The following is a 115343-nucleotide window of genomic DNA, read 5'->3' as shown; positions in this document are numbered from 1 at the left end:
GGGCGACGGCCCGGGGCCTCGCCCCGGCAGCGGGGACGGCGGCGACAGCCGAGGCGCGGCCCACGCAGACCAGCACCACGGACGCGCAGGGACGCGCGGAACCGGTCAGACCACGGAGGGACAGCTCGACGGGTCGAAGACCCGTCCGGTCACCCCGGGTGCGCACACGCTGCGCGACGCAGGGGTCGACCTGGTCATGTAGGAGGACCGATGACGGTTCCCGTACCCGAGGCGCTCGGCCCGACCGAGGTCGCCGGCCTGTTCGGACCCGGCGCCTCGTCGGCGTCGCAGCAGGCGGCGCAGGACAAGGAGATGTTCCTCAACCTGATGGTGGCGCAGCTGCGCTACCAGGACCCGATGAACCCCGCCGACATGGGCCAGTTCATGGCCCAGAACGCCCAGATGCAGGCGCTGGAGAAGATGCAGGAGGTCGCTGACGCGACCACCGCGCTGATGACCCAGCAGATGGCCTTCGGCGCGGCGGGACTCGTCGGTCGGGAAGTCACCTGGCCGGGAGCCGACGGTCAGCTGCTGCGCGGCACCGTCGGCGCCGTCAGCTTCTCCGCCGACGGCCCTGTCCTCGACGTCGAGGGCCACTCGATCTCGATCAACCAGGTGCAGGCGGTCGGCACACCTGATCCGATCCGCGGGAGCAGCGGCCCCGTGGCGTCCGGTCCGGACCCGACGGCGGCCCCTGCGGCCGGCCAACCGGCCGACCCGACTGCCAACCCGACGGCCAACCAGGGAGGCACGTCCGCGCGCGACACCACCGTCCGCACCGATCCGGGCGCCGCCGTCGTCACCGACGCCCCCGACACCCCGGCCGACGCCGTCACCGGCGTCATCCTCTGACCCCGCTCCCGTACGACCACCCCAGACCCCTCAGACCCCTCAGACCTCCCAGACCTCTCAGACAAGGAATCCACCATGCTCCGTTCACTCTTCTCCGGCATCAGCGGTCTGCGCACCAACCAGACGATGCTCGACGTCACCGGCAACAACATCGCCAACGCGAACACCACGGGCTTCAAGGGCACCACCACGGTGTTCCAGGAGAACCTGAGCCAGCTCGTCACCGGCGCCGGCCAACCCGCCGCCGCACGTGGTGGCACCAACCCGATGCAGATCGGTCTGGGCACGGGGGTGTCCGCGACGTCGGGCAACTTCACCCAGGGCTCCGCGCAGCAGACCGGTCGCAACACCGACGTCATGCTGCAGGGCGACGGCTTCTTCGTCGTGGAGAACGACGGCCAGCCGGTCTACACCCGCGCCGGCGCTTTCTCCTTCGACGCCAACTCCAACCTCGTCACCCCCTCGGGCGGTCTCGTGCTCGACGCGGCGGGCAACCGCATCACGCTGCCCCAGGGCCTCTCCTCCTTCAACTTCGGTGCCGACGGCGTCCTGCGCGGGGTGCAGGCGGACGGCACCCGCATCGACATCGCCACGCTCGGCATCGCGACGTTCGCGAACCCCGGCGGCCTCGAGCGCATCGGCGAGACGTCCTTCCGCGCAACCGCGAACTCCGGCGCCGCGCAGGTCGCGCAGGCCGGCACCGACGGTCGTGGGACCCTGCTCGGCGGGGCGCTCGAGATGAGCAACGTGGACCTCGCCGCCGAGTTCACCACGCTGATCCTGGCCCAGCGCGGTTTCCAGGCCAGCTCACGGGTCATCACCACCTCCGACCAGGTGCTCGAGGAGCTCGTGAACCTCAAGCGCTGAGCTCGTCCGCGCCCAGGTCGACGCGACCGTGCCCCGTCCGGGGACGGTCGCGTCGTCGCGTACGGGCCACGCGGTGCGGACCTTTGCCAGCGACCGACCGCCCCGGCTCAGGTTCCGCCGACGGCGGCCGATGAGAGGGGGGACCGACCACGGAGGGTCGGTCACCGTCCGCTCGCCGCGCGTCGCCGAGCGCACGGGACCACGCACAAGGACGGTGCCCATGATTGCCCTGACACGACTCTCGGGATCGGTGTTCGTGCTGAACGCCGACCTGATCGAGCGCGTCGACGCCACGCCCGACACGGTCGTCACCCTCGTCGACGGCAAGAAGTACGTCGTGCGCGAGGACCTCGCCATGCTGGTCGAGTCGGTGCTGGCCTACCGCGGGCAGATCGTCGCGCGCGGCAGCGGTGTCGATCCGACCGTCGCGACCTCCGCGGCCCCGGGTGCGCCGCACCTCGCGGTCGTCCCCGGCTCGGCCGGCCACCGCGGCCTGGAGGTCTGAGACATGGATCCGGCAACTCTGATCGGCATCGGCGTCGGCCTGCTCATCGTCGTCATCGCCAACATCCTCGAGGGCGGCAGCCCGTCACACATGCTGCTCCTCCCGCCCATGCTGCTGGTCTTCGGCACCACGCTCATGATCACCCTGGCCGGCGGCACGATGGCCGACGCGAAGCTGTCCCTGGTGCGGGCCAAGGAGGCCCTGACCTCCAAGGGCACGCAGGCCGCCGAGGTGGTCCCCCAGATCGTCACCCTGGCCGAGAAGGCACGCCGCGAGGGGCTGCTCGCCCTCGAGGACGAGCTGCGCGGCATCGACGACCCGTTCCTCGTCCGCGGGGTGACCATGGCCATCGACGGCACGGATCCCGAGGAGCTGCGGGAGATCCTCGAGGCCGAGGTGTACGCCCACCGCATGGAGAGCAAGCAGGCGGCGAAGTTCTGGGGCGACGCCGGTGCGTACGCCCCGACCGTCGGCATCATCGGCACCGTCATGGGGCTGGTGCACGTGCTGGAGAACCTGGCTCAGCCCGAGGAGCTCGGACACCTCATCGCCGCGGCGTTCCTCGCGACCCTGTGGGGCGTCGCCTCCGCCAACCTGTTCTGGCTCCCCCTCTCCAGCCGCATCAAGCGGCTCGCCGAGCTCGACGCCGGGCGCATGGAGGTCACCATCGAGGGCGTCGCCGCGATCCAGTCGGGGTCCAACCCGCGCATCGTGGCCCAGAAGCTGCGCTCGCTGCTGCCCGCGGCGCAGCGCGAGGTCGAGGCGGCCTGAGGTGTCCGGGGGTGGCGGGCGCGGCGGGGGCCGCAAGATGCCGGAGGAGGAGCACGAGAACCACGAGCGGTGGCTGGTGACCTACGCCGACATGGTGACCCTGCTGATGGTGCTCTTCATCGTCATGTTCGCGATGAGCCAGGTCGACGAGCGCAAGTTCAACGAGCTGCGGGAGGGGCTGGCCGCCGGCTTCGGCGCCTCGGACAGCCTGCTGTCCGGCAGCGCCTCGATCCTCGACTACCCCGGTACCCAGCCGGTGGAGATGTTCAGCCCCAACCAGGTCCTCGCCCGTCTGTCGCCCGAGGAGGCCCAGACGGTCACCGCCGCGATGGAGGCCGAGCGGGTGCTGGAGTCCCAGAGCGAGTACGCCGAGGCCTCCGCCGAGTACGACCGTCTGCTGTCGGTCCGGCAGGAGCTCCTCGCCGCCCTGCGCAAGAAGGGCCTCGACCAGGACGTCCGCACGGAGATCACCGACGACGGCCTCGTCGTCAGCCTCGTGTCCCGCACCGTCGTCTTCGACGCCCACCTCGCCAGCCTCACCGAGCGTGGCCGCGAGGTCGTGGCCACGCTCGCGCCGGTGCTGCGACGGCTCGGGGACCCGCTGCAGATCGACGGTCACACCAACCAGGTGAAGGTGCAGCCGAAGTTCTACGACTCCGACTGGGACCTCGCAGCAGCCCGCGCCATCACCGTGCTCCGCCTGCTGGACGAGGAGTTCGGCATCCCCCCGTCGCTGCTGACCGCGTCGTCGTTCGGCGCCGAGAAGCCGTTGGTCGACCCTGACGAGCCCGGCAGCCAGCAGATCAACAAGCGTGTGGACATCATCGTCGTCTCGACCGCCCCGAGCACCGTCTCTCGGCTGCTGGGCACCGTCGCCGAGGACCGCCGACGGGGCGCCCCGCCCGCGGCGTACCCGCTCGACGCCCTCCCCCCCGACGACGGCGTACGCGCAGGCCCGACGGCGAGCGAGACCACCGAGCCCACCGAGACCACCGACACCGCCGAGACACCCGAGACCCCTGAGAGGAACCAGCCATGAGCGTCACCGACATGCCGGAGGCCGAGGAGGCCAGGCGCGGTCCGAGCAAAATCGTCCTCGTCGGTCTCGCGGTCGTCGTGCTCGTGCTCGCCGCCGCCGCCTACTTCGTCGTCTTCGCCGGCGACGCCGAGGCCGAGGCCGCGCCGGAGCCCGGCGAGGTGCTCACGCTCGACCCGATCCAGATCAACCTGTCAGGGAGCCACTACCTGCGCCTGGGGATGGCGCTGCAGCTCACCGCCGACGCCACGCACGCCGACGGGTCGAAGGCGCTCGACGCGGCCATCGACCAGTTCAGCGGCATGCCGATGGAGGAGCTCACCCAGGCACAGGGACGCCGTGCCGAGAAGAGGGAGCTGCTCGAGCACCTGGAGAAGGTCTACCACCACGAGGTGATGGACGTGTTCTTCACGGAGTTCGTCATGCAGTAGCCGCCGGCGGCCGGTCGACCCCCGATCGGCTCCCCGGGCACGGAGGCCCAGGGAGGGACACACCCGGCGACACACCGCACGACGCGGTCGGGTCCAGGAATGTCGCAATTCATCACGAGGATCACCTCAGGTGCCCTGACGTCGTGCCGATGGGCCTGCCGTGACGGCCTCGACGACTGCAGCGGACCCGCGTGGTCACGTGCTCGGCAGCCGTGCGCGGCGCCGCCGTGAGCTGCCGCCGGTGGACTACGACTTCCGTCAGCCCATCCAGCTCTCGCGTGAGCACTCGCGCCTGCTGCAGATCGGCTTCGACACCTTCGCGCGTCAGGCCACGACCGTCTTCACCTCCTCGCTGCGCACGGTGTGCACGTGCTCGCTGCTGAACATCGAGCAGACCTCCTACGCCGACTACATCGACGACCTGATGGCGCCGACGTACATGACGGTGATGACGCTCGAGCCGCTCGCCGGTCTCGGCATCTTCGAGATCCCCCTCGCGGCAGTGATGGCGTCGGTGGACCACATGCTGGGCGGCCCCGGCAGCGGCGACCAGCCCGTACGCCCGTTGACGGACATCGAGTCCTCGGTCGCCTCGGGCCTGGTCCAGCGCCTCCTCGGGGAGCTGCGCTACAGCCTCGCCGGCACGCTCGGGATCGAACCCGCGGTGCACGAGGTGGAGTACAGCCCTCAGTTCGCCCAGGCCGCCGCGGCCGGTGACGCCATGGTGCGGGCGCGGCTGGACGTGCACGTCGGCGACGTCGGTGCGGTCATGACGGTCTGCCTCCCCTTCAGCTCGGTGCTGCCGGCGCTGGCGAAGGCCGCGGCTCCCGCCCCGGCCTCCGAGCGCGAGCGCGCCCAACGAGCCAACGCCGCCGAGCTGGTGGGCGCCACCTTCGAGGAGGTCCCCGTGACCGCGACCGTGCAGCTGTCCGGCACCCCGACCGATCCCGCAGTGCTCAGCGGTCTCGAGCCCGGGACGGTGCTCCGCCTGGCCCACCACGCCGACCGTCCCCTCGACCTGGTCGTCGAGGACGTCGTGCTCGCCAGCGTGCGTCCAGGCGCCCACGGCCGCCGCCTCGCCGCCCTCGTCGTCCCCGACCCGGAGGAGACCCCGTGACCGATCCCGAGAAGGCCCTCGCGCTGTGCGTGGAGGCCGCCGAGCAGCTCGCCTCGGTCCTGCCCTCCTCCGAGGAGCTCACCGTCGCCGGCGCCCAGCCCGGCACCGAGCACGTCGTCGCGCCCTTCTCCGCCGCGGTGCTCGCCGAGACGGACCTGGGCCGGATCGCGGTGCTCGTCGCCGAGGAGCTCATCGAGGCCGTCAGCCAGTCCGACCTCACCGGCATGGACCTGCCGGCCGCGGTCCGTCCCGCGCTCGACGCCGCGACCGCGCACCTGCGGGTCGACGTCGCGGAGGTCCGTGACACCGAGCTCGCCCTCGTCGTCAGCGACCTGGGCGGCGACTTCACCGTGGTGCCCCTGATCGGCGACGGATTCGTCGCGGCCCTGGCCGTGCCGAGGCCCGTGCTCGACGGGGCCGTCGAGCGACGCCGGCTGCCGCGGCCGGCGCCGGTCGACGCGCTCTCCCCCGGCGAGGCGACCCAGCATGAGGGGGCGGCCGCAGCCGTGCCCCTCGCCGACGCCGGATCCGCCACCGACCCCCAGCCTCGCGATGCGTACGAAGCGCGAGACGAACCCCCGCTGACCCGACCCGTCTACCACCAGGGAGGGCCCGTGCCCCCGCAGCAACGACGCGGCATCGAGCTCCTGCACGGCGTGGACATGGAGGTGACCGTCGAGCTCGGACGTACCCGTCTCGCCGTGCGCGACCTGCTCGGTCTCGCGCCGGGTGCGGTCGTCGAGCTCGACCGCGCTGCCGGTGCACCCGCGGACCTGCTGGTCAACGGTCGCCTGATCGCCCGGGGCGAGGTCGTCGTGGTCGACGAGGACTTCGGCCTGCGCATCACCGAGATCGTCGAGACCCGCACGGCGGTCTGAGTCGTGATCGAGCTGCTCCTCCGCCTGGTCGCGAGCCTCGCCGTCGTCGTCGGTCTCCTGCTGGTGCTGACCCGGCTGGGCGCACGCCGTTTCTCCGGCTCGTCCGACGGCCTCGTGACGGTGCTCCACCGGCAGCCGCTGAGCCGCACGTCCTCCCTCACGGTCGTCGACGTGGCCGGCCGGGTGCTCGTGCTCGGTGCCACCGAGCAGCAGATCAGCCTCGTCACCGAGCTCGACGCGGTCGACCTCGAGACCGTGACCGCCCGCCGGGTCACCGTGCCCGAGCCGCGGGCGGCCTCATCCGAGCTGCCCGCGGCCGACGCTGCCGCAGCGACCACCGCAGCGACCACCGCTCGTCGGGCCGAGCGTGCACCGGCCGGTGCCCTGTCCGGCTCCGTCCTCTCCCCTGCCACCTGGCAGGCGGCCAAGCAGGCGCTCGGCGTCCGTGGCCCCGCCGCCCGGCCCACGAACGGGGCGGGCAAGCGTCGTGCCGAGGGGGGACGACGCGCCTCGTGACCAGCCCTCCCACCGTGACGACCGCCGCGCCGTCCCGGCACCTCCGACGCACCGCCGCCGCCCTCGGGGTCGCGGCGGTGCTCGTGGTGTCCGGGGCGCCGTTCGCGGGCACGGCGTACGCCGACGAGCTGGACCCCGCCCGGCCGGGAGGCCCCGGCGGCCCCGCCGGACCGACCGGGGGCGCCACCACCGGTGGCGGCGACGGGGTCGTCATCAACTTCGACGGCCTCACGGACTCCCCCAGCAACTCCGTCACCGTGCTGTTGACACTCACGTTGCTGTCGTTGCTGCCGGCGATCGTGCTGACCTGCACCAGCTTCACCAAGATCTTCGTGGTGCTGGGCCTGACCCGCAACGCGCTCGGGCTGCAGCAGACACCGCCCAACCAGGTGCTCGCGGGCCTCGCGCTGTTCCTCTCGCTGTTCATCATGGCGCCGGTGCTCTCGGCGGTGAACGACGTCGGTCTGCAGCCCTACCTCGCCGGTGACATGACCGCCCAGCAGGCCTTCGAGGCAGGCGTCCAGCCGTTGCGTACGTTCATGCTCGCCCAGACCGGTGACGAAGAGCTCCTGCTCCTGACCAACGTGGCGGACCGGGAGCTGCCCGACGACCGCGCCGACGTGGGCCTGACGACGCTGGTGCCGGCCTTCGTCCTGTCCGAGCTCAAGGCCGCCTTCACGATCGGCTTCATCGTGTTCATCCCGTTCCTGGTCATCGACATCGTCGTGGCCGGGGCCCTGATGGCCCTGGGCATGATGATGATGCCTCCGGTGATGGTGTCGCTGCCGTTCAAGCTGCTGCTCTTCGTGCTCGTCGACGGCTGGGGCCTGGTGGTCGGCTCGATCGTGGCGAGCTACGGGTAGGCGGGGCGATGACTGACACCGAGGTCCTCGCGATCGCCCTGCAGACGATGATGGTCGTGATGAAGCTGTCGGCTCCCATCCTGGTCACCTCGCTGGTGATCGGCTTCGCCGTCTCCCTGTTCCAGGCGATGACCCAGATCCAGGAGTTCACCCTCGCCTTCGTCCCGAAGCTCATCGGTGTCGGCGTCGCCCTGATGATCTCGGGCAACTGGATGCTGCAGACGCTCATCGACTTCACCAACGACCTGTTCGAGCGGGTCCCTTCCCTGCTCGGCTGAGGCCTAGCAGCAGCCGGGTCGAGTCGTGGTCCTCACCGTCGCGGGCGAGCCGTTGATCGCCTACCTGCTCGCCAGCCTGCGCATCGTGGCCTGGCTCGCGGTCGTGCCGCCGTTCGCGGGGCGCTCGGTGCCACCGACCGTGAAGGCGGTGCTCTCCTTGGGCCTCGCCTTCGCCGTCGCTCCCGGTCTCGCCGACGGGACCATCGAGACCGGGCCGTTCGCGCTGCTGCTCAACTCCGCCACGCAGGTGCTGATCGGCCTGGCGATGGGCTACGTCACCGCGCTGATCTTCGCCGCCGTCGCCGCCGCCGGCAGCCTCGTCGACCTCTTCGGAGGCTTCTCGCTCGCCCAGGGCTTCGACCCCCTCGGCATGAACCAGACCTCGGTGTTCGGGCGCTTCCACCAGCAGCTCGCGATCATCCTGCTCTTCGCCACAGGGGGTCACCTGCTCGTCATCGGTGGACTGCTGACCACCTTCGACGCGCTCCCGCTCGGCGTGAACCCCGGGCCCGTCGGCGGGCCCGGCCTGCTCATCACCGCCTTCACCACGTTCTTCGCCGTCGCGGTGCAGATCGCCCTGCCGTTGATCGGCGTGCTGTTCGTCGCCGACCTCGGACTGGCGCTGCTGACGAAGATCGCCCCGCAGCTCAACGCGCTCAACGTCATGTTCCCGATGAAGATCGGGCTGACCCTGCTGCTCCTCGGCCTGTCCTTCCCGGCGCTGTCCCCCGCGATCCAGCGGCTCACCGACCTCGCCCTCGAGGCGATGGCCACCATGGCGGGGGCGGGCTGATGGCCGACAAGAACGCGACCGGGGAGAAGACCGAGGCACCGACCCCGAAGCGCAAGAAGGAGGCACGCAAGGAAGGGCAGGTCGCCCGGACCCCGGAGTTCGGCGGCTGGGCCTCCGTGCTCGTCGTGGCGCTCCTGGCACCGGTGCTCGTGCCCCGGGAGATGGCGCGGCTGACCGAGATGACCGTCTCCAGCCTCCGCCGATCCACCGAGGTCTCGGCCGAGGAGGCCCTGCTGCTCGTCGGCCAGGGCCTGCAGCACGCCCTGGTCGTGCTCGTCCTGCTGGGCGCCATCGTGCTGCTCGTCGCGGTGGCCGCCGCGCTGTCCCAGGGTGGTTTCTACGTCGCCTCCAAGGCCGTGAAGCCGAGCCTGAAGAAGCTCGACCCCCTGCAGGGGTTGAAGCGGGTCTTTGGCCCCCACGCGGCGTGGGAGGGCGTGAAGGTGCTGGCGAAGGCCTCGGTGCTCAGCCTCGTGGTCTGGTTCATCGCCAAGGGGTCCATGGACACCGTCGGACAGCTCCGGACCACGACCGACGTCATCGCCGGCACCGGCGACATGTCGCTGCGCCTCCTGCGCACCGTGGCCCTCGCGGCGCTCGTCCTCGCGGCAGCCGACTACGCGGTGATGCGCCGTCGCACGCTGAAGCAGACCCGCATGAGCAAGCACGACGTGAAGCAGGAGAACAAGCAGTCCGAGGGCGACCCGATGCTCAAGGGAGCGCGCCGCAGCCGTCAGATCGCCATGTCGCGCAACCGCATGATGGCCTCGGTCGCAGACGCCGACGTCGTGCTGGTCAACCCGACGCACGTCGCCGTCGCGCTGCGCTACGAGCAGGACGCAGGCGCCCCGAAGGTGGTCGCCCGCGGCGCCGGCATCGTCGCGGCCCGGATCCGCGAGCGCGCGGCCGACCACGACGTGCCGATGGTGCGCGACGTCCCCCTCGCCCGGGCGCTGTACCGCTCGACGGAGGTGGGCATGGAGGTGCCCGCCGAGCTCTTCGTCGCGGTGGCGCAGGTGCTGGCCTTCGTGATCAGCCGACGGCAGCGAGGCGCACGGGGCGGCACCCACGACACACCGCGACCGCGAGCGGCGGTCACCGACCTCCCCGAGGTGGCCGACGCGGCACGACGCAGGCGGCGTACGCCCGGCGCGGCCCCGCCCCGCCCGCGCCCCGGCGCCCACCGCGCCTGAGCACCTGACGTCATCACCTGAACTGACCGGGACGTTCCCCTCAGGTCCCCCGCCGTGGGGCCGATCGGCCCGGGGACGCCAGGAGGGTGTCGACCCGCGCCACGGACGGCGCCGCCGGAACGTGCTCGCGAGAGGCCCTCCATGCAGAAGCGGATCACCCAGCTCGGGATCCCCCTCGGCATCGTGCTGATCGTCGTCATGCTGGTGGTGCCGCTGCCCGCGTACCTGCTCGACCTGCTCATCGCCGTGAACATCGTCGGGTCGCTGCTGGTGCTCCTCACGGCGATGTTCGTGCACCGGCCGCTGGACTTCGCGGCGTTCCCGGCCGTGCTGCTGGTGATGACGCTGTTCAGGCTCTCGCTCAACGTGTCGGCCACCAGGCTGGTGCTGCTCGACGGCTACGCCGGCAAGGTCATCGACACCTTCGGCCACTTCGTCATCGGCGGCTCGCTCATCGTCGGTCTGATCGTCTTCTCCATCCTGCTGGTCATCCAGTTCGTCGTCATCACCAACGGCGCCGGCCGGGTCGCCGAGGTCGGCGCGCGCTTCACCCTCGACGCGATGCCCGGCAAGCAGATGGCCATCGACGCCGACCTCAACTCCGGTCTCATCGACGAGGACGAGGCACGCCGTCGCCGCAGCGAGGTGCACGCCGAGGCCGACTTCTACGGTGCGATGGACGGCGCCTCGAAGTTCGTCAAGGGCGATGCCATCGCCGCCATCATCATCACGATCGTGAACCTGCTCGGCGGGTTCGCGGTCGGTGTGGTCAGCAACGGCCTCAGCTTCGGCGAGGCCATGAACACCTACGCCCTGCTCACCGTCGGCGACGGTCTGGTCTCCCAGATCCCTGCGCTGCTGCTCTCGGTGGCCACCGGCCTGGTCGTCACGCGCTCGGTCGCCGACGACGACATGGGCTCGGACATCATGCGTCAGGTGCTGGCCAACCAGCAGCCGTTGCGGATCGCCGGATCCGCGGCCCTGCTGCTGTGCCTGATCCCGGGCATGCCGAAGCTGCCCTTCATCCTCGCCGGCGGCGCGATGCTGGTGCTCTCCACCCGCACCCCCGACAAGACGAGCAGACCCACCGGGCAGACGCCCGAGCTCGGGCCACCGGACGCGGACCGCCCGAACCCCGACTCCCCCGAGCAGCTCGCCGCCGACATCCAGGTCGACCCGCTGGGGCTCGAGCTCTCCGCCGACATCATCGACCTCGTCGACACCGACGCCGGGGGCGACCTCCTGGACCGGGTCAAGGCGCTGCGCCGCAAGGTCGCGGGCGACATCGGCATCGTGGTGCCGCCGGTGCGTACGCGCGACAACCTCGAGCTGCCCTCCCGCACGTACGCCATCAAGCTCTTCGGCATCGAGGTCGCCCGCGGCGAGGCACCGCGCGGCACCCTGCTCGCGATCGGCGACTTCCTCGGCGCCCTGCCCGGTGAGTCGACCACCGAGCCGGTGTTCGGCCTGGAGGCCAAGTGGATCCCCGCCGAGCTGCGCAGCCAGGCCGAGCTCTCCGGCGCCACCGTGGTCGACCGGGGGTCGGTCATCACGACGCACCTCGCCGAGGTCGTCACCACGCACGCAGCCCGGCTGCTGGGCCGCGAGGACGTCCGTCTGCTCACCGACGTGGTCAAGCGCAGCCACCCCGTCGTCGTCGAGGAGCTCACCCCGGCGCAGCTGAGCCTCGGCGAGGTGCAGCGCGTGCTGCAGGCGCTGCTCGCCGAGGGGGTCTCGGTGCGGGACCTCGTCCGCATCTACGAGGCACTGAGCCTGCGGGCCGCCCACACCAAGGAGCTGGACTCCCTCGTGGAGGCCGCCCGCAGCAGCCTCGGACCCGCCGTCGTCGCGCCGTACCTCACGAACGGAGTCGTGCACGTGCTGAGCTTCGAACCGCTCCTGGAGCAGCAGATGCTCGAGGCCCTGCGGCCCACCGAGATGGGGCCCGTGGTGGCCCTGGACCCCGACACCGGCACCGGGGTGATCGGCGAGCTCGGTCGGCTGGTCACCGAGGCCGAGAACGCCGGCATCCGCCCCGTGCTGGTCTGCGCACCGTCACTGCGGGCAGCGGTGCGTCGCATGATCGCCCCCGTGCACGACCGTCTCCCCGTGCTCTCCTACCAGGAGCTCGTCGGCGCCGGCCAGGTCCAGGGTCTCGGCGTCGTCTCCGGCCGGGCGGCGGTGGGCGCCCCGTGAGCCCCTTCTCCCCGCAGGTCGTCGCCGCGGCGACGCTGCTCACCGGTCCCGTCTTCTACCAGTCGCTCGTCGCGCGGACCGCCCCGCTGGACGTCGCCCTCACCCGCTTCCTGATCATCTGGGTGGTCACCTGGGTGGTCGTCAGCCTCGTGGTCGACCTGCTCTTCCCCACGCGGCTGGAGACCGAGCGCCGCGTACGCGACCTGCTGCTGGCCGAGCGCGAGGTGCGCAAGGCCCTGCAGGAGGCGGAGCAGAACGAGCAGTCCGAGCAGTCCGAGGCCGGCGAGCAGTCGTCCGCGCCCCCTGTGCCGGCTCCGCGCGAGGCCCCGACGGCTGAAGGTCAGGCCCGTGACGACGCCGCGAGCATCGGTCGCACGACCCCCTGACGGTCCGTCAACGGCTCCGTGCTGTCGGGACGCGTGCCTCGGGACCGGGACCGGGCTGGCACGACGGACACCACCACGTGACCCGGTTGGCCGGGTCGTTCGGCAGCTCCTTGACCTGCCGGATCGTCGTGCCGCACCGCAGGCACGGCCGGCGGTTGCGGCCCGAGACGTAGTGGTTCTCCCCGCGTCGTGTGTCGCCGGTGGTGACCTGGTACGCGCCGGGGACACGTGCCGAGCGCCGCAGCGCCTTCGCGCCCAGCCGTACGAGCCCCTCGGTGTCGACCTCGCCGACGGGCGTCCACGGGCTCAGTCCCCGCAGGAAGCACAGCTCGTTGGCCCACAGGTTGCCGAAGCCGGCGACCTTGCGCTGGTCCAGGAGTGCCGAGACCACCGGCACCCCGGGCTCCGAGGCCAGTCGCGAGGCCGCCGTCGTCAGGTCGAAGTCCTCGTGCAACGGGTCGGGGCCCAGGTGGCCGACCACCCGGTCCTCGTGCGCCGTCTCGACGAGCTCGACGACCGGGAGCGAGAGCCCGTACGCCGTGCGCCCGCTGGCCACCGCCAGCTCGACGCGTACGTCCGGCACGATCCGACGCGGGAGCCGCTTGCCGGGACCGGTGACGGTCCAGGACCCCTCCATCCGCAGGTGCGTGTGCAGCGTGAGCCCCTCGGACAGCCGGGTCAGCAGGTGCTTGCCGTGGGTGGCGTGCTCGAGCACGGTGCGGCCGGCCAGGTCCGCGGTCGCGTGGCGGGGCACGTTCAGCCGGCTGCGCGTGATCTGCTGACCCACCAACGCGGGGTCGAGCCGCCGCGCGAGCTTCCAGACGCTGTCGCCCTCGGGCATCCCTCGCGCCCCCGTGCCCTCAGCGCCGACCGCGGCGGGCGCGGAGGTAGTCGGCGACGACGTACTCCCCCAGCCGGTCGACGTCCGGGCTCAGCACCCGTCCGCCGGCGCGGCGGGCCATCGCGTCGACGAAGCGACGCAGGCCCGGGTCCTCGCCCAGCATGAAGAAGTTCAGCGTCGCGCCCGCCCGGACGACGTCGTCGACCTGCGCGACGGTCGCGCGGACCGTCTCCGGAGTCGAGGGCCACATGAAGAACGGGTGGCCGTCGCCGGTCAGGTGGGCGGTGGGCTCGCCGTCGGTCACCACGAGCACCACCGGCTCGGCGTCGGGATGGCGTCGCAGGTGCCGCCTGGCGAGCATCAGGGCGTGCTGGAGGTTCGTGCCCTGCACCCACTCGGGCTCGACCTCGGCGAGCTGCACCGCGTCGAGCCGGCGGGCGGTGCGGTCGAACCCGATGATCTGCAGGGCGTCCTGCCGGAACTGGGTCGAGACGAGGTGCGAGAGCGCCAGCGCGGTCTGCTTCATCGGGCCCCAGCGGCCCTCGTTGACCATCGAGAACGACAGGTCCACGCACAGGGCCACCGCTGCGCTGGTGCGCCGCTCGGTCTCACGGATCTCGAAGTCGTCCACGTGCAGCCTGGCGGGCAGCCCCTCGCCGCGCAGCAGCGCGTTGGAGACCGTACGCACGGTGTCGATGGGCTGCTCGTCACCGAACTGCCACGCCCGGGTGGTGCCGGTCGCCTCGTCCGCGGCACCCGGGCGCCGGTCGCGGTGGTCCCCGGACCCCGAGGCCTCCAGCTGGGCGAACACCGTACGCAGCGCGGACTGCCCCAGGCGGCGCACGGCCCGCGGTGTCAGCCGCGCCCCGTCCGCGCCGCGGGAGAGGTAGCCCTGCCGCTCGAGCTCGCCCTCGAGACGACGCAGCGCCTCGAGGTCACGGACCGCCTCGGCCCCCAGCTGACGCTCCAGAGCCTCCACGTCGACGTCGTCGAGGCTGCCCGGGCCACCGGGCGGACCGAACGGGTCCTCGCCCGGACCCTGTCCCTCGAGTGCCTGCTCGAGTGCCTCGAGGTCGGCGAGGTCGGCCAGCGCCTCGACGGCGTCGCTGTAGCCCAGGCTCTCGCCCTGACCCTGCCCCTGACCGACCCCCCGGGCGGGTCCGCGGTTCAGCCCGGGACGCAGCGACCGCAGGTTGTCACCGAGCTGGCTCATCTGCGAGGCGAGGTCGGGATCGCTCATCGCCTCGGCCATGAGCTGCTGCAGCTGGTCGCGCTGGTCGCTGCTCAACGAGCTCATCAGCCGATCGGCGGCCGCCTGCCGTCGCGCCAGCGCGTCGATCAGCTCGTCGACGGTCTCGGGCTGCTCGGGGAACAGCTCGCCGTGCCGCTCCATGAAGTCGTCGAAGTCGGCGTGCGTGTCCTCCCCGCGGGCGTGCTTCGCGAGCAGCGCGTTGAGGTCGGCGAGCATGTCCTTGACCGCGGCCATCGCCTGAGGATCGGGGTCGGCGAGCGCCTGCGCCATGCCGGCGAACTGCGCGTCCAGCACCTGCGTGGTGAGCATCCGCGTGATCTGCTCGTAGGTCTCCCGTGCCTCCGCGGAGGCCCAGTCGTACTCGCGCAGCCCTCGGACGGCGCCCGCGACGTCGTCGGGGAGGGTGGCGAGCTCCATCTCCTGCCACCGGGCGTCCTCGCCGTCGTCGGCGGCGAGCGCGTCGCGCTCGGTCGCCAGCGCCTGGTCGAGGGCGGCGCGCACCTGGTCCAGGGTGCCGCCGAGGTCACCGCGGCGGCGGGCCTGCTTCTTCATGCGGCGTACGCGGGCCGCGAGGTCGTCGAGCCCGCGCCGACCGTCGAGGCCACGCCGCAGCAGGTCGGCGATCGCCTCGCGCACCGAGCGTCCGGCGAGCACGTCCTCACCGAGCTCGTCGAGGGCGGCGCGCAGGTCGTACGGGGGCGCGAGCGGGTCCGGCCCGTCGTTCCAGGGGCCGTAGCGGTAGCGGGAGGAGCCTGCCACGGAGGTGCCTCAGACCCCGTAGACCGAGCGACCCGCCACCGACGCCTTGTCGATGCGCCGGGTCAGGTGCAGTCCCTCGAGGACCAGCTCGACCGCCGCGGCGGCGAGACCCTGGCTCGCCTCCTCCTCGCCCAGTCGCTCGAGCACGCCGGCGAGGCCGGGCAGCTCGCCGGCCTGGGCCAGCAGCTCGGCGGCCGGGACGAGCTCGCCGGTCTCAACGGTGTCTCCCTCGGCGAAGAGCTGGACGAAGGCGGTCAGGTCGGTGCCGGCGAGGTGCTCGCGGAAGGTCTCCGCGACCGCGACGCGCAGCAGGTGCGAGACGACGTCGCTCTCACGGCCTTCCTCCCCGGACTCGAACTCGACCTTGCCCAGCAGCATCGGCAGCACGGCGGCGACGTCGCCGACGCGCGCGACGGGCTCGGCCTCCCCCGTCCGTGCGGCGCGACGCAGCGCCGAGGCGGCGACGCCCTCGGCGGCCGCGATCGCGAAGCGGGCGCTCACGCCGGAACGTTGGTCGACCGCGGGTGACTCACGCAGCGCACGGACCAGCCGTGCGACGACCTCCAGCAGGTGCGCGGGCACCTCGGCCACGAGGTCCGCCTCCTGGGAGATCAGCGCGACCTCCTGCGCGACCTCCTCGGGGTAGTGCGTGCGCAGCTCGGCGCCGAAGCGGTCCTTCAGCGGCGTGATGATGCGTCCGCGGTTCGTGTAGTCCTCGGGGTTCGCGCTCGCCACCAGCAGCACGTCGACGGGCAGGCGCAGGGAGTAGCCGCGCACCTGGATGTCGCGCTCCTCGAGCACGTTGAACATCGCGACCTGGATCCGCTCGGCGAGGTCGGGCAGCTCGTTGATGCCGAAGATGCCGCGGTTGGTGCGCGGCAGCAGCCCGTAGTGGACGGTCTCGGGGTCACCGAGGGTGCGTCCCTCGGCCACCTTCACGGGGTCGACGTCGCCGACGAGGTCGCCGACCGAGGTGTCGGGGGTGGCCAGCTTCTCGACGTACCTGTCCTCGCGGGCCCACCAGGCCACCGGGAGCTCGTCGCCGAGCTCGGCGGCCAGCCGGGCGCAGCGCCCGCAGTGCGGGTCCAGCGGGTCGTCGTTGATCTCGCAGCCCTCGACGACCGGCACGACCTCGTCGAGCAGACCGGTGAGCGTACGCATCAGTCGCGTCTTGCCCTGTCCACGCTCCCCGAGGAGCACGAAGTCGTGGCCGGCGAGCAGCGCGCTCTCCAGGCGAGGCAGCACGGTGTCCTCGAGACCCACGATGCCGGGAAAGGCGTCACGGCCCTCGGCCAGCGCCGCCACGAGGTTCGCGCGGATCTCCTCCTTGACGGTGCGCGGCGTGTAGCCCGCGTCGCGCAGGGCACCCACAGTGGCAGGACGGTTCATGCTCCCGAGCCTAGGCACGCCCGCCTGACGTGCGCTGTGACGTGTGAGCCGGACCCGGTAGGGTAGTTTTACGTTAAACCACGCAGCGTTCCCGACGCCCAGGAGGCATCACCGCATGACCAAGCTCGCCGTCATCTACTACTCCGCCACCGGCACTGTCGACGCCATGGCACGCAAGGTCGCCGCCGAGGCCGAGGCCGCCGGCGCCGAGGTGCGCCTGCGCCACGTCGCCGAGCTGGCGCCCGCCGACATCGTCGAGGGCCAGCCGGCCTGGAAGGCCCACCGGGAGGCCGTGGCCGACGAGCCCGAGGCGACCGCCGACGACATCGTCTGGGCCGACGGCGTCATCATGGGCACGCCGACCCGCTTCGGCAACGTCTCCTCCCAGCTGAAGCAGTTCATCGACCAGCTCGGCGGCGAGTGGGGCCAGGGCAAGCTCGCCGACAAGGCGTATGCGGGCTTCACCTCGAGCCAGACCCTGCACGGCGGCCAGGAGCAGACCCTGACCTCGCTGTACACGACCTTCATGCACTGGGGTGGTGTCATCGTCGCGCCCGGCTACACCGACGGCCTCAAGTTCGTCGACGGCAACCCCTACGGCGTCGGGCACGTCACCGGGGCCAACAACGACGCACCGCTGGAGGACCCGACCAACGACGCGCTGACCCACCTCGCGCAGCGCGTGGTGCGCTTCGCGGGCAAGCTCGCCGGCTGATCGAGCAGCGTCGCTGAGCGGCGCGACCCCGAGGACCCCGTCAGGAGCCAGGCTCCCGACGGGGTCCTCGTACGTCCGGCGGGTGGCGGATTCCTCAGGTCTCGCGTCGCATTCGCGCGACGGGACGGCCGGATCGTGGCACGCTCGTCAGCATGAGGGAGCCGCCGACCCCGGCGCCCCCGGGCGTCGGCGGCCGTGGCGCGCCGGGGGCGCGTCCCGCCGTCGAGCTGCACCTCGCCCCGACCCTGCTGGTCTCGCTGCTGCTCGCGGCGCTGGTGGCCGTCGCCGCCGGCGCGACGTGGCAGCCGCGCGGCTCGATCGCCGTGGTCCTGCTGACCGCGCCTCCGCTGTGCGCCCTGGTGGCAGTCGCCGTGGTCGGGTCGTGCGCCCGGGCCTTCGGCGACCCGCGCCTGGGATGGTTCGCCGTGGGCCTCGGCGTCGCCGCGTCGGCCCTGTGCATGATGCTGCTCTCGCGCGAGCTCGTCGAGGTCGCGGGCACCCTGGGTGCAGCCAGCGACGCGCAGGCGGCCCTGACGCTGACCTCCCACCTGTCACTCGCCGTCGGCGTCGTCCTGGAGGCCCTGCGCCTGCCCATGCGCCTGCTCCCCGTGGTGCTGACCGCCGGCATCGTCGGCAGCGCCGTGCTCGTCAGCGGCGTCGTGCCGCTACCCGCACTCTTCGACGGTCTCGCGATCACCCCGCTCATGCGAGGTCTCGCCGTCGCCGTCGCCCTGGTCACCCTCGGCGTGACGGCCGCCTGGGTCCGCCCCCGGGCGCGGCTCACCTCGGGGCTGCACGGCTGGGCTGCGGTCGCCCTGGTGCTCTCCGCGCTCGGTCTGCTGGTGCTCGCCGCGGCCGACGAGGTCTACTCCCACCTGTGGTGGGCCGGCCTCACGCTCCGCACCTCCACCTACGTCGTGCTCGCCGCCGGCAGCCTGTGGTGGCTGATCGCCTCCCTGGTCAGCGGTGAGATCTGGACGCGCCGCGAGCTCAGCCGCCGCGACGGGGAGCTCGAGGTCGCGGACGGTCTCAGCCGCCGGCTGCTCGACGCCGCCCGTGAGCTGTCCGAGGCGCTGACCGTTCCCGACGTCTGCGAGACGGCCTCACGCCTGGCCGTCTCCGGCACGCGGGCCCTCGACGCGCACGTGGTCCCCGCCGCCCGCGACGTCTCCGGGGCGGCGACACCCGGACTCCCGACGTACGCCCGGCAGCTCGTCGACCGCCACGGTGGATCCGAGCCCCTGCACGCGCCGGTCTTCAGCGACCCCGTGGGTCTGGTGGCCGACGACGACGGCCCCGGGACGGGTCGGGCGTACGCCGTGCTGGCGCTGCGCGCCGAGGACCGGCTGCTGGGGCACCTGGTGCTGGTCGCGGAGACCGGCCGCACGTGGACTCCGTACGACGTGCGTTTCCTGACCGCCCTGGTCGACCAGACGGCGCTGGCGCTGTCCCGCGGCCGGGCGTACGAGACCGTCGCCGCGGCGTCGGCCACCCTGCAGGCCTCGATCCGCCCGGGTCGCCCCACAGCGGTCGCCGGTCTGACGCTGCACGCGGTCTACCGGCCCGTCACCGTGGGTCACGAGGTCGGCGGCGACTGGTTCGACACCATCGCGGTCGATGAGGACCGTGTCGTCCTCGTCGTCGGCGACGTCATGGGCAAGGGATGGCGAGCGGCCGCCGTGATGGGCCAGGCGCGGACGGCCCTGCGCACGGCGGCTTCACTGCACCTCGACCCGGGTGCGGCGCTCGACATGCTCGACACCGGCATCGTCGACCTGCGGCCCGACGAGATCATCACCGTCGTCTACGCGCTGGTCGACCGCCGGCGCGGCGAGGTCGGCATCGCCCGCGCGGGGCACCCGCCGGGCCTGCTGATCGACGCGGACGGCCGCGCCGGGTTCGTCGAGCACGGGGGCTCACCGCCGATCGGTCTGGTGAGCGGCCCGCGCAGCGAGCACTGGGTGCCGATCGAGGAGGTCGCGGGGCTGGTGCTCTACACCGACGGTGTCGTGGAGTCGCGCGCGAAGGACCTCGACCAGGGCATGCAGGCGCTCGCGCGGCGCGCGGAGACTGTCGCCGAGGAGGCGCGACGACTCGGTGACGAGGGCGCCTGGGAGACCTGGCTCGAGGAGCTGCACGCCCGAGCAGACTGGCAGGACGACGTGGCTGTGCTGGTGGCATGCCTGGGCCCCGCAGGTCCCCCAGGGGGTGCGCAGGCCGGCACGCTCCCCGGCCTGCGCGCGGCCGGGGCCTGACCTCAGGCGCCCAGCACGCGCAGCCGGATCGTGTCCGGGTGCTGCGACAGCTCGGTGAGCAGGTCCTCGGAGACCTCGTGCACGTCGGTGACCGCGTAGCCCTGCGTGCCGCGCGTGGCGAGCTGCTGGGCGTCGATGTTGGTGCCGTACTTCGCGAAGAGCTGGTTCAGGTGTGCCAGCACGCCCGGGGTGTTGCGGTGCACGTGGGCGATGCGGACGGCGCCCTGCCGCCCCGGCTGCAGCGGCGGCAGGTTGACCGAGAGGGCGGTGTTGCCCTCGCCCACGTAGTCGCGCAGCTTGCCGCCGACGAAGCGCCCGATGTCCTCCTGGGCCTCCTCGGTGCTGCCGCCGATGTGAGGGGTCAGGATCACGTTGGGCAGACCGATGAGCGGCGAGCTGAACCGGTCACCGCGCGACTTGGGCTCCTCGGGGAACACGTCGACGGCCGCTCCGGCGAGGTGACCGGAGACCAGGTTGTCGTGCAGCGCCTGGTGCTCGACCACGAACCCGCGCGAGAGGTTGAGGAAGATCGACCGGGGCCGCATCGTGGCGAACTGCTCGGCCCCGAAGATGCCGGCGTTGCCCTCCCGGCCGTCCACGTGCAACGTCACCGTGTCGACCTTGCCGAGCAGCTCGTCGAGCGAGGCGCAGCGGCGGGCGTTGCCGAGCGCCAGCTTCTCCTCGGTGTCGTAGAAGTAGACCTGCATGCCGAGCATCTCGGCCACGACCGAGAGCTGGCTGCCGATGTTGCCGTAGCCGACGATGCCGAGGGCGCGCCCGCGCACCTCGTGGCTGCCCGACGCGGACTTGTCCCACACGCCCTCGTGAAGCGCCTTGTTGCGGTCGGTGAGCCGCCTCGCGAGCGCGATGATCTCGGCGATCGCGATCTCCACCACCGAGCGGGTGTTGGAGTAGGGCGCGTTGAAGACCGCGACGCCCGCCCCGGCGGCTGCGGCGAGGTCGATCTGGTTGGTGCCGATGCAGAACGCGCCGATGGCCATCAGGTCGGGGGCGTTCGCGACCACCTCGGCGGTGACCTGGGTCTTGGAGCGGATGCCGAGCAGTGAGACACCCTGCAGGGCGGCGACCAGCTCGTCGGTGTCCAGCGCGCCCTCGGCGGTCTCGACCTCGATGCCGGCGCCGGTGAGGATGTCGTACGCGTGCGGGTGGATGTTCTCGAGCAGCAGGGCCTTCACGCGCTCATCGTCGCAGAACGCCCACGGCGGCGATTCCGGTGCCCAGGATCCGGGATGTCAGAGAGCGAAGGCGACGACGGTGGTGTCGTCGTCGGTCTCCCCCGGGTTCACCTCGACGAGCGTCTCGAGCCAGGACTCCAGGTCCCGACCCCCGGGGCCGGCGCAGGCCGTCGCGCGCAGCCGCTCGATGTTGCGCAGCAGGTCCTCGCCGCGTCGTTCGACGAGCCCGTCGGTGTAGAGCACCATCGAGGCACCCTCGGGCAGCCGTACGTCCAGCGGCGTGGTCGTGCCCATGCCCAGGCCGAGCACCGGTCGACTGATGAGCTGCTTCAGCGACGGCAGCTCGATCTGGCCGCAGATCACCGGCGGGGGGTGTCCCGCGTTGACGATGCGGGCCATGCGCGTGCCGCGATCGAGCACCACGGCGCAGGCCGAGGCCACCCGTGCGTCGAACGTGCGCGCCATGAGGCGGTCGAGGTGGTCGAAGGCCTCGGCGACGTCGATGCCCGCGAAGAGGTAGGCGCGCAGGGCGGCGCGCACCTGGGTCATGGCGGCGACCGCGCTGACACCGTGCCCGGCGACGTCACCGATCACGAGAGCGACCCGGTCGCCGTCGAGGTCGACCAGGTCCCACCAGTCGCCACCGAGCTGGTAGGAGGTCGCCGGGGTGTAGCGGACGGCGACGTCGAGGCCGCGGAGCTGCGAGGACCACTCCGCCACGACGCTCTGCTGGAGGGACTGGGCCACCATGACCTGCTCCCGCGAGCGCTTGAGCATGACGCTGACGAGGTGGGTCTGCAGCGACTCGGCGATGTCCATGGCGGTGCTCGACCAGGGCTCGCTGCGATCGCGCACCAGCTCGGACCACTGCTCGAAGGACTTGCGCGGGGAGAGGCGTACGGACCCGTCCTCGGCCTGCGTGGGCGTCTTGCTGAGGGCGGGGTTGCCGGCCCAGGTGACCTCGCGCACGTACGGCGGCCGCAGCCACATCAGCCACCACCCGGGACCCGGGTTGATGAGCAACGCCCCCGCGGCGACGTCGCCGACGGTGTCCACGAGACTCACCAGGTTGTCGGTGGCGACCGGCGCGAACTGTTCGGCACCGTCCTGCCGGCCGGCCTCGGCCAGCGCGCACAGCTGCTCGCCGAGGTCGAGCAGGACCTCGTCGTCGGGCACCTCACCAGCGGTGCGCAGGGCACCCTCGCTGAGGCACGCGACACCGCTGGCTCCCACGAGCGCGAGGATCTCGGGGTCCTCGACCATCGCGGCCGAGAGCGAGCGGGGGTCACGGGCGAGACGGCTCGTGATGCGCGAGAGCACGCTGCTGGCCTCGAGCATGTCGATGCGGCTCGCGGCGGACTCCCGCTCGGCGAACTCGCCGGAGGCGACCTGGCCCAGGAACTCCGCGGCCGCACGGGCGTCCTGGCTGGGGCGGTGGGGTCCGGAGTAGTGGTGGCAGGCCACCAGGCCCCACAGCCGGTCGTTGTGCACCAGGGAGACCGACATCGACGCCGTGACGCCCATGTTGCGCAGGTACTCCAGGTGCACCGGGGAGACGCTGCGCAGCGAGGACCGCGACATGTCCAGGGGTCGACCGGTGCGGGGGCCGACCAGCGGGTCGACGGGCACGGGCTCGTAGTCCACGTCGGCGATCAGGCGGGTCCAGTTCACGGTGTAGAGCCGCCGCGCCTGGGCGGGGATGTCGCTGGCGGGATAACGCAGGCCGAGGAAGGGCTCGAGGTCCTCACGAGCCGTCTCGGCGACCACCTCGCCGTTCCACTCCGCGTCGAAGCGGTAGACCATCACCCGGTCGAACAAGGTGAGGTCGCGCACCTCGACGGCGAGTCGACGTGCCAGCTCCTCGATGTCGGGGGCCGAGGAGAGCCGGTCCATCGCGCCGCGTGCGGACTGGTAGGACAGCAGCACGCTGCGCGGCCGGCCGAACTCCTCGAGCTCCACGACCAGCAGGCCGTCGGCCTCGTGGACGGAGACGTCGACCTCGCACCCGGTGAGGCGCCCGCGCAGCTCGGTCCCGTCGGACCGTGGCATCGGGCCCAGCACGACGACCAGGGACTCCGCGAGCAGCCCCTGGGCGACGTGGTGCCGGATCTGGTCCGCCAGTCCGGTGCCGATCAGGTCGACCACGTCGGCCCCGATGGCACGGTCGACGGGCATCCCGAGCATGTCGTCGGTGTTCTGCGAGGCCATCACCACGCGCATGTCGACGGGGTCCAGCGCCAGGAGCACCCCGTGCGGCTGCACCGCACCCGGGATGTGGATCGGCTCGTTCTCGCAGCTCGACAGGTCGACCCCCGGATGCGCCGGTGCGTGCGGCGAGGGGGGCAGGGTCATGGACATCCGTCGGTCGGGGGCGGGGCGGTCTGCGAGGGGCCGGACGTCGAAACGTCCGCCTCGTGACGCCATAGTGCCCGACAGGTGTCGTCCGCGCACGGAGGGAGCCGTCCTTCGTGCGTTGCCACCCTCCGCAGGGGTGGTCCAGAATGCGGCGTACGTCGACGTGGGCGACCCGGGTGACGAGCCTGGGGTGGCCCGTCTAGTGTGGGCGGCATGCTTGAACGCCCCTTCACCTCCGAGCTCGACGGAGACACCCTGGTCCTCCACGGTTCCGTCGAGTACGACGCAGTCATCGAGCTGCGCAACCTGATCGCCGAGCACTCCGAGGACCACTCGAAGGACCTGACGATCGATCTCTCCGACGTCGACTACTTCCCCAGTGTCGCCGTCGGCGTCATCGCCAAGGCGCTGGCTGCGGCCCACGAGAAGGGCACGACGCTCGACCTCGTCGCGAAGCCCGGCTCGGTACCGCAGCGGGTGCTCACGATCTGCGCCATCCCGTTCAAGGAGTCCCGCGAGGGCACGGCGGACGCGAGCGCCTGAGCGCCTCCGTCCAGCACGACACCCGGTCCCGCCGACGCGGCACCGGGTGTTGTCGCGTCTGCGGACCCCTCGGTCGCCTCGCGTCAGCAGCTCAGGGTCGCCATGACCCGGGTCCCGGTCTCCTGGTCGACCTTCCACTCGGCGCAGAGCGCCTGCACCATGGCGAGCCCGCGGCCCCGGGCGGCGTACGGGCCGGCGTTGACGACCCGGACCCGCGGCGCAGCGTGGGAGCCGCCGTCGGTCACGCAGAGTGTGAGGCCCTCGGGCGTACGCGAGAACTCCACCGTGAAGCAGTCGCCGGGCATCGGGGACCCGTGGTCCAACGCGTTCGACACGAGCTCGCCGAGCACGATGGTCGCCTCCTGCTGACAGCGGTGCGACAGCGAGGCGGCGCGGACGAAGTCGTCGAGCAGGTTGCGCGCCTTGACGGTCGACGGCGGGGCGAAGGGAAGGCGGTGCTCCTCCTTCGCCTGTCCGGACGTCACGACTGGCGGCATGATCTTGAATCTTCCCGAGCACTGGGCGACCACACACCCTTACGGACTGAAACTATCGCCACACAGATGTCAAACGATCAACTACCGAGGTGCTCGTGACGGCTCAGCCACTGGCCGCGCGGTTGCGACAGGCAACCGCGACGGCGCACCGTACGGCGGAGTCCACGGGGTGGGCCGCGACCCTCGCGACCGGACGCGTGAGACGCGCCACGTACGCGGCGTACCTGGCGGCCCTGACCGAGATCTACGCGGCACTCGAGGATGCCGTGGCGGCCCACGTCTCCCACCCCGCGATCGCGGTCGTGCACGACCCCGGCCTACAGCGTCTGAGCGCGCTGCGGGCGGACCTGGCGCGATGGGGGGAGCCGGCGGAGACACCGGCGGTGCGGGCCGCGACGATCGCGTACGTCGACCGGCTCGAGCACGTGGCGCGCTCGGCGCCCCACCGCCTCCTCGCCCACCACTACGTGCGCTACCTCGGCGACCTCTCCGGCGGCCAGGTCGTGGCCTCGGCGCTGCGTACGGCCGGGCACGACGGGGTGGCCTTCTACGACTTCTCCGCCGTGGCCGAATCGACCCGCCACGGGCGGCCGAGCACCGTGCCCTTCCTGCGCCGCTACCGCGAGGGTCTCGACGCAGCGGCGCTGCGTGCCCGGGAGGCGGACGAGGTCGTCGAGGAGGCCGTCCGCGCGTTCGACCTGACCACCCAGCTGTTCCTCGCGCTCGACCCCCCGGCCGCCGACGTCACGCCGTCTGCCGGCTGAGTCAGGCGGCGGAGTCAGGCGCCTGAGTCAGACGGGGCCGCTGCCGCGGATCCAGGAGACCGTCCGCTCGACGATCTCGAGCCCGCAGTCCTCCTGCACGAAGTGCGAGCCGTCCAGCCGACCGTGCGGCTGACCTGCGGCACCCGGCACGTGCTGCTGCAGCGGACGGTCCGCCCGACCCAGGATCGGGTCGTGGCAACCGAACAGCGTGAGGAACGGCTTGTCCCACTGCCCCAGCACCCGCCACGCCTCGCGGTTGGCCGGCACGGCGGGATCGCTCTCCTCGGTCGGCACCAGCGAGGGGAAGACCCGCGCACCCGCCTGGCTGGCGCGGTTGCCGAAGGGAGCGTCGTACGCCGCGCGCTCACCGCGGGACAGAGGGCGCTTCGTGCCGAGGGCGACGATGCGGCCGGCGGGGAAGACCGGTGAGAACCTCGACGCCGCCTGCCACAGGTCGAAAGCGAGCGGGGTGCCGCGCTCCGCGGTCGGCAGGAAGCCGTTGGCGACGACGACCCGGGCGAACCTCTCGGGCAGCTCGCCGACCAGACGGAGGCCGATCAGCGACCCCCAGTCCTGGCACACGAGGGTGACGTCGGTGAGCTGGTGGGCGTCGAACCAGTCGCGGACCCAGTCGACGTGGGCCTGGTAGGTGTAGGCCGACCTGTGCGTCGGTTTGTCCGACCGGCCGAAGCCGATGAGGTCCGGGGCGATGGCACGGAAGCCCTCACGGGCGAAGGCCGGCACCATGTGGCGGTAGAGATAGCTCCAGCTCGGCTCGCCGTGCAGCATGAGCACGACCGGCCCGTCGGCGGGCCCCTGCTCGACGTGGTGCATCCGCATCGGCACCCGCGCCATCGCACCGTCTCCTGCGCTGACGCCGGTCCAGTGCGGCGCGAAGTCGTAGTCGGGCAGGCCCTCGAACCTGGTCGGGGGCGTACGCAGCACCCCCGGCGCCGGCTGGGTGGGCCCGCCCACCTCAGTCACGCGCTCGCGCCGCCGCGGGGTGGTGCGCGACCAGGTCGGACTCGTCGACCTCGGCGAGACGGTCGACGTACTCCTCGACGATGCCGGGCCAGTTCGTAGTGATGCGCGAGCCGTCGTTGTACCAGCTCGTGCACGCGTTCCACACCGAGTCGTTGAGCCGCTCCTGCATCTCGGTGTCGTAGTGGCGGGCCACGTGCTCGCGCACCTCGTACGCATCGGCCCGGCCCTCGGCGATACGACGAGCGACCTGCGCGGCGTACCCGGCCTGCGCCTCCAGCATCGTGATGATCGAGGAGCCCCCCAGGTTGGTGTTCGGGCCGTAGATCATGAACAGGTTGGGGAAGCCGGGCACGGTCACCCCGAGGTGCGCCCACGCGCCGTCGTCCCACACGTCGTCGTGGAGCTTCACGCCCTCGGCGCCCACGACCTCGATGCCGGCGAGGAAGTCGGTGGCGGCGAAGCCGGTGCCCCACACCAGCACGTCGGCCTCGACGAGGCGGCCGTCGGCGAGGCGTACGCCCTCGGGCTCGACCCCGGTCACGCCCTCGGTGACGAGGTCGACGTCGTCACGGTCGAGCGTCGGGTACCACTCGGAGGAGAACAGCAGCCGCTTGCAACCGATCGGGTAGTCGGGTGTCAGCGCCTTGCGGAGGGCGGGGTCGCTGACCGAGCGACGCAGGTGCAGCCACCACGACGTACGGATGGCGCGGATCACCGCGTCGTCGACCCGGCGGTCGCCGACCAGGGCCTGGTTGAAGACCTCGGTGACCCAGAAGACCGTGCTGCGGGCGGCCTTGATGACGCGATCGTCGCGGCGGGCGAGGTAGGCCGCGGCGCCGTACTCGGTATCGGGCTTGGGGACGACGTACGGCGGGGTGCGCTGCAGCACCGTGGTGTGCTCGGCCGCCGGTGCGATGCGCGGCACCGCCTGGATGGCGGAGGCGCCCGTGCCCACGCACACGACGCGCTTGCCGGTCAGGTCGACCGAGTGGTCCCAGGTCGCGGTGTGCATGGCGGGCCCGGCGAAGGTCTCGTGCCCGGGGATGTCGGGCAGCCGGGGGTTGGAGAGCTGACCGACCGCGGTGACCACCAGGTCGGCCGTCTCGGTGCTGCCGTCGGCCAGGGTCGCCGTCCAGGTCGCCTGCTCGGCGTCCCACTCCAGCCGGTCGACCTGCGCGCCGAAGCGGACGAGGTCGGTGAATCCCTGCTCCTGGGCGGTGCGCCGGATGTAGGCGAAGATCTCCGTCTGCGTCCCGTAGCGCCGCCGCCAGCCCGCGTGCGGGGCCCATGACCAGGAATAGAGGTCCGAGGGGACGTCGCACGCGGCGCCCGGATAGGTGTTGTCGCGCCACACCCCGCCGACGTCGGTGCTCCGCTCGAGGATGGTGATGTCGGTGACGCCGGTGTCTCGCAACGCCTTCGCGGCGGAGAGGCCGCCGAATCCGGCACCGATGATCAGGGCCCGCAGCTTCGTGGTCACGGGGCGGACACTACCCACGGCGAGGTCGTCGCGCCTGCGCTGCGCCCAGGCCGGCTCTGGATAGTTTCGCCCGGTGAGCGGCTTGCGTGCGGATCTCGTCATGGAGGGCGGCGGCGTCCTCGGCATCGGGCACGTAGGGGTGATCGACGAGCTCGAGCGCGCCGGGTACGACTTCGAGCGCGTCGCCGGGTCGAGCGTCGGCTCCCTGGTCGGGGCCCTGGTCGCGGCCGGCATGCCGGCCGCGCGCATGGTCGAGCTGATGCGGGAGACCGACTTCCGGCGCTTCACGGACCGGTCGCTCGTGGACCGGGTGCCCGTGCTCGGACCCATCGCCTCGCTGCTCCTCGACGACGGCGTGTACGAGGGCGACTGGCTGCACGAGTTCGTCGGCGACGTGCTCGCCGAGCGTGGTGTCGTCACCTTCGGCGACCTGCGCCGCGGCGGCGACGAGGCGCCGCTGGAGGAGCGGTGGAAGCTCGTCGTCACCGTCACCGACGTGACCCGCGGCCTGCTGGTGCGGCTGCCGTGGGACTACCAGCGCGTCTACGGCCTCGACCCCGACGAGCAGCCCGTCGCCGACGCCGTACGCGCCTCGACGGCCATCCCCTTCTTCTTCGAGCCCGCGAGCCTGACCGCGGCGGACGGCACGACCTCCACGCTGGTCGACGGCGGGGTGCTGTCGAACTTCCCGATCGACGTGCTCGACCGCACCGGTCCGCGGCCGCCGCGGTGGCCGACGTTCGGGATCAAGCTCGTGCCCGACCTGCCTGCCGACGGACCCGCGCTGCTGCCGGTGCTGAACCTGGTGCCCGGCGGCGGACCCCTGGCGCTGCTGTCGGACCTGGTGACCACCACGCTCGTCGGGCGCGACCAGGCGCGGCTCTCGTTGCCCTGGGTGGCGGCCCGCACCATCCGTGTCGACACCTCGGGGGTGAACCCGGTGGACTTCCGGCTCTCCGACGCCGACAAGGAACGGCTGCTCGAGGGGGGCCGCAGCTCGGCGGAGTCGTTCCTCGCGCGGTGGGACTGGGAGGCGTACAAGGAGAGGTTCCGCAACCGGCGCGAGGGATGAGCCGGCGTACCCCGAGGGTGTCGCCGCAGCGGCCCCGGGAACACCGGTACGCATGCACAGCACCACGATGAACTGGCAACGCGTGCTGGTGGGTCTCGCGCTCGGACCGCTGGCGGGAGGATTGGCTCTGCAGTCGGGAGGAGGACCGTCCGGGGTCGGGTTCGGACTCATCGCCATCGGCTTGACGCTGTTCGCCGTCGCCGTCGTGCCGATGTGGAGGCGTGCCCGTGGCCAGGCCTCGGCCGCGGACGTGGCCCGGGGTCGCCGCTCCTTCGGCGAGATGCCGAAGCACCTGAAGATCCCTCTGGGCGTGAACATCGCCGTGAACGTGCTGGCTGCGGGACTCTTCGCGATCAGCATCGTGGCGATGCTCTTCACCCGCGTGCCCGTCGGCCTCTCCGTCGTCCTGGGGATCCTGTCGCTGCTGCTCGCGGGCGGCAACTACCTGCTGTGGCGCATCGGATCCCGACCCACCGGGGCGCGTCAGCAGCTGGAGGACCAGCTGGAGAGCTCGAGCGACACCCGTCGGCAAGTGATCTCCTTGGCCTTCGGACTCCCCGTGCTCGCCGCCTGGATCTTCGGGTCGTCACTGCTCGGGTCCGACCGGTCGCCGTCTGTCGTGACGGGTGTCGTGCTCGTCGCGGCGCTGCTCGGCGTCATCGGCCAGTGGGTGGACACCCGCGAGGTCCGACGTGTGCTCGCCGCCGACGGCGTGAGCTGACGTCACGACGGGACCTCGGTCTGGTCGGTGAGCTGCCGGGGGGCTAGGTTCGGCGGATGATCTTCATCACCGCCAAGTTCCCCGTCAAGCCCGAGCACGCCGACGACTGGCCCGAGCTCTCCCGGGAGTTCACGCAGGCCTGCAACGCCGAGGACGGCTGTCTGTGGTTCGAGTGGGCGCGCTCGGTGGAGGACCCGGACGTCTACCTGCTCACCGAGGCGTTCCGCGACGGCGACGCCGGGGCCGCCCACGTGAACTCCGAGCACTTCGAGAAGGCCACGCGAGAGCTGCCGCAGTACCTCTCGCGTACGCCCGACATCGTCTCCACCGAGGTCGACCAGCAGGGATGGAGCCAGCTCGGCGAGATGGCCGTCGAGGACTGAGCGTGCGATGACCCCCGAGCAGCGCGGTGCCGCCCGGGAGCGCGTACGCGCCGTCTTCGCGGAGCTGGACCGCGCCCTGCTCGTCGACGACGAGGACCTGCTCGGGTCCTACGCCCGCGACGAGGTGCCGCCCTCGCTCCTCACGTCGTCGGAGCCCGCGGAGGCCGCGCTGCTCGGTCCCCCGGCCCTGGTCCTGCTCCCCCGCACCACCGCGGACGTCTCGAGGATGCTGCGGCTGGCGTACGAGGGCGACGTGCCCGTGGTGACCCGCGGCGCCGGGTCCGGACTCGGCGCCGCGGCCACCGCCCGGGTCGACGGCGTCGTGCTCTCGACCCGTCGCATGACCGGCACCGTCGAGGTCGACCCGCTCGAGCGCCTCGCCGTCGCCCAGCCGGGCGTGGTGACCGCCGAGCTGCGTACGGCCGCTGCCGCCGCCGGGCTCTTCTACCCGCCCGATCCCGGTTCGCTCGCCTGGTCGACGATCGGCGGCAACGTGGCGACGAACGCGGGCGGCATGTGCTGCGTCAAGTACGGCGTCACCGGCGACTACGTGCTCGCGCTGGAGGCCGTGCTCGCCGACGGCACGGTGCTGCGCACCGGGCGGCGTACGGCCAAGGGCGTCGCCGGCTACGACCTGACCTCGCTGCTCGTCGGCTCCGAGGGCACGCTCGCCGTGGTGACCGAGGTGACCGTACGCCTCGTGCCCGCGCCGCAGACCCCGATGACGCTGGTGGCGTCGTTCGACTCCCTCGGGCGAGCCGGAGAGGCCGTGGAGGCCCTCGTGCACGACGGTGTGTCCCTGTCGGCCCTGGAGGTGCTCGACCGCACCACCCTGCGCGCGGTGGCCGCGCACACCGGCATGGACCTCGGCGAGCCCGCCGCCATGCTGCTGGCCCAGGCCGATGACGCCGGGGGTCACGCCACCATCGCCCGCGCGGCCGGACTCTGCGAGAAGGTCGGCGCGGAGGTCGTCGTCTCCGACGACGCGGTGGAGTCCGCGGCGCTGATGGAGGCGCGCCGCCAGGCCCTGCCCGCGCTGGAGGTGCTCGGGGACTGGCTGCTCGACGACGTGTGCGTGCCGCGCGGGCGCGTCGTCGCCCTGCTCGAGGCCGTCGAACGCATCGCCGCCGACACCGGTCTCACCATCGGCGTCTTCGGTCACGCCGGCGACGGCAACATGCACCCGACCCTCATCCACGATGCGTCCGACCCGGCCTCGGTCGCCGCGATGAGGCGGGCGTTCGACGCCGTCACGCGCGCCGCCCTGGATCTCGGCGGCACGGTCACGGGCGAGCACGGCGTGGGGCGTCTCAAGCGCGACTGGCTGCGGACCGAGCTCGACGACGGGGCGTACGCAGCCTCGGTCGCGCTGAAGCAGGCGCTGGATCCGCGAGGCATCCTCAACCCCGGGGCCGTGCTGCCGCCGACGCTGCCCCACGACCTCGTCGAGATCCGGGCGGCCGGAGAGCTCGACGGGTCGCCCCCCGTGGCGGACTCGCCGGGCGTGGCTGGCGTGATGGTCGCCAACCCTCGCCGTACGACCACCCCCTGATCGCGAGAGGTCACCTCTCGCGAGAGGTCAATCTTCGCGAGACGTCGATTCTCGCGAGAGGTCAGTCTTCGCGAGAGGTCGATTCTCGCGCCACGACGCCTCTCGATTACCGAAACCGACCCCTCGCCAGGAGTGACCCCTCGCGAGAACCGACCCCTCGCCGGAAGTGACCCCTCGCCGGAAGTGACCCCTCGCCGGAAGTGACCCCTCGCCGGAAGTGACCCCTCGCGGGAAGTGACCCCTCGCGGTCAGAGGCGGCGGGTGCGCCTGGAGGGCTGCTGCACGCGACGCTCCAGCGCCTCGGTCAGCAGCGCCACCAGCGCCTCGGTCTGCACGTCGGCCGAGGAGCCGACCTCCTCGTCCGACCCGTCGAGCGCCCGGGCGGCGAGACCCGCCTTGGAGTCGATGAGCTCGGCGATCTTGGTGTCGATCGTGTGCGCGGCGATCACGCGCCAGGCGGTGACCGGCTCCGACTGACCGATGCGGTGGATCCGGTCGATCGCCTGGGTCTGCTCGGCGGCGGTCCACGAGAGCTCCGCGAGCACGAGGTTGGAGGCGACCTGCAGGTTCAGACCGACGCCCGCGGCCGACAGCGAGCAGACGATCACCGCGACGTCAGGGTCCTCGGTGAAGGACCGGATCGCCTCCTCGCGAGCGGCCCGGCTCTGGTCGCCGCGGATCGAGACCGACTTCATGCCGCGGCGGCGTACGACCTCCTCGGCGGTGTCCATCACGTCGACGTGCTTGGCGAAGAAGACGACCTTGCCGACGTTGCCGGCCAGCTGCACGGCGTAGTCCGCCGCCAGCCCGGCCTTCGCCGAGCCCAGCCTGCGCATCATGCCGAACACGTTCTCGCCGCTGGAGGCCTCCTGGTCCTCCCGCTCCCAGGCCGCGACGCGGCGGACGAGGTCCAGGTCGATCGTGCCGCGAGCACCCGCGCCGGCAGCACGGTTGGCGAGCGCCACGTCGTAGCGCTCGACCATGCGCTGCGCCAGCTCCGCCTCGGCCTGACGGATGGACCGCCCGACCTCACCGTCGAGCTCCACGGGCAGGTCCGCGACGCGGCGCGCCGGGATGTCCTGGGCGACGTCGACCTTGCGACGCCGTACGATGCCGAGGTCGATCACGGTGCTGCGGGCGGCCGGGTAGAACCCGTGGTCGGCCGGCGTGAAGCCCTTCTCCTCCAGCGCGTGCATGAGCTGGGGGCGGGGCTTCTTGTCGTCGATCCAGCCGAGCAGCTCCCAGATGGCCTGGAAGTCCTCGACGTCGTTGATCAGCGGGGTGCCGGTCAGCGCCATCATCAGCGGGCGGGCCGTACGCCGCCGGATCTTGTCCGCGAGCGCCAGCACCAGCTGGGAGCGCTGCGAGGACTTGTTCTTCACGAAGTGGGCCTCGTCGACGACCATCCCCGCGAAACCGAGGTCGCCCAACCAGTGGGCGTGCCGGTCGAGTACCTCGTAGTTGATGATGACGATGTCGGCGAAACCGTCCATGTCGTCGCCGTCGCCGTTGATGACGGTGGCGCGGCGCCCGGGCGCCCACAGGGCGGCCTCACGGGCCCAGCTCGTCTTCACGACGTTCGGCACCACGACCAGCAGGGGGAACGCGCCGGCGGCACGCGCGGCCAGCAGTGCCTGGGCGGTCTTGCCGAGGCCGGGCTCGTCGGCGAGCAGGAACGTGCGGTGACCGCCCTCGACAGCGGCGACCAGACGGGCCTGGTGGGCCATCATCGGCTGGTCGGACCCCAGCTGCACGGCGTCCGGCTCCGGCAGCTCCATGCAGGCGGACTGACCGCTGCTGGCCTCCTCGAAGGCGCGGTAGAGCGGACCGAGGAGCTCCCACCCCGACAGCAGGCCGTGGCCGTTGTGCTCCGGCGGCGTGGGCGCGGAGTAGTCCGGGAGGCGGAACGGCCGCGACAGCATCCGGGCGCGGACGGAGGCCGGGAAGGCACGTCGCTCGCTGACCACCACCGCGGCGTCGTCGACGGAAGCCGCTGACTCCTCCGGTGCAGCCATGCCGGCGGCCGTCATCATCTGCCGCTTCAACGCGACCGCGTGCTCGGAGATCTCGGCGTCGGCGTCGAGCAGCGTGAACAGCGTGCTGTCACGGGCCGCGGTCTTCGCCAGGATCGTGGCGATGCCGTCTAGCCGCTTGAGCTGTTCTCCGCGCTGGGACTCGCTGACCTCGGTGTCGGCCTTCACCCGGAGCCGCTCCTCGCGGGCGAGGATGGCGATGACCTGGTACTTCGTACGCACCGACGGCATCACCGAGCCGCGCTGGACGGCCGACTCCACCTCACGCACCGCCTTCGCGAGCACCGGGATGATGCCCTCGTTGTCGAACGGTCGACCGTTGCGGCGCTGACGCTGGGCGCCGCGGTTGCGCGAGCCGGATTGAGCCATGGGTCCCCCTGCGCGGGCACGCCCTCGTCACGAGCGAGCCCGGCTGTCGTCGATTCGGTGGCCGCGGGTGCGGCCGTGCGTCTCTCGACGTCGCACCGGACGCCTGCAGCGCGGCCAGAGACTCGCCGCCCGGCCCGGTTGGCTCCCAGGGTGCGGGTGCGGCGGAGTCTTTCGGCGTACGCAGGCACGTGCAGCGACGCTTGAACGAAAGACGGTGCGCCGAGTGTAGCGTCCGACCACCCTCGCCGACGAACTCGCCACCCCGGGGCGCGCTGCCGAGACGGCTCTCGCCCGCCGCTGGGTCAGCGACGGGCGAGAGCGGTGCGGTGCGGCGGTGATGCGGTGGTGATGCAGCGGGGACCTCAGCGACGGGCGAAGACCCGGCTGACCCCGAGGTCGACCGTCGCGCCCTGACCGTCGAGCAGCTCGACCTGCAGGGCGACGACCTTCACGCCGCGGCGCTGCTCCTGCACGAGCCCGGCGGTGAGGGTCGCGACACCGGGGATCTCCAGGGACTGGCCCGGGTCCGGCGCCTCGAAGGTCTGACCGCCGGCGGTGATGCTGCCGATGGTCGAGAACGAGCGCTTGCGCACGACCTTGCCGCCAGGAGCGCGGACGACGAGCGCGAAGGACTCCAGCGCGGCGATCTCCAGCGCGCCGCCGCCGAGGCTGACCTCGGCGACCCGGTTGAAGGCGGTGCCCTCGCCGTTGCCGTTGCGGTAGGTGCGCGTACGCACCGCCGACTCCTGCACACCGGCGTCGAGCACGCCGGGCAGACCGGCCTCGACGGTGTCGTTGGTGTTCAGCTGGCCGTTGGTGCCCGCGCACGGCATCGGGACCAAGGCGGTCTTGCCGCTGCCGAGGATGCCGGCGACGTCGATCTCCGACCCCCAGGCGCCGCCGCGGAAGACGCCGTCGGGCTGGCGGTCGAAGCGCGCCTTGGAGCGGACGAGCTGCACCTTGGTGCCGTCGGCGAAGTCCGCGACCAGGGCGGACGTCCGCACCAGGCCCTTGTTCTTGCGGTTCACCCGACGCACGTCGTTGAAGGTCAGGGTGCCCAATCCCGGGACGGGCAGGGTCTGCTTGCCGGAGCCGAGGTTGATCGGGATGCGCTGGCCCGCGATCTCCAGTGCGGCGATGTCGACCTTGCTGCGCAGCTGGAACCCGCGGGGCGTGTCGATGACGCGCGAGAAGGAGGTCAGCCCCTCGATGACCACGGCCCCGCCGCCGAGCTCGATGTCGGCGGCCGCGGCGCGCGAGGTCACGGCCCTGTTGCCGTTGATGCGGTTGGACCGGTTGTTGGTCGTGACCGCGCCGAGCTCGAGCACGTCCTCGGTGTTGCCGCGGGTGCCCACGACGTCGTTCGCGGAGCGGTTCGGGAACTGCGTGGTGCACAGGTAGGAGGCGGCGCTGCGGCCCGACCCGACGACGGCGTTGCCCGAGATGCGCGACCCCATCGCCGCGGCGGCCGCGGCGAGCGGGATGCGCGACGTTCGCGCCGAGGCGGCCGGTGCGCCCTGGCTGCGGGCGAGCTCGTCGAGGGTGACCCGCACGCCGTCGGCCGACTCCGCCGCAGCGGGCCCGGCGAGCATCATGGGTGCGACGAGGGCGCCGGCAGCAGCGGCCACCAGCGTCGAACGGGTGGTGCGGGTGCCACGGGGTCGCCGCGGCGTAGCGGATGCGAAGACTGACATGTGACCTCCTGCTGGTGACCAGCGATGTTCACGCCGACGCCGACCCCCGTCAGCGAGACGCAAGAGGGACAAGGCGATGCTGCAGCGTACGGCCGGAGGGGACGTCCGTGAGCGAACTTCACGGATTTGTGACGGTTGGGCCTCTCAGCGGAAGACGACCGTGCGCGACCCGTCGAGCAGCACCCGCCGCTCGGCGTGCCAGCGCACCGCGCGCGCGAGCGCCTGGCACTCGGTGTCGCGCCCGATCGCCACGAGCTCCTCGACGTCCTTGGAGTGGTCGACGCGTGCCACCTCCTGCTCGATGATGGGGCCCTCGTCGAGGTCGGCGGTGACGTAGTGCGCCGTCGCGCCGACCAGCTTGACGCCCCGCGCGTGCGCCTGGTGGTAGGGCTTCGCGCCCTTGAAGCTCGGCAGCATCGAGTGGTGGATGTTGATCGCGCGACCGGCGAAGTGCCGGCAGAGGTCGTCGCTGAGGATCTGCATGTAGCGGGCGAGCACCAGCAGGTCCGTGCCGGAGTCCGCGGCGATCTGCTTGAGCCGGGCCTCGGCCTCGGGCTTGGTCCCGCGGGTCACCGGCACGTGGTGGAAGGGCACGTCGTGATTCGCGGCCATGCCTGCGAACGTCTCGTGGTTGGACACCACACCCACCACCTCGATGGGCAGGGCCCCGGTCGAGGCGCGGAAGAGCAGGTCGTTGAGGCAGTGCCCGTACGAGCTCACCATGACCAGCACCCGGGGGCGAGCAGCGGCCTCGACGAGGTCCCAGCTCATGGCGTACGACTCCCCCACGCCGCCGAGCCGCTCGCGCACTCCCCGGGGTGCGTCGCCCTCCAGCTCGACCTCCACCCGCATGAAGAAGGTGCCGGTGTCGGACCCGAACTGCTGGCTGGCGGTGATGTTGCCCCCGGCCTCGGCCAGCGCGGCGGAGACCGCGGCGACGATGCCGGGCCGGTCGGGGCAGGAGAGCGTCAGCACGTGCGTCACGGCGCCCGAGCGTACGCCCGGGGCTCAGGAGGTGCGCACCCGCAGCCGGTGCAGGCCCGTGGCGCCGGTCATTCCCGGTGCGGACGGCTCGACGGCCTGGACCGTGCCGTCGGCGGCGCGCATCCGCACCTGCAGCTCGTGGTCGCCCGCCTCCAGGTCGAGCACGACCCGCCAGCGGCGTTGGGCGTACGGCGAGATCTGTCCCGCGAGCTCGGCCGGACGCCAGGTGCCCTCGTCCGCGCGGACCTCGACCACGCCCACACCGTCGTGGCACGGCGCCCAGGCGCTGCCGACGATCGCGGTACGTCCCCCGCCGACCCGCAGCGTCCCGGCGGCACCGCCGCGGGTACGCCCGTCGCGGCCGACCGGCACGCGGACGCCGCCGACGGCGTCGATGCGGCTGGAGGGGCGTACGCCCTGCACGGCCACGGGGAAGCCGCGTGACTCCCAGTAGAACGAGGCCCGGGCGTCGGTGACCTGCAGCTCGGTCAGCCACTTGACGCCGGCGTACTGGCCGTAGAGGCCGGGCACGAGCAACCGGGCGGGCGCCCCGTGCGCAGGCGTGAGGCGGTGCCCGTCCATGCCGATCACGACCAAGGCGTCCCCGGCCCGCACCTGGCCGATGCCGTGCCGCATGGCGAAGCCGTCGACCGCGACCGAGCGCAGGTCCACCGCCCCGGGCATCACGCCGGCCGCCTCGAGGACCCGCCGGAGCGGCACGCCGACCCAGCGGGGTGTGCCCTGTCGCAACCACCCCGGCCGGGTGTGGATGCACACCAGCGCCACGTCGGCCTCGACGGTGCCCAGGGCCTCGAGCGAGGCGAGGTCGAGGTCCAGCTCGCGCTCGACGTGCCCGGTCACGCGCAGGCGCCAGGTCGCGGCGTCCACGAGCGGTGGGCGCAGGTTCACGTCGGTGGCGAAGAGAGCGTCCGCCGTCGTGGGGAGCGGCTCGAGACCGGGCCACCGGTGCGCACCGTCGTCCAGAGGCGCCAGGGGTTCGTCGGCGGTGAGCGGGGTCGCCTGCAGCCGGGCGTCGGCCCCCTCGAGGCGGGTGGCGCGGGCCCGGTGCGTGACACGCCAGGCGGTCGCGCCCGCTGCCGCCGTCAGCGCGGCCGGGACGGCGCCGAGGCCGTGCACGGCGAGCGCGGTGGCGCCCGCTGCTCCCCCGACGGCCATGTGCGCCCGGGGCGTGCGTCGGGGCGCGTGGCGCCGCGCGGCGTACGCGTCGAGGCCGACCAGCGCACCGACCGAGCCCAGGCGGCGTGCGGTGCCGCGCGAGTGGGCGAGCGCCAGCGCCGCGCCGACGCCGAGGGCCGCCGAGGCGCGTACGGCGGGCTTGTCGGCCGTGCCGAGTCGCCGCACGGTCTCCTCCACCACGGCATGGGGCGAGAGATCGACGGCGATGCGCGCTGCGTCGTCGACGGGCGAGTCGGCACCCGTCCACCAGGCGGCCGCCTCGGCGGCGCCCAGGGCCGCCACGGCCGTGAGGCCGCCGTGCAGCAGCGGACCGAGGGCATCCATGGGACCTGGGCGACCCGGGAGACCTAGGACACGTGGCGCACGCATGGTCGTGAGCGTGTCACAGGAACCGCTCGGGTAGCGGGGCCGCGTGAGCGACCCCTCCCGAATCGATACAGACAACCGCGACGACGCCATCGACTCCCTCCTCCCCCGCTTCGGCGTCGAGGAGCTCCATCCCTGGCAGGCGGAGGCGGTCGACGCGCTCGTCGCGGGCCGCGACGCGCTCGTGCTGGCGCCCACCGGCTCGGGCAAGTCCCTGGTGTACGCCCTGGCAGGTGCCCTGCGCGAGGGGTGGACGCTGGTGGTGTCCCCGCTGCTCGCGCTGCAGGCCGACCAGATGCACCACCTGGGCGAGGCGGGGCAGGCGGCGTACCGGATCTCCTCGGCCGAGAAGGCGGCCCAGCGCCGGGAGACCCTGGCGCGCCTGTGCGCCGGCGACCTCGATGTCTGCTTCCTCGCGCCCGAGCAGCTCGACAACGACGAGGTCCGCGAGGCCCTGGAGGCGTGCCCGCCCGGCCTGGTCTGCGTCGACGAGGCGCATTGCGTGTCCCAGTGGGGCCACGACTTCCGGCCCGACTACCTCGAGGTGGGCGACCGCCTCCGCGCCCTGGGGGACGCGCCCTTCGTGGCGATGACCGCGACGGCGGCTCCCCCGGTGCGCCGCGACATCGAACACTCGCTGGGCCTGACCGACCACCTGCTGGTGCAGGCGGACCTCTCCCGCCCGACCCTGCACCTGGCCGTGCACCGCGAGCCTGATGCCGACCGGCAGGCGGACCGGGTCGTCGAGCTCGTGCTGGCGCACGGCGAGCACGGGCAGGGCCTGCTCTACTGCCGCACCCGCGCCTCCGCGGAGGAGTTCGCGGCCCGGCTGGAGGAGGAGGGGCGCACGGCCGCCGTCTACCACGGCGGGATGTCGCGCACGGCTCGCGAGGAGGCGCACGCCGCGTTCCGCGACGACACCGTCCAGGTCATGGTCGCGACCTCGGCCTTCGGGATGGGCATCGACAAGCCGGACGTGCGTTTCGTGGTCCACGCCGAGGTCACCGACTCACTCGACACCTACTTCCAGGAGATCGGCCGGGCCGGCCGCGACGGGGACCCCGCCTCGGTGGACCTCGTCTACCGTCCCGAGGACCACGCCACCAGCCGGTTCTTCCTGGCCGCGGTGCCCGACGCCGAGACCGTGACCGAGGTGCTGGAGGCCACCGACTCCGCCGAGGAGCCCGATGTCGGGCAGCGGACGGCGGCGCGGGTCGTACGCCTCGCGGAGCAAGCCGCGGCCGACGACCTGCCCGACGGTGTCGAGGGGGTCCAGGCGGCCGCCGAGGCCGAGCGCGAGATGGCGGAGTCGCGCGTCGCGATGGTGCGGGAGTACGCCGAGACGGAGGCGTGCCGGGCAGCGTTCCTGCTCGGCTACTTCGGGCAGGAGTCTGAGCCCTGCGGCAACTGCGACACCTGTGAGGCCGGCACGGCGTACGAGGTCGCGGAGGTGGCCGGCGACCTCGACTGGGGTGTGGGCGAGCAGGTGACGCACGAGGAGTTCGGCATCGGCACGGTGACGGCCTCGGACGAGAAGAAGGTGACCGTCCTCTTCGAGGGCGCCGGCTACAAGACCCTGGCGCGTCGGGTGGTCATCGAGCAGGACCTGCTGGAGGCCGCGAGCCCTGCGTGACCCGCGTCGCGAGCCGGGTCGCGAGCCGGGTCGCGATCAGGGTCGCCACCAGGAGCCAGGCCTGGTCGACCACCACCCAGCAGCGCTGCAGCACACCCGGCACGCCGGTCGAGTCGCCCAGCGAGAGCACCAGCAGCACGGTGGACGTCACCGCGACGACGACTGCGACGGCGAGGGCGACGGCGAGGGGTGTCGCCGTACGTGCCCTCCCCCAGGCGACGACGGCGAGCACCCACGCCACCTGGTAGGCGACCACCGAGGCCGCGTGGAGGGTGTCGAGCACGTCGCCGGCGCCGCTCCCCGAGAGCCGGAACCCAGCGATCCCGATCACCGCGAGCGCCGCCGCGCCGAGCGCTGCGGCGGCCGCACGCGCACGAGCCCGCCACAGGGCGACCGCCCCCGCCGCGTGGGCGGTCGCGCTGGCGAGGAAGGCGCCGATGGCCCACGGGGCGACGCCGGAGTCGCGGGCGGCGAGCTCGGAGAGGTACTGCTGCGCCGGGCGGTAGCCCGGCTCGGTGGCCCCGGCCGTCACGACCCCGACCCAGAACAGGGCGACCCCGGCGACGGCGATCCCGACGAGGACGGGGCCCGTCCGCCGCCGCGCGACGGCGCTCAGCGGTCGGCCTCGAGCATGCGGGTGACCTTGGCGGTCAGTCGACCGTCGGCGTCCCGGTCACCCCAGGCCAGGCTCAGCGTGCGTGCCACCGCGGGCACAGCCGCGCCGGCACGTACCGCTGCCCGTGAGGCGCCGAGCACCGCCCGGGCGCCGTCCTCGCCCGTCGAGCCGCGTCGACCGGCGGCGAGCGCGAGCAGCACCAGCGCCTCGGTGACCGGGTCGAGCGGACTGTCGCTGCCCGGCACGGGTGTCTGCTCGTCCAGCGGCTCCAGCCCGAGGGCGTGGTCGCGGACGAGGGCGGCGACGGCCTCGGGCGCCTCCGCAGCGGGCAGGTGTCCGACGCCCTCCAGCACCTCGGTCCGCGCCCTGCCCGAGCCGGCGGCGCCGGTCTCGGCGAGCACCGTCGCGACGCTGTCGGCGGAGCACAGCGGGTCCTGCGCGCCGTGCACGGCGAGCACGGGCAGGCGGAGGTCACCCAGCCGCGCGCGCAGGTCGATGCGGCTGTGAGCCCATCGGACCGCCAGCACCGCGTCGACGTCGACCCGGTCCGCCGCTGCCCGCAGGGACGCGGCGACGCGCGGATGGTCGCGCTCGATGCGGGCGCTCATCCCGGGGTCGCGCGGGTCGAGCGCGAGCACGTCGCCGCCCGGTTCCAGGCAGCAGCCGAGCATCGCGAGGCTCGCGACCTGCGGCGGACGGTCCAGTGCGATCTTGAGCCCGACGGCGCCACCGATGCCGTGCCCTGCGTAGTGCACCGGCGTGGGACGTGCGCCGGGCGCGGTGTCGAGCAGCCGGTCGAGGGCGTCGAGCACGTCGCGTGCCAGTCCGTCCAGGGACATGGTCGGGTACGTCCCGTCGTGCCCCGGCGGTGGGCGCAGGTTCGAGCCGTGACCGGGCAGGTCCCACCCGACCACCTGGAAGTGCGTCGCCAGCAGCCTCGCCGCAGCCGTCCAGAGCGCCTGCACCGAGGTGCCCGCGGCGGGACCGAGCAGCAGCAGCGGCTGGTCGGGGCGGCCCCCGAGGCGGACGGTGGTGACGGGCACGGGTGGGCTCCTCGCTCGGGCGGGGACAGAACCCTCCGAGCCTTTCACGCGACTGCCTGCCCGCCGGTTCAACCCGTCAGGGCGAGGATCGGACCGGCGCCGAGCCCGACGACGACCGCAGCCGCAGCGGTGGTGAGCAGGAGCATGCGTGGCGTCCCCGCCGTCTCATCGGACGCGTGGCTCGGCGACCCACCGTCCGGGCCCGGCGCCAGGCAGGCGCCGAACCAGCGCAGCGAGTACGCCAGACTGACCACGCTGGTCACCACCAGCCCGACCGCCACCCACGGGAGCGGATCCCATGTCGCCGCGAGAACGAGGGACTTGCCGACGAGCACGCCGGCGGGCGGTGTACCCACCAGGGCGAGCAGGCCGATGCCGAGGGCGGCCACGACCCCCGGCCGCGTACGCCCGGCCCCCTGCCAGTCCTCCAGTGAGCCACGTGGCGGGCAGGCGAGGAGCCCCGCGAAGCATGTCAGGTTCGCCGCCGCGTAGGCCGGCAGGTAGACGGCCAGCGCGTCGGCCGCCAGCGCCGCCGTGACGGACGTGCCTGCCGACCCCGGCGCGTTCGTCGACAGTGCCGCGGCACCGGCGAGCAGGAAGCCGGTCTGTCCGATCGTCGACCAGGCGAGCAGTCGGCGGACGTCGCGCTGTGTCAGAGCAGCGAGGTTGCCCCAGGCCATCGCGGTCACGGCCACGACGCCGACGATCGCGGGGACGGGCAGCGCTCCGGTGCCTGCGAATGACTCCCCGAGTCGACCGACGGCGACGACCGCGCCCAGCTTGGGCACCGTGGTGGCGAAGGCACCGGCCGTCGTCGAGCATCCCGTCACGGCGTCGGGGAGCCACGGGTGCAGCGGCGGGGCGCCTGCCTTGAAGAGCAGGCCGGTCAGCACCAGCACCAACCCGAGGGCGAGCGCCGCGGGCGGCACGTCGTCGGCGCCGGCCACGACGCCGTACGTCGTGCCCCCGGCGACCCCGGCGGTGATCACGACACCGAGCATCATGAGCACGCCGGCGAGCGCTCCGAGGAGGTAGGTCTTCACCGTCGCCTCGGCGGTACGTCCGGCGCGATCGCTCTGTCCGGTGCCCTCCGACGGAGGAGTGAGTGCGAGCAGACCGTAGAGCGGGATGGATGCCAGCAGGAAGGCGAGGAGCAGCACCGAGAGATCGGTCGCCAGGGCCAGCAGCTGGGCACCGGCGCCGCCGAGGAGGAGGAGCACGGCGACCTCGGCGGCACGCGGATCGGTCGGTGCCTCGCGACGTGCCATCGCCAGCAGCACGATCAGCGACCCGGCCACGGCGAGCCTCGCCCCACCGCTGAGGGCGTCGATCTCGACCGTGCCCATGACCGCAGGACCACGGACGTCGTCGGCCGCGAGCAGCTGCACCAGCGTCGCGGTCGCCGAGACGACGACGACCGCTGTCGCGGTCCACGACAACCGGCGCAGCCGGCGCCGGGGCGTCCACGAGCCCAGCACGAGACAGCCCACCGCTCCGACCACGAGGACCACCTCGGGCAGCAGCACCAGCACAGCGCCCAGCAGTCCGCTCTCGTCCGGACCCGTCATCGCGTCACCGGGCCACGTACGCCGCGACGGCGGAGGCGGCGGGCTCGATCACGGCCACCAGCGGACCCGGGAGCACGCCGATGGCGACCGAGAGGGCCAGGAGCGCACCGACCGGCGCGTACTCCCGTGCCGTCAGGTCTGTCAGGCCCGTGGACCTCCCACCGGGGGCGCCGGCCAGCAGCAGGTGCAGGGCGCGCAGCATCAGGGCGGCGGTGACGAGGATCCCGAGCACCGCCAGCGCCGCCCACGGCGCGGTCGCCAGGGACCCGGCGAAGACCTGCACCTCGCCGACGAACCCGCTCATGCCGGGGATCCCGAGCGATCCGAACGCCGCGACCGCCAGCAGCACCGAGAAGCGCGGGGTGAGTCGGGCGAGACCCCCGTACGCGTGGAGGTCGTACGGGTCCGCCGAGCCGTCGCGGCGGTCCCACAGCGCGCCCGCCAGCAGGAACATCGCACCGGTGAGCAGGCCGTGGCTCACCATCAGGACGACCGCCCCGGTCACGGCGACGGCGCGGGCCTCCTCGGCTGCCTCGCCGTCGAGCGCACCCCCGAGAAACCCTGCTGCGGCGAGTCCGAGCAGCACGTAGCCCATGTGGTTGACCGAGGTGTACGCGACCATCCGCTTCAGGTCGGTCTGGGCGAGGGCGACCAGAGCTCCCCAGAGCACCGAGACGATGGCGACGACCAGCAGCACGGGCGCCCACGCGCGCCAGGCCTCGGGGAACATCGGCATCGCGATGCGGACGAAGCCGTACGTGCCCGTCTTCAGCAGCACCGCGGCGAGCACCACGGACCCGACGGTCGGGGCGTCGGTGTGAGCCGGTGGCAGCCAGGTGTGGAAGGGGAACGTCGGGGTCTTGATCGCCAGCCCCAGCAGCACCGCGCCGAGGGCCGCGGCGCCGAGGGCGCCGCTGCCCTGGAACGGCGGGTCGGCGGCGAGCGCGACCATGTCGAAGGTGTGCGGGTCGCTGGCGGCGAACAGCGCCGCGAACCCCACCAGCATCGCCAGCGACCCCAGGAAGGTGTAGAGGAAGAAGCGCACCGCGCTGCGGGCGACGCGGTCGGCGGGTCCGTGGCCCCAGCCGAGGATGACGAGGTAGGTCGCGACCAGCGAGAGGTCGAAGAACACGAAGAAGAGCAGCAGGTCGGCGGCGACGAAGACGCCCACGGTGACGCCCTCGAGCGCCAGGAGCAGTGCTGCGAGCCTCGCGGGACGGTGGTCCTCGGCCAGCGTGTGCACGGCGCAGGCGGCGACCACCACGACCGTCATCAGCACGAGCGGGAGGGAGAGCCCGTCGACACCGACGTGGTAGCCCGCGTCGAGGCCGGGGATCCACGGCACGTCGATCTCGTGCGACAGGGCCCCCGGCGCCGGGGAGTCGTAGGTGGCCCACACGACGCCCGCGACGACGACCTCGATCGCGGCCGCGAGCACGAAGAGACGGCGCGCGGCGCGGTCGGGGATGCCCGGGAGGAGCAGCAGCGCGCCGGCGAGGAGCGGCCAGGCGATGAGCAGGGTCAGCACGCGGGTCCTTGGGTCGGGGTCGGGGTCGGGGTCGGGACGGCTCAGGTCAGCAGCGCGGCGACGACGGCGGCGAACCCGCCGAGGCCGAGCACGAGCACGAGCTGGGCGTAGTAGTGGTGCAGCTGTCCGGTGCGTTGGGGGCGGCGCACCTGCCGCGAGGCCGCTCGGGCGCCGGCGTCGACGAGGCGTACGACACCGTCCACGCCTGCGACGTCGGCCCGCCCGGTCGCGCGGGCCAGACGGCGTGTGAGCGGTGCGGCGGCGTCGACGCCTCGGGCCAGCACGCGGTCGTCGAGGCGGGCCAGACCTCCGGCCACGGCGAGGGTGGGGCGTACGACCACAGTGTGGGCGAGCCGCTCGAGGCCGAGCCAGTCACTGAGCAGTCCTCCCGCCACGGTCCGTCGCCAGCGTCGCGGCTGCGCGGGCGCAGCGGCCTCGGCGATGAAGACGAGGACCAGCACGAGCAGCACCAGGCCGGCCGAGAGCGCCAGCTCCAGGGGCGCCCCGAGGGAGGGCGGACGCCCGGGCAGCGCGGTCGCGACGGCCGGCACGAGCAGCACCCCTCCGAGAGCGCCGAGAAGCACGAGCGGTCGCAGCATCACGACGACGCGGGGCTCACCCGGCAGGTCGACGTCCTCGGGTCCGGGTCCTTGGAAGAGGACCCCGAGCACCCGAGCGACGTACGCCGCGGCCAGGCCGGCCGCCACGAGACCGGCGACGGCCAGGGCGGACCCGGCCGGTGACCGGTCGGCCTCGTGGAGCACCGCGTCCTTGGTGAACCACAGGCCGAGCGGGGGCAGCCCCCCGAGCGCGAGCAGCGCGACGAGAGAGACGCGGGTGAGGCCGGGCGTACGCCGTGCCACACCCACGAGGTCGCTGAGCCGCCGCGAGCCCGCCTGCCACAGCCACAGCCCCGCGAGCAGGAACAGGGTCGCCTTCACACAGGCGTGCACGAGGAGGTGGGCGGTGCCGGCACCGGTGGCACCCACGCCGGCCGCGAGCACGACGAAGCCGAGCTGGGCGGCGGTGGAGGCGGCGAGCAGGTCCTTGAGGTCGTCCTGTGCGACCGCGACGGCCCCGAGGGCGATCGCGGTGAGCACACCCAGCCAGGCAGTGGCCGTGGCGGCCCAGCCGACGGCCTCGAGCAGCGGGGACAGACGCAGCAGCAGGTACGTGCCCAGCGCGACCATCGCCGCGGAGTGCAGCAGGGCCGACACCGGGGCCGGCCCGGCCATCGCCCGGCGCAGCCAGAAGCTGAACGGCAGCTGCGCGGCCTTGCCAAGCGCCGCGACGAGCACGCCGGCGGCGATGACGTGGCGCCAGCCCGGACTGGCGGCCGCGAGGTCGTCCAGCCGCAGTCCGGTGACCCCGCCGGCCACGGCGGCACCGACCGCGACGTACAGGCCGAGGTCCCCGGCGCGGGTGGTGAGGAACGCGGTGAGCGCACCGTGCGACGCTGCGCCGGCCTCGACGCTCCGGCCCGCCCATCGGTAGCCGATCAGCGCCCAGGACGCCGCCCCCATCAGCTCCCACGCGAGAAGCAGGGTGAGCAGGTTCGTGGCCAGCACCGTCACCAGCGCGGCGACCATGAAAGCGAGCATCAGCACGACGAAGCGCGGACGACACAGCTCCGGGCGGACGGAGGCGACCACGAGGCATGTCGCGGTCACCAGCGCCACCAGCGGGGCGAGCCACGCGGTGTACGCACCGGGCCCGGAGGACGTCAGGACCAGGTCGACGTCGGCGATCGACGAGAACGCCCACCCGACGCGTACGGGCGGTCGGCCCTCCACGACCTGCGCCGCGACCGCCGTGAGGAGGAGAAGACCGATGAGCGCCGCGAGCGCTGCTCCGAGCAGCGGGAGGGCCGGTCCCGCCCGGCCGGCGCGCATCACGGACTCACTCATGCAGGCCTGCCGCCATGTCGGTCATGTCGGTGCCGTCGCGACGGTGCAGGAGGGTGGCGACCGCGAATCCCGTGGCCATCTCGACGGTCATCGCGGCCAGCACGACCAGCCCGAGCGTCTGGAGCGACACATCGGGACTGGTGAACCACCACAGACCGCCCAGGGCCAGCAGCACCCCCGCAACGGCCAGCTCGATGCCCATCATCACCATCACGACGACCTGTTGGGACATGGCGCCGTACACCCCGACGCCGATCAGCGCAGCGGCGGTGAGCAGCACGGTCTCCAGGGTCATCGGTGCGCCTTCCGGTCCGGGTCGAGGTCGAGGTCGTCGCCGAGCCGGTCGTACCGGCTGCCGCGCACGCTGAGCACCACGCCGACGACGACGGTGGCGACCATGACCGGTCCGACGGCGAGCATGACGAGCTCGTGGGCGCCCATGATGTCGCGGCCCATCGCGGCGGTGACGTCGGCGTCCGGGGAGCTGAGCGGCGTCGTCCGGCGGTCGGGCCACGGGATCAGCAGGGCGGCGGCAGCGAGCGCGGCGAAGGTGCCGACGCCCGCGAGGACCGCCGTGCGGTGGGAGTGCACCATGCTCATCGGCATGAGGGCGGGGTTCATGCCCATGAACATCTGCATGTAGACCGCCATGACCGCCATCTCCATGACCATCATCAGCACGGTGATCACGCCGAGGTAGCTCTGTCCCATCAGCACCAGCGCGAGTCCGACGCACACGAACGAGGTGCCGAGCGCCCAGGTCGCTCGGGCCATGGAGTCCACCACGAACACCGCGACACCCGCGGCGACCGCGGTGAGGGCGAGGGCGGCGTACGCGAGGTGGGTGAGGAGTCCGGCATCGGTCACCTGCATCAGCGGCCTCCTGCTGCGGTCAACCCCGCCTGCGCGACGACCGAGACGACGAGGAGCTGCACGAGCACCGCGGGCAGCAGCCACGTCCAGGCGACGGCGAAGAGACGGTCGGGACGCACGGCAGGGACGCGGCTCGCCACCCAGGCCAGGGCGGCGGTGAGCGCCGCAGCCTTGAGGAGCACCCACACCGGCGCCGGGAGCAGCGGCCCCGATCCCCCGGCCAGGAACAACGGCACCGCCGCCAGGGCCCCGGCGCCCAGCAGGGCGTGGCGGCCGGCCCGGACCAGCAGCGCGTCGGTGCCGGACAGCTCGGCGAGCACGCCGCCGTCGATGTCGGGCGTGGTCGGCGAGGCCAGGGGTCCTCGGAGGCTGAAGCCGAGCACGCCGAGGCAGTAGGCCGCGAACGCGACCGGCATCCACAGCGCGTACGGCACCGTCTGCGCGTCGGCGACGACCCGCAGGTCGAGGCTGCCCGCTGCGATGGCGGGTGCGGTGAGCGCGAACATCAACGGCAGCTCGTAGGCCAGCGCCTGGGCGAGGAAGCGGTAGCCGCCCACCAGGCCCGACGCGGCGTTCGGTCCCCAGCCCAGCAACCAGACCAGCGCCCAGACGGTGACGTCGAACGCGTTGATCCACACGATGCCGATGCCGCTGACGAGCAGGGTCGCCGCGGCGGGACCGTCGCCGAACGGGACGAGTGCCGCCATGAGCACCGCGATCGGGAACAGCCCGACCACCGCGAGGGTGAGCAGGAGCCGGTCGGCGTCCACCGTGCGGCGCCGACGCTGCCGCAGCAGGCGGGCGCTCTCGTACGCGGGGGCACGGAGCGCGGTGCTCCGCGACCCGCCGGCGTACGCCACCCCCGTGGCCGCCGAGAGCCATGCGAGCGTGAGGGTGGCCGCGACGAGGCCGACGGCGGCGAGCAGGGTCATGCCACGCCCGCCCCCGGGCGGGGGCCACCCGACGATGTGGCCGGCGCTTCGCTCCGCAGACGGGGCGACAGCGCGGCGACGAGCAGACGCACCTCGCCGACGTCACGTCCGACGACCGCCTCACGGAGGCCCTCCGCGGAGAGCACATCCGGCATCGGCGCGTGCGGTCCGCGCGTGCCGGCGAGCAGGTCGGCGACGGCGAGGGCCGGGTCACCGAGAGACCGTGCGACCAGTCGCGACCGGAAGGTCTGCTCGAGGCGTGCCAGGTCGACGCGGGTCTGCGCGCGGGTGCCGGTGACGTCAGCGAGCACCCGGCGGCGCAGGCTCCGCACCCGCAGGGCCCTGCGGTCGTCGCCGGCGAGCGCCAGCACGTGGGAGGCGGCGTCGAGCACGCGGGCGGTCGCCTCCCCTGCGTCCCGCGGCGGGACGTCGTGACCGAACCGTGCCACCCGGACATCGGCGACCACGTCGCCGTGGAGCTCCGAGTGCAGGACGAGTCCGGCCGGCCAGTGCGGGAGCACGGGACCCAGGGGCACGTGCAGCGCGTCCATCTCGAGATCGTCGCGGTCCTCGGCGCCCCCGGCGAGGGGAATGCCGGACGGAGCCATGGGACCGGGCTCGGCCGGCTCGTCCTCGGCGCGGTGCACCCAACTCGGATCCGGTCGCGTCCTCGATGCCGCGGCCTGCCTCTCGGCGTGGCCGAGGTGGACCCGGCTCCGGTCGAGGGCGTCGTCCACGTCTGCCGGGTCGCTCACCGCGATGCGTGCGGCCGGTCCCGGCAGCTGGGCGTGGACGCGGTCGACGTACGGGAGCAGCGGGTCGCCGACCTCGCCGGCGAGCAGCAGCACGTCGGCGGCGCCGGGGCTGACCGCCCGCGGCCAGCCGCGTTCGTCGAGCGCGTCCTCGACCGCACGGCGCACGCCACGTCCCCCCGGAAGCTCGACGAGCAGCACGTGCGGACGCGCGGTGCCGGCGTCACGCAGCCCGGTGAGGAGACGGTCGGTCAGGCCCATGACAACGCCCCCTCCCGGCGTGCCCACAGGACCGCGAGAAGCACCAGGGTGAGGAAGCCGAACATCTCGACCACCGCACCGGGCCCCAGGTCGGCGACGACGACGGCCCAGGGATACATGAACAGCATCTCGACGTCGAAGGCGAGGAAGACCACGGAACCCGCGTACCAGCGCGCGTGGTACCGGCTCAGTGCGTGCTGGGTCGGGAGATGTCCGGAGGTGTACGGCAGCACCGGCAGCGGACCGTCGCCGACCGCGAGCCCACGCCCCGTGAGACGTACGCCCGCGATGGCCGTCGCGACCACCGTCAGCAGCAGCGCGAGGGCGGGGAAGGCATCGGGCACGGCCCCTGTGTACCGCGACCCGGCAGGCGATCATGCGTCCCGCGCCAGAGAGGGACCCTCCTCAGTCGTCGTCGCCCCCGACGAGGCGCGCGGCACGCAGGTCCCGCGCTGCCGTACCGACCACGGTCTCGGCGTGCAGCAGGGCCGCGTCGCGCAGCTCGGCCGACGCGGCACCGTCGGTCGTCCCAGTGGCCTGCAGGTCCTCCACCGCCGTGAGCACGTCGGCGACCTGGCGCTCGGGGAGGAGGTCGAGGTCGGGCTGCTGCAGCAGGTCGGCGACCTGGTCGTAGACCCGTGCCTCGCGGGCCCGCCGCAGCGAGTCCCGGGATCGCCCGATCGCTGTCGTCTCGCTCTCCGTACGCGCCTGTGTCTGCTGCGCGAGCTGCTCGTCGCGACGAGCACGGCGTCGCGTACGCACGGCGTGGGAGACGTCGCCGGCGAGCCACACGAGCGCGAAGAGGACGCCGCTGACGAGCAGCATCGGGAGCAGGACCCGCAGCACGTGCACCACCCCCCTCGCGTCACCTCTTCGCCCCAGGTTAGGGACCCGTCCCACCCCGGGCACGGATCGCGGGGCGGCTCACCCGCCGAGGGCGTGCAGGATCGTGTGGAGGTCGCCGTTGAGTCGCTCGTACGTCGACTCCGGGAGGCCCAGCGACTCCGCGGAGAAGGCAGCGAGGACGTGGGGGGTCACCTCCTCGAGCAGCGCGCGCCCGCGCTCGGAGGCGTACACGCGTGCAGGGAGTCCGCGCCCCTCGGGCGGGGTGCGCTCGACCAGACCGCTCTCCTCCATCCCACGGAGGAGCTCGCCGACCGACTGCGGCGTCGCCAGCACCTCGCGGGCGAGATCGGCCTGGCTCCGTCCGGGCTTCTGCACCAGGTGCAGCAGGACGCTGAAGTGCTGAGGTGGGAGGTCGAACGGCGCGAGCGTCTCGGTGAAGACGCGTCTGAAGACGAGCGAGACGCGGATCAGGGTCAAGGAGGTGAGGTCGTCGGGGTCCCCGCCGCTCCATCCCGCTGCACGCTCGGCCATGTCGGCAGTTTAGGCGTCCGTCACCATGTGTAAGGTGCCTGATGGGTATCAAGTTCCTTACACATCCTGGAGACACCGTGACCCGACTGACCGACCTCGTCCTGCGCCACCGCCTGCTCGTGGCCATCGGCTGGCTGCTAATCGCCGTGGCAGGTGGCGCCACCGCCTCGACGACCGTCGACCGGCTGTCCTACGACTTCGCCCTCCCCGGTCAGGAGGCGTACGAGGTCAACCAGCGGATCGTGGAGGACTTCGGCAGCGGCGGTCTCAACGACCCGCTGCTGCTCGTCGTGGAGGGCGACGACGCAGCGGGCACCGCAGGTCAGGTGGCCGAGGCGGCGGCACGGGCCGTGCCCGGCAGCCGGGTGGTGACGCCGGACGACCCGGGAGCGACCGGCCTGTCCCCCGATCCCGCCACAACCGTCGTCGTGGCCTATCCCCCGGTGACGCCGGGTCCGTCCCCGTACGCCGAGGCGCTGCCGGCGCTGGAGCAGATCGCCTCCCAGGCGAGTGGGGACGGGACGACCGTGGCGCTCACCGGCTTCACGCTGCTGCAGGAGGGCGGCGGTGACGACCGAGGCCTGGTCGTCGAGGTGGCGATCGGCGCCATCGGTGCGCTGGTGGTGCTGGCGCTGGTCTTCGGGTCCCTGCTGGCGGGGGTGCCCCTGCTGGTCGCCGCGGTGTCGATCCTGGGGACCTTCCTGGCCCTCCTCGGGCTGACCTACCTGACCGACGTCTCGGCCGTGGTGGAGTACCTGATCGCCCTCATCGGCCTGGGCGTGGCCATCGACTACTCACTGCTCGTGGTGACGCGGTGGCGCGAGGAGCGCAGCAGGGGTCTCGCCAACGACGAGGCCGTGCGCGAGTCCTTGCGTACGGCCGGGCGCGCCGTGCTCTTCAGCGGCACGACCGTGGCCATCTCCCTCGCTGCGCTGGTGATCGTCCCGATCCCGTTCCTGCGGAGCATCGGCCTCGGCGGGCTGCTGATCCCGCTGCTCAGCGTGGGGGTCTCGCTGACGCTCGTGCCGGCCCTCCTCAGCGCCGTGGGCCCGAGGCTCAGCTGGCCACGTCGCTCGGCGGCGACGACCCGCAGCCGACTGTGGGCGGGGGTCGCGCGGCGAGTGCTGCGCCACCGGTGGCTTGCGATCATCGGCTCCGTCGGCGTCCTGCTCGCGATGGCGGCCCCGGCGCTCGGGATCACCCTCGGGAGTGCCCAGCTGAGCAGCCTGACGGGTTCGGCACCCGCGGCGAGCGCGCTCAGCGGTGCGATCGAGGACGGGGTGCCCGTGGGCGCCGTCCGCCCGACCGAGCTGCTGGTCCCGACCCAGGACGTGAGCGCCGTACGCGACCGGGTCTCCTCGGTCGAGGGGGTCGCTGCCGTGGCCGCCCCCGAGGGGCCCGCGTGGCGGATCGAGGGAAGCCGCCTGCTCCAGGTGTGGGGTGCCGACGACCCGACGACCTCCGCCGGGCGGGAGACGCTCGACCGGATCCGCACGCTCTCGGCCGACGGCACGATCGATGCCGAGGTGGGCGGCAGTCCCGCCGAGGACGTCGACTACATCGCGGCCGTCTACGACAACGCGGTCTGGGTGGTTCTCGGGGTCGCGATCGTGACGTTCCTGCTGCTCGCACGGGCCCTGAAGTCGCTGTGGCTGCCGATCAAGGCGCTGGCTCTGAACGTCATCTCGCTGGCGGCGGCGTACGGCCTGACCGTGTTGATCTGGCAGCACGGCATCGGCTCGGAGCTGCTCTTCGGACAGTCGGCGACCGGGGCCGTGACGATCTGGGTGCCGGTGGCAGCCTTCGCGTTCCTCTTCGGGCTCTCGATGGACTACGAGGTGTTCCTGCTCTCCCGGATGCGCGAGGAGTACGACGACCTCACCGCCACCGGTGCGGGGTCGTCCGCCGTCCCCGACGGCCGCGAGGCGACGGACCGTGCCGTGGTCGAGGGCATGGCGAACACCGGTCGGCTGGTGACGTCCGCGGCACTGATCCTGTTCTTCGCCTTCATCGCCCTCTCCACGGTGCCCGCGATCGAGGTGAAGGTGCTGGCGACAACCCTGGCGCTCGGCATCGCGATCGACGCCGTGATCGTGCGGGGCGTGCTGGCGCCCGCGCTCGTGGGCGTGCTGGGCCGTGCGAACTGGACGATCCCCGGGTGGCTCGCGAAGCCGCTGAGGGTGCCGGCTGCCACGAGGTGAGGCTGCACGGGACTCGATGGGATCGTCGAGGTCGAGGCGAAGCGGTTCCTCGGGCTGGTGCCCGCGCGGCGCCCGTGGTCGACCCGTCGCCGGAACGGCAAGTGCGCGAGCGGCTGCGTACGGTCCTGCGGGGCGGGCAGCCCCTCGCGACCGATGCGACGCTGCTGGCGATCCTCAGCGGTCTGGGTGTCGCGAAGCCGGTGCTCGAGGACGAGGCGGGTGACCTCACGTCGAAGCAGCTGAAGAAGCGGATCGAGGAGGCCACCGCGGAGTCCGAGAGGGGCCCTGTCACCCGCGTCGGCGCGCTGATCTCACGGTCGCGGCAGCGGGTCCGACCGCGTGGTCTCCTCGACGGCGCGCTGCCACGCCGCCCGCACGTCCGTGCTCTGGTCCTCGTAGACGTCACGGATCGGCTGCATCGATGCGGCGAGGTCGGCGACGCTGTCGCCGGCCCTCGAGCGGTCCACGATGAAGCGGTACGCCGCCTCGTACGCCTGCTCGTGCGTCAGTGAACCGAGTCCCTCGTCGACCCCGGCCGCTCCGCTGACAGGCCGCGTACGCCGGACCACGAGTCGCACGACGAAGACGACGACCGCGACCAGGATCGCGAGGAGCAGCAGCTGCACGAGGATCTCGGCCCAGACCGGGAACAGCGGGTTCGGCTGCTCGCCGACGTGCGGGACCGGGACTGATGCGAGACGCATGGGCAGATGATGCCCGCCGAGGTCGCCGGGAGACAGCAGGCGCGAGCGTCACAGGCGCGCGAGTGCGTACGCAGCCACCCGCCGCCCAAGCTTCGAGCCGACCTCGTCGCTCGTGCGCAGGTGGATACCCGCCCACACCCGCGCGTCCTCGTTCTCGGTGACCGACTGCTGCCAGCTCGTGTAGGTCCGCACCGTGTCCCCGGTCCTGGTGCCCGGGATCTCCAACGGCGCGGCAGGTTCGGGGCCGAGGAAGTGCTCGAGCACCGCGGCCCCGGCGGCGGCGTACACGGTGTGGGCGCTGGGGTACTCCGGGTGCGGTGGCGTGCCGATCAGCGGCTCCCAGCCGGGCACCCGCGGCGTACGCGGGTCACCGTCGCCGTCCACGCGGATTGCGGTGACAGGACGCCAGCCGAGGTAGGTGTACTTCGCGTCGAACACCGCGATCTCGGCGTCGGCAGTGATGCGGTGGAACGCGGACAGCAGACGGACGCCCTCGACGGTCGAGACCTCCGCCGCCCGCATGGCCTCCTCCACCAGGTCCACCTGCACGGCCAGCTCCGAGCCGGCCCAGAACAGCCCGACCTCGGTCTGCTCCGGCGTACGCGAGGCGCTGTCGGCGCTGCCGAGGTCGCGCACCTCCGCCAGGTCGCGGCGGTAGCGCTCCGTGCCCGGCTGCGGCGGCGGACCCGGGCGGAGCTGGTCGGGCGACTCGAGGATGAACGGTGTCGCCGTCGCCACCCCGACCTGACGCGGCGTGAGGTCACCGGGTGGGGTCGGACGCCACACCCCGGGCTGCGGCGGCGGCAGATCGAACGGACCCTCGGCGGAGTCACGGTCCAACCCGTCCTCGGAGCGCTCGGCCAGGACCTCTGCCGCAGCCGTCGCTCCGGCTGCCTCACCGACCTCGTCCGCGTCGGGGTCCAGCGCCGCGTCGAGGCGTGCGCGTCGTTCGGGGACGACGGCGACCAGCACGTCGTGCACCGCCCGTGCCACCGCGGCATCGACGAACGCCCCGTCCTCCTCGCCCTCGACCGCCCGGTCTACCGCCCGGTCGGCGGCCCACCACGCCAGCGCCCACGTGCGCGCCGCGACCGGATCGGGGGCTCCCGAGGTGGAGACTGCCCGGTCGGTCTGCTCGTACCAGGTGTACAGGGCGCTCTCGTCACCGCCGTGTTGCTCAGAACTCCGAGTACAAGCTGTCACAACGAGAGCAGGCAGCACGGTGACGATGAGAAGCCGCAACGATCGTTTCCCCCGCGGTCGGTAAGAGCCCACGCCTTCATTCTGCGCCCGGTGCCCGAGCTCCACGTCGACCTTGACTGCCTCTTTGCTGAGTGCTGCGCGATCAGTAAGCCAGCCGACCCTCGCGCGTCCAGCACTTCAACTTGGCGGCGTCTCACGGCTGCAGAATGTCATCGATCTTGTGCAAGATGTGTCCATGGAAACCATTCTCGGGCTCCTGCTCATCGTGGGCATCGCATGGCTGCTTCTCAGAGCGAGGCGGGGCGAGACCTCTAGCAAAGAGCCGCGGGCACGATCCGAACTCCGTGACGGCATCGAGCAGTCCGTGCGACGCGACTACGCGTCCCGAGGCGAGCCAAGGGAGCTCCGAAAGACGCCTCGCATAGTGGTGGGTGACCACGTGCCTCCGAGTCCGTCCGGCGAGGCCGACGAGGCCTGGTCTCCGAGGACCGCCCAGTTCGAGGTCGCCGGTGAGTGGTACCGATCAGCAAGTCTGCGCGAGCTGTTCAGGAGACACAGCAACGTTTCGCCATCGGGGTCTGAGATCCGACTCGACGCAGTTCTGGTGCCCGACCCGAAGAATCCTTTCGACCCGCGTGCGGTGGCCGTCTTCGTGGACCAGTTGCATGTCGGCTACATGGAACGCGGAGATGCGAAGGTCTACCACCGGCCAATCGCCGCGCTACCGCGCGGTGAGCTTCGAGTCCCGTCGCGCCAGTGGCTACGAGCGGACGATCAGGACACGTGGGCGCGAGTCACGTTGTCACTGCCGGACTCTTCACAACTCGAGTGTCCGAACCCGCGACCATCGGGCTGCGTGGTCCTGCCGCCAGGTTCAACGATCCAAGTAACTCGCGAGGAAGAGCACATGCCGCATCTTGAGCAACTGCTCGGCCGCTACGGAACTGAGATGACATTGGCAGCCACTCTTCGGTCTCTAACCGAGGTGCGGCCTCGCTCCCAAGTGGAATTGGTCGCCGTCGATATCGATGGCGAGCAGGTTGGTGTGCTTTCGAAGACCCAGACCGAGAACTTCCTGCCCCTCGTACGAAAGGCAGAGTCGTCAGGACGCGCTCTTGTATGCCGGTCGACACTTCGCGGCAACACACTCAAAGCCGACGTTGCCCTGCATGCGGTCAAAGCCCACGAACTCACCGAGGCGCATCTCGCGCGGGTCTTTGACCCGACCTAAGCCGTCTGCGCGATCGCTCGCCCGGCCAGTCGCACAGCCCCAGATCAGTCGCGTGACTCGACCTGAGGCCCCGCTCAGTGAGCGGCGACAGGTGCGCCGGCGGAGTGCTCGGCGTCCGAGCTCGGGCGGTTCGGCATCGACACCGCCAACGCGATCGTGATCAGTCCGAGCACCGCGGCGGCACCGAAGGCCCACGCCACGCCCCCGGCGTACGCGTCGTCCGGCGACGCGCCGCCCGCGGAGAGCGAGGCGCTGCGGGCCGACAGCACCAGGATCGACACGGCCGTGCCGAGCGCCGCTGCGACCTGCTGGGCCGTGCCCAGCAGCGACGAGCCGTGGGAGTACAGCGGCTGCGGGAGCGCCCCGAGCCCGAGGGTGAACGCCGGCGTCATCAGGCACGCGAGACCGATCATCAGCACCAGGTGCGCCCCGACGACCAACGGCAGCGGGCCGGACGCGGCCAGCAGACTCAGGCCTGCGAGCCCGACGACGACCGCGATCGAGCCCGGCACCATCAGCGGGCGGGCGCCGACGCGGTCGTACGCGCGGCCCACCCGCGGGCCCGCGAGACCCATGGCGAGTCCGGCCGGGGCGACCAGCAGACCGGTCGCGAGCGGAGACAGTCCACGCAGGTCCTGCAGCGTCAGCGGCAGCAGGATCATGGCGCCCATCAGCGTCAGGAACGCGAAGGCCTGCAGCACGATGGCCTTGCTGTAGGTGGCGTACGCGAGCGTGCGCAGGTCGAGCAGCGGCCCGTTCGGGTGGCGTACGCGGCTCTGCTGGCGCCAGGCGAACCCGCCGACGACGGCCAGCCCGGCGACGATGAGCATCCACGGCGGGACCGGCGAGGAGGCCTCGGGACCCAGCGCGGAGAGACCGAAGACGAGCGAACCGAACCCGAGAGCGGCGAGCACGAGGCTCGGGACGTCGAGCGAGCCGGGCTTCGTCTCGCCGACATCGGTGAGCTTGCGCAGCGACACGACGGCGATCGCCACCGCGATGGGGAGCATGACCAGGAACAGCCAGCGCCACGACGCCACCTGCAGCACGACGCCCGCGACCGTCGGACCGAGCGCCGGGGCCACCGAGATCGCCAGGGTGACGTTGCCCATGACGCGACCACGGTCATGCGCCGGGACGATGGTCATCAGGGTGGTCATCAGCAGCGGGATCATCACCGCGGTGCCGGAGGCCTGCACCACCCGCGCCGCGATCAGGACACCGAAGGTCGGCGCCGCCGCGGCGAGCACGGTGCCCGCGATGAAGGTGCCCATCGCCGCCGCGAACGCCTGGCGCGTGGTGAACCGCTGCAGGAACCATCCCGTCGCCGGGATCACGACGGCCATCGTCAGCATGAACGCCGTCGAGAGCCACTGGGCCGCCGACTCGCTGACCTCGAACTGCACCATCAGGCGCGGGATCGCGTTGACCATCACGGTCTCGTTCAGGATCACCACGAAGGCGGCGACGACGAGCCACCGCAGCACGGCGTACGGGGACCCCACTGCTTCGTCGGGGTGGAGCGCGACGGTGTCGCGGGTGGGGACTGACATGCGTGACCTCGTGACTGCGTGGCGGAACGGGGACCGGGACGGCCGTCCGAGGAGGGACGACCGGTCGACTGGTGCCGACTCATCGGTCCGCCCAGAAGATTGTCCTCGACAACCGACGCGGTCGCCAATTCATTTCCTCGACGCCCGATCACCCGGTCACGGCGGTCACGCCGGTCGCGACACGGCTCAGTGGGGCGAGTCGTCCGCCCGCTCACGCAGCACGTACTTCTGCGTCTTGCCGGTCGACGTCTTCGGCAGGTCCCCGAACACGACCTGGTGCGGGGCCTTGAAGTGCGCGATCTCGGCGCGCACGTGCTCGATCACCTGCTGCTCGGTCACCTCGGCGCCCGGCTCGAGCGCGACGTACGCCACGGGCACCTCGCCCCACTTCTCGTGCGGGGAGCCGACCACCGCCACCTCGATGACGCCGTCGAGGTCGGCGATGACGTGCTCGACCTCGACGGAGGCGATGTTCTCCCCGCCGGAGACGATCACGTCCTTGCTGCGGTCGCGCAGCTCGAGGTAGCCGTCGGGGTGCATCACGCCGACGTCGCCGGTGCGGAACCACCCGTCCGGCACGGCCGCGGCCGTCGCCTCCTCGTCGTCGAGGTATCCCAGCATCACGTTGTTGCCGGCCATGGCGATCTCGCCCATCGTCTCGCCGTCGGCGGGCACGTCGGTGCCGTCGTCGGCGACGACGCGAGGGCGCAGCGAGACCATGTTGCCGATCCCCTGGCGCGACTTCAGGCGTGCCACCTCGCGGTCGTCCGCGCCGTCCCACTCGGGCAGCCACTCGCACACCAGCGCCGGCCCGTACGTCTCGGTCAGCCCGTAGAGATGGGTGACATCGAAGCCGAGCTCGGCCATGCGGCGCAGGATCGCCGGCGAGGGCGGCGCTCCCCCGGTCGCGATGCTCACCGGCCGGTCCAGCGGTGAGGCCTCCTCGGCATGGGCGATCATCGACAGCACCGTCGGGGCGCCCTCGAGGTGCGTGACGCCCTCGGCCCGCAGCAGGCGCCACACCTCAGTGGGGTCGACGGCCGGCAGGCACACGTGCGTCCCGCCCGCCGCGGTGACCGCCCAGGGAAAGCACCAGCCGTTGCAGTGGAACATCGGCAACGTCCACAGGTGCACGCTGCGGGGGCTCAACGCGAAGTGGCCGACCATCGCCAGGGCCTGCAGGTACGCCCCGCGGTGCTGGTACATGACGCCCTTCGGCGAGCCCGTCGTGCCGGAGGTGTAGTTGATGCTGAGCACTCCCTCCTCGTCGAGGTCGTCGGACCCCGTCACCGGCTCCGCGTCGGCGAGCAGGGCCTCGTACGCCTCGCCGGCGTCGATCACCCGCGGGGGGTCCTCGAGCTCCGCGACCGACTCCTCGACCAGGCCGGCGAAGGACGCGTCGCGGATGAGCACACCGGCCCGGCAGTGACCCAGGATGTAGCTCATCTCACGTCGCCCGAGCCGTGTGTTCAGCGCGACCAGCGGCACGCCCGACCAGGGCACGCCGTAGTGGGCCTCGAGCAGCACGTGCGAGTTCGGCGCCAGCACGGCCACCGGTCGACCCTCCTCGACCGACGGCAGTGCCGCCAGCCCGCCGGCCAGGCGTGCGGCGCGGTCGCGCAGCTCGGCGTACGTCCAGCGCTGCCCACCGTCGACGACGGCGACCCGGTCGGCGAACGCCTCCGCCGCGCGGTCGAGGAACGCGGTCGGCGTCAGGGGTGCGCGGTGGTGGCTGGACGCGGTCATCGGCCCATCACCTCACGACCGGTCCCGGCTGGCAAGGGGCGCGACGCGACGTTCAGTCGCGCCCGCCGAGCAGCCCGTCGAGCAGGCTGTCGAGCAGGTCTCCGACCTCGGAGCGTGTGATGACCGCGTCCCGGTTCGCGGCGTCGACGAAGCCCGCCGTCACGCTCGCGTCCAGCACCTGCACGAGCGGCGCCCAGTAGCCGGCCACGTCGAGCAGCCCGACGGGCACGCGGTGCAGGCCGAGCTGGTTCCAGGTCAGCGTCTCGAAGAGCTCGTCGAGCGTGCCGAACCCGCCCGGGAGCACGACGACGGCGTCGGCCAGCTCGTACATCCGTGCCTTGCGCTCGTGCATCGACCCCACGACCTCGAGCCCGGTCAGCGACTCGTGGGCCACCTCGCGGTCCTCCAGGTGCTGCGGGATCACACCGACCACCTCGCCTCCGGCGGCCAGCGCGGCGTCCGCGACCTCCCCCATCAGGCCGACACGACCGCCACCGAAGACCACCCGCAGGCCGCGCGCGGCGATCTCGCGTCCGAGCGACGCGGCGGCCCGGGCGTACGCGGGGTCCTCACCGGCCCGGGAACCACAGAAGACGAGCACGGACGTCGCAGCACGATCGGGGTCGGTCACGCCACGACACTACGAGCCGCCGATGAGTCCGCACCTCGACGGTGGTCGACACGGGCAGAAGTTCGTACGCTCCCCCCAGGAGGACCCCATGACGCAGAGCTCCGAGACCCGTGCGGCCCCCGTGGCCCGTCCCGAGGTGGACCTCGACGCGGACTTCGAGGCCCTCGTCGCCCCGCACCGTCGCGAGCTGCTGGCCCACTGCTACCGCATGGTCGGCTCACCGGCCGAGGCCGAGGACCTGGTGCAGGAGACCTACCTGCGGGCGTGGAGGTCGCGTCAGAGGTTCGAGGGCCGTTCGTCGGTGCGTACGTGGCTCTACCGCATCGCCACCAACGTCTGCCTGACGAACATCGAGGGCCGGGACCGACGGCCGCTGCCCACCGGTCTGGGCGCTCCGTCGCTGCCTGCCGACGCGCCCCTGGTCGCCCGCGAGATCGAGTGGCTCGGCCCCCTGCCCGACGCGATGGTCGCGCCCGTGGATCCGGGCGAGGTGGCGGTCACCAACGACGGCGTACGCCTTGCCTTCGTCGCCGCCCTGCAGCACCTGCCCGCGCGTCAACGGGCCGTCCTCGTGCTGCGCGACGTGCTGCGGTGGAGCGCCGCCGAGACCGCGGCGGCCCTCGACACCACGGTCGCCGCGGTCAACAGTGCGCTGCAGCGCGCCCACGCGACGCTGGAGAAGGTCGGGCCCGACGCGGACACCGCACCCGGCCCGCTCACCGCGCGGCAGGAGCAGATGCTGCGCGCGTACGTCGAGGCCTTCTGGCGCAAGGACGTCGATGCCCTCGCCTCCCTGCTCACTGCCGACGCGGTGTGGGAGATGCCGCCGTGGGAGGGCTGGTACGCCGGCCCGGCCACCATCGCCGGTCTCGTCAGCGGACAGTGTCCCGGGCAGACGCACGACATGCCGATGCTGCCGACCAGCTGCAACGGTCAGCCCGCGTTCGGGCTGTACATGCGCGAGAGCGCCCTGGTCGACGCCGCGAACGTCGACCCCGCCGCCGCCGGGTCGGGGCGCCAGGACGTGTTCGTGCCGTTCCAGCTGCACGTGCTGGACCTCGACGCCGGCACCGCAGCGGACGAGCGCCCGCTGATCGATCACGTCGTCGCGTTCTTCGGACCCGACCTGTTCGCGGCAGCCGGACTCCCCTCGGTGCTCACCGCGGAGCAGGTCGCGACGATCGTGCCGCTGCAGGCCTGATACCCGATCCCCACGCGTCACGCGAGCCGACGAGCCCCTCGAGGTCCCCGCGCCCCCTCGAGGTCTCCGCGGTGGATCGAGGCCACCTCGTGGACCGGATCCACCGCCGGGCGCCGCCGGGGTCGTGCGGGCGTCAGCGGCCGCCCTCGATCCTGCGGCTGCGCTGCTCGGTGCCGGGCCCGCCGTACGGGTAGTCGGCGGGCTGCGGGTCGCTGGCCGCGTCGAGCCGCGCGGTGTGCTCCTCGCTGAGGTGCAGCGAGGCCGCGCCGAGGTTGTCCTCGAGCTGCTCGACCGTGCGCGCACCGAGGATCACCGAGGTCACCGCGGGGCGGTCGGCGAGCCAGGCCAGCGCGACCTGCGCCATCGACGCGCCCGTCTCCTCCGCGACGGCCTGGACCGCGTCGACCACGTCCCAGGTGCGCTGCTGGGTGGAGCGCCGGTCGTACGCCTCGACACCGCGGTCCGGGTCCTCGCCCAGACGGGTCTCACCGGTGGGTCGCTCGTCGCGGGAGTACTTGCCCGTCAGCCACCCCCCACCCAACGGGCTCCAGGGCAGCAGACCGAGACCGTTCGCCTCGGCCGCGGGCACGATCTCCCACTCGATCTCGCGGACGAGCAGGTTGTACTGCGGTTGCAGCGTCACCGGCACCTCCAGACCCATCGCCTCGCTCATGGAGACGGCGCGCTGCAGCTGCCACCCGGTGAAGTTCGACAGGCCGGCGTACGCGATCTTCCCGCGGCGCACCGCGTCGTCGAGGAACCGCAGGGTCTCCTCCAGCGGCGTCAACGGGTCCCAGGCGTGCACCTGGTAGAGGTCGATCTGCTCCACCCCGAGTCGCCGCAGCGACGCGTCGAGCGCACGGGTGAGGTGCCGGCGTGAGAGGCCGACGTCATTCGGCCCCTCCCCCATCGGGAAGCGTCCCTTCGACGCGACCACCACCTGGTCGGTGACCTCACGGGGCCGGTCGGCCAGCCAGCGGCCGATGATCTCCTCCGACACCCCGGCGCTGTAGACGTCGGCGGTGTCGACGAGGGTGCCGCCGACCTCGCAGAACCGGTCCAGCTGGGCGTGCGCGACGGACTCATCGCTCTCCGCGCCGAACGTCATGGTGCCGAGCGTCAGGCGCGAGACGCTCGTGCCCGTGCGACCCAGGGGGCGGTACTCCATGGTCGTGGTGTCGGTCGATTCGTTGCTCATGGGGTGCTCCTGCCCGTTCGACGGTGCGTACGACACCCGAGGACGCTGTCCGAGATGCCGTACGGACCGGTCAGGACACCCACGCGCGGGTAGGACGGCTCCGTGACCCCCGAGCTGGAGAAGCGCCGCGCCCGTCACCAGCGGTTGGCGCGGGTGATGGACGAGGCCGTACGCGTCCCCGGAACACGACTGACGATCGGGCTCGACCCCGTCATCGGACTGGTCCCGGGCATCGGCGACCTCGCCGGCTCGGCCGTGTCCAGCATCATCCTCACCGACGCGGTGCGCTCCCGCGTCCCGGTCCCTGTGCTGGGGCGCATGGGGTGGAACATCATCGTCGACGCGCTGCTCGGGCTCGTGCCGCTCGTCGGCGACGCCGCCGACGTGGTGCACCGGGCGCACCGCAAGAACTCGCGGCTCCTGAGCGAGTCCCTGGAGTCGGGGACCGCCGGCGCCATCCACGGACGGGGGCCGACCGTGGGGTACGTCGCCGCGGCCGTGCTGGTCGCGTTCCTGCCGCTGGTGCTCGCCCTCGTCGTCGCGGTCGTCGCGCTCGTCGCGGTGGTGTCGCTGGTCCTCTGAGCGCCGCCACGCCGGGTGGCTACCAGAGGCCCGCCTGCTGGTCCTCGCCCTCGTCCGGTGTCTCGCGTACGGACTCGGCCCGCCCCGCCGCGTGCATCAGCCCGGCATCGGCGAGCGAGACGTCCCTGCTGGCCTCGACGGCGAGCCGATCGACCAGGTCGTTCATCGCGTTGCCGGAGTGCCCCTTGACCCAGCCGAACGCCACCGGCCCCTCGGTCTGCCGGCGTCGGAACTCCGCGACGAACGGTTCCCACAGGTCACGGTTGGCCACCGGCTGCTTGGCGGAGTTGAGCCAGCCACGGCTCAACCAGCCGCGCCACCAGCCGTCACGGAAGCAGTTCACGACGTAGGTGGAGTCGCTGACCACCAGCAGCGGGCCGGGGTGGGCCAGCACGGCCTCGTACGCGGCCCGCACCTCCATGCGCTGGTTCGTGCTGCCGGGCTCGTGGCCCCGGCCGAAGGTCTGCTCGTCCCGCGCCCACGCCCAGCCGCCGGGACCGGGATTGCCCGCGCACGCGCCGTCGGTGAAGACGGTGACGGCTCCGGCGGGGACCGGCATCGCGGGGCGTTGCGTCCGCGGACGGACGCGGGAGGTGGGTCGGCGTGGGGGCACCGGCAGAACGTAAAGGATTCAACCGATCACGGGTGAGGCCGGGCTCGCGGCGGGTATGAGTGGTGTCACATCCGAGGGGGTCCGATGAGCGAGATCGTGCTGCCGCGCCGCCGAGCGCACGGCTGCTGCGGCGAGGTGTGGATGCCTGCGCTCACCAGCGACGAGGTCGACGTGGCGTACGTGCGCCGTGCGGTGCTCCCCTGGCGGCGCCGGGTGACCCCGACTCTGGCGGACTGCCTGGCCGACCGGGCCGTGGGCCGCTGGCCGACGGGCTGGCGGCGGCCGGTGCACTGGGTCCTGCGCCTGGTCGGGCTCGTCGGGGTGCTCGTGCTGCTGGTGCCGGCGCTCCTCGAGCTGCTCATCGCGCTGGCCGTGCTGCCGCTGGTGAAGCAACGCCGACGCAGCCGCGGCGAGTGGCCGGTGCAGCTGGTCGTGGGCGGCGCGGTGCGCCACGTGGAGTTGTGCCCCACCGAGGACGACGCGCACGAGCGGGCCTTCGCCCTGCGGATGGAGCTCATCCACCTCGAGCCGTACGAGTCCCTCGTCGCGGACGGCATCGTCGGCGCGCCCGCGTCGGTGCACCGGCTCGACGAGCGGCGCGACGCTGCTCGTACGCGTCACAGCCACGTGGCCTGACGGCTCCCCGCTCTCCCGCCCCCCTGAACGCCCGCAGATGCGGGCGTTCCCGTGCATGCGCGGGCTTGCAACGCCGCACATGCACCCGGAAGCCCGCAGGTGCGGGCGTTCAGGGGGCGGCACGGAACATCGGAGGCGTCCGCGCTGTTGAGGTCCTCATGCGTATCGACGTCTGGTCCGACATCGCCTGCCCGTGGTGCTACGTGGGCAAGCGCCACCTCGAGAGCGCCCTCGCCCAGTTCGGCGAGGCACAGCCCGACGCGGAGGTCGAGGTCGTCTTCCGCTCCTTCGAGCTGGACCCGCAGGCCCCGGCCGAGCGGGAGGGCGACTACGTGCAGATGCTCGCCTCGAAGTACCGCGCCAGCCACGACAAGGCGCAGGCCATGCTCGACCAGATGACGATGACCGGCTTCGAGGCCGGGCTCGACCTGCGCTTCGACAAGGTGCGGCCGGGCAGCACCTTCGACGCCCACCGGCTGCTGCACCTCGGGCGCGCCCGGGGACTGGGGGCCGAGGTCAAGGAGCGGCTCATGCGTGCCTACCTCACCGAGGGCGTCCTGATGAGCGACCTCGACGAGCTGCGCCGCCTCGGCGTCGAGGCCGGCCTGGACGACGACGAGGTCTCCGCGGTGCTCTCGGCCGACACCTACGGCGAGGACGTGCGCACCGAGGAGGAGACCGCGTACGAGCTCGGCTGCAGCGGCGTGCCCTTCTTCGTCGTCGACCGGGCGTACGCGATCAACGGCGCCCAGCCCGCCGAGCGGATCCTCGAGGTGCTGCAGACAGCGCACGCCGAAGCGCGCCAGACCGTCCCGAGCGCGGCCGGACCAGCCGACAGCGCGCACCACGAGCACGGTCCGGACTGCTCCGGTGGCACCTGCGCGATCTGAGGTCGGGCCGCGGGGCAGGATCGAGCCATGACGGTCTCCAGCGACACCCGCGCCGATGCCCGGTCCCGCGTCCTGCAGCGACTGAACCGGCCCTCCGGTCCCTCGCGGCAGCGTGAGGACGACCGCGTCTGGGACGTGCTCGTCGTCGGCTGCGGCACCGCCGGCCTGGTCGCCGCGAAGACCGCCGCCCGCATGGGCGCGCACGTGCTGGTCGTGGAGTCCGGACGGCTGGGCGGGGACTGCCTGTTCACCGGCTGCGTGCCGTCCAAGACCCTGCTCGCCGCCGCCCGCTCCGGCGCCGACTTCGACACCGCCATGGACCGCGTGCGCGACACGGTCACCGCCATCGCCCCCGACGACGACCAGGAGTCGCTCGAGGCGACCGGCGCGGTCGTACGCCCCGGGCGGGTGCGCTTCACCGGCCCCGGCGAGGCCGACGTCTCCGGTCGCACCGCCCGGTTCCTGCAGGCCGTGATCGCGACCGGGGCCTCGCCGGCCCTGCCACCGATCGAGGGTCTCGCCGACGCCGACCCGCTGACCAGCGAGACCGTCTGGGACCTCGCGGAGCTTCCCTCCCGACTCACCGTGCTGGGCGGTGGCCCGATCGGTTGCGAGCTCGCCCAGGCCTTCGCCGGACTCGGGTCGACCGTCACGCTGGTCGAGGTGGAGTCGCGCCTGCTCGGCGCCGAGGACCCCGACGCCGCCGCCGTCGTGGCCGACGCCCTCGTCGCGGACGGTGTCGACGTACGCCTCGGGCAGGCCGCGACCCGTGTCGACGCCACGGGCGTCACGCTCGCCGACGGCAGCACCGTCGCCCACGACCGGGTGCTGGTGGCCCTGGGGCGTACGCCGCGCACGGGCGACCTGGACCTGGACCGCGTCGGCGTCGAGACCGACGAGCGCGGGTTCGTGGTCGTCGACGAGACGCTGCGCAGCTCCAACCCGCGCATCCTCGCCGCCGGGGACGTCACGGGCGGGCCACAGTTCACCCACGTCGCCGGGGTGCACGGGTCGACCGCCGGCAGCAACGCCGCACTCGGCCTGAAGCGGTCTGTCACCGACGTGGTCCCCCGCGTCACCTACACCCACCCCGAGGTCGCCGCCGTCGGGGCACCCACCCACGACCTGCCGTCGGGGTGGCGCACCCTGACCACCCGCCACGCCGAGGTCGACCGGGCGGTCGCCGAGGGCGAGACCGCCGGGTTCTCACGCCTCGTCGTCGACCGCCGCGGGCGCATCCGCGGCGGCACGGTCGTCGGCCCCCGCGCCGGGGAGTCGCTCGGCGAGGTCTCGCTGGCGGTCTCCCAGGGCGTGAAGATCTCCGGCCTGGCCGGGGTGATCCACCCCTACCCGACCTACAACGACGGCATCTGGAGCGCGACCACCGACGACCTGCGTCGCACGCTCGAGGGAGCCGTGGTCTCCCGCGCCCTGAAGGGTGCGAGCCGCGGGCGACGGCTGTGGTTGCGGGCTCGGGACCGCGTCAGCGACCGCTGACCGGGCCGTCGACCGGACCGCGCAGCGTGCGGTACCCGCCGACCACCCGCTGCGTCGCGCTGATCCCGACGACGACCGCCCACACCCACGCGATCTCGGGTGCGTACGCCGGCAGCAGCAGCCACAGGCTGTGCACCAGGACGGTCTCGGTGCCCTCGGCGAGACCTCCCAGGAAGCTGAAGGACCGGCCGTCGTCGAGCCGGTGCCCGGTGCGCTCGGCGATCGAGGAGAACGCCAGGAACGACGTGCCGTTGAGGTAGTAGGCCACCAGCACCGCGAGGAACGGCCACAGATCGACCAGGCCACCACCGGTGCCACCCCCGGTGCCGGCGACCTGCACGCCGACCGCGACCCCGACGACGCCGGCGGCGTAGCTGACGAAGTCGCAGGTCAGGTCGAGGAAGCCTCCCGCGTCGGAGTCGTGGTCGATGACGTCGCCCGTGTCGCCCGTGTCGCCCGTGTCGTCCGCGGTCGCCGAGGTGGCCGAGATGGCTGAGGCACGCCGTCGGGCCAGCGGTCCGTCGAGGCCGTCCAGCACCCGCGAGGCGACCCAGAGCACGAGCGCAGGGGTCCACAGCGTCGCGGCGGCCAGGCCGGCCGAGGTGAGCCCGGCCGCGAGTCCCGCAAGCGTGAGGCGGTCCGGGGTGAGGGCGGGGCGGTCCAGGCGCGCGGCGATCGCGTCGAGGGTGGGGCCGATCACGCGGCGTACGGGAGCGTCGAGCACGTCGATGAGCCTCGCACGGCTACCGTCCCAGCGTGACCAACCCACGGGCCCGCCGGACCGCTCTCGTCGCTGCGGTCTGCGCCGGCGGCCTTGTCCTGAGCGCTTGCGCCGGACCCGTCGAGGGGCCGACGACGCAGGCGTCCGGCGACCGCCCGTGGAGCGAGGTGCTCGCCGAGGCCGACGGGCAGACGGTGGACCTGTGGATGTTCGGCGGCGACGACGCCGGCAACGCCTACGTCGACGACGTGCTCGCCCCGGCCGCCGCCGACCTGGGGGTCGAGCTGCGTCGTGTCCCCGTCGCCGACACCGGCGAAGCGATCCGCCGGATGCTCGCCGAGAACGCCGCGGGGCGTACGGACGGGGCCGTCGACCTCGTCTGGGTCAACGGCGACAACTTCGCCACCGGCCGCCAGGCCGACGCCTGGCTGTGCGGCTGGGCCGAGGACCTGCCCAACCGCCAGTACGTCGCTGCCGACGACCCGCTCGTGACCAGCGACTTCGGCGTGCCGGTCGACGGGTGCGAGTCGCCCTGGCACAAGGCGCAGTTCACCTTCGTCCACGACTCCGCGCGCATGGACGACCCGCCGACGTCCCTGCTCGGCCTGCTCGCGTGGGCGGAGGCCAACCCCGGCCGCTTCACCTATCCCGCGCCGCCGGACTTCACGGGCTCGGTGTTCCTGCGCGAGGTCCTGTACGCCACCGCGGGCGGCGTCGAGGAGGTCCCGGCGCAGTTCGACCAGGCCGCGTACGACGACCTCTCCCCCGCGCTGTTCGACCGCCTGCGCGAGGTGGCGCCCAGCCTGTGGCGTGAGGGCACCACGTACCCCCGTGACGAGCAGGAGCTCAACCGACTCTTCGCCGACGGCGAGGTCGACGTGACGATGACGTACGGCCCCGCGACACTCGAGCAGCTCGTCGCCGAGGGCACCCTGCCCGAGACGACCGAGATCCTGACCTTCGAGGAGGGCACCGTGGGCAACGCGAGCTTCCTCGGGCTCCCGGCCAGCGCGCAGGACCGGGCCGGCGCGATGGTCGTCGCGAACCTCGCCCTCAGCCCCGAGCAGCAGGCTGCGAAGGCCGACCCGTCGGTCTGGGGACAGTTCACCGTGCTCGACCTCGACCTGCTCTCGCCCGCGCAGCGGGCCCTCTTCGAGGACCTGCCCGCCTCGACGGTGCTGCCGCCGTACGAGGAGCTCAGCGAGAACGCCCAGCCCGAGCTCGGCTCCGGGTGGGTCGGCCCGCTGGACGAGGGCTGGCGCCGCCAGGTCCTCGCCGAGACCTCGTGACTCACCAGTGACCGACCACCGCGACCTGCTGCGGGCGACCCCGTCCCTGGCGGCGGTGCTGGCGATCGCGGGTGTCGGGATGGGCCTGGTGGTCCTCACCTCGTTCGGGCTGATGCCGCTCGTCGGCGCTCCGGAGGCCTCGCTGGCAGGCTGGCGGCTCAGCGGCACCGACCTGCTGCTGGGCGTCCGCGAGACGCTGGTGATCGCCACCGCCTCGACCGTGGTGGCGTGCGCCATCGGTCTGGCCGTCGGGTCGCTGGTGCTCGCCGCCGGTCCCGGGGTGCGGCTCGTACGCGCCGTGGCCGTCGTGGTGCTGGCTCTCCCCCACCTGGTCGGCGCCGCCTCCACGGGTCTGCTCCTGCGCGATGCCGGCCTGGCCGAGCGGGTCGCCGGCGCCGCCGGGTTGCCTGCGTCGGCCGGCTGGCCTCGGCTCGTCGGTGGTCCGTGGCCGGTCGCGACGGTGCTGGAGTTCGCGTGGAAGGAGTCGGCCTTCGTCGCCCTCGTCGTCGTCGCGGCGCTCGGTGCCACCCACGTCGCGCGCACCGAGACGGCGGCTGCGCTCGGGGCGACGCCGTGGCAGCGGTGGCGACGGGTGCTGGTGCCGGCCTCACTCCCGGCGGTCGGCGCCTCGGGGCTGATCGTCTTCGTCTACACCGTCGGCAACTACGAGGTGGCGTGGCTGCTGGGGCGTGCCTACCCCGAGCCGCTGCCCGTGCTCGCGTTCCGTCTCTTCACCTCGGTCGACCTCACCGACCGACCCGCCGCGGCCGCAGCCGCGGCCGTCACCGCCGCCCTCGCGCTGGGCACGGCGGTCGTCGTCGCGGTCCTCCTGCCCTCGTTGGCGCGAGCACTGGGACACGGCGTCGGCGCCGGGGGCTCGGACCTCGCGGCTCGTGCCGGGGCAGCGCGGTGAGAGGGAGGGTGAGGGCACGTGCGTACGCGGCCCTGGCGCTCGCCTGGTTCGCCGTCCCGGTGGTCCCGATGCTGATCTGGGCCGGCGCCGACCGCTGGACGGCGCCCGCGCTCCTGCCCCAGGAGCTGGGCGTCCGCGGCTGGCAGGCCGCCTGGGACGCCGGTGTGCTCGCTGCCGGCGCCCGGTCGCTGCTGCTCGGCGCGGCGGTCGCCGCCATCGCCACGCCTCTCGGGGCGACCGCGGGTCGGGTGCTCGGCTGGGGACGTGGATGGAGCCGCGCGCTCGTCGCGGTGGTGATGCTCCTGCCGGTGCTGCTGCCGCCCTTCGCCGTCTCGATCGGGCTCGACGTGCTGCTGCTGCGCCTGCAGGTGCCGGGGCTGGTCGCGACGATCGCCGTCCTGGCGACCTTCGCGCTGCCCTACTGCGCCTTCACGATCGGGGCGGGGTACGCCGCCACCGACCGCACCGTCGAGGACCAGGCGCGTGCCCTCGGGGCCCGGCCGCGCACGGCGCGTCGGCGCGCCACCCTGCCCGCGCTGCGTCGACCGCTGCTGGTCGCCGCCGTGCTCGCCTTCCTCGTGGGATGGAGCGACTACGTGGTGACCCTCCTGCTGGGCGGCGGTCAGCTGGTGACGCTGCCGGTCCTGCTGGGGTCCGCGGCCTCGGGCACGGGCAACGAGCCGACCGTCGCGGCGCTGGCGGTCGCGACCGCCGTCCCGCCGGTGCTGCTGCTGGGGGCCGTGGTGCTCCTCGCGCGGCGGCGTACGCGGAGCGCCGTCGCATGAGCGGCCTGGCGCTGCGCGGTGTGACGCACCGCTACTCGCGTGCGGGCGACGTCGTGCTGGCGGACGTCGACCTCGAGGTCACCGACCGCGAGATGGTCGCGGTGCTCGGCCCCTCGGGCACCGGCAAGTCGACCCTGCTGCGCGTCGCCGCGGGCCTCGTCGCGCCGGTCTCGGGCACCGTCCGGCTCGGTGGGGAGGACGTCACCGCCCGACCGACCGAGCGCCGCGACCTCACGGTCATGTTCCAGCGGCCGCACCTGTTCGACCACCTCGACGTGCGCGACAACGTGGCCTTCGGGCCGCGTACGCAGGGGCTCTCCCGCCGCGAGGCCCGCACCCGCGCCCAGCGGTACCTCGCGCTGGTGCAGCTGGGCGACGCCGCGCGGCGTCGGCCCGCGGAGCTCTCCGGGGGCCAGCAGCAGCGCGTCGCCCTCGCCCGAGCGCTTGCCTGTGAGCGCGGGGTGCTGCTGCTGGACGAGCCGTTCAGCTCGCTCGACCCTGTCCTGCGCGGGCAGATGCACGACCTGTTGGCGACCGTGCGTGCGGAGCTGTCCCCGACGGTGCTGATGGTCACCCACGACCTGGACGAGGCCTCGCTCGCCGACCGGGTCGCCGTGCTCGAGTCCGGGCGGCTGCAGCAGGTCGCGCCCGCGGCCGACCTGTACGCCCGCCCGGCGACGCTGGCGGTCGCGCGCCTCGTCGGCGGCGCCCACGAGGTGCCCGGCGAGGTCGTGGACGGGGTGCACCACTCGGCGTACGGGAAGGTGCGGCTCGCCCCGGACTGCGAGGTGCGAGGTCCCGCCGTCGCCTTGCTGCGGCGCGAGCAGCTGCGGATCGTGCCTGCCGCCGACCTCGGTGCCGACAGCGGCGAGAGCGCCCCGTTCCGGCGGCGCGGTGTCGTCGAGCGCACGCGGCTCGCCGGGCCCCGCGTGACAGCCGTCGTGCGCTGCGAGGACGGCCCCGACCGGGTCGACGTCGAGCTCAAGCCAGGACGCACGGTCGAGCGCGGGGAGGACGTCGTGGTGCAGCCGGCGGCCGGCGTACGACCGTGGGCCATCTCGTCGGTCCCACCCAGTACGTTGCGGGGCAACTGACCCCATCTCCCGGAGGACCCCGTGCGCCAGCTGATCGTGACCGAGATGATGAGCCTCGACGGGGTGGTGGACTCCCCCGGTGGGGGCGACCACCCGCGCGCCGGCTGGACCTTCGGCGAGGTGCCGTTCGAGGAGGCCGCCTACGAGCTGAAGGGCACCGAGCAGGAGCAGGCCGGAGCGCTGCTGCTGGGCCGGGTGACCTACCAGGAGTTCGCGCCCGTGTGGCCGTCGATGGACGCCGAGTTCGCGCGCTACAACAGCCTCCCGAAGTACGTCGTCTCCACCACGTTGCGGACGACCGACCCCGGGTGGCCGGCGGAGATCCTCCCCGACCTCGACGCCGTGGCGCGCCTCAGGCAGGGCGAGGGCGACCCGCTGATCGTGCACGGCTCGGCCTCGCTGGCCCAGTCGCTCCTCGCTGCCGGGCTGGTGGACCGCTTCCACCTGTTGGTGTTCCCGGTCGTGCTCGGCAGCGGTCGGCGGCTCTTCGGCGACGGCCCGCTGACCGCCGCGGAGGGTGGCCTGTCGCTGGTCGAGCACGAGGCGTACGCCAACGGGGTGCTCAAGCTCGTCTACGACGTGGCACGTCCTGGCTGAGCGAGGGAATGCGCGGGGCCGACTGACTGCTAGAATGTACGTACATTAAGCAGTCCGTCGGGTGCCACCGCACGCGACGCTCCCCGGAGGTGGTCATGGCAGGTATCCCCGTCGAGCTCCTGGTGCTGACCCTCGCGCTGTCGGTGGTCGTCGGCGTCACCCTGGGTCTGCTCGGCGGGGGCGGGTCGATCCTCACCGTGCCGGTGCTCGTGTACGTCGCGGGCCTCGACGCCAAGCAGGCGATCGCGACCTCGCTCGTGGTCGTCGGCGTGACCGCGGCGATGGGCACGGTGAGCCACGCGCGCGCCGGCCGGGTGCGGTGGCGTACGGGGCTCCTCTTCGGCGCGGCCGGACTCTCCGGCGCGTTCCTCGGCGGCCTGCTGGGCGGGGTGCTGCCCGGCGCGGTCCTCCTGGTCGGGTTCGCCGTGATGATGCTGGTGACCGCGGTGGCGATGCTGCGGGGACGCGGCGACGTCGCACCGAGGCAGGGCGACCTGCCGGTGCTGCACGTGCTCGGCGAGGGTCTCGTCGTGGGGCTCGTGACGGGCCTCGTCGGTGCCGGCGGCGGTTTCCTGGTGGTGCCGGCGCTCGTGCTGCTCGGCGGACTGCCGATGAGCGTGGCCGTCGGCACCTCGCTGCTGGTGATCGCGATGAAGTCGCTGGGCGGTCTCGCTGGCTACCTCAGCAGCGTGCAGCTGGACTGGGCGCTGGTCGCCGCGGTGACCGCGGCCGCCGTCGTCGGCAGCCTCGTGGGCGGGCGCCTGGTCTCAGCCGTGCCCGAGGCCGCGCTGCGCCGCGGCTTCGCGTGGTTCGTGCTGGTCATGGGCGTGTTCGTGCTCGCGCAGGAGCTGCCCGCCGCCGTCGTGGTGCCCGCGGGCGTCGTGCTCGCGGCCGTGGTGGCCTCGGGCACCGCCTGCTGGCACCTCGTCAGCAGCTGCCCGCTGCGTCGGGCGGTGCACGCCACCGCGGGCCGGACACCCCGGACGGCCTGAGCCGCCCGGGGAGCGCTACTTCGGCAGCGAGGACCCCACCGCGGCCAGCGCGGCCAGGGCGGCGGCGAGCCCGCGGCGTACGTCCTTGTCGTGCGCGCGCTTGGCGAGTCGCAGGAAGCCCGGCGGCCTGCTGTCCGCTGCTGCCGCGGCGGCGTCCTTGCGTGCCTTCCTGATGCCCTGGGCGAGCTGCTCTGCGGCCTCGGGGTCGGGGTCGCCCAGCGCGCCGGCCAGTGCGATGCCCGAGCGGATCGCGTCGGCGTCGATCGCCTTCAGCAACGAGGTGAGCAGCTGCGGGTAGGCGCGTGCGCCCCCCGCCATCACCCGCAGCAGACCGGACTCGTGCAGCGCGAGCACGAGGTCGTCCACATCGTCCTGTGGGCCGGTGTCCTGCGGCGTGGGCGGGGCGTAGGTCAGCGGCTTGGCCATCAGGCGCTCCTGGTCTCGGAGGGGATCGCGGACGGGGTGAGGGCGGTGCGCATCAGGCCTTCGCCCCCTTGGGCTCGCGCTCCGGCGGGGCGACGTAGTCCTCGCGGGACCACTTCTCCTCCACCAGCACGCCGTACTGCCGTGAGCTGTTGCCGTAGCGGTGGTGGTGCGCCGGGATCGGCCGACCCTCGGGGTCCTGGGTCTCGTCGCGCTCGCCCTGGCGGCCCCGGTCGGCGGCACGACGGCGTCGACGGCGGTCGCCGTCGCTGTGGTCGATCTTCTCCAGGCGGGCGGCCAGCTCCTTGTACGCCGGGGTGTGGCTGTCCTTGTCGGTCTCGTTGCTGGTGAGGCGGTTGATCTCGCCGGCCTGCATCGGCACCCACACCTCGAAGTCCGCGACACCCTCGTCGAGCAGGATGCGTGCCTCCATCTCGCCGCGCGGGCTGATCAGGCGCACCCAGTCACCGGTCTTCAGCCCACCCTGCGCCTCGGCGGTCGCGCGGTTCATCTCGACGTAGGTGTCGGGGACGATGTGGGACAGACCCTTCGACCGCAACGTCATGTTGCCCTCGTGGAAGTGCTCGAGCTCGCGGCCGTTGTTGATGTGCAGCGGGAACTCCTCGCTGCGCTGATCGGTCGGCTCGTGCTCCTCGAGGGCGAACAGCCGCGCCTTGCCGTCGTCGAAGTGGAACCCGTCGGTGTAGAGCAGCGGCGTGTCGGTGCCGTCGGCCGCGACCGGCCACTGCAGCGAGTCGAAGCCCTCGAGACGGTCGTAGCTGACGCCGGCGAAGAGCGGGGTGAGGTCGGCGACCTCGTCCATGATCATCGACGGGTGGGTGTAGCCCCAGTCGTACCCCATGCGGTCGGCGATGCCCTGCAGGATCTCCCAGTCGGCACGTGAGTCGCCGATCGGCTCCATCACCTTGTTGATGCGCTGGACGCGACGCTCGGTGTTGGTGAAGGTGCCGTCCTTCTCCAGCGAGGCGGCGGCGGGCAGCACCACGTCGGCGTACTCGCAGGTCTTGGAGAAGAAGAGCTCGGTGACGACGAAGAACTCCAGCGCCGCCAGGGCCTCCTGCACGTAGTTGATGTTGGCGTCGACGAGGCTCATCTCCTCGCCGACGACGATCATGGCCTTGAGGTTGCCGGCGTGGACCTGCTCGATCATGCCGTGGTTGTCCAGGCCCGGCTCACGCTTGAGCTCGGTGCCCCAGGCCTTCTGGAACTTCGCGGCGACCTCCTCGTCCTCGACCGGCTGGTAGCCGGGGTAGAACGAGTTGATGGTGCCGAAGTCGCTGCAGCCCTGCACGTTGTTGTGGCCGCGCAGCGGGTACGCCCCGGTGCCCGGGCGCCCGTAGTTGCCGGTGACCAGCAGCAGGTTCGAGATGGCGGTGGAGGTGTCGGAGCCCATCGTGTGCTGGGTGACGCCCATCGCCCACAGCGCCGAGACCGACCCGGCGTCGACGATGCGCTTCGCGACGTCCTTCAGCTGCTCGACGCTGATGCCGGTGCGCTCCTCGGCGTACTCGAGGGTGAACTTCTCGAGCGAGGCGCGGTACTCCTCGACGTCGTTGACGTGCTCCTTCAAGAAGGCCTCGGCGGCCCAGCCCTGGTCGAAGATGTAGCGCGAGAGGGCCGAGAGCCACACCATGTCGGTGCCGGGGTTCGGCTTGAGGAAGACGTCGGCGCGCTCGGCCATCTCGTGCTTGCGGAGGTCCGCCACGATCAGCTGGTGGCCGGCGAGCTTCTGGGAGCGGCGCACGCGCGAGGCGATGACCGGGTGGGCCGCGGCGGTGTTGGAGCCGACGATCAGCACCAGCTCGGCGCGCTCGATGTCGGAGATCGAGCCGGCGTCGCCGCCGTACCCCACCGTGCGCCACAGGCCCTGGGTGGCCGGCGCCTGGCAGTAGCGCGAGCAGTTGTCGGTGTTGTGGGTGCCGAAGACCTGGCGGGCGAGCTTCTGGACGAGGTAGGACTCCTCGTTGGTCGCCTTGGAGGACCCGATCACCGAGACGGCGTCGGAGCCGTCGCGCGCGATGATCTCACTCATCTTGTCTGCGATGAGGGCGTACGCCTCGTCCCAGCTGGCCTCGCGGAACCGGTGGCCGTCGCGGATCAGCGGCGTCGTGAGGCGGTCGGGGGCGTTGACGTAGTCCCAGCCGAACTTGCCCTTGACGCAGGTCGAGATGTTGTTGGCGGGGGCTTCCTCGCTCGGCTGGACGCGGAGGATCTCGCGGCCTCGCGTCTCGATGTTGAAGGAGCAGCCGACGCCGCAGTAGGTGCAGACCGTCTTGGTCTTGTCGATCGTCGACATGCGCGCCTTGGACTCCAGGCGCGAGACCTCGTAGAGGGGGCCGTAGCCGATCGTCGGCTCGACGTCCTTGACCAGGTCGATCGCGAGCTCGCGGGTCTCCTCGGGCCAGTCGGTCATCAGGCCGTGGCGGCCGACCATGGACTTCTCCAGGAGCGCGTTGCAGGGGCAGACTGTCACGCAGTGGCCGCACCCGACGCACGAGGACTCCCCAGCCAGCGCGCCGCCGTCCCACAGCACGCGCGGGTTGTCGTCGTCCCAGTTGATCGACAGCGTCTCGGTGACCTGCACGTCCTGGCAGGCCTCGACGCAGCGACCGCACAGGATGCACTGGTCGGGGTCGTAGCGGTAGAAGGCGTGGGAGTCGTCGACCTCGTACGGCTTCGGCTCGAACCCGATCTTCTCGTGGAGCAGACCGGTGGCCTCGACGCCGCTCTTGAGCGTGCAGTGACCGTCGTTGTGGTCGCAGACGGTGCAGTAGAGCGTGTGCTTGCGCACCAGCCGCTGTCCCGCCTCCTCGCGCGCCTCGGCCGAGCGGCCGTTCAGCGAGACCTGCAGGCCCTCGGTGGCCTCGACGGCGCAGGCGCGCACGACCTGCCCGTCGATCTCGACCATGCAGGCGTCGCAGGTCTGGATCGGGCCGAGCGACTCGTGGTAGCAGATCGACGGGAACGCCTTCGCGGAGTCCTCACCGTCGGTGAGCACCTCGACCAGCGGCCGTCCCTTGACCCCCGGCACCTCGATGCCGTCGACGGTGACCGTCACGGTCTCGGCGGGGTCCGCAGCAGCGTCCTCGGACAGCGGGGCCCAGCGGGCCTTGCGGTCGACGTCGTGCGGGCGGGACTGAGCAGTCATGAAGGACCTCCGGTCGCAAGGGTGTGACCTGGGCGACGGCCACAGCGGTCACCGTATCCCTCGATCCCCGTCGTCATGCCCTGCCGACCCGCTCGGCACCGATCCGTTGCTGATCGGCTCTACGCTGGCAGCATGGGTTTCCTCGACGACGCCAAGAAGCGACTCTCCGACGCCATCGACCAGCATGGCGACTCCGTGGCGGACGCCGCGGAGAAGCACGGCGACAAGGTCACCGACGGCATCGACAAGGCTGCCGCCTTCGCGAAGGACAAGCTGTCCGACCGCGGCGACACGGTCGACAAGATCGCCGGCAAGGCCAAGGAGGGCGCCGAGACCCTCACCGAGAAGGCGAAGGACCTCCGCCGCTGACCCCGCGCGAACGCCCTAGGCTCGACCGGTGAGCAGCAACGACAGCACGCGAAGCACCTCCTGGTCCCCCGACGTCATCGAGGGCTACGAGCAGCACGAGATCGAGCTCGGCGAGGACCCGGACGGCGAGGGCCGGGCCGTGGCGGTGCTCGTACGCCGCCCCGTGCGCGACGGGGAGCAGGTGCGCGGCGTCATGCTGCACGTGCACGGCTTCAGCGACTACTTCTTCCAGACCGACCTCGCCGACTTCGCCGCGGCGCACGGTCTCGCGTTCTACGCTCTCGACCTGCGCAAGTGCGGACGCGCTCGACGCGAGGGCCAGTCGGCGCACTACGTCAGCGACCTCGCGCTCTACGACGTCGAGCTCGACGCCGCCACCGCCATCGTCGCCGCCGAGCACCCCGACGTGCCCGTCGTGCTCGAGGGGCACTCCACCGGCGGCCTGGTCACAGCGTTGTACCTCGACCGGCGCCGTCGCGAGGGGCGGCTCGCGCCGTACGCGGGTCTGGTGCACAACTCGCCCTGGTACGACCTGCAGGGCAAGCCCTCCATGCGCGGCGTCCTGACCTGGGCCATGCACGCAGTCTCCACGGTGCGCCCGCTGCGGCCGCTCAACCTGCCCGCGGGCAACTACGGCCGGACGCTCCACGTCGAGGGGACCGGCGAGTGGGAGTTCGACACCGAGTGGAAGCCCTTGACCGGGTTCCCCATCATCGTCGGCTGGCTCTCCGCGGTGCGCAAGGCGCAGGCCCGACTCCACCGGGGGCTCGACGTCGGCGTGCCCGCGCTGGTGCTGCGCAGCGAGACGACGCACTACTCGCGCCGGTACTCCGAGAAGTCCGACCGCGCCGACATCGTGCTCGACGTACGCCAGATCGCCCGGTGGGCCGGTTGCCTCGGCACCAAGACCTGGATCGTGCCGATCGCCGACGCCCGCCACGACGTCTTCCTGTCGCTGCACGGGCCGCGTGAGGAGGCGTACGCCGTGCTCGAGCGCTGGCTCGCCGACAACGACCTCGGCGCCTGACCCCGTCGCTCCGGCCGGCCGGTGCGGCCGGTCCGGGCTGTCCGGGCTGTCCCGGCTGTCCGGACGGTCAGTCGCAGCGGTCGCAGAGACCGCCGAGCATCTCGGTGCCGTGCACCGGGCAGAGGTTCAGCGGCGCCGCCGGGGGTGTGGCCGCGGCGGCCTGACGGGTCGTCCGTGCCGCCGTCCCAGCACTGCTGCGGGTGGGCCGCGCGGGACGTGCGGCCCGCGTCGGCGTCGTCGCGACCCGGGGCTCCACACGGTCCGGGCAGGTGCTGCGGTGGGTCACCGCCTCCTCGACGAGGTCGGCCCACACCGCCCGCTTCTCCGCGATCGCCAGCTGGCTCGCGGCGACCCGGATGACCGTCGTGCGGCCGTTGGAGCGCTGGCGTACGAAGCCGAACCGCTGGGCGTGGTCCCGCGCGACGTCAGGCCCCACGGCCAGGTCCACGTGGCTACGCTGCACCAGCAGCGCGAACTCCTTCGCCGGGTCCGAGCCGAGCTCGACGCGCCCGGGTCCCGTGCGCAGCACCTCGAGATGAGCCCGGCCCGCCGCCTCAGTCACCGCGTCGACCACGACACGGTCGGCGCGCACCTCCGTGAGCGCCTCGCTGAGAGTTCGTGGTTCCATCTCGGGCTGCATCTCGGGCTGGGTCGACACGACGACGAGCCTACGCGCGGGGCGTACGCCTCACTGCTCCAGGCTGCGCCGCTGCCTGCGCAGCGCGATGCCGTCGACGACCCGCCAGGCGACCCACACGACGGCGGTGATCGCGACGAACGAGCCCACCACGATGTAGTCGTGCCGCGTGTCCGCGATCAGCAGCGCCAGCAGCGCTGCGAGCAGCGGCACCAGCATCACGACGTTGCGGGACATGCCTCGACCTGTGCCCGGTCGGCACCGTCGGCACACCACGGCGTACGCAGCTCTCGGCCACCCTCCCCCGCACCGGCGCCATGGCACGGTGCGGCACACTCGCCGCTCGTGGAAATGAGACGGATCCTCGAGCGGGTGCACGCCGACGCCGCGCCGTACGTGGGTCACGGCCACCTCGCGGACTACATCCCGAGCCTCGCCGAGGTCGATGCGTTCCAGTTCGGCATGACGGTCGTCTCGTGCGAGGGCGAGGAGACCTCGATCGGTGACACCGACGTGCGGTTCTCGGTGCAGTCGGTCACCAAGGTGTTCAGCCTCGCGCTCGTGATCGCAGCCGACGACCACGGCATCTGGCAGCGCATCTCCCGCGAGCCGTCCGGCAACCCGTTCAACTCCCTGCTGCTGCTCGACCAGGAGAACGGGCGCCCCCGGAACCCGTTCATCAACGCGGGAGCACTCGCGGTGACCGACCGGCTGCAGACCCTGACCGGGGACGCGGCGGGCGCCGTCCGCGACCTCGCCCGCGCAGAGACAGGCGCCGCGGACATCGACATCGACGCCGACGTGGCCGCCTCCGAGATCGCCCACAGCCACCGCAACGCGGCCATGGCCCACCTGCTCGCGAGCTACGGGAACCTCGAGAACGCTGTCGACGAGGTCGTCGAGGCCTACAGCCGCCAGTGCGCGTTGGCGATGAGCGCGACCGAGGTGGCCCGCACCGGAGCCTTCCTGGCACGGGACGGCGTCCGCGCCGACGGCTCACGGCTGCTCAGCCGCAGCCAGGCCAAGCGCATCAACGCCGTGATGCTGACGTGCGGTACCTACGACCGGGCGGGCGAGTTCGCCTTCCGGGTCGGGCTCCCGGCCAAGTCGGGCGTGGGCGGGGCCATCCTCGCGATCATCCCGGGCCGGGGCTCGATCTGCGTGTGGTCGCCCGCGCTCGGCGACGCCGGCAACTCCTCAGCGGGACTGGCGGCCCTGGACTCGTTCACGACCCACTCGGACTGGTCGGTCTTCTAGGATCCGCCGGACGCCGGCGATATCCCCAGCGCTCCTGATCGGCCTTGCGTTCGCACATGTGTTCGAATAGTATTCATGACATGACCTCGCTTCTCGACCCCGCCCCGATCGTTGGGCGGTCGCGTGAGCGGGGTCCGCGGGAGACGGTCAGCTCGGTTCATGACGCGCTCGACGCTGCGGGTCCGGTCGAGGGGTTGTCGTCTCGGGAGTGCGACGCGTTGATCGCGGAGGTGTCCCGGGCCAGAGCCAGACTGCAGGCGTACGAGTTGCGGTTGGTCGCTGCGGCTGCGAAGACGACCGTGGCTTCTGATGCGGGGGTGCGTACGACCAGTGACTGGTTGGCTGCTCGCACGCGTACGACCGGTGCAGCGGCTGCCCGCACCGTGGGTCTGGCCGCCGACCTCGATGACCGGCTTCCCGCGACGAGTCAGGCCCTGGACGCGGGGTTGGTCTCGCGCGAGCACGCCGCGGTGATCGCGCACGCCGTCGCCCAGCTCCCCACCGGGCTGTCCGCCCAGGACAAGGCCACCGTCGAGCAGCGGCTCGTCGAGCGCAGCCGCACCCTGGACCCGACCCAGCTGCGCCGCCACGCCCGCCGGGTCCTCGAGGTCGTCGAACCCGACCCCGCCGTGGTCGATGCTCATGAGGACGCCCAGCTCGTGGATGAGGAGTCTCGGGCCCTGGCCAAGGCGCGGTTGACGGTGCACGACAACGCAGACGGCACTGTGACCGGGCACTTCACCGTCCCGCACCTGGCGGGGTCGGTGCTGCGGAAGATCCTGGCCGCGATGACCGCACCCCGCCGCGCCGCGCTCGGCGCCACCCAGGCGCAAGGAGCTCAGCCGCTGGGTGACGGTGGGCGGGACTGGGCCCATGAGCGGGGTGTCGCGTTCGCGGCCCTTCTCGAGCACCTGCCGACCGACCGGCTCTCGGGCAAGACCGCGACGACGCTCGTGGTGACGATGGACCACACCACCCTGGCCGGGGCGGTGAAGGCGGCTGGGATCGACACCGGTGAGCGGCTCTCCTCAGCGACCACCCGGCGGCTCGCGTGCAGCTCCGGTCTCGTGCCCGTGGTGCTCGGTGGGGAGTCCCAGCCGCTGGACCTCGGCCGGCAACGGCGCCTGTTCTCCGAGGCCCAACGCCTCGCGGGAGCGACCCGGCACACCACCTGCGCCGCGACCGGGTGCCAGACCCCGTACGCGTGGACCGAGCTGCACCACGCCAGACCCTGGTCCCACGGCGGCACCACCGACCTGGCCGACATGGTCCCGCTGTGCGCGTTCCACCACCGCCGCATCCACGACGGCCGCTACGAGCATCGTCGACAACCCGACGGCACCATCACGTTCACCTCACGGGCCGGCTGAACGATGCAGGCAGCCTGCGCGGCGACGTGCTGCGTACGGTCTCAGTCGCGAGCCAGGTGACGGCCGATGACCAGACGCTGGATCTGGTTGGTGCCCTCGAAGATCTGCATCACCTTCGCCTCGCGCATGAAGCGCTCGACCGGGAAGTCCGTCGTGTAGCCCGCTCCGCCGAACACCTGCACGGCGTCGGTGGTCACCGACATCGCCGCGTCGGTGGCGACGAGCTTCGCGATCGAGGCCTGCCGTGAGAACGGGCGGCCCGCGTCTTTCAACCGTGCCGCCGCGAGGTACGTCGCACGGGCCGACTCCACCGCCGCCGCCATGTCGGCGAGCAGGAAGGACAGGCCCTGGTGGTCGATCACGGCCCGTCCGAAGGTCTCGCGCTCCTTGGCGTACGCGACCGCGTGGTCGAGCGCCGACTGCGCCAGACCCACGGCCACGGCCGCGATGCCGAGGCGCCCGGCGTCGAGACCGGCCAGGGCGATGGCCAGCCCCTGGCCCTCCTCGCCCAGGCGCCGCTCGACGGGCACACGCACGCCGTCGAAGAGCATCGTGCCGGTGGTCGAGCTGCGCAGCCCCATCTTCGTCTCGGGCACGTCGGCGGTCAGTCCCTCGGTCTGGGCTGGCACCAGGAAGCAGGAGATGCCCGCCCGGTCGTCGCTCGTGCGAGCCATCACCTTGTAGTAGTCGGCCTCTCCCCCGTGCGTGGTCCAGGCCTTCGCGCCGCGGATGACGTACTCGTCGCCCTCACGCGTCGCCCGGGTCCGCATGGCGCTCGGGTCGGAGCCGGCGTGGGCCTCGGACAGGCAGTACGCGCCCAGCAGCTCACCGGCGAGCATGTCGGGCATCCACCGCTGCTTCTGCTCGGCCGTGCCGGCGTGGTCCAGGCCGAAGCACGACAGCGCGTGCACGCTCACCCCGACGCCGACCGCGGACCAGGCCCGCGCGATCTCCTCGACGACCTGCAGGGAGACCTCCGAGGACTGTCCCCCGCCGCCGAGCTCCTCGTCGTAGGAGAGCCCGAGCAGGCCGGCCTTGCCCAGCGTGCGGAACACCTCGCGCGGGAACGCCGCGGTGCGCTCGGCCTCGTCGACACGTGGCGCGAGCTCCCTGGCCGCGATGTCGCGGGTGAGCTCGAGCAGGGACTCCGCCTCGGGTGAGGGGAGCAGACGATCCACCGGTGCGCTGCTGGGTGCACTCATGGGTGCACTGTAGGCAGGCTGCCGCGGACGTCCTCAGCGCCTCAGGTGGTGATGTCCTTCGTGGTGAACCGGGCCCACGCGGCGAGGCCGAAGACGAGCGCGTACGCCGCGGCGACGTACGCCCCCTGTGCCATCTGGTCCCACCGCACCGGGTCGCGCAACAGGTCCGCGAAGTCGGACCAGTGGTGGGTGAGCAGGTAGGGGTGGATCCAGTCGATCTGCGGGATCGCGTCGAGGATGAAGCTCGCCGAACTGACCAGCACCGTGGCGATGGTCGCCCCGATGGGCTGCTCGGTGAGCGTGGAGATGAACAGCCCGACGACGGCGAGCGACGTCAGGCACATCGCGAGGTACGTCGTCGCCCCGGCCACCCGCAGCACCGCCTCGGCGAAGGAGATCGTGGTGCCCGAGAACAGGGCGAGGTCGCCGCCTCCGAAGAGCGCGACCCCGGAGACCATGCCGACGACGCTGACGGTGAAGCAGGCGATCACGGTGAAGACCGTCATGCCGCCGAGCTTCACGAGCAGCAGACGCGTACGCGAGACGGGCACTGTCAGCAGGTAGCGCAACGTGCCGGTCTGCGCCTCCCCCGCCACCGCGTCACCCGCGACCATCGCGACCGCCAGGGGCAGGAACAGACCCGACTCGGTCGCGAGCGCGGCGAGCGCCACGAACAGACCGTTGTCGGTGATGGCGCTGAAGAACGTCGGGCCGTCGCCGCCCGAGCCCGGCCCGGCGTACCGCACCGCCAGCGCGATGATCAGCGGAGGCAGGGCGAGCACGAAGAGCGCCACCTGGTTGCGTCGCCGGGTCAGCACGAGCCGCAGCTCCGAGCGCAGGAAGCGCAGGCCGCCACCCCGGCGCCGGGCGTCGGCGCCGGTGCTGGTGCCGGTGCCGGTGCTGGTCGCCTCAGCCGCTGACATCGAAGCCCTCCCCGGTGAGTGAGACGAAGACGTCCTCGAGCGAGGCCACGTCGGCGCGGAACCCGCGCACGGGCACGCCGTCAGCGACCAGGGACGCCAGCACCCTCTCCGGTTCCCGGTCCCCCAGGGCGGCGACCGCGCGATCGGATCCGGGCGCCGCGTCGGCCAGGCCCAGCGCGCGCAGCGAGGCCACCGCGGCGTCGGGGTCGCGGGTCTCCACGACCACCTGGGCGCCGGTGGCCGCGCGGACGTCGCTGGTCCGGCCCTGCCGCAACAGGTGTCCCTGGTGCATGACGGCGACGTGGTCGCACATCTGCTCGATCTCGCTGAGGAGGTGGCTCGAGACGACCACGGTCGTGCCGTCGGCCGCGAGGGACCCGACCAGCGTGCGCACCTCGCGGGTGCCCTGCGGGTCGAGGCCGTTCGTCGGTTCGTCGAGCACGAGCAGGTCACGAGGCCGCAGCAGCGCCGAGGCGATCGCGAGACGCTGCTTCATGCCGAGGGAGTACGCGCGGAACCTCTTGCTCGCGGCCGCCGACAGGCCCACCCGTTCCAGTGCCGCGTCGACCCGCGCGTCCGAGGTCGCGGGGTCGACCCCGGCGTCGGCCGCGTCGAGGCGTACGAGGTTGGCCCGCCCGGTCAGGTAGGGGTGGAACGCCGGCCCCTCGACCAGTGCCCCGACGCGCGGCAGCACGTCCAGCGCGCCCTGCGGCATCGAGGCACCGAGGACCTCGACGGTGCCCGCGGTGGGGCGCGCCAGGGCGAGCAGCATCCGGATCGTGGTGGTCTTGCCGCACCCGTTCGGTCCGAGGAACCCGAAGACCGCACCGCGCGGCACCCGCAGGTCCAGGCCGTGCACCGCGACCTGGTCGCCGTACGCCTTGCGCAGCCCGTCGGTGCGGACGGCCCAGGCCGCTCGGTCGCCGTGCTCGCCCTGCCCGGCCTGCTCGCCTCGCTCGGCCTGCGCGCTCACCGGCTCAGTCAAGAGCGTCGTACAGGTTCTGCGGCGTCACCGCGCCGAGCGCGACCCGGCCGTCGTCGGTGAGCAGCACGGAGAAGAGGGTGCCCTGCACCAGTCGGCCGCTGCCCCACGGTCCGGAGACCTCGGGCAGGCTCGCCAGCACGCGGCCGGCGTCCGGCTGGTCCGCGTCGCGACCCCCGTCGACGCCCGCACCGCTCGAGCCGCCCGCGCCGGTCAGGACCCCCAGGGCCGCCTCGGGCAGCTCGCCCAGCACGACGGTGTCGAAGCCCGTGCCCACGCGCTGCACGGAAGGACCCTCCGACGGCACGTCGTCCTGGGGGCCCCGCCGCGGCTTCAGGTCACCCAGGTCACCCAGGTCACCCAGGTCACCGGCATCGAGGCGCTCGACCTCGGAACCGGGCGGCGGGGTGAAGTCGAACAGGTCGGCATCCGGGGTCGAGAGGTCGAGGTCGGTGTAGCCGACCGACACGGCCGGCTCGTCGCTGCCGCGCGGCAGCACCTGCACGCGCAGCGGCATCGAGGTCTCGGCGTCGACGGCGAGCCTCACCGAGCCGATCAGGGTCGCCGCCGAGCGCGGGGTGACCACCAGCTCGTACGCGGGGCGTCCTGCCACCACGGCCGAGCCGTCGACGGTGACGTCGCTGGACTGGTCGAGGGTGAGCAGCACGCTCTGCGCGAGCAGCTCGGGAGTGACCGGCAGCTCGCCGGAGGACGACGCGTCGTCACCGGTCGCACCCGGCGGCAGAGCGGGCAGCTCGAGCCGGGTGGCGGTGCGGTCGGCGCTCGCGTACGTCCACACGGTGCGGCCGTCGCGGGTCAGCACGTACTCCCCGCTCTCGCCGAGCACCGCGACACGGGACCGCTCGGTGCCGTCGCGCCAGACGCGGACGACGTTCTCGCCGTCGAGCAGGGCGCTCGGCGACGCCTCGCCACCGATGCCGGGGAGGGCGGGCAGACCCAGGTCGACGTCGGTCTCGAGGGTGCCCGACAGGGCGTCGACGTCGACGTCCTGCAGGTCCACGAGCAGCTGCTCGGCCGTCCGCGGGGGCAGGTCGACCCGGTCGGCGCTGAGGGATGCCACGGTCGGGCCGCCGACGACGAGGGCGGCGGCAGCGGCCGGCACGAGCCAGCGGGACCGGCCGGTGGGACGGAGGGAGCGCGTCATGTCTCCAGTGTGCCCCGGGCGGTCACAGAAGCGGTCCCCCGCGCAGCCCCGCAGGCCTCAGCCCGCGCCGAGCGGCCCGCCGCCGACGAGGTGGCGTACGCGGTCCATCTGCTCTGCCAGCCGCACGCTCGCGGCGTGCGGCCACAGCGTCGACTCCAGCCGGCCGGCGGCGAGGCAGCGCGCGACCTCGGCGGCCTCGTTGCCGTAGCCGCTGCCCAGCACCGGCTCCTCCCCGGTGATCACGCGTTCCTCGCGGGCGTCGGGCCCGCCGGAGTCGTTGTCGCTGCCCGCGGCCGCCGGGGTGAAGACGACGCGGGGCGGGTGGTGGAACGGCGCCTCGAGGACCAGGGTGCCGGTGCTCGTCGCGACCAGCGCGTCCGTCGCGGGATGACTGGTCATGGTGACGGTCAGCGCGGCGACCGCACCCGAGTCGTACGCCAGCGCCATCGCGACGTCGGTGTCCACCCCGCGGTCGTCGACGGTGCCGACGGCCTGGACGGTCGCGGGCTCTCCCAGCAGCAGGTCGGCGAGGGTCAGCGGGTAGATGCCCATGTCGAGCACGGCCGAGGCCCCCAGGGCCGGGTCCCACATGCGCGAGTCCGGGTCGGCCGGCACCGCGAAGCCGAGCCCCGCACGCAGCTGACGTGGCTGGCCCAGCTCACCCGCTGCGAGCAGCCTCGCCGTCTCGCGGACGGTCGGGTGGCACGCCGTCCACATCGCCTCCATGCAGAAGACGCCACGGTCCCGGGCGTACGCGAGCAGGTCGGCGGTGGTGTGCGCGTCCAGCGTCAGCGGCTTCTCGCACAGCACCGGGAGTCCCGCGTCGAGGACCATGCGGGCGTGGGCGTCGTGGTGGCTGTGGGGACTGGACACGTACACCGCGTCGACGCCGACCGACGCGGCGTCGGCCAGCAGGCTCTCGTACGTGGCGTACGCCGCCCCGCCGTGCTCGGCGCAGAACGCCTCGGCGCTCCCGGCGCTGCGCGACCCGACGGCCACGAGCTCGGCCCCCGGGGTCACCGCGAGGTCCCGGGCGAAGGACCCGGCGATCTTCCCGGTGCCCAGGATCGCCCAGCGGGTCGGGGGGACGGACGGCGTCTGGCTCATGTGCCCGACGCTATCCGTCCACCCCCTCGCTCATTACCGGCCCGTACGGGCCGGTCCGGTCACGGCGTGACGAGCACCTTCAGCGCCTCGCGGTCGTTCATCGCGCGGTAGCCGTCGGGCACCCCGTCGAGGTCGACGGTGCGGTCGAAGACGCGACCGGGCTCGATGGTGCCGTCGAGGATGTCGGGCAGCAGGTCCTCGATGTAGGCCCGCGCCGGTGCGATGCCGCCGGTCAGCGTCAGGTTGCGCATCATCGTGTCGAAGCCGAACGGGACGTCGCCGTACTGCGCCGCCCCGACCCGGGAGATCACGCCCGCGTCGCGGACCGCGCCGACGCCCATCTGGACCGCCTCGAGCGTGCCCACGCACTCCAGCACCGTGTGGGTGCCCTGTCCGCCGGTGAGCTCCTTGACCTTCTCGGCACCCTCCTCGCCGCGCTCGGCGATGACGTCGGTGGCACCGAACTCCCGACCCAGGTCCGTGCGCGACTCGTGGTGGCCCATCAGGATGATCTGCTCCGCGCCCAGCCGCTTCGCGGCCAGCACGGCGGACAGCCCCACCGCGCCGTCGCCGATGACGGTGACGGTCGTCCGTGCGCTGACCTTCGCCATGACCGCGGCGTGGTGTCCGGTGCAGAAGACGTCGGAGAGCGTCAGCAGGGACGGCATCAGCTGCGAGTCCTGCTCGACGGGCAGCTTCACCAGCGTGCCGTCGGCCTGTGGGACGCGGACGGCCTCGGCCTGCCCGCCGCCGGTGTCGGCGCCCCATCCGCCGCCGTTGACGCAGGAGGTGTGGAAGCCCTCCGTGCAGTAGTCGCAGGTGTTGTCGCTGTAGAGGAACGGCGCCACCACCAGGTCACCCTTGCGCAGTCCCGAGACGTCGGAGCCGGCATCCTCGACCACGCCGATGAACTCGTGCCCCATCGGGCGGGGACCGTTCTTGGCCTTCATCGACTTGTACGGCCAGAGGTCGGACCCGCAGATGCAGGCGTGCGTGACCCGCACCAGGGCGTCGGTGGGCTGCTGGATCGAGGGGTCGGCAGCCTCCTCGACGCGCACGTTGCCGGCTTCGTACATCATCGTGGCCTTCACGGGGATTCCTCTCGCAGACGGGCTGATCCCTTCCCCCCTGCCCGACGGAGGAGGATTCAGGCGCCCCGCGGACGCCGGGATCCCGTGTCGGGATCGCCGTCCCCGCGCTCGGCGGCACGGGCTGCGACGCCGGCGTCGGAGCAGAAGCCGCGGCGGTGCCGCTTCAGGCACAGCAGTCCGAGGAGCCGGTCGTCCTCGTCGACCACGGCGACGCGCCGGGTGCCCCGCGCCTCGAGCACCGCGGTCGCCCGGTCCAGCGGCGTGCCGGAGACGACCACGCGGCCCTCGAGCCGCGCGTGGTCGAGCACGGGTTCGTGGGGTGCCGCGACCGGCGTCAGGTCCTCGCGGTGGACGGTGCCCACCAGCCGACCGTCGCGCACGAGCAGCAGCAGGTGCACGTGGTCGGTGAACGCCGCTGCGGCCTCGCCCACCGTCATGTCGGCGGGCCATGTCTTGGCGCGGGTGACCATCACGTCGTCCACACGTGCGGTGGGGGCGTCGAGGGCGGTCACGGTCCCATCGTGCCCGAGCGGGCCGCCGCTCACGCGGCGGAGGACGGTGACAGGCTCTGCGGCATGCCCGCGCCCGACTCCGCTCCCCCGACCGTGGGACGGTCCGAGGCGCTCCGGCTGGGCACGGCGATGGCGATGGCGGCGCTGGCGGCGTACGGGCTGCTCTACACGACCCAGGGCGTGCTGCCGCCGCTCGGGCGCGAGTTCGGCGTCGGACCGACCGCGACGTCGTTGACGATCTCCTTCGCCACCGGCGCGCTGGCACTGGCGGTGCTGCCTCTGTCGGTGCTCGCCGACGCGCTCGGGCGTACGACCGTGATGCGGGCCGGCCTCGTCGGGGCGGTCCTCACCTCCTACGCCGCGGCGGTGCTGCCTGCCTTCTGGATGGTCCTGGGGGCCCGCGCACTGACCGGTCTGTGCCTGGCGGGCGTGATCGCCGTGGCGGTCGCCCACCTCGGGGACGAGGTGCCGGGCCACCGGCTCGGCGCGGCGATCGGCATCTACGTCTCCGGCAACACCCTCGGCGGCATCGCCTCCCGCCTGGTGCCGGGGCTGACCGAGGACCTCGCCGGCTGGCGCGGCGGCGTCGCGGCCATCGCCACCGTCGCCGCCGTGGCGACGGCGGTGTTCTGGTGGCTGCTGCCTCCCGCGCGGCACTTCAGGCCGCGTCCGGCCGACCTGGCCTCGATGGTCGCCTCGGTGCGCCTGGCGCTCGCCGATGCCGGGACGCGCCGCCTGTGCGGGCTGTCGTTCGTGATGATGGGCGGCTTCGTCGCGACGTACAACTACCTCGCGTTCCGGCTCGAGGCTCCCCCGTTCGGCCTCAGCGTCGCGCTGACCTCCTCGCTGTTCCTGGCCTACCTCTCCGGCACCGTCGCCTCGCCGGTCGCCGGCCGGCTGGCCGACCGCTTCGGACGACGGCTGCTGCTGCTGCTCGGCTGCGGCACGGCGCTCGTCGGCATCGTGGTGACCCTGTCGTCCTCCCTCGTCGTGGTGGTCCTCGGACTCCTGGTGCTGACCACCGGCTTCTTCACCGCGCACGCGGTCGCGAGCTCGTGGGTGTCGGGTCGTGCGGGTGAGAGCCGGGGGCCCGCGGCGGCGTGGTACGTGCTGACCTACTACGCCGGCTCCAGCGTCTTCGGCGCGGCGGCCGGGCCGGTGTTCGGGGCGTACGGATGGAGCGGCGTGGTCGCCGTCGTCGCAGCGCTCTTCGCGCTCGGGGGGCTGCTCGCCGCAGGGGTGCGCGAACCGGACCCGATCGGGCCATGATGGACGGCGTGCCCCGCACGGACCCCCGCGACGCCGACGGTCGCGCCGCGGGCGCGAGCCGTCGCGAGCGCGTCGAGCAGCGCGTCGCGCACGTCGGCGAGGCACGCGACCGCTGGCTCGAGTCCTTCCTGCGTCGCCTCGACGCCGTCGCAGGTCGGCTGCCCCGACCGCTCGGTCCCGCGGTGCGGCTCTCCGTCGGCACGGTCCGGGCCTCCATCGCGGACCGGGTCGGTGGGCTCGCCGCCGAGGCGGCACTCTTCACCCTGATCTCCCTGCCCGCGCTGTTCCTCGTGGTGCTCGGGTCGCTCGGGTATGTCTCGGAGGTCCTCGGTCCCCGCGGCGAGGCACAGCTGGACCGGTTGGTGCTGGGGCTGCCGCGTGCGGTGCTCACGGACACCACCTACGCGCGCTACCAGGAGGTGGCGCGCCAGGTGCTCGACACCGGACGCGTCGACATCATCGGCCTGGGTCTGCTGCTCGGCCTGTGGACCGGGTCCCGCGCGACGCACCGGCTGCTCGGCACCATGACGATCGCGTACGACCTGCACGCCCAACGCAGCGTGTGGCGGCAGCGGGTCACAGCGATCTGGCTGACCGCGGTGGCGTTGCTGGTGGCGTTGATCGTGCTGCCGACCGTGGTGGTCGGGCCGCGGCTCGCCCGCGAGCTGCTCCCCCGGACCGAGGCGGTGACCACGACCCTGGACGTCGTGGACGCGGCGTACTGGCCCGTCGTCGCGCTCGTCGGGGTCGCCGCGCTCACGCAGGTCTACCAGGTGGGTACGCCCGGGGCCCGCCCGTGGCGACGCGACCTGCCGGGCGCCGCCCTGGCCGTCACCCTGTGCGTCACGGCGACCCTGGCGCTGCTGGCCTACCTGCGGTTCACCGGTGTCATGGGCGACCGTGAGGGGCTGGTCTACCAGCAGCTCGGCACGCCGATCGCGATCGTGTTCTGGATCTGGGGGTCCTGCATCGCCGTGCTCGTCGGTGCCGAGCTGAACGCCCAGATCGAGCGCATGTGGCCGAGCGACGTCAACCGATGAGGATGCCGGCGATCGCGGCGCTCATCAGGTTCGCCAGGGTCGCCGCGAAGATCGCCCGCAGCCCGAGGCTGGCGATGTCCGGGCGCCGCTCCGGGGCGATGCCACCCAGGCCACCGAGCAGGATGCCGAGCGACCCGAGGTTGGCGAACCCGGTGATCGCGAACGTGATCACGGCCGCGGACTTCTCGGAGTAGTCACCGATCTGCGGCGCGAAGTCGGCGAAGGCGACGAACTCGTTGACGATGACCTTCTGCCCGACGAAGGAGCCGGCGTCGAACGCCTCGTTCCACGGGATGCCGATCGCGGTCATCAGGGGCGCGAAGACGTAGCCCAGGATCTCCTGGAAGGTCAGGTCACCGTTGCCGAACCACCCGCCGACGACACCGAGGAGCAGGTTCGCCAACGCGATCAGCGAGATGAACGCGATCAGCATCGCGCCGATGGTGGCCGCGAGCCGCAGCCCCTCACCGGCACCGTTCGCCGCCGCGTCGATGACGTTGCGGTGACGGCTCCCCTGGGCCTCCTCCGCCGCCTCGGCCTCGGACTCGACATCGTCGACCGGCACCGACTCCCCCGTGTCGGACGTCGTCCCGCCCGAGGAGGACCGGCGTCCGCGCCGACGGGCCGCCGCCGCCGAGGAGTCCACCAGCTCCCGCTCGCGCTGGACCGCCGCGAGGTCGGTCTCGGGGATGATGATCTTGGCCATCAGCAGCGCGCCGGGAGCGGCCATGAACGACGCGGCGATGAGGTACTCCAGCGGGGCGCCCAGCAGCGAGTAGCCCACCAGCACCGACCCGGCGACCGTCGACAGACCGCCGACCATGACCGCGAAGAGACCCGACCGCGACAGTCCGTCGACGTACGGCTTGATCACCAGCGGCGCCTCGGTCTGACCGACGAAGATGTTCGCGGTCGCGTTGACCGACTCCGCCCGCTCCGTGCCGAGCAGGCGACCGAGGCCCTTGCCGAGCTTCTCGACGACGAACTGCAGGATCCCGAGGTGGTAGAGCACCGCCGTGAGTGAGGCGAAGAAGATGATCACCGGCAGCACCTGCAGCGCGAAGATCGACCCCTCCTCGGGGATCAGCGGACCGAAGACGAAGCCGATGCCCTCGTTGGTGGAGTCGATGACCGCCTGGACGCCGCTGGACAGCTTGTTCAGCGCGGTCTGGCCCACCGACCAGTAGAGGACCAGCACCGCGAACGACACCTGGAGCGCGAGGGCCCCGCCGACGGTGCGCCAGTTGATCGCGCTGCGGTCAGAGGAAGCGATGAAGGCGATGAGCAGCAGCAGTGCCATGCCTCCGATGCCCCAGATGAGGTCGATCACGACGGTCTCCCCTCACGACCGGCAGCAGCCGGCCTCGACGACACGGTCACCGCAGCCTCCCGCGTCGTACACGCCGTCAATCGCGCGATGCCGGATCGAGATCCGGGATCGGATCGACCGTCGAGGGGTACGGCGGCCGGGGAGACGACACCCGAGCACGAGGAGAGAGCACCGTGGGACACCAGCCGCCGAAGGGCGTCCAGGAGGCCGCGCAGCGCGCCCGGCGATGGATCGATGAGGGCGAGGCCGGCGACAACTTCACCGACACCGGCCGCGAGCGTGCGCGACAGCTCGCGAACGGTGAGGAGGTCTCCGACGAGGTGGTGAAGAAGATGAAGAACTACTTCTCCCGCCACGCCGGCGACAAGGACGCCGAGGGCTTCACGCAAGGTGGCGACGGATTCCCCTCACCGGGTCGCGTGGCGTGGGACGCGTGGGGTGGCGATCCCGGCGAGCGCTGGGTGGGCACCATCGACCTCGACGACTGAGACCGCGCTGCGGTTGAATCGCCCATGGTCGACCGCCGGCTGCCCCGCACCGTCCACGGCGTCATCGAACGCATGCGCGAGATCGACGCGGAGCTGCCACCCGGCGACGGTGTCGGCGTGTTCAACCACATGTACCTCGAGGTCACGCAGCGCATCGAGGCGATCCTGGCCGGCGGGGACCAGCAGCTGCGGTTCCGCGATCCCGAGACGCTCGCGAAGCTCGACGTACGTTTCGCGAACCTGTGGCTGCGCGCGTACGACGCCGCCGCCGCGGGGGGCGAGGTGCCCACGGCCTGGCAGCCCCTCTTCGACGCGCGGGCGGGCGGACGCTGGCCGATCCAGTACGCGCTGGGCGGCATGAACACCCACATCGAGCACGACCTGCCGCTCGCGGTCGTCGACACGTGCGTACGCCGCGGCCTGGACCCCGAGGAGATCCACGCCGACTACGAGGCCGTGAACGTCGTGCTGGCGCAGGTCGAGTCCGGCATCCGCCGCTCGTTCCTCACCTCGGTCGGGCAGGCCGCCGACGACCGGGTCGGCCCGGCCGTGCACCTGGTCAGCGCGTGGAGCATCGACAAGGCGCGCGACCTGTCCTGGACGACGGTGCAGCTGCTGTGGGCGCTGCGCGACCGCGCCTGGCTCGACCGGCGCGTCCGCGACGGGCTCGCCAGCACCGTCGGCATGGCGAGCCGCACGCTGCTGGCGCCGACCCGCTGAGCAGCACGTCGACCCGGCGGCCGCAGGTCAGCCGCGCAGGCGGCCCGCCATGTCCTCGACCTGGTCGAAGACGGCGCTCAGCTCGCCCTCGCGGCGCTCGAGCAGCGACAGCGCTCCGTCCGTGACATCGGTGAAGAGGCTCAGCGAGACCTGGCCGCGCACGACGACGGAGGAGAAGTTCGCCAGGATCGTGCGCCAGTGCTCGACGGCGCGCACGCCGCCGTCCGCGCCGTACGCCACCAGGCCGAAGGCCTTGCCCGAGAGCTCGGCGCCGACCGAGTCGACGGCGTTCTTGAACGCGCCCGGGACGCTGTGGTTGTACTCCGGCGTGACGAAGACGAAGCCGTCGAAGGTGTCGAGCTTCTCGGCCCAGGCCTGCACGTTCGGGTCGTCGTAGGTCTTGCCCGCGGCCATCGGCACCGTCGCGGAGGTCAGCAGCGGCACGTCGTACGCCTTGAGGTCCACGAGCTCGTAGTCGTGATCGCGGCCGGCGGCCTGCTCGGCGACCCAGTCGCCGACGACCTGGCCGAGGCGGTCGTCGCGGATGGATCCGAGGATGATGCCGATCTTCATGGTCTCTCCTGCAGCTCTGCTCGTGCGGGTGCACCGAATGGTTGAACGTTAAGGCACACCAACGACACGGACGCGGCGGACATTCCCCAGCCCTCGCCCCGAGCTGTCAGACCCCGACGTTCTGCCCGGCGGCGGACCCCGGGTGCTCGTTCTCGCTCCGACGGGCCGCTCGGGCGCGACGGTCCAGCGGCACGACCAGCGGCGTCCCTGTGACCGGGTCGTCCACGACACGGCACTCGAGCCCGAAGACCTCGTGGACCATCTGCTCGGTCACCACCTCGGCGGGACGACCCGAGGCCGCCACGCGCCCGTCGGCGACAGCGATGAGGTGGTCGGCGTACCGGGCCGCCAGGTTCAGGTCGTGCAGCACCATCGCCACGGTCGTGCCGCGCTCGGCGTTGAGGTCCTCCACCAGGTCGAGCACCTGCACCTGGTGCGTCACGTCGAGGAAGGTCGTGGGCTCGTCGAGCAGGAGCACGTCGGTCTCCTGCGCCAGCGCCAGCGCGATCCACACCCGCTGCCGCTGGCCGCCGGAGAGCTCGTCGACGGGCCGTTCGGCCAGCTCGAGGGTGCCGGTGACCTCCAGCGCCCGCCGCAGGGCGCGCTCGTCCTCGGGTCGCCACCGGCCGAGCAGACCCTGGTGCGGGTGGCGCCCGCGCGCGACGAGGTCGGCGACGAGCACGCCGTCGGGGGCCGTCGGCGACTGGGGCAGCATCCCGACCGTGCGCGCCACCTCACGGGTGGGACGCGCGGCGATGTCGGTGCCGTCGAGCAGCACCTGACCCGCACTGGGCTTGAGCAGGCGGGCCAGGCTGCGCAGCAGGGTGGACTTGCCCGAGGCGTTCGCGCCCACGATGCAGGTGACCTCGCCCGGTGGCAGGTCGATGTCGACGGGGCCGAGCACCGTGCGGTCGCCGTAGGCGACGCTCAGCGTCTGCGCGGAGAGTCGGTGCTGGTTCACGAGACACCTCGGGTACGGGCTTGCCGGATGAGCAGGAAGATCAGGAACGGGGCTCCCAGTGCGCCGGTGACGACCCCGACGGGGTACTGCGTCGGCAGCACCTGGCCCGCCGCGAGGTCCGCGCCGAGCACGAGGATCGCGCCCATCAGCATGGCCGGGACCAGCAGGGAGCCGCGGCGTACGACCTGGCTCGCGATCGGTCCGGCGAGGAACGCGACGAAGGCGATGGGTCCGGTCGCGGAGACGGCGACCGCGAGCAGGAGCACCGCGGTGACGACCAGGCCGCGGCGTACGGGCTCGACCCTCACGCCGAGGCCGGCCGCGGCGTCGTCGCCCAGCTGCAGCACCCGCAGCTGACGGTCGAGCAGCGCCAGCACGGGCAGCCCGACGGCGACACCGAGCAGCAGCATTCCGATGCCGTCCCACGAGGCGTTGTTGAGGCTGCCCGCGAGCCAGCGGAAGGCGGTGGCGAGGTCGTACTCGTCGGCGCCGAGCAGGGCCGTGGAGATGCCCGCCTGCGCCATGGCCGCCAACGCGATGCCGATGAGCACGACGCGGACGATGTCGAGACCGCCACGGTCCGCCAGCAGCAGCACGATCGCCGCCGCCACCAGCGCCCCGCCGATGGCCGCGAAGCTCACGGCCGCACCGGTGAGACCGAAGGCGAGGATCGAGACCACCGCGGCCAGGGAGGCGCCACCGGTGATCCCGATGACGTCGGGGGCCGCGAGCGGGTTGCGCAGCAGGGTCTGGAACGTCGTGCCGGCGGCGCCGAACGCCAGACCGGCGAGCAGTCCGGTCACCGCGCGCGGCAGCCGCAGGTCTCCCACGGTGAAGGAGGCACCCCCCGCGTCCCCGGTGCCGAGGAGCCGCTCGCTGATGACCGCCCCGATGGTCGAGGGGCCGTAGAAGGTGTCGCCGAGCATCAACGCCAGCCCGAAGAGCACGACCACCCCGGTCGCCATGACCGCGATCATCGCAACGCGGAAGCGGTCGAGCGTGTGCAGCGGGCGCTCGCGTCGCGCGGGCTCCTCGGTCGCGGGACCGGCCTCGGCGAGGACGGTCACAGGGCCCTGGTCCGCATGCGGGTGACCATCCAGATGAACACCGGACCGCCGACGAGCGCGGTGATGATGCCGACGTCGAGCTCGGCCGGCCGGATGACCAGCCGCGCCGCCACGTCGGAGAGCACCAGCAGCGCCGCCCCGACCACGACGCAGGTGGGGAGCAGCCAGATGTGGCGCTCCCCCACCAGCAGCCGGCACACGTGCGGCACGACCAGGCCCACGAACACCAGCGGCCCCGCCACGGCTGTCGCCGCACCGGCGAGCACGACGGCGCCGAGACCGGCCACCAGCCGCGCCCGCACGACGTTGGTGCCGAGCCCGGCCGCCATGTCGTCGCCCAGCGCCAGGGCGTCGAGGGCCGGTGCGGTCATCAGGCAGATGACGGCTCCGGCCAGCAGGAACGGCGCGACCAGCGAGATGCTCGACCAGGTGCCGCCACCGACCCCGCCGACGGACCAGAAGCGGAACTGCGTCATGACGTCGGTGCGCGGCAGCAGCACCGCCGTCACCAGCGATGCCGCAGCGGCAGCGGTCACCGCGCCCGAGAGAGCCAGCCGCAGCGGGGAGGGCCCCCCGCGCCGGCCGGTGCCGGTGCTCGCGACGGCGTACACGAGCGTCGCACTCGCGCCGGCTCCGAGGATCGCCACCCAGATGTAGGACGAGGCGGAGCCGAGCGAGAAGTAGGCGATGCCGACGACGACGAAGAGCGAGGCCCCGCCGGTGACGCCGAGGATGCCCGGATCGGCCAGGGGGTTGCGGGTCACGCCCTGCATCACGGCCCCGGAGAGGCCGAGGGCACCGCCGACCAGGAGGGCCAGCGCCGTGCGCGGGAGACGGCTGAAGACCGCCGCCTCGCCGACGGTGGCGGTGCCGCCGCGCAGACCGTTCCAGATCTCCGTCGGGCCGACGTCGCGTGCTCCGAGCACGACCGAGGCGACCACTGCGGCACCGAGGAGCGTCAGGGCGAGCACGACCGATCCGACGCGCACCGGGGCGGGGCGCGTCAGGCGCTCGTCCTCCCGATCGGCCGTGCCGGCCCCCACGGGGCGTACGACGTCCCGCGTCCCTGTCACGCTCGAGCTGCTGCTCGAGCTCCTCGCTGCCACGGTGGCCGTCGGCATCAGTCCTCCTCGGAGCCCGAGTCGCCCGAATCGCCCGTGTTGCCCGAGTCATCGGAGTCACCGGAGTCACCGGCGAGCGCCTCGCTGAGGGTCTCGAGGTAGTCGTCGAGCTCGCTCTGCAGCGACAGCGGGGTGATGCCCGCGACGACGGCCTCCGGGCTGGAGTCGTCGAGCACCGCCACGCGACCCTCCGCGACGGCCGGGATCTGGCTCAGCAGCAGGTCGTCCTGCAGCGTCGCCAGCGTGTCGTCGGTGCCGTAGGTGACGATCAGGTCGACGTCGTCGAAGCGGTCGGCCTGCTCGGCGCTGAGGGTCGTGTAGAACTCCTCGCTGCCCTCGGAGGCCTCGGCGACGGCCGTCGGGGTGACCATGCCGTTGTCGGCGAGGAAGCCGGGTCGCGGGTCGACCGTGGTGTAGAAGCCGATCTGCGAGAGGTCGGCGGGGTCGAAGTAGGCGAACATCACCGAGGCGCCCTCGAGCTCGGGGTGCTCGGCGAAGTCCTCGTCGATGCTCTGCTGGAGCTGGTCGTTGAACTCCTCGCCCTGCTGCGGCAGACCCATCCCGGCGCTGTCGAGCAGGATCGTCTGCGCGACGTCGGTGCCCCACGGGATCTCGGGGAACGCGACGACCGGCGCGATGCGGGAGAGGGTCTCGTACTCTTCCTGGGTGAGGCCCGAGTAGGCCGCCAGGATGACGTCGGGCTCGGTCGAGGCCACGGCCTCGTAGTCGATGCCGTCCACCTCGTCGAAGAGCACCGGTGTCTCCGCACCGAGCTCCTCGAGCTTGTCCTCGACCCACGGGAGCACGCCGTCGCCGTCGTCGTCGCCGTAGGTCACCTCGGGCATGCCGACCGGCACGACACCGAGCGCGAGGGCGACCTCCTGGTTGGCCCACGCGACCGTGGCGACCCGCTCGGCGGGCTCCTCGATGACCGTCTCACCGAAGGCGTGCTGGATCGTGAGGGGGAACTCCGCCTCCGACTCCGGTGCGGAGGAGGAGTCGGAGGAGGAGGAAGAGGACCCGGTGTCGGCCTGGGAGGACTCCTCGCCACCGCATGCGCCGAGCGCGAGCAGGGGGAGGACGGCGGCGGCAGCCAGACGGCGACGGTGCATGGGGAGCTCCTGTGCAGTAGATTAGGTAAGGCATACCTAAGCACACGCTTCCGCCGGTCCACGACCCCCGCTCACTGTGGTCCGGCTCACGCGTCAGCACGAGGACACCCGAGGAGCCCGCATGAGCACCACCGTCGCCGCCCCCAGCATGCTGGTGGCCGAGGTCGAGGTCGCCGAGGTGACCCGTCTGTCCCCCGCCTTCGTCCGGGTCGCGCTGGCCTCACCGGCGCTGGCGGACGTCGGACGGCCCGGCTACGACGCCCGCTGCAAGATGATCTTCCCCGGACCCGGTGGTCGGCTCGCGCCGCTGCCGCAGGACCCCGAGCAGTGGTACGTCGACTGGCTCGCGCAGCCCGAGGCCGAGCGCAGCCCCATCCGCACGTACACGGTGCGCGACGTCGTCGGGGAGGGCGCCGCGACCCGGGTGGTCATCGACATGGTCGTCCACGAGCCCGACGCGCAGCGCCCGGCCGGGCCGGCCTGCGCCTGGGCCCTCGCCGCCCGCCCGGGCGACCGCGTCCAGCTGGTGCTGCCGCACCGGGCGACCGAGGCGTACGCCGGGGTCGAGTTCGACCCCGGGAACCGCCGTGAGCTGCTGCTGGTCGGCGACGAGACGGCCGTGCCCGCCATCGCGCGCGTGCTCGCCGACCTGCCCGACGGCTACCGCGGCCGGGCCTACCTCGAGGTGCCGGACGCCGCCGACGTGCTCGACCTGCCCGACACCCGCGGCGTCGAGGTCGTGTGGCTCCCCAGGCACGGGGCCGCACCCGGCAGCCGTGCCGTCCGGCGGGTGCGTGCCGACCTCGGGTTGCCGGCCGGAGCGCACGAGGCGGACGCGGACTCCTCGGAGGTGCCGGACCTGCTGTGGGAGACCCCGACCTACTCCGCGAGCGGTGACGGCGTGGCGGCGTCGGACACCGCGGCCGAGGAGCGGTACGCCGACCTCTACGCCTGGATCGCCGGCGAGTCACGCACGGTGACCACGCTGCGTCGTGCGCTGGTCACGGAGCTGCAGGTGCCGCGTACGCAGGTCGCCTTCATGGGCTACTGGCGCGAGGGCGTCTCGATGAAGGGCTGAGCTCTCGTCCCGACGGGGCAGCCCTCAGCCGATCGCGTACGACGCTCCGTCCTCCGCGACCATCGTGGGCCCGCGGTAGTGGTCGGCGACGATGCCGAGCGCGTCGTCGAGCTCCGGCTCCAGGGCCGGCATGAGGTGCGTGAGCAGCAGGGCCTGCGTGCCGGACCGGTGGGCGTGCTCACCGACCTCGCTGGGCTTGGCGTGCAGGTGTCCGTGCGGCACCTGTCGCTCTGGCAGGGACAGGTCGTGGACGAAGAGGTCCGTGTCCTTCGCGAGCCGGATGAGCGGTCCGTGCAGACCGCAGACGTCGCCGCTGAAGGCGATCGAGGCCTCGCCCGCCCCCACGCGGAGACCGATGGAGGGCACCACCCCGTGGGGCACGCCCACCGAGGTGACCTGCAGCTCCCCCAGGTCGAGGGTGCGATGGATCGTCGGGTCGCCGGTGTCGGACGGGGCGTCGGCGACCTCCAGCGCGAACCGGTCGAAGCGGTGCAGGTACCGCCAGGCGCCCTGGCTCCCGAAGAGCAGGTCGCAGACCTCCTCGATCCCGGGCTGGCGGTCTCCGGCCGACGGGCCACGCACCTGCAGCGGACGGTCGCGGCCGGCCATCAGCATCGCGAAGACGACCGGTGGGAGACCACCGGAGTGGTCGGCGTGCAGGTGGGTCAGCACGACCGCGTCGAGATCGTTGACGTCGAAGGAGCGTCCCGCGTGCTCCGTGAGGTGCGCGAGACCGTGGAACACCCCTCCGCCGGCGTCCACGAGGAGGCGTGCGCGTCCGTCGAGCCACACGACGTACGCCGAGGACATGCGCCGCGGCACGAGGTCCTCGCGCAGGAACGGTCCGCCGCTTCCCAGCACCGTCAGGGCGAGCCCGGACTCGGGCACCTGGTCGACTCGTCGGGCTCCCACGGGCATTCCTCCTGAGACGTCGCTGGGTCGGTGCGGGGTGTGCTCAGAGCTCGGGCGAGCGACCGACCTTGGCCTCCTCGCCGAGCTGGGTCGTCTCGCGGTCCTTCGGCACCACCAGGGCGATGAGCGCCCCGGTGTCGTGGGGCAGCTCGCTCTCCTGGTCCACTACGGTCACCACGCCGTCCTCGACCACGAACATCACCACCGCGTCGTCGCCGTAGAAGTCGCGGAAGTCCCGCGAGGTGAACTCACGGCTCAGCCCCGTGCGCTTGACCACGGCGCCCTGCTCGATGAGCTCGTCGAGCTCGTCGAAGGTCGAGGGGGGCTGGAACGCGGTGCGCGCCGAGAGGTGCTCGGCCGGCACCCACCGTGAGCTCGAGGTCGTCGCCAGCTCCTCCGCACGTGCCAGCTGGTAGACGTTCGCCCGGCCCAGCACCTGCGCGAACTGCCGGCCCGACGTCGCGTTGGTCTCGTCGTTGCCGGTGCCGGCGACGAGGCTCTTGATGCCGGACATGTCGAGGTCGCGCACGGCGTACTCGGAGAGGATGTTGGCGGCGACGTTCGGCACCCCGGCGCGCCGGGCCCCGGCGAGGTCGGTGTAGTCCCGGGCGACGTTGAGCGTCGCCACGCCCTCCTCGTTGAGCCGCTGGGCCGCCTGCACCGCCCAGGCCGAGGACCCGACGAAGAGCACGCCCTCACGGCGGTCGGCGGCCAGGCCGAGGCGACGCGCGAGGCGGCCCACGCCCAGGCCGTACAGGGCGACGGTGATGACGATGACGATGAACGCGATGGCGACGAGCTCGTCGGCGTTGCCCGCGATGGTGCTCAGCCGGTCCGCGGACTGCCGCAGCGACTCCGCCCGCTCCGGTGGCGCCGCCGCGGCGGCGTCGGCTCTCTCCTCCGCGTAGTGCTGGAACTCCTGGGCGAAGGTGCTGACCACGGCGGCGGCCACGATGCCGCGCGGTGCCATGCCCGAGAGCAGACGCACCTCCTCCTTGCTCACGTTCGTGCCCAGCAGCCCGAGGTGGATCGAGACCGGCCGCACGACCAGCACCAGCAGGACGGCCAGTGCCAGCGCCTGCGGCAGCACGCCGAGCAGCTGCTCGGGGGTCACCCGGCCGGCGAGCACGATGAAGAGGCCACCGATGAAGAGGACCTGCAGGTTCTCCTTGAACTCCCGGATGTGCTCGAGCTGCAGGCCCGGACGGTTGGCGAGGTAGACCCCCATGACGGTCACCGTGAGCAGGCCCGACTCGGACTGGATCGCGTTGGACGCCATCAGCGCGCCGACCGCGAAGGACAGGAACGTGACGCCCTCGAGGTGGTCGGGGATCACGTGGCGGCGCATCGCGACCTCCATCAGCCACGCCACCGGCAGGGCCACCCCGAAGGCGGCCAGCAGCGTCAGCCCGAGGCCGCTCGCCACCGCCAGCACCGGTGAGTCCGAGGAGCCCGCGACCAGCGCCTGGAAGACCAGCACGGCCAGCGCCGCACCGATCGGGTCGACGATGATGCCCTCCCAGGTGAGCATCAGCGAGGTGCGCTTGGTGGGGCGGAGCGTACGCAGGATCGGCCCGATCACCGTCGGGCCCGTGACCACCAGGATGGCTCCGAGCAGGAACGCCAGCCCGACGTTCAGACCCACGGCCATGCCGGCCAGCGCGATGCCGACCCAGGCGATCGCGACCACCACCGAGCACAGCCGGATCACCGGTGCGCCGAGGTCGCGGATCTCTCGCAGGTTCAACGACAGCGCACCCTCGAACAGGATGATGCCGACGGCGATCATCGTGCCGCCGAAGAGCAGGTCCTGGCCCAGGATCTCGTCGGGCACCACCGCCTGACCCAGGCCGAAGCCGACGATCAGCAGCAGCACCAGCGCCGGCACGCCGAGGCGCCAGGCGATGACCTGCGTGGCCACGGCGAGCACCAGCACGAGGGCGATGTACGCCGCCAGGTCCATGTTCGCGAGCAGATCCACCGCCCACCCCTTCCCTGTCGAGACCACTCGACGCCCCGGCCGACACGATCGCCGCCGGGCCGAGACCGCAGGGCGGCATACTGCCACGATGGTCACCGCCACGGACCGCGATCCGGCCCTCGCGCACCGGGTCCGCCCGGCGTACGCCCTGCTCGCCGCGGTGGCCTGGACGGGCGTCGTCGCGACCGTCCTGATCTCGGCCCTGGACGGCTACGACCGCGGCCCGGTCGATCCCGGGCTCTACGGCGACACGGCCCGCGGGGCGGCCGGAGCGGCGTCACGGGTGGTGGACACGCTCAGCTACTTCACGATCTGGAGCAACGTCGTCGTGGCTGTTGCGGCGACGCTTCTCGTGCTCGGGGTGCGACCGACGGCAACGCGCCGGGTGCTGCTGCTCGCGTCGATGCTGATGATCACGGTGACCGGCGTCGTCTACCAGGTGCTGCTCGCCCCGACCACCGACGTCACGGGGTGGTCCAGGCTGACCGACCCGATCCTGCACGTGGTCGTGCCGGTCCTCACCGTCGTGGTGTGGGTGCTGGTCGGGCCCCGCGGCTGGACGTCCTGGCGGGTGCTCGGACCGGCCCTGCTGCTGCCAGCCGCGTGGATCGCGTGGATGCTCGGCCGCGGGGCGGTCATCGAGGCCTACCCGTACGGCTTCGTCAACGTCGTCGACCGCGGCTACGGGCCGGTGCTGACCACCATCGCGCAGATTCTGGTCTTCGGTGTCGTGGTCGGCGTGCTGCTGCTCGGCATCGACCGGGGCCTGTCCCGCGTACGCGGACGCCCCGGCGCGTGAGGTGGGACGGGGCGGGGCACGGCGTCCTCGTGACCACAAATGAGGCCGACCCCCGCCACGCCGCCCGCTCCGTCGAGCTGGCCCTCGACAACGTCGCCGAGGGCGGCAAGCCCTTCGCCACCGTCGTGGTGGACCGCGCCAGCGGCGAGGTCGTGCACGAGGCCACGAACCAGGTCGCGCAGACCGGCGACGTGACCGCCCACGCCGAGACGACCGCCATCCGCGAGCTCGCCGGACTCGGGCGCACGACGTTGCAGGGCTGCGACGTCTACGTCACGGCCTACCCGTGCCCCATGTGTCTCAGCGCGCTGTACTACGCCGAGCCGGAGCACGTCTTCTACGCCGCCTCGCGGGAGGAGGAGGCCGAGCACTACGAGGACGGCGGCCGCTACATGTCGCTGCTGACCTTCTACGACGAGCTCGGCGCCGACCCGGCCGACCGGAGCCTGCCGACGACGCGGTCGGGCGCCGAGGACCCGGCCCGGCCCTTCGCCGCGTACGCCGAGAGGCACGCCGGGGACTGAGCCGTCGCGACGGCCCCCGAGGGCTCGTGCGAGGCAGCCTCAGCCTGCGGTCACGGCGGAGACGATGGTGCCGGAGCCCAGCAGCTGCAGGCCGCCGTCGACGCTGATGACCTGACCGGTGAGGTACGACGCCAGCGGGGAGCTGATCCACCGCACCGCGTTGGCGATGTCCTCGGGCGTGCCGAAGCGCCCCAGCGGCACCGCATCGGTCCAGGCCTGCACCGACTTCTCGGTCGGCGCGAGACGCTTCATGCCCTCGGTGCCCTCGATGGGGCCGGGGGCGACGGCGTTGCAGCGCACTCCCTCGGGCCCCCACTCGACGGCGAGGGTGCGGACGAGCTGGTCCACCCCGGCCTTCGCGGCCCCGACGTGGGCCTGCCACGCGCTCGGCAGCCACGACTGGGCCGCGGTGATGGCGACGACCGAGGCACCGGGCCGGGTGAGGTGCTCGTACGCCATCCGCACCGTGTTGAACGTGCCGAGCAGGTCGATGTCGACCACGGACTTGAAGGCGTTGGGACTCATCTCCGCGGCGGGGGCGAGGAAGTTGCCGGCCACGACGACGTCGATGGTGCCGAAGCGGTCGACCGCCCGCCCTAGCGCGTCACCGACCGCCTCCGCGTCGCGGACGTCCGCGGAGAAGCCGGCGACCCGGTCCGCGGAGCCGAGCCCGGCGAGCCGCTCGAGGGCGGCGTCGATCTTCTCCTGCGAGCGACCGAGCACCGCGACCTGCGCGCCGGCGGCGGCGTACGCTTCGGCGATGCCGAGGTTGATGCCGGAGGTGCCGCCGGCGATGAAGACGTGGCGGCCGCTCTCACTCGGGTTCTCGGTCACGGGTCAGCCTCTCTCGGTTCCCTGCTCGCCGGACTGCTCACCGGCCTGCTCGGACATGATGCGGAGCGCCTCGGCCATCTGCGCGATCAAGGCTTCGAGTCCGCGCAACGGCCTCGCCATCACGGTGAACTCGGTGATGAGACCCTCGGCGTTCCAACGGATCATGTCGATGCCCTGCACGTCCCGGGTGGCCTCGCCCTCGCCGAGCCGGGCGGTGAACTCGAGGACCGCGGAGGACTCGGAGTACCACTCCTCGTGGTAGGTCAGCGTCGGTCCGAGCACCTGCACCGCTGCCCAGAGGTAGGCGAAGGTCAGCCGCGGCCCGTCCTGCGGGTGGTGCACCGCCGGGCTCCGGAAGACCACGTCGGGTGCGAGCATCGCCTGCAGCGCCGCGGGATCCGGGTGCGCGGCGAAGGCGTGCCAGGCGCGGACGGGTGCAGGCATCGGCGTGCCGCTGGTCATCGGTCCTCCCGTGCCTGGTCGAGCCCGACTTGCGGCCCCGTCTTCTGCTCGGCGAACGCGACCGCGTCCTGCCAGTCGCCGCCCTTCATCAGACGCGCGCGGAACTTCATGATCACACCCTGCCCGTTCAGCGTCAGCGCACCGCGGAGGCGGTCCCCCTCGCGGTAGAGGGCGGTCCAGCGCGCCGGGTGCTCGGTGTCGACGAAGAGGGCGACCTCCTCGCCACGGGGCCAGCCGACCATCTGGATGCGGTGGTCGTACCAGTCGGACCAGAAGTACGGGACGGTCGCGTACGCCGTGCCCTCCTGCCCGCTCATGGCGGCGACCGCGTTGCGCCCGGCGGCACCGCCCTGCTCCGCCGCACTGGTCCAGTGCTCGAGACGCTGCCGCTCCCCCAGCAGCGGGTTGTGCCACGCGGCGACGTCGCCGGCCGCGTACACACCCGGGACGGAGGTCGCGAGGTGCTCGTCGCAGACCACGCCGCCGTCGCGCGGGTCGAGCTCGATGCCGGAGCCGTCCAGCCAGTCGGTGGTGGGGGCCGCGCCGATGCCGACGACGACGAGGTCGGCGGCGAGCGTCGTGCCGTCGGCGAGCTCCACGCCCGCGACGCGCTTCCCGTCGGCGTCGGCGAGGACCCGGGCCACCGTCGTGGCCCGCAGCAGCCGGGTGCCGGCGTCGTCGTGGACCGCGGCGAGGCGTACGCCCATCTGCTCGCCCACCGCGCGCCGCAAGGGCGTCTCGTCGGCCTCGACGACGGTGACGTCGAGACCGCGCTTCACCCCGGCGGAGGCGATCTCCGAGCCGATGAAGCCGGCCCCGATCACCACGACGCGGGCGCCGTCGACCAGGGCCGCCTCGATCGCGCGGGCGTCGTCGAGGGTGCGGAGGTAGTGCAGTCCGGCGAGCTCAGGGACGTCGGGCAGCGTGCGGACGTGGGCGCCGGTGGCGACGACGAGGGCGTCGTACGCCAACTCCTCGGATGAGCCCGAACCGTCCTCGAGGGTGACCGTCCCGCCGGGCCGGTCGGCGTCCGTCGACGGGGTCAGCGCGGTCGCGCGGACGCCGAGCCTCAGCTCGACGCCCTTCTCGGCGAGGTCCTCGGCGGTGCGCAGGGTGGTCGCGGCCGCCTCCGAGGCCGGTGCCAGGAACTCCTTCGACAGCGGCGGCCGGTCGTACGGCAGGTGCTGCTCGGCACCGACGAGCACGACCTCGCCCTCGAAGCCGGCCTTGCGTGCCGCCTCGCAGGCGCGGAGACCGGCCAGGGAGGCGCCGACGACGACGAGACGGTCAGGCACGAGGACTCCTTGTCTGCGGGCTGGCGACGGTGTGCATCATGACACCGCCGCTGTCAGGCTTGCTCGTGCCCGTACCCACGCCGGGTCGGCGCCCCTGCCTCGAAGGAGCTCCCGTGTCCCTGCCCGACGTGCTCGCCGGACCGCTGTCCGTGCCCGTGCTCGCCTCGCCGCTCTTCATCGCCTCGGGCCCCGGCCTGGTCAAGGCCCAGTGCCAGGCCGGCGTCGTCGGGTCGTTCCCGGCGCTCAACGCCCGCCCCGCCGAGCTGCTGGAGGAGTGGCTGAGCGACATCGAGGAGTCGAACGCGGCGTACGCCCGGGCCCACCCGGACGCCTACGTCGCACCGTTCGCGGTGAACCAGATCGTCCACCGCTCCAACGAGCGTCTCGAGACCGACATGGCCGTCATCGTCGAGCACGAGGTGCCGATCGTGATCACCTCGCTCGGGGCGCGTGAGGAGGTCAACGAGGCCGTGCACTCCTACGGCGGCATCGTGCTGCACGACATCATCAACGACCGCTTCGCCCGCAAGGCGATCGAGAAGGGCGCCGACGGGCTGATCGCCGTGGCCGCCGGCGCCGGCGGCCACGCCGGGACGATGTCGCCGTTCGCGCTGGTGCAGGAGATCCGCACCTGGTTCGACGGACCGCTGATGCTCTCCGGCGCCATCGCCCACGGACGCTCGGTGCTCGCCGCACTCGCCGCGGGGGCCGACCTGGCGTACGTCGGCTCGGCGTTCCTCGCCACCCGGGAGGCCAACACCGTCGAGGGCTACAAGCAGATGATCGTGGACTCACGAGCCGACGACATCGTCTACTCCAACCTGTTCACCGGCGTGCACGGCAACTACCTGCGCGGCTCGATCGAGGCCGCCGGCATGGACCCCGACGACCTGCCCACCTCCGACGCCTCGGCGATGGACTTCGGCTCCGGCGGCACCGAGGCGAAGGCCTGGAAGGACGTGTGGGGCTCGGGCCAGGGCATCGGCGCGGTGGACGCGATCGGGTCGGTCGCCGATCTCGTCGGACGGCTGCGGCGGGAGTACGCGGAGGCGGCCGGGCAGCTGCGTACGCGCCTGCCCTGACGGTCCCCGCGCTCCCGGGCACGGCCTGTCCACAGGGGCGGTCGCAAGGGCTCGGGGATGTCGGTGCGCGTTCGTACGTTCGTCGCGTCCGATCCACCCCACCTCCGGGAGTCCGCCGTGTTCTCAGTCCTCTCCGCCCTGTCGCCCACCCGTCCCGCTGCCCGAGGGGATGACCTCGACCGGGTGCTCCGCGCGCTCGAGGGCGTCGATCTCGGCGTCCCGTGGAGCCCCCACCCGCACGCCGTCGAGCTGGCGCTGCTGGATGCGGTCTTCACCATCCGCACCACCTACGGGTCGCCGACGACCGGGGTGCGCGGGTGGGTCTCGGCGTGCGCCGCCCACGCCGGCCGGCCGTGCGACGACCTCGCGCGCCTGGCCACCTCCGGTGCCGCGATGCGCTCGTTGGCCGAGAACGGCACGGTGACGCGGCAGCGGCTGATGGGGGGCGCCCTCAAGGTCGACGCAGCGACGACGGCGGCGCGGGCCCTGCACGACCTATCGGGGTCGCCGCGCTCGGCCGACGACGTGCGTGGCCTGCTGCCCGGGCGGTACGTCGAGGCTCGCGATGCCTTCGCCTCCGTCGAGGGGCTGGGCGTGGAGACCTTCGAGTACTTCCTGCTGCTGCTCGGCTCCCCCGGTCGCCGGGCCGAGGCCGCGTGGACGCGCGTCGTCTCCGCCGCGTGCGAGGACGACGTCAGCCCCGAGCACGGGCAGTCCTTGCTCGGCGCCGCGGCCGCAGCACTCGCGGTCGAGCCGGCGCAGCTGGCACACGCCGTCTGGCGTCACGGCAAACGCGGCTGACCGCGATTGCGCGGGGCCGATCGGGGCCCGTCGGCTCTCAGGACCCGGTGAAGTGCGCGTCGCGCTTGTCGAGGAACGCCGCGACACCCTCGGCGTGGTCGGCGGTGGTCAGCAGCCGGCGCTGGCCGTGCCGCTCGGTGTCGAGGGCGGCGGCGAGCTGCGGCAGGGCGAGCGCGTCGATGGCGCGCTTGGTCGCGGCGTACCCCTGCGTCGGCCCAGCGGCCAGGCGCGCCACGAGCGCCTCGCTCTCGCGCGGGAACGTCTCGGCGTCGAAGCAGCGTGCGGCGATGCCGAGGCGTACGCACTCCTCCGCGTCGATGCGATCACCCAGCACCGCGACCGCCATGGCGCGGTTGCGACCCAGGATCGCCGGCAGGTAGGCCGTCGCTCCCCCGTCGGGCATGAGGCCGATGGACTCGAAGGCGTTCTTCAGGTACGCGGTGCTGCTCATCACCACCAGGTCCGCACCCATCGCGATCGAGGTGCCGATGCCGGCGGCGACGCCGTTGACCAGGGAGACGACCAGCTGGGGCGCCGCCCGGCACGCCAGGGCCCACTGGTTGCCGACGTCGAGGAGCTCGGTGTCGGGCAGGTCGTCGTCGCGACCGGTGTCCTCGGGGCGGTCCCGCAGCGAGGCGCCGGCGCAGAATGCCTTGCCCTGCCCGGTGACCGTCACCAGGCGCACGTCCGGGTCGACGGCGGCACGCTCGAGCGCCTCGACGGCGGTGCGCAGCATCGTCGCGTCGAGGCTGTTGTAGCGGTCGGGACGGTCCCAGGTGATGCGCAGGACGGCCCCTGTCGTCTCGATGCGTACGCCGGGGTCGCTGTCGGTGCTCGTGCGGGTCGTCATGTTCGCGACCCTAGTCCCGCCCGGGCCCGATAACCTGGGTCGCGAACCCGGAGGCGCCGCCGAGGCCGATCGCACCCTGCGACACCCACCGCCGCACCGGGACGAGGTCGTGAAGGGGGCTCGGTGGACGCGGACGACCTCGACGCCGCGCTCGGCGCCAACTACCGGCTCGAGCGCAGGGCCGGCTCGGGAGCGATGGGCGAGGTGTGGGTGGCGCTGGACCGCCGCACCGACGAGCGGGTGGCCGCCAAGCTGCTGCGCAGCGAGCACACGCAGGACCCGGCGCTGGTCGCACGCTTCGTGCAGGAGCGATCCATCCTGGTCGGGCTGCGCCATCCGGCCCTCGTTGCCGTCCGTGACCTGGTCGTCGAGGGCGACCGCATCGCGATCGTCATGGACCACGTGGACGGCGGCTCCCTGCGCGACCTGCTGACCGAGTCCGGTCCGTTGACCCCCGCGGACGCTGTCGCGGCGGCGGTGGCCGTGCTGCAGGGACTCGCGGCGGCGCACGACGCCGACGTGCTGCACCGCGACGTGAAGCCCGACAACGTGCTGCTCAGCGAGCCCTGGCGCGAGGGACGCCGCCACGCGGCGGCGGCCGCGGGTGGCGTACGGCTCTCCGACTTCGGCATCGCCCGCATCGTGGCCGAACGCACCACCTCGCACACCGGCGTGCTGGGCACGCCGGAATACCTGTGCCCCGAGCTCATCGAGACCGAGCAGTGCGGCCCACGTGGTGACGTGTACGCCGTCGGCATCATGCTGTACGAGCTGCTGGCCGGCCGCACACCGTTCGCCGGGTCGGGCTCGGCCTGGGCCATCGCCCAGCGTCACGTGCAACGCCGGCCTCCGCGCATCCCCGTCGATGACGACCTGTGGGCCGTCATCGAGCGGATGCTCGCGAAGGACCCGGCCGCCCGACCGACCGCCGCCGACGCCGCCGGCGACCTGGAGTCGCTGCGTCCGAGGCTCCTCGACGCGCCGGCGCTCGCCGTCCAGGGCGCTCCCTCGGACTACGAGACCGCGGCCGGGCCGCAGACGGTCGTTCGCCCCCTGGCCCGCGACAGCGACAGCGACGACGACGACGCGGCCGAGGAGGGTCTGCCCGAGGTCGCACCCGTCGAACGGATCGACCTCGGTGACGCCGAGAGCGCCACGATGGTGCGGCCGTTGCAGCGCCCCGCCGAGGAGGAGCCGGCGCGGCGGCGCCGGCAGCCCGAGGAGCCGCAGCGCTCGCGCGTCGACAAGCGGCTGGTCGCCCTCGTCGCCGGTGGTGTCGCGCTCGTGGCGGTGGCGACGGTCGGGGTGCTGGTGCTCGGTGGTGACGACGCGCCCGAGGGGCAGCAGCCCGGGCAGCCGCAGACGATCGTCGCGGGCGCCGGGACGGCCAGCCAGGTCGACACCGGGCTCCCCACCGGGCTGCAGGTGACGCGTCGCGCCACGTACGACCCCGAGAGCGGAGTGGTCGACCTGACCCTCACCTACACCGCCGAGACCGCCCCGTTGCAGGGTCCGCTCCTGGAGGTGCTGCCCGCGGCTGGGGGTGGTGAGGACGCCTGCGCCGACGTGGGGGCGTGGACGGGTGCCGACGCCGTCCCGAACCCCGCGAGCATCAACGACATGCAGGTCGACTGCGGGTGGGAGGTGCAGGTCGAGGAGATCAGCCCGGACGCACCCGTCGAGGTCACCGCGAGCATCCGGCTGGACGGCCTCGCCGAGTCCGAGGACCCCACCGCCCTGCAGACCTGGCTCAACACCGCTGCCCAGCGCACCACCGAGGCCGTCACGGACCCGACCTTCGACTCCGACGCCTTCGCCGTGCAGCGCGTGCAGGGTGTCGAGGTCGTCGTCGCGCCCGACAGGGTGCTCACGGGCTCCCCGCTGGACATCACCCTCTTCCCGGTGTGGCCCGACGAGCCCGGTGACGAGCCCTTGCTCGTGAGCCCTCCGAGCAGGGGGTTCAGCCTTGACGAGAACGCCGCGTCGACGTTGACCGCCATCGCCGGGGAGGAGCCCCGGGTGCGGTTCAGCAGCAACTGCGGCTCGGCCCTGGTCCCCGAGCGTGACGGCCTGGTGGTCAATGCGATCCAGCAGTCCGACTCGCCCACGTGCACGGTCGGCGTCGACGTCGGCAACTTCCGGTTCCTGGAGAGCAACCCGGTCACCGTCACCGGGCGGGGCAGCTGACCGCCCGTACGCCCCCGGCCCCTCCCGTACGCCCGCGGCCTCCCTCACCTGACCCTGGACGCCCGCACCTGCGGGTGCCCGGGTGCTTGTGCGGCCTTGCAAGCCCGCGCAAGCACGGGAACGCCCGCAGGTGCGGGCGTTCAGGGGGCCAGACAAGGGCGCCCTGGGGGGCGTACGACTGGGGCGCGGGTCAGCCGAGGTCGGCGTCGGAGGCGTGGGCGGACTGCACGAGCACCTGCCGGCCCGAGGAGTACATCCACCCCCGGCCGGTGGTGATCCGCACCGGTGACTTGCGGGGCAGGGGGCTGCCGAGCAGGTCGCCGTCGTAGTCCACGTCGGGCTGCAGCAGCACGCCGCACCGCCACTTGCGGACGGCCTTGGACCAGTGGTTGTACATCGACTTCAAGTCCCCCGAGCGACCCGCGGCGACGATGCGCAACGAGGTGCCGCGGGCGTCGATGAGCCCCTGGATCACCCCGGAGTCGTCGACCAGCTGCTCGCAGTCGTCGACCAGCAGCACGAGCATCCCGTCCTCCATGCGGGCGGCCGCGACGAGCTCGGGCAGCTCATCGGCCCCGACCGCCACGCGAGCCAGGCCCGCCTCGCGCAGGGGTGACCGACGGCCGCACACGCCCCAGACGGTCACCTCACGTCCGGCCTGCTTCGCACCCTCCTCGATCGCCTGCCGCATCGCGAGCAGCAGCGTCGACTTGCCCGCACGGGGCGGCCCGCCGATGAAGACGTGCTCACCGGCGTAGCTCTCCAACCACGCCGTCGACAGGTCGCTCTCAGCGACACCTGCCGGGATCCGCCAGAGCTCCTCGCCGAGCTGGGCCGCCTCGAGCGCAGCGACGTCGACGTGCTCCGGCAGCGTCCCCACCGCCGGCGGCTTGGGGGTGGCGTCGGGGTGGGCACCCGCGACGGCCGCCACGGCCTCGGCCAGCGGACGGTCCGGGGAGGCGACGTGCGCGTGCAGCATCGACCCCGCGAGGACGCACCGCCCCGCGACGGCGGGCGGCGCCTTGTCCTTCGGGATGCCGGCAGCGCCGTAGTCGTAGGCGTCGGCTAGGCGGAAGAGCCACTTCTGGGTGGTGACCTCGTCGATCGCCGAGGGCACCGACTTCGCCCGGGTGGTGGCGGCCGCGAACCACATCTGCGACGGACCGCCCTCGGCCCACGCCCGGTAGAGACCCTGCATGAGCTCGATGCCCTCGAAGTCGTCGTACTCGTCCTTCAACGAGGCGAGCCCGTCGATCAGCACCAGCATCGGGCGGTGCGGGCCCCCGGCCTCGCGCCGCCGGTCGAGCTCGGCGCGGACGTGCTTGAGGAACCGCACCTGCTGCTCACGCGCCCCGGCGCCCGAGGCGACGTACGCGGTGCAGTGCGGCAGCGCCTCCAGCGGCGCGAGGTCGCGGGCGCCCATGTCGAGCACGAGCAGGTCGAGCTCGTCGGGGGCGAGGCCCGCCGCCGCGGTCAGCGCGATGGTGGCGAGCGTGGTGGTGGTGCCGGACCCCGGGATGCCGAGCAGCAGCAGGTTGCCGCGGTCGGTGTCCCAGCCGACCGGGATCTGCCGCTGCCGGTCGGGGTCGTCGGCGAGGGCGATCTCGAGCGTACGACCGCTCATGCGTCCCACCGCGCGCGGCGGCACCTGGTTGACCAGGTCGGCGTCGCGCTCGGCCTCGGCCCCGTCGAAGGTGCCGTCGGCAGCGACGTTTGCGACCGGCCCGCCGGGCAGGCCGGCCAACGGCACCTGCTCCCCGAGCGCCGGCGGCCACACCGGCCGCGGGCCCACGTGCCCGCGCGCCTGGGCCGCCGTCCGGATCACCTCGATGAGCTCGTCGAGGTCGGTCGGGGTGTCCTTGTCGGGCTTCGCGGGGCCCGACGCGGTGCGGCGTACGCCCCCGAACACCACGTCGGCGACCTCGACGGCGCTCGTCTCGGTCTCGCTGAACTGACCGGTGACGAGCGCGGTCTGCACCGGGGCGATGTCGTCCTGACCCATCTTGATGTACGCCCGCCCCTGCTGCGTGCGGCTGATCGCCGAGGCGTCGGGCACGTCGACGACGTTGACCGAGTCCTCCTTGGACTGCACGCGCAGCGCCACCCGCAGGTTGGTGTTGGCGAGGATGTCGTCGTTGACGACACCGGCCGGCCGTTGCGTCGCGAGGATCATGTGCACACCCAGGGTGCGGCCGACCGCACCGACGCTGACCAGCGAGGCGAGGGCGTCGGGGTAGTCCTTGGCGAGCTGGGCGAACTCGTCGATGACCAGCAGCAGGCGCGGGAGCGGCTCGGCGGGGTTGGTGCGGCGGTACTCGTCGAGGTTGTCCACGCCCTCGCCCGCGGCGGCGAACAGCTCCTGGCGGTAGCGCATCTCCGCCTCGAGCGCCCGGATCGCACGGTCGGCCAGCGCCGCGTCGAGGTTGGAGACCGTGCCGATGGTGTGCGGCAGCCGCTCGCACGCCGCGAACGCCGCCCCGCCCTTGAAGTCGATGAGGATGAAGGTGAGCTCGGTGGGGGGCGTACGCAGCGCCAGGCCCGCGACCAGGGAGCGCAGGAACTCGGACTTGCCCGATCCCGTGGTGCCGCCGACCAGGCCGTGCGGTCCGTCGCGCACCAGGTCGATCTCGAACTCGCCGGACTCCCCCACCCCGACCGGGGTGCTGACGCCGGTGGCGGCGTCCCACCGTTGCAGCACGGCGTCGACGGACGGTTCGTCCAGGCCGAGCACGGAGTTCAGCCGCACCATGCCGGGCAGGCCGGCGCCGGGCACCTTCAGCTCCGGGTCCTCGAAGTGGGCCAGGTCCATGGCGCAGCGGCGCGCGGACTCCACGTCGAGGCCGGCGAGCACCACGTCCGCGACCTCCACGAGGTCACCGGGCACCTCCACGGTGGCGGCGGCGTCCTGCGCCACCGTCACCACGACGGTGCAGGCGGCGGGCAGCTGCTCCTCGGTGGCGGCGACGACGATGCCCGCGACGGGCGTGCCGGGGTTGCGCTGGGAGGACCCGCGCGCGCCACGTCCGTGGCCGAGCAGCGTACGAGCCGGCGCGTCACGTCCCTCGAGCAGCACCTCGGAGTCCAGCACGAGCAGCATCTGGGCACTGGGCAGCCCGTCGACGGTGTCGAGGAGGGACCGCAGCATCCGCTCGCTGCCGGTCTTCTCGGCCGAGAGCCACTGCGCGCCGTCCTGGCCGCCCCACTGCCGGGTGTGCGGCAGCCACCCGGCGAAGTCCCAGTCCTCGCTGCGACCGGGGTCGCAGAACACGCCGACGGCGAGGTCGGCGGGACCGCAGTGGACGGTCGCCTGGCACAGCAGGCTGCGTGCGAGCGCCAGCGCGCCCTCGCGATCACCGACGATGCCGACGACGCCGGCGTCGAGCAGATCGACCTGCACGGGTGCCCCGCCGATGCGGCTGCGGGCCACGATCTCGGCGGCCTCGTCCTCGAGCTTGACCGACGCGCGGCCCGACCGGTCGATCGGCGGCTCCCACGGCACGTCGCCGACACCGGCGTGCAGCACCAGGAAGTCGTCACGTTCGGGCCGACGTTGCCACAGGGTCGTGGCCGGCAGGGCTGCGCGACGCAGGCACTCCGGCGGGTCGGGGGCCTCCACCCGCCGCCGGTCGCGTTCGCGGGAGGCCGCGGCGGCGAGCTCGTCCTCGAAGTCGTCGAGTGCCTTCTCGAAGCGGACGCGCTCCTCCTCGGTGTCGCGCTTGTAGCGACGCTTGCCCTCCCACCAGGTGCCCACGCCGAGAATCGGGCTGAGTGCGGCGAGCAGGGCGAACCGCGGGTCGCCGATGACCGCGACCATCGCCGCGGCCAGCAGCAGCGGACCGATGACCGTGGCGATGCTGAAGCGACTGGGCTTGGTCGGCTCCGAGCGCGTCGGCGGCTCGATGCCCGCGGGCGGGGGCGGCGCCCCGTCGCGTGGCGGTCGGTTGAACGGCACCGTCGCGGCCGCGGTCGTACGCCGCCCCGCAGCAGGACGGGGCGCCGCGAGGTCGCCCGCGCTGCGGCGTACGCGCAACGCCGCACCCCCGGCGACGACCACGGCGTCGACGGCGACGAGCACACCGTCCTGGTCGGGGTCGAGCAGCTCCCCGTCGACCCGGGTGCCGTTGGTGGAACCGGCGTCCCGGACGCGTACGCCCCCCGACTCCCGGCGCAGGGTGACGTGCTGCCAGGACGCCGATGCGGAGTCGAGCGTGACGTCGGCCTGCGGGGCGCGCCCGACCGTGACCGTGCGGTCCGTCGGGAGCTCGACGACCTGCCCGGTCGCGAGCCCACCGACGACGGTCAGCGTCCACCCCTCGGCGGTGACAGGTCGGGGCAGGGGCTCCTGGCCGAGGCGACAGCCCTCGAGAAGTCCCAGCTCGGCGATCCGGTCCTCACCGTGCACCTCGCGGTCGTCGACCCACAGCGTCGACCCGTCGACCGGACGCGACCCCGTCACCGACTCCAGCAGGTCGGCGAGCGTCGCGGCGTCCGCGTGCTGCACGAGGTCCACCTCGTGGCGGACGCCGTCGAAGAGGGTGGATATCCGCACGAGGTGCTCCTGTCTGGCTCAGTCCTGGTCGTCGCTGATGGCAGTGAACCAGTGCAGACGCGGCGGTGACTCGGGATCGATGGGACGCAGCCCCGGGTCGTCGACGGTGGACTGCAGCGGCACGACCGCGGAGGGCGGGACGATCTGCGGGGACCCCAGGTCCACCGCCGGGCCCGCGAGACCGTCGGTGTCGTCGAGGCGCAGGCCGTCGAGCGTCGCGAGCACCG

109 protein-coding genes (2 of these 109 cut by a window edge) are annotated in these 115343 nt (G+C 72.8%); 52 read left to right on the top strand and 57 right to left on the bottom strand.

Going from position 1 to position 115343, the window contains the following annotated elements; genetic code table 11:
• The 16 genes from KLP28_14300 to KLP28_14225 all read left to right on the top strand — a co-directional run.
• Positions 1–202: the 3' end of a flagellar hook-length control protein FliK gene (locus KLP28_14300; protein QWC84721.1), read on the top strand. The gene continues 1256 nt to the left of window position 1, outside the view; only the last 202 of its 1458 coding nucleotides appear in the window; the start codon falls outside the window, past its left edge; it ends in the stop codon at positions 200–202.
• 8 nt (positions 203–210) lie between these two features.
• On the top strand, positions 211–852 hold the full coding sequence (locus tag KLP28_14295; protein QWC84720.1) for a hypothetical protein: 642 nt from the start codon (positions 211–213) through the stop codon (positions 850–852).
• Positions 853–927: 75 nt separating this feature from the next.
• Positions 928–1719, top strand: coding sequence for a flagellar hook-basal body complex protein (locus KLP28_14290; GenBank protein QWC84719.1), 792 nt, complete (start codon positions 928–930; stop codon positions 1717–1719).
• 220 nt (positions 1720–1939) lie between these two features.
• Positions 1940–2224 (top strand): flagellar FlbD family protein, encoded by a 285-nt coding sequence (locus KLP28_14285; protein QWC84718.1) that lies wholly within the window; start codon positions 1940–1942, stop codon positions 2222–2224.
• 3 nt (positions 2225–2227) lie between these two features.
• Positions 2228–2995 carry a MotA/TolQ/ExbB proton channel family protein gene (locus tag KLP28_14280; GenBank protein QWC84717.1) on the top strand — a complete coding sequence of 256 codons (768 nt, stop codon included), beginning with the start codon at positions 2228–2230 and terminating at the stop codon, positions 2993–2995.
• Position 2996: 1 nt separating this feature from the next.
• Positions 2997–4034, top strand: coding sequence for a flagellar motor protein MotB (locus KLP28_14275; protein QWC84716.1), 1038 nt, complete (start codon positions 2997–2999; stop codon positions 4032–4034).
• On the top strand, positions 4031–4462 hold the full coding sequence (locus KLP28_14270) for a flagellar basal body-associated FliL family protein (protein QWC84715.1): 432 nt from the start codon (positions 4031–4033) through the stop codon (positions 4460–4462). The genes KLP28_14275 and KLP28_14270 overlap by 4 nt, the downstream gene beginning before the upstream one ends.
• A gap of 160 nt (positions 4463–4622) precedes the next feature.
• On the top strand, positions 4623–5579 hold the full coding sequence (locus KLP28_14265) for a flagellar motor switch protein FliM (GenBank protein ID QWC84714.1): 957 nt from the start codon (positions 4623–4625) through the stop codon (positions 5577–5579).
• The gene (gene fliN, locus KLP28_14260; protein QWC84713.1) at positions 5576–6457 is read left to right on the top strand and encodes a flagellar motor switch protein FliN; all 882 of its coding nucleotides are present in this window, start codon (positions 5576–5578) and stop codon (positions 6455–6457) included. Before KLP28_14265 ends, fliN begins: the two co-directional genes overlap by 4 nt.
• Before the next feature lie 3 nt (positions 6458–6460).
• A complete protein-coding gene (locus KLP28_14255) occupies positions 6461–6973 on the top strand; it encodes a flagellar biosynthetic protein FliO (GenBank protein ID QWC84712.1) in 513 nt (170 codons plus the stop codon).
• 77 nt (positions 6974–7050) lie between these two features.
• The gene (gene fliP, locus KLP28_14250; GenBank protein QWC86994.1) at positions 7051–7836 is read left to right on the top strand and encodes a flagellar type III secretion system pore protein FliP; all 786 of its coding nucleotides are present in this window, start codon (positions 7051–7053) and stop codon (positions 7834–7836) included.
• Positions 7837–7844: 8 nt separating this feature from the next.
• Entirely contained in the window at positions 7845–8114 is a 270-nt protein-coding gene (fliQ, locus tag KLP28_14245) for a flagellar biosynthesis protein FliQ (GenBank protein ID QWC84711.1), read from the top strand.
• A gap of 25 nt (positions 8115–8139) precedes the next feature.
• Positions 8140–8907 (top strand): flagellar biosynthetic protein FliR, encoded by a 768-nt coding sequence (locus tag KLP28_14240; GenBank protein ID QWC84710.1) that lies wholly within the window; start codon positions 8140–8142, stop codon positions 8905–8907.
• Positions 8907–10097, top strand: coding sequence for an EscU/YscU/HrcU family type III secretion system export apparatus switch protein (locus KLP28_14235; GenBank protein QWC84709.1), 1191 nt, complete (start codon positions 8907–8909; stop codon positions 10095–10097). Before KLP28_14240 ends, KLP28_14235 begins: the two co-directional genes overlap by 1 nt.
• A gap of 141 nt (positions 10098–10238) precedes the next feature.
• On the top strand, positions 10239–12293 hold the full coding sequence (flhA, locus tag KLP28_14230; GenBank protein QWC84708.1) for a flagellar biosynthesis protein FlhA: 2055 nt from the start codon (positions 10239–10241) through the stop codon (positions 12291–12293).
• A complete protein-coding gene (locus KLP28_14225; GenBank protein ID QWC84707.1) occupies positions 12290–12679 on the top strand; it encodes a hypothetical protein in 390 nt (129 codons plus the stop codon). Before flhA ends, KLP28_14225 begins: the two co-directional genes overlap by 4 nt.
• Positions 12680–12686: 7 nt before the next feature.
• Here the strand turns inward: KLP28_14225 and KLP28_14220 are convergent, their stop codons facing one another.
• From KLP28_14220 to KLP28_14210, 3 genes are read right to left on the bottom strand one after another with little or no spacing between them, the layout of a single operon-like run.
• The gene (locus tag KLP28_14220) at positions 12687–13520 is read right to left on the bottom strand and encodes a DNA glycosylase (protein QWC84706.1); all 834 of its coding nucleotides are present in this window, start codon (positions 13518–13520) and stop codon (positions 12687–12689) included.
• Positions 13521–13539: 19 nt separating this feature from the next.
• The gene (locus tag KLP28_14215; protein ID QWC84705.1) at positions 13540–15531 is read right to left on the bottom strand and encodes a hypothetical protein; all 1992 of its coding nucleotides are present in this window, start codon (positions 15529–15531) and stop codon (positions 13540–13542) included.
• A 9-nt stretch (positions 15532–15540) separates the two neighbouring features.
• Positions 15541–16920: a sigma 54-interacting transcriptional regulator gene (locus KLP28_14210; protein QWC84704.1), complete on the bottom strand. Its 1380-nt coding sequence runs from the start codon at positions 16918–16920 to the stop codon at positions 15541–15543.
• A 115-nt stretch (positions 16921–17035) separates the two neighbouring features.
• On the opposite strand from KLP28_14210, the gene wrbA reads away from it, so the two are divergent.
• Positions 17036–17635 (top strand): NAD(P)H:quinone oxidoreductase, encoded by a 600-nt coding sequence (wrbA, locus tag KLP28_14205; protein ID QWC84703.1) that lies wholly within the window; start codon positions 17036–17038, stop codon positions 17633–17635.
• Between the two features lie 152 nt (positions 17636–17787).
• Positions 17788–19890 (top strand): SpoIIE family protein phosphatase, encoded by a 2103-nt coding sequence (locus tag KLP28_14200; protein QWC84702.1) that lies wholly within the window; start codon positions 17788–17790, stop codon positions 19888–19890.
• Positions 19891–19892: 2 nt separating this feature from the next.
• On the opposite strand, the gene serA is transcribed toward KLP28_14200, so the two are convergent.
• Both serA and KLP28_14190 read right to left on the bottom strand, forming a co-directional pair.
• The gene (gene serA, locus KLP28_14195; protein QWC84701.1) at positions 19893–21086 is read right to left on the bottom strand and encodes a phosphoglycerate dehydrogenase; all 1194 of its coding nucleotides are present in this window, start codon (positions 21084–21086) and stop codon (positions 19893–19895) included.
• Between the two features lie 57 nt (positions 21087–21143).
• Positions 21144–23438 (bottom strand): SpoIIE family protein phosphatase, encoded by a 2295-nt coding sequence (locus tag KLP28_14190; GenBank protein ID QWC84700.1) that lies wholly within the window; start codon positions 23436–23438, stop codon positions 21144–21146.
• 216 nt (positions 23439–23654) lie between these two features.
• Here KLP28_14190 and KLP28_14185 point away from each other — a divergent pair, with 216 nt between their 5' ends.
• Positions 23655–23984 carry an STAS domain-containing protein gene (locus KLP28_14185; GenBank protein QWC84699.1) on the top strand — a complete coding sequence of 110 codons (330 nt, stop codon included), beginning with the start codon at positions 23655–23657 and terminating at the stop codon, positions 23982–23984.
• An 83-nt stretch (positions 23985–24067) separates the two neighbouring features.
• Here the strand turns inward: KLP28_14185 and KLP28_14180 are convergent, their stop codons facing one another.
• Entirely contained in the window at positions 24068–24469 is a 402-nt protein-coding gene (locus KLP28_14180; protein QWC84698.1) for an ATP-binding protein, read from the bottom strand.
• A gap of 107 nt (positions 24470–24576) precedes the next feature.
• Here KLP28_14180 and KLP28_14175 point away from each other — a divergent pair, with 107 nt between their 5' ends.
• Positions 24577–25245: a biliverdin-producing heme oxygenase gene (locus KLP28_14175; protein ID QWC84697.1), complete on the top strand. Its 669-nt coding sequence runs from the start codon at positions 24577–24579 to the stop codon at positions 25243–25245.
• A 27-nt stretch (positions 25246–25272) separates the two neighbouring features.
• Here KLP28_14175 and KLP28_14170 read toward each other — a convergent pair whose 3' ends face one another.
• Complete coding sequence (locus KLP28_14170) at positions 25273–26190, bottom strand: haloalkane dehalogenase (protein QWC86993.1); 918 nt, start codon at positions 26188–26190, stop codon at positions 25273–25275.
• Between the two features lie 31 nt (positions 26191–26221).
• Positions 26222–27697, bottom strand: coding sequence for an NAD(P)/FAD-dependent oxidoreductase (locus KLP28_14165; protein ID QWC86992.1), 1476 nt, complete (start codon positions 27695–27697; stop codon positions 26222–26224).
• An 85-nt stretch (positions 27698–27782) separates the two neighbouring features.
• Here KLP28_14165 and KLP28_14160 point away from each other — a divergent pair, with 85 nt between their 5' ends.
• From KLP28_14160 to KLP28_14145, 4 genes are read left to right on the top strand one after another with little or no spacing between them, the layout of a single operon-like run.
• Positions 27783–28781, top strand: a complete 999-nt coding sequence (locus KLP28_14160; GenBank protein ID QWC84696.1) for a patatin-like phospholipase family protein — start codon at positions 27783–27785, stop codon at positions 28779–28781.
• A 52-nt stretch (positions 28782–28833) separates the two neighbouring features.
• The gene (locus tag KLP28_14155) at positions 28834–29502 is read left to right on the top strand and encodes a hypothetical protein (GenBank protein ID QWC84695.1); all 669 of its coding nucleotides are present in this window, start codon (positions 28834–28836) and stop codon (positions 29500–29502) included.
• Positions 29503–29558: 56 nt separating this feature from the next.
• Positions 29559–29885 carry an antibiotic biosynthesis monooxygenase gene (locus tag KLP28_14150; protein QWC84694.1) on the top strand — a complete coding sequence of 109 codons (327 nt, stop codon included), beginning with the start codon at positions 29559–29561 and terminating at the stop codon, positions 29883–29885.
• Between the two features lie 7 nt (positions 29886–29892).
• A complete protein-coding gene (locus KLP28_14145) occupies positions 29893–31437 on the top strand; it encodes an FAD-binding protein (protein ID QWC84693.1) in 1545 nt (514 codons plus the stop codon).
• A gap of 248 nt (positions 31438–31685) precedes the next feature.
• Here the strand turns inward: KLP28_14145 and KLP28_14140 are convergent, their stop codons facing one another.
• From KLP28_14140 to KLP28_14125, 4 genes are all read right to left on the bottom strand, one after another.
• Positions 31686–33839 (bottom strand): DEAD/DEAH box helicase, encoded by a 2154-nt coding sequence (locus tag KLP28_14140; protein QWC84692.1) that lies wholly within the window; start codon positions 33837–33839, stop codon positions 31686–31688.
• Between the two features lie 362 nt (positions 33840–34201).
• Positions 34202–35533 carry a hypothetical protein gene (locus KLP28_14135; GenBank protein QWC84691.1) on the bottom strand — a complete coding sequence of 444 codons (1332 nt, stop codon included), beginning with the start codon at positions 35531–35533 and terminating at the stop codon, positions 34202–34204.
• A gap of 144 nt (positions 35534–35677) precedes the next feature.
• On the bottom strand, positions 35678–36517 hold the full coding sequence (gene purU / locus KLP28_14130; protein ID QWC84690.1) for a formyltetrahydrofolate deformylase: 840 nt from the start codon (positions 36515–36517) through the stop codon (positions 35678–35680).
• 24 nt (positions 36518–36541) lie between these two features.
• Positions 36542–38038, bottom strand: coding sequence for a molybdopterin-dependent oxidoreductase (locus KLP28_14125; GenBank protein ID QWC84689.1), 1497 nt, complete (start codon positions 38036–38038; stop codon positions 36542–36544).
• 88 nt (positions 38039–38126) lie between these two features.
• Between KLP28_14125 and KLP28_14120 the strand changes: the two genes are divergently transcribed.
• Positions 38127–39713, top strand: coding sequence for a RecQ family ATP-dependent DNA helicase (locus KLP28_14120; protein ID QWC84688.1), 1587 nt, complete (start codon positions 38127–38129; stop codon positions 39711–39713).
• On the opposite strand, the gene KLP28_14115 is transcribed toward KLP28_14120, so the two are convergent.
• The 12 genes from KLP28_14115 to KLP28_14060 form a co-directional block, all read right to left on the bottom strand.
• Complete coding sequence (locus KLP28_14115) at positions 39673–40245, bottom strand: DUF998 domain-containing protein (GenBank protein QWC84687.1); 573 nt, start codon at positions 40243–40245, stop codon at positions 39673–39675. The genes KLP28_14120 and KLP28_14115 overlap by 41 nt on opposite strands.
• A gap of 80 nt (positions 40246–40325) precedes the next feature.
• Positions 40326–41372 carry an alpha/beta fold hydrolase gene (locus KLP28_14110; protein ID QWC84686.1) on the bottom strand — a complete coding sequence of 349 codons (1047 nt, stop codon included), beginning with the start codon at positions 41370–41372 and terminating at the stop codon, positions 40326–40328.
• Between the two features lie 68 nt (positions 41373–41440).
• Positions 41441–42940 carry a hypothetical protein gene (locus KLP28_14105; GenBank protein QWC84685.1) on the bottom strand — a complete coding sequence of 500 codons (1500 nt, stop codon included), beginning with the start codon at positions 42938–42940 and terminating at the stop codon, positions 41441–41443.
• Between the two features lie 4 nt (positions 42941–42944).
• Entirely contained in the window at positions 42945–44468 is a 1524-nt protein-coding gene (locus KLP28_14100) for an NADH-quinone oxidoreductase subunit M (GenBank protein QWC84684.1), read from the bottom strand.
• A 41-nt stretch (positions 44469–44509) separates the two neighbouring features.
• The gene (locus KLP28_14095; GenBank protein QWC84683.1) at positions 44510–46375 is read right to left on the bottom strand and encodes a hypothetical protein; all 1866 of its coding nucleotides are present in this window, start codon (positions 46373–46375) and stop codon (positions 44510–44512) included.
• Positions 46368–46670 (bottom strand): NADH-quinone oxidoreductase subunit K, encoded by a 303-nt coding sequence (locus tag KLP28_14090; GenBank protein ID QWC84682.1) that lies wholly within the window; start codon positions 46668–46670, stop codon positions 46368–46370. Before KLP28_14090 ends, KLP28_14095 begins: the two co-directional genes overlap by 8 nt.
• The gene (locus KLP28_14085; protein ID QWC84681.1) at positions 46667–47248 is read right to left on the bottom strand and encodes an NADH-quinone oxidoreductase subunit J; all 582 of its coding nucleotides are present in this window, start codon (positions 47246–47248) and stop codon (positions 46667–46669) included. Before KLP28_14085 ends, KLP28_14090 begins: the two co-directional genes overlap by 4 nt.
• On the bottom strand, positions 47248–48180 hold the full coding sequence (locus tag KLP28_14080; protein QWC84680.1) for an NADH-quinone oxidoreductase subunit H: 933 nt from the start codon (positions 48178–48180) through the stop codon (positions 47248–47250). The genes KLP28_14085 and KLP28_14080 overlap by 1 nt, the downstream gene beginning before the upstream one ends.
• Entirely contained in the window at positions 48177–49193 is a 1017-nt protein-coding gene (locus KLP28_14075; GenBank protein QWC84679.1) for a hypothetical protein, read from the bottom strand. The genes KLP28_14080 and KLP28_14075 overlap by 4 nt, the downstream gene beginning before the upstream one ends.
• The gene (locus KLP28_14070; GenBank protein ID QWC84678.1) at positions 49184–49537 is read right to left on the bottom strand and encodes an NADH-quinone oxidoreductase subunit A; all 354 of its coding nucleotides are present in this window, start codon (positions 49535–49537) and stop codon (positions 49184–49186) included. Before KLP28_14070 ends, KLP28_14075 begins: the two co-directional genes overlap by 10 nt.
• A gap of 61 nt (positions 49538–49598) precedes the next feature.
• Entirely contained in the window at positions 49599–50048 is a 450-nt protein-coding gene (locus KLP28_14065; GenBank protein ID QWC84677.1) for a hypothetical protein, read from the bottom strand.
• Between the two features lie 69 nt (positions 50049–50117).
• Positions 50118–50570, bottom strand: a complete 453-nt coding sequence (locus KLP28_14060) for a MarR family winged helix-turn-helix transcriptional regulator (protein ID QWC84676.1) — start codon at positions 50568–50570, stop codon at positions 50118–50120.
• A gap of 77 nt (positions 50571–50647) precedes the next feature.
• On the opposite strand from KLP28_14060, the gene KLP28_14055 reads away from it, so the two are divergent.
• Positions 50648–52771, top strand: a complete 2124-nt coding sequence (locus KLP28_14055; GenBank protein QWC84675.1) for an MMPL family transporter — start codon at positions 50648–50650, stop codon at positions 52769–52771.
• Between the two features lie 311 nt (positions 52772–53082).
• Here KLP28_14055 and KLP28_14050 read toward each other — a convergent pair whose 3' ends face one another.
• Positions 53083–53475: a hypothetical protein gene (locus KLP28_14050; GenBank protein ID QWC84674.1), complete on the bottom strand. Its 393-nt coding sequence runs from the start codon at positions 53473–53475 to the stop codon at positions 53083–53085.
• A 48-nt stretch (positions 53476–53523) separates the two neighbouring features.
• Positions 53524–54696, bottom strand: a complete 1173-nt coding sequence (locus KLP28_14045; GenBank protein QWC84673.1) for a vanadium-dependent haloperoxidase — start codon at positions 54694–54696, stop codon at positions 53524–53526.
• Between the two features lie 586 nt (positions 54697–55282).
• On the opposite strand from KLP28_14045, the gene KLP28_14040 reads away from it, so the two are divergent.
• Positions 55283–55909 carry a hypothetical protein gene (locus tag KLP28_14040; protein ID QWC84672.1) on the top strand — a complete coding sequence of 209 codons (627 nt, stop codon included), beginning with the start codon at positions 55283–55285 and terminating at the stop codon, positions 55907–55909.
• 74 nt (positions 55910–55983) lie between these two features.
• Here KLP28_14040 and KLP28_14035 read toward each other — a convergent pair whose 3' ends face one another.
• From KLP28_14035 to KLP28_14025, 3 genes are all read right to left on the bottom strand, one after another.
• A complete protein-coding gene (locus tag KLP28_14035) occupies positions 55984–57462 on the bottom strand; it encodes a multidrug efflux MFS transporter (protein ID QWC84671.1) in 1479 nt (492 codons plus the stop codon).
• A 186-nt stretch (positions 57463–57648) separates the two neighbouring features.
• The gene (locus KLP28_14030; GenBank protein ID QWC84670.1) at positions 57649–59208 is read right to left on the bottom strand and encodes an AMP-binding protein; all 1560 of its coding nucleotides are present in this window, start codon (positions 59206–59208) and stop codon (positions 57649–57651) included.
• 52 nt (positions 59209–59260) lie between these two features.
• Positions 59261–59839 (bottom strand): TIGR00730 family Rossman fold protein, encoded by a 579-nt coding sequence (locus KLP28_14025; protein ID QWC84669.1) that lies wholly within the window; start codon positions 59837–59839, stop codon positions 59261–59263.
• Between the two features lie 88 nt (positions 59840–59927).
• Here KLP28_14025 and KLP28_14020 point away from each other — a divergent pair, with 88 nt between their 5' ends.
• Positions 59928–61040 carry a sigma-70 family RNA polymerase sigma factor gene (locus KLP28_14020; protein ID QWC86991.1) on the top strand — a complete coding sequence of 371 codons (1113 nt, stop codon included), beginning with the start codon at positions 59928–59930 and terminating at the stop codon, positions 61038–61040.
• A gap of 133 nt (positions 61041–61173) precedes the next feature.
• Here KLP28_14020 and KLP28_14015 read toward each other — a convergent pair whose 3' ends face one another.
• A complete protein-coding gene (locus KLP28_14015) occupies positions 61174–62208 on the bottom strand; it encodes an aldo/keto reductase (protein ID QWC86990.1) in 1035 nt (344 codons plus the stop codon).
• Between the two features lie 132 nt (positions 62209–62340).
• Between KLP28_14015 and KLP28_14010 the strand changes: the two genes are divergently transcribed.
• Positions 62341–62820, top strand: coding sequence for a DUF4112 domain-containing protein (locus tag KLP28_14010; protein ID QWC84668.1), 480 nt, complete (start codon positions 62341–62343; stop codon positions 62818–62820).
• A gap of 19 nt (positions 62821–62839) precedes the next feature.
• Here the strand turns inward: KLP28_14010 and KLP28_14005 are convergent, their stop codons facing one another.
• Entirely contained in the window at positions 62840–63379 is a 540-nt protein-coding gene (locus tag KLP28_14005) for a ribonuclease HI (GenBank protein QWC86989.1), read from the bottom strand.
• A 138-nt stretch (positions 63380–63517) separates the two neighbouring features.
• Here KLP28_14005 and KLP28_14000 point away from each other — a divergent pair, with 138 nt between their 5' ends.
• The 3 genes from KLP28_14000 (at position 63518) to KLP28_13990 (ending at position 66456) form a co-directional block, all read left to right on the top strand.
• Positions 63518–64069, top strand: coding sequence for a hypothetical protein (locus KLP28_14000; GenBank protein QWC84667.1), 552 nt, complete (start codon positions 63518–63520; stop codon positions 64067–64069).
• A 158-nt stretch (positions 64070–64227) separates the two neighbouring features.
• On the top strand, positions 64228–64959 hold the full coding sequence (locus KLP28_13995; GenBank protein ID QWC84666.1) for a DsbA family oxidoreductase: 732 nt from the start codon (positions 64228–64230) through the stop codon (positions 64957–64959).
• A gap of 27 nt (positions 64960–64986) precedes the next feature.
• Positions 64987–66456, top strand: coding sequence for an FAD-dependent oxidoreductase (locus KLP28_13990; protein QWC84665.1), 1470 nt, complete (start codon positions 64987–64989; stop codon positions 66454–66456).
• Here KLP28_13990 and KLP28_13985 read toward each other — a convergent pair.
• A complete protein-coding gene (locus KLP28_13985) occupies positions 66443–67180 on the bottom strand; it encodes a CDP-alcohol phosphatidyltransferase family protein (protein QWC84664.1) in 738 nt (245 codons plus the stop codon). The genes KLP28_13990 and KLP28_13985 overlap by 14 nt on opposite strands.
• A gap of 32 nt (positions 67181–67212) precedes the next feature.
• Between KLP28_13985 and KLP28_13980 the strand changes: the two genes are divergently transcribed.
• The 6 genes from KLP28_13980 (at position 67213) to KLP28_13955 (ending at position 72847) form a co-directional block, all read left to right on the top strand.
• The gene (locus KLP28_13980; protein ID QWC84663.1) at positions 67213–68466 is read left to right on the top strand and encodes an ABC transporter substrate-binding protein; all 1254 of its coding nucleotides are present in this window, start codon (positions 67213–67215) and stop codon (positions 68464–68466) included.
• 7 nt (positions 68467–68473) lie between these two features.
• The gene (locus KLP28_13975) at positions 68474–69379 is read left to right on the top strand and encodes a hypothetical protein (GenBank protein ID QWC84662.1); all 906 of its coding nucleotides are present in this window, start codon (positions 68474–68476) and stop codon (positions 69377–69379) included.
• A gap of 8 nt (positions 69380–69387) precedes the next feature.
• Positions 69388–70164 carry an ABC transporter permease subunit gene (locus KLP28_13970; protein QWC84661.1) on the top strand — a complete coding sequence of 259 codons (777 nt, stop codon included), beginning with the start codon at positions 69388–69390 and terminating at the stop codon, positions 70162–70164.
• A complete protein-coding gene (locus KLP28_13965; protein QWC84660.1) occupies positions 70161–71258 on the top strand; it encodes an ABC transporter ATP-binding protein in 1098 nt (365 codons plus the stop codon). Before KLP28_13970 ends, KLP28_13965 begins: the two co-directional genes overlap by 4 nt.
• Before the next feature lie 21 nt (positions 71259–71279).
• A complete protein-coding gene (locus KLP28_13960; protein ID QWC84659.1) occupies positions 71280–71855 on the top strand; it encodes a dihydrofolate reductase family protein in 576 nt (191 codons plus the stop codon).
• 95 nt (positions 71856–71950) lie between these two features.
• Positions 71951–72847, top strand: coding sequence for a sulfite exporter TauE/SafE family protein (locus KLP28_13955; protein QWC84658.1), 897 nt, complete (start codon positions 71951–71953; stop codon positions 72845–72847).
• Between the two features lie 15 nt (positions 72848–72862).
• Here the strand turns inward: KLP28_13955 and KLP28_13950 are convergent, their stop codons facing one another.
• Both KLP28_13950 and fdhF read right to left on the bottom strand, forming a co-directional pair.
• Positions 72863–73273 carry a DUF1641 domain-containing protein gene (locus KLP28_13950; GenBank protein QWC84657.1) on the bottom strand — a complete coding sequence of 137 codons (411 nt, stop codon included), beginning with the start codon at positions 73271–73273 and terminating at the stop codon, positions 72863–72865.
• 52 nt (positions 73274–73325) lie between these two features.
• Positions 73326–76439, bottom strand: coding sequence for a formate dehydrogenase subunit alpha (gene fdhF / locus KLP28_13945; GenBank protein QWC84656.1), 3114 nt, complete (start codon positions 76437–76439; stop codon positions 73326–73328).
• Positions 76440–76571: 132 nt separating this feature from the next.
• Here fdhF and KLP28_13940 point away from each other — a divergent pair, with 132 nt between their 5' ends.
• Both KLP28_13940 and KLP28_13935 read left to right on the top strand, forming a co-directional pair.
• The gene (locus KLP28_13940; GenBank protein ID QWC84655.1) at positions 76572–76808 is read left to right on the top strand and encodes an antitoxin; all 237 of its coding nucleotides are present in this window, start codon (positions 76572–76574) and stop codon (positions 76806–76808) included.
• A gap of 28 nt (positions 76809–76836) precedes the next feature.
• Complete coding sequence (locus KLP28_13935) at positions 76837–77835, top strand: alpha/beta hydrolase (GenBank protein QWC84654.1); 999 nt, start codon at positions 76837–76839, stop codon at positions 77833–77835.
• 67 nt (positions 77836–77902) lie between these two features.
• Here the strand turns inward: KLP28_13935 and KLP28_13930 are convergent, their stop codons facing one another.
• A complete protein-coding gene (locus tag KLP28_13930) occupies positions 77903–78493 on the bottom strand; it encodes a hypothetical protein (GenBank protein ID QWC84653.1) in 591 nt (196 codons plus the stop codon).
• Between the two features lie 30 nt (positions 78494–78523).
• Positions 78524–78709 (bottom strand): hypothetical protein, encoded by a 186-nt coding sequence (locus tag KLP28_13925; protein ID QWC84652.1) that lies wholly within the window; start codon positions 78707–78709, stop codon positions 78524–78526.
• Positions 78710–78817: 108 nt separating this feature from the next.
• Here KLP28_13925 and KLP28_13920 point away from each other — a divergent pair, with 108 nt between their 5' ends.
• The gene (locus tag KLP28_13920) at positions 78818–79729 is read left to right on the top strand and encodes a glutaminase (protein QWC84651.1); all 912 of its coding nucleotides are present in this window, start codon (positions 78818–78820) and stop codon (positions 79727–79729) included.
• Between the two features lie 80 nt (positions 79730–79809).
• Positions 79810–81099, top strand: coding sequence for an HNH endonuclease (locus KLP28_13915; GenBank protein QWC84650.1), 1290 nt, complete (start codon positions 79810–79812; stop codon positions 81097–81099).
• Between the two features lie 41 nt (positions 81100–81140).
• On the opposite strand, the gene KLP28_13910 is transcribed toward KLP28_13915, so the two are convergent.
• The 7 genes from KLP28_13910 to KLP28_13880 all read right to left on the bottom strand — a co-directional run bounded on the left by KLP28_13910 (position 81141) and on the right by KLP28_13880 (position 88081).
• On the bottom strand, positions 81141–82301 hold the full coding sequence (locus tag KLP28_13910) for an acyl-CoA dehydrogenase family protein (GenBank protein ID QWC84649.1): 1161 nt from the start codon (positions 82299–82301) through the stop codon (positions 81141–81143).
• A 41-nt stretch (positions 82302–82342) separates the two neighbouring features.
• Positions 82343–83224, bottom strand: a complete 882-nt coding sequence (locus KLP28_13905; protein ID QWC84648.1) for an ABC transporter permease — start codon at positions 83222–83224, stop codon at positions 82343–82345.
• The gene (locus KLP28_13900; protein ID QWC86988.1) at positions 83211–84083 is read right to left on the bottom strand and encodes an ABC transporter ATP-binding protein; all 873 of its coding nucleotides are present in this window, start codon (positions 84081–84083) and stop codon (positions 83211–83213) included. The genes KLP28_13905 and KLP28_13900 overlap by 14 nt, the downstream gene beginning before the upstream one ends.
• Before the next feature lie 118 nt (positions 84084–84201).
• Positions 84202–85371, bottom strand: a complete 1170-nt coding sequence (locus tag KLP28_13895; GenBank protein QWC84647.1) for a hypothetical protein — start codon at positions 85369–85371, stop codon at positions 84202–84204.
• A gap of 57 nt (positions 85372–85428) precedes the next feature.
• A complete protein-coding gene (locus tag KLP28_13890) occupies positions 85429–86478 on the bottom strand; it encodes a Gfo/Idh/MocA family oxidoreductase (GenBank protein ID QWC84646.1) in 1050 nt (349 codons plus the stop codon).
• Between the two features lie 59 nt (positions 86479–86537).
• The gene (locus KLP28_13885) at positions 86538–87569 is read right to left on the bottom strand and encodes an alcohol dehydrogenase catalytic domain-containing protein (protein ID QWC84645.1); all 1032 of its coding nucleotides are present in this window, start codon (positions 87567–87569) and stop codon (positions 86538–86540) included.
• A 56-nt stretch (positions 87570–87625) separates the two neighbouring features.
• Positions 87626–88081 (bottom strand): CBS domain-containing protein, encoded by a 456-nt coding sequence (locus KLP28_13880; GenBank protein ID QWC84644.1) that lies wholly within the window; start codon positions 88079–88081, stop codon positions 87626–87628.
• Between the two features lie 9 nt (positions 88082–88090).
• On the opposite strand from KLP28_13880, the gene KLP28_13875 reads away from it, so the two are divergent.
• A complete protein-coding gene (locus KLP28_13875; GenBank protein ID QWC84643.1) occupies positions 88091–89350 on the top strand; it encodes an MFS transporter in 1260 nt (419 codons plus the stop codon).
• Positions 89351–89358: 8 nt separating this feature from the next.
• Complete coding sequence (locus KLP28_13870; GenBank protein ID QWC84642.1) at positions 89359–90390, top strand: YihY/virulence factor BrkB family protein; 1032 nt, start codon at positions 89359–89361, stop codon at positions 90388–90390.
• Here KLP28_13870 and KLP28_13865 read toward each other — a convergent pair.
• Positions 90380–91720: a hypothetical protein gene (locus tag KLP28_13865; GenBank protein ID QWC84641.1), complete on the bottom strand. Its 1341-nt coding sequence runs from the start codon at positions 91718–91720 to the stop codon at positions 90380–90382. The genes KLP28_13870 and KLP28_13865 overlap by 11 nt on opposite strands.
• A 173-nt stretch (positions 91721–91893) precedes the next feature.
• Between KLP28_13865 and KLP28_13860 the strand changes: the two genes are divergently transcribed.
• Together KLP28_13860 and KLP28_13855 are read left to right on the top strand one after the other, a co-directional pair.
• Positions 91894–92208 carry a hypothetical protein gene (locus KLP28_13860; GenBank protein ID QWC84640.1) on the top strand — a complete coding sequence of 105 codons (315 nt, stop codon included), beginning with the start codon at positions 91894–91896 and terminating at the stop codon, positions 92206–92208.
• A gap of 24 nt (positions 92209–92232) precedes the next feature.
• Positions 92233–92928 (top strand): hypothetical protein, encoded by a 696-nt coding sequence (locus KLP28_13855; GenBank protein QWC84639.1) that lies wholly within the window; start codon positions 92233–92235, stop codon positions 92926–92928.
• 27 nt (positions 92929–92955) lie between these two features.
• Here KLP28_13855 and KLP28_13850 read toward each other — a convergent pair whose 3' ends face one another.
• The 5 genes from KLP28_13850 to KLP28_13830 form a co-directional block, all read right to left on the bottom strand.
• Positions 92956–93501, bottom strand: coding sequence for an NAD(P)H-dependent oxidoreductase (locus KLP28_13850; protein ID QWC84638.1), 546 nt, complete (start codon positions 93499–93501; stop codon positions 92956–92958).
• A 106-nt stretch (positions 93502–93607) separates the two neighbouring features.
• Positions 93608–94462: an ABC transporter ATP-binding protein gene (locus KLP28_13845; protein QWC84637.1), complete on the bottom strand. Its 855-nt coding sequence runs from the start codon at positions 94460–94462 to the stop codon at positions 93608–93610.
• On the bottom strand, positions 94459–95529 hold the full coding sequence (locus tag KLP28_13840; GenBank protein QWC84636.1) for an iron ABC transporter permease: 1071 nt from the start codon (positions 95527–95529) through the stop codon (positions 94459–94461). The genes KLP28_13845 and KLP28_13840 overlap by 4 nt, the downstream gene beginning before the upstream one ends.
• Positions 95526–96650 (bottom strand): iron ABC transporter permease, encoded by a 1125-nt coding sequence (locus KLP28_13835; protein ID QWC84635.1) that lies wholly within the window; start codon positions 96648–96650, stop codon positions 95526–95528. The genes KLP28_13840 and KLP28_13835 overlap by 4 nt, the downstream gene beginning before the upstream one ends.
• Positions 96650–97762 (bottom strand): ABC transporter substrate-binding protein, encoded by a 1113-nt coding sequence (locus tag KLP28_13830; protein ID QWC84634.1) that lies wholly within the window; start codon positions 97760–97762, stop codon positions 96650–96652. The genes KLP28_13835 and KLP28_13830 overlap by 1 nt, the downstream gene beginning before the upstream one ends.
• 148 nt (positions 97763–97910) lie before the next feature.
• Here KLP28_13830 and KLP28_13825 point away from each other — a divergent pair, with 148 nt between their 5' ends.
• Complete coding sequence (locus KLP28_13825; GenBank protein QWC86987.1) at positions 97911–98840, top strand: siderophore-interacting protein; 930 nt, start codon at positions 97911–97913, stop codon at positions 98838–98840.
• Positions 98841–98864: 24 nt separating this feature from the next.
• On the opposite strand, the gene KLP28_13820 is transcribed toward KLP28_13825, so the two are convergent.
• The gene (locus KLP28_13820) at positions 98865–99752 is read right to left on the bottom strand and encodes an MBL fold metallo-hydrolase (protein ID QWC84633.1); all 888 of its coding nucleotides are present in this window, start codon (positions 99750–99752) and stop codon (positions 98865–98867) included.
• A 43-nt stretch (positions 99753–99795) separates the two neighbouring features.
• Positions 99796–101733, bottom strand: a complete 1938-nt coding sequence (locus KLP28_13815) for a sodium:proton antiporter (protein QWC84632.1) — start codon at positions 101731–101733, stop codon at positions 99796–99798.
• A gap of 88 nt (positions 101734–101821) precedes the next feature.
• On the opposite strand from KLP28_13815, the gene KLP28_13810 reads away from it, so the two are divergent.
• A complete protein-coding gene (locus tag KLP28_13810) occupies positions 101822–102532 on the top strand; it encodes a Pr6Pr family membrane protein (GenBank protein QWC84631.1) in 711 nt (236 codons plus the stop codon).
• A 29-nt stretch (positions 102533–102561) separates the two neighbouring features.
• Complete coding sequence (locus KLP28_13805) at positions 102562–103056, top strand: nucleoside deaminase (GenBank protein ID QWC84630.1); 495 nt, start codon at positions 102562–102564, stop codon at positions 103054–103056.
• Positions 103057–103095: 39 nt separating this feature from the next.
• Here the strand turns inward: KLP28_13805 and KLP28_13800 are convergent, their stop codons facing one another.
• From KLP28_13800 to KLP28_13790, 3 genes are read right to left on the bottom strand one after another with little or no spacing between them, the layout of a single operon-like run.
• On the bottom strand, positions 103096–103890 hold the full coding sequence (locus tag KLP28_13800) for an SDR family oxidoreductase (GenBank protein ID QWC84629.1): 795 nt from the start codon (positions 103888–103890) through the stop codon (positions 103096–103098).
• Between the two features lie 3 nt (positions 103891–103893).
• Positions 103894–104334, bottom strand: a complete 441-nt coding sequence (locus KLP28_13795; GenBank protein QWC86986.1) for a nuclear transport factor 2 family protein — start codon at positions 104332–104334, stop codon at positions 103894–103896.
• Positions 104335–104348: 14 nt separating this feature from the next.
• Positions 104349–105647 carry an FAD-dependent oxidoreductase gene (locus KLP28_13790; GenBank protein ID QWC84628.1) on the bottom strand — a complete coding sequence of 433 codons (1299 nt, stop codon included), beginning with the start codon at positions 105645–105647 and terminating at the stop codon, positions 104349–104351.
• 38 nt (positions 105648–105685) lie between these two features.
• Here KLP28_13790 and KLP28_13785 point away from each other — a divergent pair, with 38 nt between their 5' ends.
• On the top strand, positions 105686–106729 hold the full coding sequence (locus KLP28_13785) for a nitronate monooxygenase family protein (GenBank protein QWC84627.1): 1044 nt from the start codon (positions 105686–105688) through the stop codon (positions 106727–106729).
• A gap of 117 nt (positions 106730–106846) precedes the next feature.
• On the top strand, positions 106847–107530 hold the full coding sequence (locus tag KLP28_13780; protein ID QWC84626.1) for a hypothetical protein: 684 nt from the start codon (positions 106847–106849) through the stop codon (positions 107528–107530).
• 37 nt (positions 107531–107567) lie between these two features.
• On the opposite strand, the gene KLP28_13775 is transcribed toward KLP28_13780, so the two are convergent.
• Positions 107568–108380: an enoyl-CoA hydratase/isomerase family protein gene (locus KLP28_13775; GenBank protein ID QWC84625.1), complete on the bottom strand. Its 813-nt coding sequence runs from the start codon at positions 108378–108380 to the stop codon at positions 107568–107570.
• 123 nt (positions 108381–108503) lie between these two features.
• Here KLP28_13775 and KLP28_13770 point away from each other — a divergent pair, with 123 nt between their 5' ends.
• Positions 108504–110567 carry a protein kinase gene (locus tag KLP28_13770; protein ID QWC84624.1) on the top strand — a complete coding sequence of 688 codons (2064 nt, stop codon included), beginning with the start codon at positions 108504–108506 and terminating at the stop codon, positions 110565–110567.
• 190 nt (positions 110568–110757) lie between these two features.
• On the opposite strand, the gene KLP28_13765 is transcribed toward KLP28_13770, so the two are convergent.
• Together KLP28_13765 and KLP28_13760 are read right to left on the bottom strand one after the other, a co-directional pair.
• A complete protein-coding gene (locus KLP28_13765; GenBank protein ID QWC84623.1) occupies positions 110758–115116 on the bottom strand; it encodes an FHA domain-containing protein in 4359 nt (1452 codons plus the stop codon).
• A gap of 18 nt (positions 115117–115134) precedes the next feature.
• Positions 115135–115343 carry the final stretch of an ABC transporter substrate-binding protein gene (locus KLP28_13760; protein ID QWC84622.1) on the bottom strand. Its footprint extends 1105 nt past the window's final position, so 209 of the gene's 1314 nt are visible here — the last part of the coding sequence; the start codon falls outside the window, past its right edge; its stop codon occupies positions 115135–115137.

Source organism: Nocardioidaceae bacterium (assembly GCA_018672315.1).
GTDB lineage: Bacteria > Actinomycetota > Actinomycetes > Propionibacteriales > Nocardioidaceae > TYQ2.
The sequence above is the reverse complement of the archived record's forward strand: the minus strand, read 5'-3'. Positions and strand labels throughout refer to the sequence as shown.

Bases quoted from the DNA above. Each gene is read 5' to 3' on its own strand.
- KLP28_14005 (QWC86989.1), bottom strand. From the start codon at position 63,379: ATGCCGGTCCCCGCCGGAGCCGTCACCGTCTTCACCGACGGCGCGTGC.
- KLP28_14190 (QWC84700.1), bottom strand. From the start codon at position 23,438: ATGACCCTGCCCCCCTCGCCGCACGCACCGGCGCATCCGGGGGTCGAC.
- KLP28_14285 (QWC84718.1), top strand. From the start codon at position 1,940: ATGATTGCCCTGACACGACTCTCGGGATCGGTGTTCGTGCTGAACGCC.
- flhA (QWC84708.1), top strand. From the start codon at position 10,239: ATGCAGAAGCGGATCACCCAGCTCGGGATCCCCCTCGGCATCGTGCTG.
- wrbA (QWC84703.1), top strand. From the start codon at position 17,036: ATGACCAAGCTCGCCGTCATCTACTACTCCGCCACCGGCACTGTCGAC.
- KLP28_13855 (QWC84639.1), top strand. From the start codon at position 92,233: ATGGTCGACCGCCGGCTGCCCCGCACCGTCCACGGCGTCATCGAACGC.
- KLP28_14145 (QWC84693.1), top strand. From the start codon at position 29,893: ATGACCCCCGAGCAGCGCGGTGCCGCCCGGGAGCGCGTACGCGCCGTC.
- KLP28_13775 (QWC84625.1), bottom strand. From the start codon at position 108,380: ATGACGACCCGCACGAGCACCGACAGCGACCCCGGCGTACGCATCGAG.
- KLP28_14095 (QWC84683.1), bottom strand. From the start codon at position 46,375: ATGAGTGAGTCCGTGATGCGCGCCGGCCGGGCGGGACCGGCCCTCCCG.
- KLP28_13835 (QWC84635.1), bottom strand. From the start codon at position 96,650: ATGCCGACGGCCACCGTGGCAGCGAGGAGCTCGAGCAGCAGCTCGAGC.
- KLP28_14020 (QWC86991.1), top strand. From the start codon at position 59,928: ATGACGCAGAGCTCCGAGACCCGTGCGGCCCCCGTGGCCCGTCCCGAG.
- KLP28_14185 (QWC84699.1), top strand. From the start codon at position 23,655: ATGCTTGAACGCCCCTTCACCTCCGAGCTCGACGGAGACACCCTGGTC.
- KLP28_14210 (QWC84704.1), bottom strand. From the start codon at position 16,920: ATGAACCGTCCTGCCACTGTGGGTGCCCTGCGCGACGCGGGCTACACG.
- KLP28_14075 (QWC84679.1), bottom strand. From the start codon at position 49,193: ATGGGCCTGACCGACCGTCTCCTCACCGGGCTGCGTGACGCCGGCACC.
- KLP28_13965 (QWC84660.1), top strand. From the start codon at position 70,161: ATGAGCGGCCTGGCGCTGCGCGGTGTGACGCACCGCTACTCGCGTGCG.
- KLP28_14125 (QWC84689.1), bottom strand. From the start codon at position 38,038: ATGGATGCCCTCGGTCCGCTGCTGCACGGCGGCCTCACGGCCGTGGCG.
- KLP28_13940 (QWC84655.1), top strand. From the start codon at position 76,572: ATGGGTTTCCTCGACGACGCCAAGAAGCGACTCTCCGACGCCATCGAC.
- KLP28_14270 (QWC84715.1), top strand. From the start codon at position 4,031: ATGAGCGTCACCGACATGCCGGAGGCCGAGGAGGCCAGGCGCGGTCCG.
- KLP28_13905 (QWC84648.1), bottom strand. From the start codon at position 83,224: ATGTCAGCGGCTGAGGCGACCAGCACCGGCACCGGCACCAGCACCGGC.
- KLP28_13850 (QWC84638.1), bottom strand. From the start codon at position 93,501: ATGAAGATCGGCATCATCCTCGGATCCATCCGCGACGACCGCCTCGGC.
- KLP28_13895 (QWC84647.1), bottom strand. From the start codon at position 85,371: ATGACGCGCTCCCTCCGTCCCACCGGCCGGTCCCGCTGGCTCGTGCCG.
- KLP28_13795 (QWC86986.1), bottom strand. From the start codon at position 104,334: ATGCCTGCACCCGTCCGCGCCTGGCACGCCTTCGCCGCGCACCCGGAT.
- KLP28_13810 (QWC84631.1), top strand. From the start codon at position 101,822: ATGGTCACCGCCACGGACCGCGATCCGGCCCTCGCGCACCGGGTCCGC.
- fdhF (QWC84656.1), bottom strand. From the start codon at position 76,439: ATGACTGCTCAGTCCCGCCCGCACGACGTCGACCGCAAGGCCCGCTGG.
- KLP28_14150 (QWC84694.1), top strand. From the start codon at position 29,559: ATGATCTTCATCACCGCCAAGTTCCCCGTCAAGCCCGAGCACGCCGAC.
- KLP28_13910 (QWC84649.1), bottom strand. From the start codon at position 82,301: ATGAGTGCACCCAGCAGCGCACCGGTGGATCGTCTGCTCCCCTCACCC.
- KLP28_13990 (QWC84665.1), top strand. From the start codon at position 64,987: ATGACGGTCTCCAGCGACACCCGCGCCGATGCCCGGTCCCGCGTCCTG.
- KLP28_13955 (QWC84658.1), top strand. From the start codon at position 71,951: ATGGCAGGTATCCCCGTCGAGCTCCTGGTGCTGACCCTCGCGCTGTCG.
- KLP28_14155 (QWC84695.1), top strand. From the start codon at position 28,834: ATGCACAGCACCACGATGAACTGGCAACGCGTGCTGGTGGGTCTCGCG.
- KLP28_14090 (QWC84682.1), bottom strand. From the start codon at position 46,670: ATGACCCTGGAGACCGTGCTGCTCACCGCCGCTGCGCTGATCGGCGTC.
- KLP28_14290 (QWC84719.1), top strand. From the start codon at position 928: ATGCTCCGTTCACTCTTCTCCGGCATCAGCGGTCTGCGCACCAACCAG.
- KLP28_14280 (QWC84717.1), top strand. From the start codon at position 2,228: ATGGATCCGGCAACTCTGATCGGCATCGGCGTCGGCCTGCTCATCGTC.
- KLP28_14105 (QWC84685.1), bottom strand. From the start codon at position 42,940: ATGACGGGTCCGGACGAGAGCGGACTGCTGGGCGCTGTGCTGGTGCTG.
- KLP28_13890 (QWC84646.1), bottom strand. From the start codon at position 86,478: ATGAGCCAGACGCCGTCCGTCCCCCCGACCCGCTGGGCGATCCTGGGC.
- KLP28_14085 (QWC84681.1), bottom strand. From the start codon at position 47,248: ATGCAGGTGACCGATGCCGGACTCCTCACCCACCTCGCGTACGCCGCC.
- KLP28_14235 (QWC84709.1), top strand. From the start codon at position 8,907: ATGGCCGACAAGAACGCGACCGGGGAGAAGACCGAGGCACCGACCCCG.
- KLP28_14060 (QWC84676.1), bottom strand. From the start codon at position 50,570: ATGGCCGAGCGTGCAGCGGGATGGAGCGGCGGGGACCCCGACGACCTC.
- fliQ (QWC84711.1), top strand. From the start codon at position 7,845: ATGACTGACACCGAGGTCCTCGCGATCGCCCTGCAGACGATGATGGTC.
- KLP28_14050 (QWC84674.1), bottom strand. From the start codon at position 53,475: ATGCGTCTCGCATCAGTCCCGGTCCCGCACGTCGGCGAGCAGCCGAAC.
- KLP28_14080 (QWC84680.1), bottom strand. From the start codon at position 48,180: ATGACCCTGCTCGCCGCCGTCGGCCTCGTCGCGGCCACCCTCACGCTC.
- KLP28_14200 (QWC84702.1), top strand. From the start codon at position 17,788: ATGAGGGAGCCGCCGACCCCGGCGCCCCCGGGCGTCGGCGGCCGTGGC.
- KLP28_13825 (QWC86987.1), top strand. From the start codon at position 97,911: ATGCTGGTGGCCGAGGTCGAGGTCGCCGAGGTGACCCGTCTGTCCCCC.
- KLP28_13785 (QWC84627.1), top strand. From the start codon at position 105,686: ATGACACCGCCGCTGTCAGGCTTGCTCGTGCCCGTACCCACGCCGGGT.
- KLP28_13925 (QWC84652.1), bottom strand. From the start codon at position 78,709: ATGTCCCGCAACGTCGTGATGCTGGTGCCGCTGCTCGCAGCGCTGCTG.
- KLP28_14140 (QWC84692.1), bottom strand. From the start codon at position 33,839: ATGGCTCAATCCGGCTCGCGCAACCGCGGCGCCCAGCGTCAGCGCCGC.
- KLP28_14295 (QWC84720.1), top strand. From the start codon at position 211: ATGACGGTTCCCGTACCCGAGGCGCTCGGCCCGACCGAGGTCGCCGGC.
- KLP28_13830 (QWC84634.1), bottom strand. From the start codon at position 97,762: ATGCACCGTCGCCGTCTGGCTGCCGCCGCCGTCCTCCCCCTGCTCGCG.
- KLP28_14035 (QWC84671.1), bottom strand. From the start codon at position 57,462: ATGTCAGTCCCCACCCGCGACACCGTCGCGCTCCACCCCGACGAAGCA.
- KLP28_14030 (QWC84670.1), bottom strand. From the start codon at position 59,208: ATGACCGCGTCCAGCCACCACCGCGCACCCCTGACGCCGACCGCGTTC.
- KLP28_13995 (QWC84666.1), top strand. From the start codon at position 64,228: ATGCGTATCGACGTCTGGTCCGACATCGCCTGCCCGTGGTGCTACGTG.
- KLP28_14135 (QWC84691.1), bottom strand. From the start codon at position 35,533: ATGTCAGTCTTCGCATCCGCTACGCCGCGGCGACCCCGTGGCACCCGC.
- KLP28_14000 (QWC84667.1), top strand. From the start codon at position 63,518: ATGAGCGAGATCGTGCTGCCGCGCCGCCGAGCGCACGGCTGCTGCGGC.
- KLP28_13950 (QWC84657.1), bottom strand. From the start codon at position 73,273: ATGGCCAAGCCGCTGACCTACGCCCCGCCCACGCCGCAGGACACCGGC.
- KLP28_14220 (QWC84706.1), bottom strand. From the start codon at position 13,520: ATGCCCGAGGGCGACAGCGTCTGGAAGCTCGCGCGGCGGCTCGACCCC.
- KLP28_13915 (QWC84650.1), top strand. From the start codon at position 79,810: ATGACCTCGCTTCTCGACCCCGCCCCGATCGTTGGGCGGTCGCGTGAG.
- KLP28_14015 (QWC86990.1), bottom strand. From the start codon at position 62,208: ATGGAGTACCGCCCCCTGGGTCGCACGGGCACGAGCGTCTCGCGCCTG.